Origin of the sequence: Roseivirga pacifica (assembly GCF_900111145.1) — a bacterium.
In the GTDB taxonomy this organism is placed as follows: domain Bacteria; phylum Bacteroidota; class Bacteroidia; order Cytophagales; family Cyclobacteriaceae; genus Roseivirga; species Roseivirga pacifica.
Genome location: NZ_FOIR01000005.1, coordinates 115,344 through 230,000, shown reverse-complemented (window position 1 = coordinate 230,000; position 114,657 = coordinate 115,344). Strand labels below are relative to the sequence as shown.

Genomic DNA, 114,657 nt, shown 5'->3' with positions numbered 1-114,657 from the left:
ACTAAGGCGGTCCAGTTGCTTAGACAGCCAGGATGTTGGCTTGGAAGCAGCCATTCATTTAAAGAGTGCGTAACAGCTCACTGGTCGAGCGACAGGGCATCGATGATGATCGGGCATAAAGTATAGTACCGAAGCTAAGGCAGTATTTAATACTGGGTAGGGGAGCATTCTATAGGCGGAGAAGCCATCTGGTAATGGATGGTGGAGCGTATAGAAAAGCAAATGTAGGCATAAGTAACGATAAGGCGGGTGAGAAACCCGCCCACCGATAGACTAAGGTTTCCTGATCAACGCTAATCGGATCAGGGTTAGTCGGGACCTAAGGCGAACCCGAAGGGGGTAGTCGATGGACAATTGGTTAATATTCCAATACTACCGTATTCAGCGATGGGGTGACGGAGTAGTGAAAGATCCGCGGACTGACGGAATAGTCCGTTAAAGGGTGTAGTTATAGGCTGAGTAGGCAAATCCGCTCGGCTTGATGAACCTGATAGTACCACAATGCTTCGGCAGCGTGGATAGTGATCCTAATCAGACTTCCAAGAAAAACCTCTAAGTAATGGATATGGTACCCGTACCGTAAACCGACACAGGTAGTCAAGGAGAGAATCCTAAGGTGCTCGAGTGATTCATGGCTAAGGAACTAGGCAAAATGGCCCTGTAACTTCGGGAGAAGGGGCGCCTCCTCTGTAAAGAGAGGCCGCAGTGAATAGGCCCAGGCGACTGTTTAGCAAAAACACATGGCTTTGCGAAATCGAAAGATAAAGTATAAGGCCTGACACCTGCCCGGTGCTGGAAGGTTAAGGGGGGATGTTATCCGTAAGGAGAAGCATTGAACTGAAGCCCCAGTAAACGGCGGCCGTAACTATAACGGTCCTAAGGTAGCGAAATTCCTTGTCGGGTAAGTTCCGACCTGCACGAATGGTGCAACGATCTGGGCACTGTCTCAGCCATGAGCTCGGTGAAATTGTAGTCGCGGTGAAGATGCCGCGTACCCGCAACGGGACGAAAAGACCCCATGAACCTTTACTATAGCTTCACATTGGTATTGGGTAAATGATGTGTAGGATAGGCGGGAGACTTTGAACCTGTGTCGCCAGGCATAGGGGAGTCGTTGGTGAAATACCGCCCTTTATTTATCTGATGCCTAATCCAGCAATGGAGACAGTGTGTGGTGGGTAGTTTGACTGGGGTGGTCGCCTCCAAAAGAGTAACGGAGGCTTTCAAAGGTACCCTCAGTACGCTTGGTAACCGTACGCAGAGCGCAATAGCATAAGGGTGCTTGACTGTGAGGCCTACAAGCCGATCAGGGTCGAAAGACGGATATAGTGATCCGGTGGTTCCGCATGGAAGGGCCATCGCTCAAAGGATAAAAGGTACTCTGGGGATAACAGGCTGATCTCCCCCAAGAGCTCATATCGACGGGGAGGTTTGGCACCTCGATGTCGGCTCGTCACATCCTGGGGCTGGAGAAGGTCCCAAGGGTTGGGCTGTTCGCCCATTAAAGTGGCACGCGAGCTGGGTTCAGAACGTCGTGAGACAGTTCGGTCTCTATCTGTTGTGGGCGTAAGAAGTTTGAGAGGACCTGTCTTTAGTACGAGAGGACCGAGATGGACTAACCGCTGGTGTATCAGTTGTGCCGCCAGGTGCAGTGCTGAGTAGCTACGTTGGGCAGAGATAAGCGCTGAAAGCATCTAAGTGCGAAACTCCCCTCAAGATGAGACTTCTTTAAAGGGACGTTGGAGATGACAACGTTGATAGGCTGCAGGTGTAAAGGCAGAAATGTCATAGCTGAGCAGTACTAATTACCCGTAAGCTTTCCGATAGCCCCGCCTTTGTGCGGGGCGGTAACCTACCTCTATTGTGTGATACTCTTACAGTAAATATGTCGACCATCAGAAATGATGGTAAGAAATAGTGTTCAGTAAATGACTGGATTAAGATTTTATGGTGGTTATAGCGGTGGGGTCCACCTCTTCCCTTTCCGAACAGAGAAGTTAAGCCCGCTTGCGCTGATGGTACTGCCCTTACCGGTGGGAGAGTAAGTAGCCGCCAACTTATTATCAAAGGAACATACTTATCGTATGTTCCTTTTTTTCGTTATAGACCACTCCGGATAACTAGGCCCTGCTAAAACTCCATTTCTGGTGTCAGGAAATAACCGGTTAAAGAGGTTTCTGGTAGTTTTTGAATATAATTTTCATAGTTTTCGTAATAGATGACTATGCCTGAAGAATTACTCTCCTCCATTTTTGCGATAATTACTTTTAGTAGGCCAGAGGTGCTTTTTTTTACTAGTGCCATTCTTATACCGATCATTGTTCATTTGTTTAATCTTAGACGAATAAAGAAGGTTAAGTTCTCCAATACGGCACTGCTAAGGAGGGTTAAAGAGGAGAGTTCTGCCAAGAGAAAGCCTAAGGAGTTGCTAATATTGGCTTGTAGGATTTTGGCGATACTTTGCTTTGTTGTTGCTTTTGCTCAACCAATATTAAAAGATAGTAACGAGGAAGCTTCTCTTGGTGATACCGTGCTGTTGTATTTGGATAACTCACCTAGTATGGCTTATAGTTTTGGCTCAGAGTCTTTGTTCGATGAAGCTACAAGTTATGCTCAGACGATTACCACTTCTTATCCGGAACAGAGCCCATTTTATTTTATTGAGAATAATTACAGTAATTCTATTTATACGGAGTTCACGGCCGAGTCATTGGGAGAGTTACTAACGGAGGTTAATATTAGTAATGTTGGAAGGAATATAGGAGAGGTGCTCAATAGATCGAAAGCGAATGAGTTTGCTGGGGATTTTTATTTGGTCTCTGATTTTTCTGATTTTTCTGATTCTGATAGACTGTTGAATGACACACTTAATCAGTATTACTTGATTCCGACAAGTGTGAGTGAAAGGGAGAATATTTATATAGATACTGTTTACCTAGAGAATACCTTTCTTAGTGGGAGTTTTGCTAATTCGCTAAAGATAGAGTTGAAGGCAATTAATAGCAGTGTTACCGAGACCAATGCCAAGATTTTCTTTGATGATCAGCTAGCTGGAACTGTGCTCATTTCTTTCGATAATAATGGTTTTGGAAATGGTGTATACGAAATCCCTCAAAATCAACAGGGACTGGAGAATATTAGGTTAGAAATTGAGGATGCTAGTTTCTTGATGGATAATACTTATTACCTAAGCATTAATTCACTTAGTACAACGAATGTTGTAGAAGTCTACGGTGACTCTTCGACAGGATATGTGAGTTCACTATTTCGCGCTAATGAATTTTTCTCCTTTGAACGAGCTGATGCTGGTAACTTGAATAATGAGCTAATTCAAGGGGCTGATATCGTGATAGTAAATGGTGTTTCAGGGTTTTCTAATCAACTCTATAATACGATTAATCAGCATATTGAAAACGGAGGAACGGTGGTTGTTATTCCATCGTCTACTAATCGGGCTGATGATTTTGCAGGGTTCGATATAGACGTAGTTTTGGATACTAAGGAAGTTGGTCAATTAGCTTCTCCTGATTTTAATAATCCTTTTTTTGAAGGTGTTTTTGCTGAGGCAAACACTGATTTAAATATGCCCGATGCCACAACGGCATTTAGGTTAATGAATGCTGAATACGCTTTATTGAACTTTAGGAATGGGCGGCCATTTTTAGGAAAGGTTGCGGATACGGGTAACGTCTTTTTCTTCAGTTCTCCATTTAATGAAGACTTAACGGGCTTTCCAAATCACGCACTTTTTGTTCCGGTGATGTATAAGCTTGCATTGGGTAGCAAGTCATCATTCGCAAAGCTCTATCACTTTACGGATGATCAGTTGATCAATTTTCCACTTGCCAATGCCAGCGGCAATGGAGTTTTCCATTTAAAGAATAGCGAATTGGAATTTACGCCAGATCAACGCGTGGTAGGAGGCAACTTAGTAATGGAAATACCAAAGGATGTAGTTAGAGCCGGTACTTTTAAGGTTTATAGACAGGATCAGGAAATAGGTAGTATTTCTTTCAACTTACCAAAGTCTGAGTTCTTAGTGGATAATGATGTGCAAGATAGACTCAGAGAGTTGGCTGCTAGTGCCGATCATATTCATTTGATTGAAGCGAATGACCCCAGTGAATTTAAAGCCACAATGGAGGCGAGCCTCGTTGGCTTAGCGCTTTGGAGATGGGCAATTGCGCTTGCTTTATTATTTCTTTTTGTAGAAATAATTTTAATCCGATATTTGTAGCATGAACTTGCTCATTCGGGGTGCTCACATTCTAAATCCGGATTCTCCATTTCACAATTCTATCAAGGATATTTTTATTGAGGCTGGCGTTATTCGTCAGATAGGAGATAATCTTTCTGTTGAAAATGCTGAATTAATTGACGCAAAGGGCTGCTACGTTTCTGTAGGCTGGTTCGATATGCGCGCTAATTTTCAAGACCCAGGCCTTGAACATAAGGAAGACTTAGAGTCTGGTTCGCAGGCAGCAATGGCGGCAGGGTTTACAGATGTGGTGCTTTTGCCAAATGCACAGCCAGTGGTAGACTCCAAAAATGCAGTGGCTTACTACCAAAAATGGAGCAAATATTCTTTGGTTGATTTACATCCGATGGCTGCTGTAAGCCTAAAGGCAGAAGGTAAGGAACTCACCGAAATGATTGATTTACATTCAGCAGGCGCCAAGGCTTTTTCTGATGGAGTGAAGCCCATTTGGCATACAGATATTATGCTGAAGAGTTTGCAGTACTTGCAAAAGTTTGACGGCCTACTGATTAATAAGCCAGAAGACGAATTGCTTACGGCTTTCGGGCACATGAATGAGGGAGAGGTAAGTACCGTGATGGGATTGAAAGGGATGCCGTCAATAGCTGAGTCTTTAATGATTCAGCGTGATTTGGAGTTGTTGGAATACGCAGGAGGAAAGGTCCATTTTAGTTTAATCTCTAGCAAGGACAGTGTGGCACTTATTAGAGAAGCCAAAGCAAAAGGCCTAAAGGTGACATGCGATGTAGGTGTAAACTACTTGAAGTTTATAGATGCAGATGCACAGTTTTACGATACTAATTTTAAAGTAAATCCACCTTATAGAACTGAGCAAGATAGGTTGGCACTTGTTGAGGGAGTTTTGGATGGTACAATCGATGTGATTGTAAGTGACCATTACCCCCATGATGAAGAGTGTAAAAAACTTGAATTTGATTTGGCCGACTTTGGCACAAATAACTTACAGGGCTTTTTACCGGTTTTGATAGATGTTTTTGGTGATGACTTTGAAAAAGTGGTTGACAGGTTCACTTCAAAACCACGAGAAATTTTAGGCGTAACGTTGCCAGAAATTGAAGAAGGTGCTGACGCCTGTTTGACTGTTTTCTCTAAGGATCGCACTTGGCAATTCAACAAGCAAACGAATCTTTCCAAATCATTGGCCTCCCCATTAATGAATCAAGAATTGAAGGGGGCTGTTTTGGCAGTAACTAATAAAGGGCAGGTTTTTAAAACTAACAATGAAGCTTAATCCCAATATTCGTAAAGTTGCTGTTAAGTATGGCTTAGCAGGTGGCTTAATGTCCGTTTTGGCCTTTGTGGTGTTCTATGCGCTGGGACACCAGCCATGGAGAAACCTCATTTCATTTATACTCGATGCTGTCATTATTGGCATGTTTTGCTTTTTGGCCATTCGCGAGTTTAAAATTTCATATAACGGTTCGGAGTTAAGGTTTTATCATGGTATGACCATCGGCTTTATTGTTTACCTATTGATTGGTTTCGTTTTCTCGTTGTTTTTTGCAGGCTTCATCAACTGGATAGTTCCCGACTTTCTTGCCGAATACATTCAAATTGCCATTGAAGACCTAAACTTAAGAAAGGATATGCTTTTAGAGCAGGTTGATGAAAATCCGGAAGCGTTTTTTCAGGAGCAAGTAGAAGGGATAAGACAGATTACTCGTTCGCAATTGGTGCTTGATGTGTTTCTTAAAAGAGTGCTTATTGGCCTGTTTGTTACTCCCGTAATTAGTGTGGCCTTAAGAACAAACCAACGCTAAAATATTGCATTCATCCTGATTGCGTTTCGCTTAGCTATAAAATGATTTCACTTGTAGTTTCTGTGTGTATACTTGGAGAAAAATAGTATTTTCAATTCATCAACCTTAAAATGAAACTATGGAAAACGAACTCGAGTACGAACAGGACTATGGCTTAGCAGTAAAGAATGGGCTAATAGTAGGAGCGATTTTTGGTGTATTTGCCATTCTGCTCTATGTAATTCAGGAGTCTTTACTAGCCAATGGAATGTTAGGCATAGTGCTTATCCTGGTTAACCTAATTGTGTTAGGAATATTGGGTGTACGCTACCGAAAAGCAGTTGGCGGCTACTTATTATTTGGCGATGCCTACAAAGCGATTTTTGTTATGGTGCTCGTTTGTATTTTGGTGAGTACAGTATTTCAAATTTTGTTACACCAAGTAATCGACCCTAGTTTGGGTGAGCGATTAACTCAAATTGGAGTAGAAAATGCCGAAGCAATGATGAGAAGGTTTGGAGCGCCAGAAGATCAGATTCAAGAAGGCCTGCAAGCTGCTAGAGAACAAGATAATTACTCAATTGGCGCACAACTTATGGGTGTTTTGTATGTTGGGGTGATTGGAAATGCAGTAATCACACTTATATTAGCGGCCATTGCGAAGAAGAAGCCAGAAGAAGAATACTAGATTTTGATACAGATATCCGTTGTAATACCAGTTTTTAACGAAGAAGAGTCTTTACCGGAATTAACTGATTGGATAAGCCGTGTGATGCAATCGCATGGCTTTTCTTATGAAGTTATTTTTGTGGATGACGGTAGCACAGACACTTCTTGGGAGGTGATAAAACGTCTCTCTCAGCAGAATGATGCGTTAAAGGCAATTCGCTTTAACAGAAACTATGGTAAGTCTGCAGCGCTTAATGTGGGCTTTAAAAAGACCCAGGGTGAGGTAGTAATTACGATGGATGCCGATATGCAGGACAGTCCTGATGAGATACCTGTGCTATACGAAATGATCAAGTCTGGCCAGCATTTGGTTTCGGGTTGGAAGCAAAAACGACATGACCCAATTAGCAAGACTATCCCTTCCAAATTTTTCAACAGGGTTACACGTGTTATTTCTGGCATTAAGCTGCACGACTTTAATTGTGGTTTGAAGGCTTATGATCAGAAAGTAATCAAGACCCTTGAGATATATGGTGAAATGCACCGATATATCCCGGTGATTGCCAAGCGCAATGGTTTTACCAAAATCACAGAAAAGATTGTAGAACATAGGGCGAGAAAATACGGAACTACCAAGTTTGGTATAGAGCGCTTTGTTTATGGTTTTCTCGATCTTATCTCCATAAGTTTTGTATCGAAATATAGAAAGCGCCCGATGCACTTTTTTGGCAGTATGGGTACGCTCTCGTTTCTTATTGGTTTTGCTTTTGTACTATGGATGGGCTGGAAAAAAATCAGTGCTATTTACATTTACAAAACCAATGAATATAGAGATTTGGTAGACCAGCCGATCTTCTTTTTGGCCATTGCAGCCATTATTATTGGCGTTCAACTTTTCTTAGCAGGCTTTGTTGGCGAAATGCTGGCTATGAACAGCCATAAAAAATCAGATTATATTTTTGAAGAAACCATTGGTTTGGATTCATGAGATTCTATTCCGTTGTAATTCCAGTTTACAATCGTCCTGATGAAGTAAAAGAGCTGCTAGAGTCGCTCACGCATCAAACCTATACAAATTTTGAAGTACTCATAATTGAAGATGGTTCCACAAATCGGTGTGAGGAAGTAGTGGCCGACTATAAGGATAAATTGAGTGTTAGGTATTACTTCAAAGAGAATTCGGGCCAGGGCTTTACTAGGAATTATGGGTTTGAAAGAGCCAAAGGAGATTACTTTGTGGTGTTCGACTCGGACTGTTTAATTCCTCCAAATTACTTCAACGAGGTTGAGCAATCACTAAATGAAAATGAGGTGGATGTTTTTGGTGGGCCTGATAAGGCGCACGCCTCGTTCAATACACTCCAAAAAGCTATAAGTTACGCCATGACCTCACCCTTTACAACAGGGGGGATTCGTGGCGGTAAAAAGCATATTGGCACTTTTCATCCGCGCAGTTTTAACATGGGGATTGCCAGAGCCGTTTTCGAGAAAACAGGAGGCTATAAAATTACCCGCATGGGTGAAGATATTGAATTCAGTATTCGAATTATTAATTCCGGATTTAGCACTGGTTTAATTGAGAATGCTTTCGTTTATCATAAAAGGCGTACAAGCTTTAGGCAGTTTTATAAGCAGCTACACTTTTTTGGTAGGGCGAGAATTAACGTAAATCGATTTTTTCCTGGCGAGTTAAAAATGGTGCATGCTATGCCGGCAGTTTTCGTGTTGGCCGTATGGGGTTGGTTATCAACGCTCATTTGGCAGCCAGCGCTGTTTAGGCTTGGAGGTGGCTTTTTAACCTTCTTCTTGTTGCTATTGTTAGTGGACGCTACCGCAAAAAATACAAGCCTAAAGGTTGGGTTATTTAGTGTGGTTGCTGGCTTTATTCAACTCTATGCATACGGAATGGGCTTGTTTTCTGAGCTTGTAAATCCGCGTGGAAATCAGCCCTTTGCGCAGAAATAGATGATCTCGTTTTTCGGTAGCGCATAACGAGTTACCCTCTCCTCTGGCATTTCCATTACGAATCGATCTTCTGTTACTGTGAAGCCAGCTTGCTCTAACCTTTTGCCATAATCAAGCCCATATAGCCTTACGTGATCATCCTGCCAATAAACGCGCTCTCTTTCCTTGGGGTCAGTAATTGTTGGATCTTCTAGTGTTGTTTCTCTGCTGTAGTCTTGCGGTGACTGAATAATTGCCCATCCACCAGGTTTAAGCACACGGTAAATCTCCGACATAGCTTTTATGTCATCATCTACATGCTCCATTACATGGTTGCAAAACACCACATCGAAAGTGTTTTTTTCAAAAGGAATATCATGAACATCCATTTTTACATCGGCCAATGGTGATTCCAGATCGGCAGAAAGGTATTCTATGTTTGGTAGGTTTTTAAAGATTTTGATAAAACACAGTTCGGGGGCTATGTGTAAGAGTTTAAGGTCGGCCGTGAAAAAGTTGGTCTTTTCTTTTAAGTAGAGCCACATTAATCGGTGCCTTTCAAGCGAGAGTGAGTCGGGGCAAAGTGCATTAGGTCTTGGGTTTAGTCTGCCGTATGGTAGAAATTTACGATAAGATATCTCGCAAATTGGGCACTCAACTTTATTGCCACGCATAAAAAGACTTACAAAGCGCAATACGTAATGGCTAAAATACTGAAGGTATTTACGAGGTACTTTACGTAAGAAAAAACTGATGATGCGCTTCATAGAAAAAGTTTGTGCAAAGATAGAAATCCGATTGGGAACTAAAACTGCCATTTAAAGGGTCAGTTTTCAAATAAAATTAACATTTAACCGCTCCAATAATTGGACTGAAACTCATTAAACTATCTCCTTCGTTAAATACTCTAAGAAGTGACTAAAAGAATGTCTACTTATTAAAACATTGAGGAATTAGGTAAGTTGTAACTAACAGATAAACAGGATGATTTGAATATATTCTGTTTTATTTCAGAGGCTAATAACTTTTGCAAATGGAGCCTCACAAGCTGTTGAATAAACCTAATTTCGCAAACGATAAAATTGAAACTATTAATATGAAAAAGAAGCTGATCATTTTCGGAGGTGTCATTGTTGCGGCTATCGTAACCGCAAGCTTGGTCTTCAATACATCTTCTTCAGAAGATGGCGAAGCGTTATTCGCAACCGCGAAGAAGGGGAAATTCACTGTTGAGGTAACAACTACTGGAGAACTTTCTGCAGAAAGGTCTACTAAGATTTTGGGGCCTGTTGGAGCCAGAGATTACGGAATACGTAATATGACGGTTCAGACTTTGGTGGAAGAAGGAACACAAGTTCGTGAAGGGGATTTTGTTGCGCAGTTAGATCAAAGTGAACTATACGAAAAAATTCAAACAGAGAAGGATCAATTAGATGCTCAGATTGCTGAGTATGAAAATGCAAAAATTGATACTTCATTAACGCTAAGAGCTGAAAGAGATGGGTTGATTAACCTTGATTACCAAATTGAAGAAAAGCAACTTCAATTAGACCAGTCTCAGTACGAGCCGCCAGCCACAATTAAGCAATATGAGAATGAGCTTGAGAAGCTTAAGAGGGATAAAACCAGAGCTATTGAGAACTATGGTCTTAAGAAGCGTCAAGCAGAAACTCAAATGATTGAAGAAACTGCTGACCTAAGAAGAAGACAAACACGATACGATAAAATGGTATCAATTCTTGATGAGTTTACCATCCGTGCGCCTCAGTCTGGAATGGTGATTTACGCCAAAGGTGGTTTTGGTGGCGAGCGAATTGTAGAAGGTTCTACAGTTAGCCCATGGAACCCTGAAGTTGCTGAGTTGCCAGACTTGTCTAGCATGATTTCAACAACTTTTATTAACGAGGTTGACATCAGAAAAGTGAAAAGCGGGCAGCCAGTAGAAATTGGTTTGGACGCTTTCCCTGATAAAAAATTAACAGGCCGTGTTATTCGTGTAGCTAGAGTAGGGCAGCAAAACCCTAACTCGGATGCTAAGGTGTTTGAAGTAGTGGTAAGAGTTAACGAAAAAGACTCAGAACTTCGTCCTTCAATGACAACGAGTAACATAATTGTTACTAAAGAATTGGAAGATGTAATCGCAGTTCCTTTGGAGTGTCTTCACGTAAGAAATGACTCAATTAACTACGTGGTGAAAAAGAACGGCACGCTGCAAGAGGTGAAGATTGCCGATACCAATAGCAATGAAGCTGTGATTGAACTTGGCGTGAAAGAAGGTGATGTACTTTATCTTTCAATGGCAAGTACCGAAGGTAAGGATGTGAAGTTGTTGCCTGAATTGAATGGTTTAAGAAACCTAAAGCCAGAAAGCCAAGAACCAGCTCAAGAAGAAGAGCAGTGGTTGAGAAGAGATGGTACGCCAATGTCTGCTGAAGAGATTCAAAGATTGAAGGAGTTTGGTATCAATTCACCTTCAGAAATGAGAGAGCGTATGAACCGTGGTGGCGGGCGTCAAGGTGGTGCAAGACCACAAGGAGGAGCAGCGCGTTCAGGACAACCAAATAACTAAGCCGCAGCCTAATGAAAGTGAATAAGAAGAGTTTAATGTCTAACTTCTATATCGCACTTGAGGCTGTAATTGCTAATCAGGTGAGGTCGCTACTGACTGCCCTCGGTATTATCTTCGGGGTGGCTGCAGTAATTGCGATGCTCGCTATCGGTAATGGGGCTCAAAAAGAGATATTGGAGCAGATTGAGCTCGTAGGTGTGAACAATATTATTGTTCAGCCTATGGTGGAGCAGACAGAACAGAAAATAGGAGAGGCAGAAGAGGACAACAAGAAAAAATTCTCTCCTGGTCTTAAGTTGTTAGATGTACAAAGTATTCGTGAAAATATACCGGGTGTTCAGAAACTGAGCCCTGAGATTTTACTCGAAACGTATTTGATTAAGAATGGTATCAGGCGTTCTTCTAAGTTGGTAGGTGTTGAGCCAACTTACTTTGAGGTGGCTAACTTTGAGCTGCAAGAAGGCAAAATGTTTAGCGAAAAGCAGCTTGATTTAGGTTCTCCTGTTTGTGTGATTGGTAAAGGAATTCAAACAAAATTCTTTCCGCAGGAAGATCCAATTGGTAAAAAGATCAAAGTTGGTAACCAATGGCTAGAGGTTATTGGCGTATTGAAAGAGCGCTACATTTCCGATAAAGCTATTTCTAATCTAGGAATTCGCGATTATAACATGGATGTGTATGCACCAATTCAAACGGTGTTAATTCGCTACATTAATCGTGACTTGGTAACTGGCTCCGGTTTAAAAAAGAGCTTTGGAGGTATTTCTTTCGGCCGTGGGCGAATGATTATTTCTGGTAACGATGATTCAGACGATAAGCCTTCTAACTATCATCAGATTGATCGTTTGGTAGTGCAGGTTAGTCAGTCGGAAAAGTTAAGCTCAACCGCAGACGTACTTTCCCGTATGTTAGAAAGAAGGCATTTTGGAGTAGTAGATTTTGAGATTACTATTCCAGAGTTATTACTAAAACAGCAACAACGCACACAAAACATTTTTAATATCGTGTTAGCGGCTATTGCAGCAATTTCACTTTTAGTAGGAGGTATTGGTATTATGAATATCATGTTGGCCTCTGTACTCGAAAGAATAAAGGAAATTGGGCTTAGACTTTCGATAGGAGCAAAGAAAAACGACATCGTTATGCAGTTCCTTTTCGAATCGGTAATGATTTCAGTTACCGGAGGTCTAGTAGGCGTATTGTTAGGTATCGGTTTGGCATATGCCGTGTCGTCCCTAGCAGACTTCCCTACAGAAATAAGCTTTATTTCTATTTTGATATCTTTTGGAGTTGCAGCAACCGTAGGGCTAGTTTTTGGTATTACACCTGCCCGAAGAGCAGCAATGCAAGATCCAATTACATCTTTAAGACACGAATAAACTCATATTATGAAAAAGGTCCTTTTAGTTGGTCTCCTGTGCCTATTTTGTGCAGGAACGGCCAATGCACAAACAAAAAGAACATTAACATTAGAAGACGTTATAGAGTTAGCGCGTAAGAATTCAAGGAGTGCTAAACTTGCAGAAACTCAGAGAAATTTGGGCTATTGGAGCTATAGAGTATATAGATCGCAGCTTAAGCCTCAACTTTTGGTAAGAGGTACTTTGCCTAGTTATATCAACAGGTCCACTCCAGTCGAGCAGAATAATGGTGATATTGACTTTATCGAGGTAAATCAAAATAACTCAAATATTAGTCTAGGTTTAGAGCAGGTACTGCCATGGACCAATACTACAATTGCCTTTGAGTCGGCTTTGGCTCGATTTGATAACTATGCTCAAGATTTTTCAAATTATCAAGGCGACCCTGTAGGGATAACTATTACTCAACCGTTGTTTCAGGTAAACCCTTTTAAGTGGGATAGGCAGATTGAGCCGTTACGTTATGAGCAATCAAAACGAGAGTTTGTTCAAGACTTAGAGGATGCTTCGAGACAAGCCGCAGCAATGTTTTTTCAGTTGTTAGTTGAGCAGAAGAATTTGGAGATAGCACTACAGAATGAGTCGGCCAATGACACAATTAATAAGGTAGAGCAAGGTAGATTTAATATTGGTACTACCACTGAAGATAAAGTTTTACAAACTGAGGCAGACCTTTTAACTGCACAGAGTCAGGCACAACAAGCTAGGCTGGATGTTCAGTCTAGGTCTTTGGCGTTAAGAAACTTTATTGGTTTAACTGATGATGTTGAGTTAGAGTTAGTGCCACCTGCTGATGCACCAGATTTTACAATTGAATATGAGACTGCTTTAAAATACGCAAAGGAGAATAGGTCTGAATTTTTGGATTTTCAACTTGATCGTTTGGAAGTAGAGCAACAAATGGCTCAAGCACGGGCGCAAAGGTTTAGCGCAAATCTATCCGCATCTTATGGTTATAACAGTAATCAAACGGATAATTTGGGTGATGTTTATAACCCTGACAACTTAGCATCAGGTGGTACATTTAGATTGACTTTTGGGATTCCTATTCTTGATGGAGGTAGAAATAGGGCTAGAATGAATCAGGCACGCGAGCGCATGCAGTTGACGGAATTTACCATTGAGCAAAACAGAATTAACTTTGAGCAGGAGATTGCAAATGCGGTAAGAAATTTTGGTCAAATTCGTAACCAGATTGAAATTGCTGAGAAACGCCAAGAAATTGCATTAAAGCGTTTCGAGATAACCAATGGTCGTTACCTAGCTGGTAAGGTTGATATTCTTGATCTTACTAATGCTAGAACCAGTAAGGATGAATCTATTCGCTCTTATATCAGCGCCTTGCAGCAGTATTGGGATGCCTATTATGAGTTAAGAAACTTAACCTTGTATGATTTCCGAAATGGTGAGCTGCTTTATAATCCATTGTTGGAGTATGATCCAAAGACTGATTCGGTAATTCAACGAGAAGATCAATAAAATATAAAAGCCCCGGAAGGGGCTTTTTTTATGTTCTATATGCACTTAATAGCTTACTGGCCAGTGTAATTGTATGGAGTTATTTTTCTCAACTCCTCTTTTACAGGCTCGCCTACATTCAGTGTTTCAATAAATTCTTTAATCACGGCTTCAGTGATTTTTGTATTGGTACGGGTTAGGCCTTTTAGCGCTTCGTATGGTTTAGGGTAAGCTTCTCTACGCAAAATTGTTTGAATAGCCTCGGCCACTACAGCCCAGTTTTCTTCCAAGTCTTGGTCTATCGCAGCTTTATTAAGTTCCAGTTTGCCAATTCCTTTCACCAAAGATTTCAATGCGATTAGGGTGTGGCCAATTGGTACACCAACATTTCTTAGTACGGTGGAATCAGTCAAATCTCTTTGAAGCCTTGAAATAGGGAGTTTGGCCGAAAGGTGCTCAAAAACGGCATTAGCAATGCCCAAGTTTCCTTCTGCATTTTCAAAGTCGATTGGGTTTACCTTGTGCGGCATGGCCGATGATCCAACTTCTCCAGCTTTGATTTTCTGTTTAAAGTAGTTCATCGAAACGTATTGCCATACGTCACGCGCAAAATCGATTAAAATAGTGTTAATGCGTTTTAATGCATCGAAGAGTGCTGCTAGGTGATCGTAATGCTCAATTTGAGTGGTTGGGTGGCTTCTTTTGAGTTCAAGATATTCTGCTACAAAGTGATCGCCAAACTCAATCCAGTTATGCGTTGGGTAAGCTACATTGTGGGCATTGAAGTTACCTGTAGCACCACCAAATTTGGCTGCAAATGGAATGTCGCCCAAAAGCACCAATTGCTCATCTATTCTTGCACTGAACACCGCGAACTCTTTACCCAAACGAGTAGGAGATGCCGGTTGGCCATGTGTTTTGGCAAGCATCGAAATGTCTTTCCAAAGCGCTGCACACTCTTTAATGAGGTTGTTTACTTCTAAAATAGCTGGCTCCAATACTTCATGCAAACCGCGTTTTAACGTTAGCGGTACCGAAGTGTTGTTGATGTCCTGTGAAGTAAGGCCAAAGTGTATGAATTCTTTTACATCGCTTAGGTCAAGCTGGTCGAATTTTTCCTTTAAAAAATACTCAACAGCCTTTACATCATGGTTTGTGGTTTTCTCAATCTCTTTAATGGATTGGGCATCTGCCTCAGAGAAGTTTTCATAGATGGCGCGAAGGCTCGGAAACTTGTCTTCACTCACTCCTTTCAATTGTTCTAAAGGAATTTCGCAAAGCGCTATGAAGTATTCTACCTCAACTTCTACTCTGTACTTAATGAGCGCATATTCAGAAAAATAAGCACCCAAATCTTTTGTCACTCGTCTGTATCGACCGTCAACCGGAGATATGGCAGATAATGTGGTTAGTTCCATTTTGTTGTTTGAAATTAAGAAAGCGCAAAGATAAGAAATCCATTAACCACAACCTGATTTTCAGCATTTAATGCGCTGCTCATTTACTTCGTTTGTAGGGAATAACTGTTTATTTTTGCGCGAGCCTAAACTGAGTGTTTGCTCGACTTAGGTACTATTGATAAAAAGAAGATTAGCGGCAGTTATGGCTTTTGGATTGTTTAAGAAGAAGAAAAAGGAGACGAAGGAGAATATACCATCGGGCTTTTTAAAGTTGAAGGTGAATAAAGTGGTGAAGGAAACTGCTGATGCAGTGAGTATTCATTTCGAACAACCGGAAGACGGAAAGATATTTTATAAGGCGGGCCAATACTTTACCATAATGGTGAACATAAATGGCAAAGATGAGCGTAGGTCTTACTCGCTTTGCTCATCGCCATATACTGATGAGCTGCCGGCTGTTGGTGTTAAGCGTGTTGAAGGCGGTTTGGTTTCCAACTACCTAAACAGTGAGGTGAAAGCCGGAGACGAACTCTTGGTAGTTCCGCCAATGGGCAACTTTACCACTGAATTTACAACTGCTAACGATAGGCATTTGGTGCTTTTTGGAGGAGGAAGCGGCATTACGCCACTTATCTCTATTGCTAAATCTGCTTTGAGCCAAGAACCAAACACCAAGGTTACTTTGGTTTATGCTAACAGAGACGAAGATTCGATCATTTTCAAAAGCGAGATAGAGAGCCTATCGGCCAATGAGCAATTCGAAGTAAAGCATGTGCTTGAAAGTATTCCGGCTGGTTGGAATGGCTTTAGTGGTAGAATTTCGCAGCCATTGATTGAGCAAGTGCTGGCATCTGTTGACGTTACCAAAATAGAGTGCTTTACTTGTGGGCCTGCGCCAATGATGGATGTGGTACTTGATTCACTAGCCGTGTTAGGTGTCGACAGCAGCCGAGTGCACAAAGAGAGTTTTGTTTCTACCAAATTGGAGGAAAACAAAAAGGAAAGTGCCGAAGAACTTGTTGCGCGCGAGGTGACTGTGGTTTTGGACGATGAGGAGTACAAGTTTACAGTAAACCCGGACGAATCGATATTGGAAAAAGGGCTAGATGAAGGGCTTAACCTACCTTTCTCTTGCCAAAGCGGTTTGTGTACTTCTTGCCGAGGCAAGTGTCTTTCTGGCAAAGTGAAAATGGACGAAAGCGAGGGATTAACAGAGGCGGAATTGGAAGAAGGCTTTGTGTTGCCATGCGTTGCCCACCCACTTACCGATGATGTAAAAATAGAAATAGGCTAAGCCTATTTGGCATAAGATATTTTTCAACCCGGCTTTATGTCGGGTTTTTTATTGGGCTGTTACGCGCGCATTATTAATTGTGCGTACACAACCTGCTTTTTGCCTTTTCCGTAGAATTTTGCTAACTCCAAATATGAATCAGCAAGTTCTCTCAACTCAGGCTAAGCAATCTACTCTTCTGGAACGTTATAAGGCTGCCAGAATGCAGACCGAAGAGCTTTGTGAGCCCCTTCAACCCGAAGATTTTGTGGTGCAGCCAGTTGTTGATGTAAGCCCTCCCAAATGGCATTTGGCCCACACGACATGGTTTTTCGAGAGTTTTATACTGAAAAATAACTTGCCCGGTTACAAGCTTTTTGATGATGACTATCCATACCTGTTCAATAGTTACTATGAAACGGAAGGCGACCGTTGGGTAAGGGCCGACAGAGGTTTACTTTCACGCCCATGGGTAAATGAAATCATGGCCTATCGCAAGTATATTGATGAGCACATGAACCAGTTTTTGGCGAATCATCAGTTAGACGACAAACTGCTTGATGTGTTGGAAATAGGCATAAACCATGAGCAGCAGCACCAGGAGTTGATGGTTTATGATATCAAACATATTCTTGGTATAAACCCGCTCAGCCCTGTTTATCGTTCATTTGCTACAGCGCCTTATCAGCCAAATCTTGGGGTAAACTTCCTTGAGGTAGAAGAAGGTGTGTATGATGTTGGTCATGCGGGTGAGGGCTTTCACTTCGATAATGAAGTGGGAGCACATAAGGTGTTTTTGCACGCCTATCGCATTCAAGACAGGCTTATTACGGCCGGAGAATACATGGAGTTTATAGCGGCTGGTGGCTATACCGATTTTCGGTTTTGGCTAATGGAAGGCTTTGAATGGGTAAAGAAGGAAGGAATAAAGGCGCCTTTTTACTGGTACAAAGAAGGCGAGAAGTGGAAACATTACACGCTCGGTGGAGTTGAAGAAATAAACGAAAACGAACCTGTGACACACATTAGCTTTTACGAAGCTGATGCGTTTGCCAAATGGAAGGGCATGCGATTGCCTACTGAATTTGAATGGGAAGTGGCCTGTAAAAAGTTTGCACCTAACGTTCCGGGCGAAGCCAATTTGCTTGACTTAAAGCACCTGAGGCCTATGCCTAGAAAAGGTGAAAACCTGCAGTTTTACGGAGATGTGTGGGAGTGGACCAATAGCGCTTATTCGCCATACCCATATTACCAAGCAGCCGATGGTGCTTTGGGTGAATACAATGGCAAGTTTATGGTCAATCAAATTGTGCTTAGAGGAGGTTCTTTTGCAACCATGCGGGAACATATAAGACTTACTTACCGTAACTTTTTCCATCCGCATTTAAGGTGGTTATTCACAGGCTTAAGATTGGCAGAAAACATTTAATATGAACACTACAGAAGTGCTGAGCGAATTTGCTAGCGATGTTAAGGAGGGATTACTCCAGTTTCCTAAAAGACTTCCGTCAAAATATTTCTATAATGAAAAAGGCGACTACCTTTTTCAGCAAATTATGCATCTGGAAGAGTACTACTTAACCAATGCAGAGTTTGAAGTTTTTGAAGAGAATAAGGCGGAAATTCTGAAGGCCTTTCTGGGGGTTGATGGTGAGTTTAGATTGGTGGAATTAGGCGCTGGAGATGGCACTAAGACTAAGGTTTTACTAAATCACTTTGTCTCAAAAGGAACTAAGTTTACCTATTCACCCATCGATATTTCTGGCAGTGTACTGGATGGGCTTACCAATGCTTTAGCCCAGGAAATCCCTGCCCTTTCGGTAGAGCCGATTAAAGGCGATTACTTTAAAGCACTGGCTGGGCTAAAGCGCAACAACTCCATGAAGGAGGTTGTGCTGTTCCTTGGTTCAAACATCGGCAACTTCATGGGTAAATCTGGCGAAACTTTTCTCAGGAAACTCGGTGAAGATATGTCCAAAGGTGATCTCTTATTGATTGGCTTCGACATGATGAAAAACCCCGAGAAGGTGCTTGCCGCTTATAACGATGCCATGGGCGTAACTCGCGAGTTTAACCTTAACCTACTGGATAGGATTAACGAAGAGCTAGGCGCAAATTTCGATAGAAATAATTTTCAGCACTTCCCTACATATGACCCTATAACTGGGGAAACCAAAAGCCACTTGGTGAGTAAGTGTACTCAAAATGTTCATATTGCCGCGCTAGACGAAACTTTTGAGTTTAAAGCTTGGGAAGCTATTCATACTGAAGTGAGTCAAAAATTCTCTCACCAGATGATTGAGCAGCTGGCAAAGCATGCCGGTTTCCGTATTGTGCAGAATTTTACCGACTCTAATGAATACTTTGTAGATTCCTTATGGGAGAAGTTGTAGGCTTACTTCTTTAATCCGTTCAAAATCAGGTTAGAAAGTTTGTTGGCAACATCTTCAGGACTCAGTTTACCATTTGGTTTGTACCAATTGTGTGTCCAGTTAAGCGAAGATAAGATGGCCAGCATCATAAATTTTGAATCTACTTGCTGGAATTCTCCGGCTGCTATTCCCTTTTCAATAATCTCGATAAAGCGGCCTTCGTAGTCGTTGCGCATGCTTAAAAACTTGCTCAAGTGTGGCTCGCTAAGGTGGCGCCATTCATTGAAAAACACTGCCGATGCATCTGTGTTTTGAGTGATAACCTGAACGTAGGCAATGGCCGCTTTTTGCATCTTTGCCGCATAGCTGTTTTGTTCCGTTTCTACTTCTTTCCACGCATCGAAAAACCTGTCGGCCATACGGAAGCAGATTTTTTGAAGTAACTCTTCCTTCGACTTAATGTGCGAGTACAAACTGGCAGCCTCTATACCCAAAACCTGGGCTAAATCGCGCATGGAGGTGGCAGCATAGCCCTTTTCACGAAAAAGAGTGGTTGCTTTTTCTTCTATTTGAACTTTTCGGCTTTTCTTTACGGTTGAATGCATTCTGACAAAAATAAACATGCTAACGCTCGTTAGCAACAGGATGTATAAAAAGTAAAGTGTGTGCTATGAAGTTGGAGAATCCTGATTTTAATAAAAAGGCTTATTTCAAAAAACTTGAGTCTGTTATTTATCTGTTCTTAATGCTACCCTTGGCTGGTTTTGGCTGGGTGTTTTTGGAAAAGGAGAGTGGCAATGCTTTACGTTCGGTGTTTTTTGAAGAACCCGATATTATGTTTCATGGTGTAATGCTGATAGGCGTGGGTTACATACTCATGCGAACCGTGCTTACTTGGCGAAGCGACATGATCAAATACCTCGATCAGTTTGAGGCGCTAGATGTGAAGCTTAAGATGATTCAGAAACCGCTGATCTATAGAAATATACTTTGGGCGATTGGCGCAGGTATTTGTGTGTATGGGCTCTACGAAAAGGGAGATATGCTTTATGCCCTTATTTTTACAGTGTTTTTAATTCTTATAACTGCCAATAGACCAACGGGCCATTATTTTGCGAAGTTCTTCCGCTTAAAGGGAGAGGAACGTAAATGGATGGAGGAGTAAGTATCAAATAAAACACCCCTTCACTTTTGGTGAAAGGGTGCCTTAAGTTTTTTATAAGTTAAGCTTAGAAAGTTACCCCAATTGTAATTGGATTTAGGGCTGGTCCTTGGCCATCTTCAAACAATGTGTTGAAGTCGTAGCTTACAAACATGTCGAAGCGGTTAATGCCCATTTGCATGCGTAACCCGTAGCGGAAATCGTTTACATAAGAGCTGTCCTTTTCTTTGTCTTTCTGTCTGCCACTATCATTTTTGTAAACGTACTTGGCCTTGTTGCCTAGTCTAAGCCCCACGTAAGGGCCAACCCCAATTCTAAAGCCTCGCTGTGCGCTAATGGCTACACGTACATCGCCTTCTTCGTACTCGCGTACCAGCCTTTTGCCTCTACCAAAGTCGAACATAGGCACGGCCTTGAAGGTAAGGTAAGTTACTTTCAGCTTACTTTTTATGGCGCTCGAAATATCGGTGTCTTCAATAAATGAAAGTTGGTTGCCGTTTGAATCGATGCGTGTCGCAGCATTTTCGAACTTGTAGTTGTACCAGTTTAAGCCACCACCCCAGTTGAGGTACAAAGGCCCCGAAACATAGGTAGTGTGGTTATACATTAAGCCCACATATACGGAATTGATTGGCTTTACACGATACAAATCGCTTGACGAGGGGAAGTCTCCATCTTCTAGGTAGTTGTTTAGGCCTATTTCAAAGTCTAAACCGCGAAGGGTCCCATGATCGTGACGCTGATAGTATTCAATATTTCTGAACCTGCTTCTGCGTCTGTCGTATCGCCAGTCTCTGTCCCAGTCGTCTTCTATTTCTAGTTCCAGGCCTAAAAAGCCTACACGCAAGTAGAAGTCGTCATCGTCAATAAATAGTTCGTTGCCGTTGTATTTCGGAATACTGATTACGGTGTCTAATCTGTCGTAATCAAAGTTTCTGCCCCATCTCCATTGGGCGTTTGCGCTTTGAAGTCCTGCGACCAACAGGACTAAGCACAAAATGTATCTGAGTTGTTTCATGATTGTTTGAGTTTGCTGTTTAGAATATTACCCCGAAACTGATAGGGTTAAGTCTTGGTGCTGTTACATCATCTTCGAACAGCTCTGTGATTTCGTAATTAAAGAACAAGTCGAAGAAGTCCCAGCCGATGGTGCCACGGAAACCGTAGCGAAACTGGTTAATGTAGTAGTTGTCCTTGTACTTGTCTTTTTGCTTGTTGCCGTCAACGTCATCATACTTGTATTTTACTTGGCTATAAATCCTGTAGCCGGCAAACATACCGAAGCCAACGCGGAACGAACGGTAACGGCCAAACGAGAAAGTAGGCACCATGTGTACGTTTAAGTAGCTTACGGTCATTTTACTTTTTCTTCCGCTTATGTCCATTTCCTCATAAAAAGTGATGCTGTTGTCACCTTTGTCAATTCGGGTTCTGGTGTTTTGATAACCATACTCTTGCCAGCTAAAGCCAAAGCCCCAGTCTAGGTAAAGCGGCCCCAGTACATGTGTTACATTGTCTAGGTTAAGGCCTAAGTACCAAGAGTTGATTGGATCCAAGCTGTAAAGTGAGTTGCTGCTCGGGATTTTGTCGTCCTCTAAATAGTTATTTAGCCCTACGTAAACATTAATGAAGTTGTCTGTGCCTCTGCGCGGATAGTACTTATCGATATGCGGAGCAGGGGCTGGGGTTGGTTGCCACTCTTCCGATACCATTGCTTGCTTTTCTTCCCAGCTAGTGTTGCTGGCATAGCTTGCTTTGAGCAAATCGGATGAGGAGTTGGCTGCTAACCAATTTTTCTGCTGTAAAAGCCCATCTTGAGCTTTCAGGGAAGTAATGCTAACCACGACCAATAGTAGCACTACTGTTAGTTTAGTTGAAGTATTCATTTTCAGATAATTTGAGTTGTTTTATTTTTCTTGTCTTTGTTCCAGTTCGTCAGGGGCTTGCTGTTCATCAGCTCCATACTTGAGTTCACTATTCACGAATTCTATTTTAGATTTTCTCATTTCAGAAATTGCCTTGGTACCTTCGTTTACTCCTTTGGCTACAGAAACAATTCCGTTCATAAGCGAGAACTTCTTTTTGTTCATAAGCGACTCATCGTTTGTGTATTTGAATGATGCGGTTACAAACTCGCTCACCCTGCTATTCATTAAAATACTGAACTTAAGTGCTGGTTTGGCGTTGCGGGCTTGTAGTTGAGCAGGCTCAAGCGAAGCGATGAGCACACGTTGGGATCCTTCAAATGACGGTTGAATCAAAGAAGGATCTTGTTTGAATGGAGCAGCCTTTGTTTGCTTTGTTTGTTGCTGCGCGACCAAAACCTGTTGGGTTGCTGGTGCAATTGGCTGAATAGCGTTTTGTTCTTCTTTCTCTTCCGCTGCATCAGTCGCATTTGCTGCTTTGGTATCGGCTTCCACTTTTGGAGTGGTTGCCTCCGTTTTAGCGGTAAGCTCGCTGTCACTGTTTTGTGAGTTTTGTACAAATAGCCAAGATGCTACGCATACAAGGCATATGGATGCTGCGATACTCAGTATGTAAAAGCCTCTTTTAGATTTTTTCGGAGCAACATTGGCTTCAATGCGGTCCCAAGCGGCCGAAGGTGGGGTGAGCTTGTGGTCTTGCAGACCTTGCTTAAAAAGCTCATCAAGTTTATTATCCTTCATTTCTCAATGCTTTATCATTCATAAAATTCTCTGCCTCAACCAAGAGTTTTTGTAAATGAACTCTTGCTCTGCTCAGCTGCGACTTAGAAGTATTCTCACTAATGTCTAACTGTTCGGCAATCTCTCTGTGCGAATAGCCTTCAATGGCATAGAGGTTGAAAACGGTTTTGTAACCTGTTGGCAGGCGATCGATTAGTTTTTGTAGATCTTCTACTTCCAACTTGTTTTGTAGCTGGTTGTAATCGGGTTCGCGTTCTGCCTTTTCAATCTCCACTTCCAAATACATGCTCTTGTTTTTCCGAATATGGGTAAGCGCTTGGTTAACCATTATGCGCCTTATCCAGCCTTCAAAACTTCCTTCAGCTTTAAACTGATCGATCTTTTGAAATACTTTGGTAAATCCGGTAACCAATACATCTTCGGCCTCGTGCACTTCTTGCACATACCTGCGGCATACAGCAAACATTAACGGTGCATATTTTTCGTAAATATGACGTTGTGCTTTGCTTTCTCCTTTTCGACAAGCTTCTATGAGCTTCTCTTCCGCTGTTGACCGTTTAATTTTGAGCATGTTTTGGTTGACTCACACGGTAGATGAGTGAATGATGAAAACAGTTGCATCCCTATTGAGAATATTTTTCCAATAGGAGTGCCTTTAATGTAAAAATAAGCTTAAATGATTGCTTATCAATAAAATAGGCGCTCAATAAGAATCAAGCGCCTATTATTTTATTTTGATTAATACCTACTAGTACTTGCTTATGCTTGCACTAGTGCTTTTGTCTTTTATTTCTAAAGTTGGCTCGCCTTTGTAGCGAATAGAGGAAAAACCAGAGGCATCGGCCGTAAGGTGTTCCGTAACCGTCAGCCTGATTCGCGCCTCGGCTTCTGAGTCTATTTTTGCGTAGTTAACCTCGGCATCGTAGCCATAAACCCGGGTGTTCTCGTTTGCCTCTATGGTAAGTTCGTCAACCGTTGCTGTCATGTCTACTCTAGCTCGGCCAAGCAAGTAGAGCTCTAGTTGGCCAATTTCGCCACGTAGGTTTGCTCTTGAGTTGCCTGATGCATTTAGAATAAGCAGGTCGGCATTATCGGCATTGTAGTTCAATTCTGCACCATTGCTAAGCGTAATGTGGTCTATCACCGGAGCTTCAATGGTAACCTTAACCCGTGACCAATCCTGGCTATAGTTATCCTCTATGTCCACTGTGAGTTCATCATTTTCACTGTTCCACTTTACATCGTTTAGCATAAACTCAGGTCCTTCAAATGTTACCTTGTGTTCATCAGATTCCACCAAAGTCACTTGCATGCCCCTTCTAACCCTAATCGAATTGAAAGCATCTGTAGTGGCCGACTTACTTTCGTTGTCAATTCTTTCGGACGTTTTTTCTTCGTTTTCACAGCTAATGCAAATCAGTTCTTTGTCTTCGTTGAACATCCAAACATTGCGCGATATCTGATACCATGAAAGACGTCTGTTGAAGTTGCTCATTATCCAGCGTGCATCTCTATCGATTGTGAAAGGCTGGTTTATTGGGATGTAGAAGTCAACATCAACCTCTTGAAAGTAGAACTTAGTGCCACGAGGGAAAGTGATTTCCGAATCGAAGTTGATGGTGTTACCATTTAATTGGTAACTGTAATCTACATCCTCGGCATTCCGTTCTGCATCGCGTACATTTCTACCCCTAGACCAGAAACGTTTTTCTATGCTGTATTGGCCGTCTTCACTTGGCCTCAAATCCAAATCGGTGAATTCTGAATACCAAGAGTTGTGGTCATCGCGGTAAATTACGCGGTCTCTGCGATCGTCATATTCCACATACTTGGTGTTGTTTACGCCTATGTGCAACGTGTCTGCGCTAATAGTTAGGCTTTCTGACTCGCGGAAAACACCTTCATCCCTAAAGCCTCTTACTACATTTGGTACTACAGCAAAAGAGCCAAGAATACTGATAAACCAAAAGCCCAGCAAACTCCAACCAAAAGCCGTACTCATAACCCTACGCTTGGCAATAATGGTTAGGCCTGCCAAGAATATATAAAGGAATGGAATGAATACCGAGGCCAAAATGAACACCACACCAATTCCTGGTAGTGTGTTCTGGAATACTTCGTGCGGAAAGTAAGTGAGGTCTGAATCTATCAATAGAAAATCACTATTGTAAAAGCCCAATAGTACGCCAGCCGTAGCAATTAGGGATATCATTACGGAAAGCCCCACTATAGAAACAATTGCTCCGGTGAATACACGAATTACTCCTACCAAAAAGAGCATAAGTGGTGCAAGGGCACGACCAATGCCCGAAAATATTCTACCGATTAAGCGAAAAGGGAAGAGCAAAATTTTGGTAAAGGTGTTTTCGCCCTTTGGGTTCAGCTCTTCTTCTTTGTTCTTTTTAATGTTAGAATCAATGTTTGAAAGGGTCACTTTTTGCCCCTTCATTTGCATGCGGTCTGTAAGCGAATTGGCCTTTGGCATGATGATCCAAAGGACAATGTAGAATAATAGACCGGTACCGTACCCGAAGAATAGGAGCAGCAATATGATCCGAAACACCAGCGGTTTTGTGCGGAAGTAGTTTCCGAGCCCAGCGGCTACACCACCCAGCACCCGATCGTCCGGGTCGCGATAAAGCTTTCGCACCGATTCATCTTCTGGTAAATCATCATTGCCCGGCAAGGCTATCCAGAGAATAATGTAGGCAATGATAGACAGTCCAGTAGCTGTTGCTAGTATGAACAAACCACGAATCCAGATTGGGTCGGTGTTGAAATAGTGCGCTAAACCAGCCGAAACCCCACCAATAAGTTGGCGCTTGGTGTCGCGTTCTAGTTTTTTGCTATTACTATTTGCGCTGTTCGAAGAGTAGCTTTGCCTCTTTTGTTGATTTTGACCTTTGGGCGCTTCTTTTTCTTCTGTACCGATGTTCGAAGCAAAAGCTTCATCCATTTCCATGGCTTCAAAGTCCGAAACTTCACCCATGGTTTCCATCAACTCTTTGATGTCTTCAAAGGAAATTACCTGCTTATCATCTTGCAGCTTTTCTAAAAAGAGTTCAGCAATACGCCCTTCAATGTCCGCCACAATCTCCTCGCTGTCCTCGTAAGTCGCGAAATATTTGTTAATGGAATCGAGGTATTTTTTAAGCGTATCATAACCGTCCTCCTCTATATGGAAGATGATACCACTAATGTTTATGCTTATATTCTTTTTCATGATGGCCTACTTAGAATTGTTGTTTGAGATGATTTGAGATGTTGAGTTGACCAACTCTTGCCAGGTTGTTTTTAGGCTGGCTAAAAACTCACTACCGGCACTGGTAATGGTGTAGTACTTGCGTGGCGGCCCCGAATTAGATTCTACCCATTTGTAGTCTACCAGCCCGGCTTTTCTTAGGCGGGTAAGCAGTGGGTAGAGGGTGCCTTCTACTACCATTATTTTTGCCGAAGTTAATTCTTCCAGCATGTCAGATGCGTAAACCTCGCCTCTTGAGATGATCTGCAAAATGCAGAACTCAAGTATGCCTTTTCGCATCTGAATTTGAGTGTTTTCTAACTTCATACTCTTTTCTATTTATTGAGAGTTGACCTTGTTCTATATGCAAACATACGAAAGAAGGTACTATGTGTTGCATAGTACTGTATAAAAAATATTACCTTGTTATAGATGTGCGCTTCCAGAATATGGCATAATCCCTTGTTTTGCAGCTTAGAATGCAGAAATTTGCGACCTAAGAAAATATTTACTTCCGAATACTGTTGGGTAGTAAAATTAAGCTTGCTTTGGGTAGGTGAACTTTAGCCTGATGTGTAGTATTGTTCGAAGAATCGCGTGAAAAACAAAGTATTCCACTTATTAATAGGGGTGTTATTCATCCCTCTATTTTTGTCGGCACCACAGGCACAAGCTCAGGAGACACCCAAGTATAGCAATGAATTCTTGGCTATTGGTGTGGGGGCGAGAGCCTTGGCCATGTCGAATGCGGTTACTGCTATAACAGATGATGTAACTGCAGTTTACTGGAACCCCGCTGCACTCACCGATATAGAGCATCGCTACCAGTTTTCTTTTCAGCATGCAGCGTACTTTGCCGGGGTAGCCAACTACGATTACATTGGAGCGGCCATGGCAGTTGATACCGATAGCCATATCGGATTGGCCATGATTCGCTTGGGAATTGACGATATACCTGATACCCGTTTGCTATTCGATTCCAACGGAAGAATTAACTACGATAACATTAACTTTTTCTCTGCAGCCGATATGGCTTTTGTGTTTTCCTATGCTAGGGGAGTGAGTTTTATTTCGGGGGATAATTTTGCAGAAGGAGGAGGGCTTACTTTTGGAGTGAGCATAAAAGTGGTAAGAAGAAAAGTGGGGGATTTTGCCCATGCATGGGGATTTGGAGCTGATATTTCTACCAAGTATCGCTACAATGATTGGGACTTTGGTCTAATGCTAAGAGATATTACTACCACCTTTAATGCGTGGACCATAAATAGTGAGGAACTGCGCGAAGTATTCAACCAAACCAATAATGAGATTCCGAGTAACTCTTTGGAGCTTACCTTGCCAAAAATGATTGCAGGTGCAGCCAGAAAGTTTCAGATAAACAAGAAGATTGGTGCTTTGGCATCGGCAGATGTGGTGTTTACGTTTGACGGCCGAAGAAATACCGTGGTGAAATCGAGAGCGGTTTCCATTGATCCGCAAATGGGCTTTGAGTTCGACTATGAAAAGAAGTATTACCTGCGCATGGGGATTGGCAATTTTCAGCGCGTAAAAGAGTTTACAACAGGTGATGTTACTTCTGATGAAACCTTTTGGAGCTTTCAACCAAACATGGGAGTAGGCTTAAAGCTGGAAGATTTTACGATAGATTATGCGCTTACCGATATTGGCAATGTGGCTGAGTCGCCTTATTCACATGTGTTTTCCATTACCTATTCTTTGGAAAAACTGCCAGGTATTTATGCTAAAGACAAACGAAGAATAAAACCACGAAAGGAGAAGGATGAATAAACTGTTTGCGGTTTTATTGGGCTTGATTTTGGTCACTAACTTAAGTGCACAGAAACTCGGCAACGAATGGATTGACTATAGTTTGCAGTACTATAAGATCAAAACTGGCACCGATGATTTTCATAAGATCGGCCGTGATGATTTGATGGCTGCGGGTATAGATCCGGCTACAGTAAATGTGGCCAATATTCAGCTGTTTCATCGTGGGGAACAAGTGGCTATTGAAGAGGTGGGCTTGGCAGACGGCTCTTTCGATGCAGAAGATTACTTGCTTTTTTACGGTCGTAAAAATGACGGAACACAAGACACCGAGCTGTATTACAGAAGTCAGGACCAAGCGAATACTTTTTACAACCTCTTTTCAGACACTACGGCATTCTTTTTAACCGTAGCCAATACACCTGGTCTAAGAATTCAGAACAGGAACATTGCAACCGCGGGTTTGCAAAACACCACGGTTCACCGAGAAGAAATCCTTCGTGTGATGACGAATCAATTCAGCTTTGGTCAGTACTACCCAATTGGAAATGTAAATGCCGAAACCAAACGATCACTTTACGATAGAGGGCAAACCTTTGTGGGAAGGCACATTATTCAAAGTGAGTATGGTATAAAGAATGATGTTTATTACATCGATTACCTGCTTGAGGATATTGTTTTGCCAGTTGAAAGTTATGCAAAGCCGGAGCTTTCAGTCCAGATAATTGGCTTGAATAATGTGCTGCACAGAACGTCCGTTTTTGTAGGAACTTCCCTCGATACCTATACACCTTTCAGAGAGAATATTGAGCTTAACTACAGCAATTTTGGTTTGGTAAAACAGCAAATTGAGTGGAGCAGTGTGGAGGCAGGACAGCTATTTGTTCGCGTTGAAGAGGTAGGTTATAATGAGATTGCCGATAGTAGAGTAGGGGTTGGTTACCTACGCCTTACCTTTCCGCAAGAAATTGATGCCCAGGCGCAAGAAAAGAGAATAAACCTTTACGGTGCTGCGGCCGATGTGCAAGTAACCATTGAGAATGTGGTTGGCGATGTTGCACTTTACGATATCACTGATTACCGAAATCCGGTGCGTTATGCCGGAGTACAAAACGGAAATAATTACATAGCAGGTGTTGCCAATGATTCCGAGGGTAGAAAGCTCTTCCTTAAGCAGTCTGATAAAGTTATTGGAGGTGTTACGCTCGAAGCTATGAACTTTCAATATGAGGACTTGAGTGATGCGGAGTATCTGATAGTTTCTCATCCATTTTTAAGGCAAGCTGTTGAAAACTCTTATGACGACCCAGTGCAGGCTTACATAGATTATCGTGCCTCTGTAAACGGTGGAAGTTTTGATGTTACGTATGCTGATGCACCAGATCTTTATGATGAGTTTGGTTATGGTGAGTTCACACCTCTTGCCATCCGAAGGTTTGCTAGAAAGGCGTATTTGGATGGAGACCCGCAATACTTGTTCATTATTGGTAAGTCGAGCCGGGTGGATATTCGTACGCAGCGGCAGTCCGATCCACTGGCCGGTAGTGGTCGCGAATTAGTGCCAACTATGGGGGCGCCAGGCTCCGATATTATGTACACCGAAGGCCTTACGGGCGAAACGCACGTGCCAGCATATCCGGTGGGTAGACTCTCGGTTATCAATGCCCAATCGGTGGCTAACTACCTAGATAAGGTTAAGGAAAAGGAAGCTACCTTAAAAGATTCGCCTTGGACAAAAAACGTACTTCAGTTAAGTGGAGGAACATCTACCGATGAGCTGGTAAGATTTAAAAATTATATTGAAGGCTTCGAGCAGATCGTATCCGAAGACTATTTGGGTGCCGTGGTAACCAATAAGTCTAAAAGGAATAACAATGCCGTACAGGTGATTAACGTGGCCGAAGAGGTGAATAAAGGTGTTGGAGTGGTTACCTTTTTTGGTCATTCGGGTTCGGCCTTTAACGATATTTCCATTGGCGCTGTAACCGACCCTAATTTGGGTTATAATAATACGGGGCGCTACCCATTGTTTATTGTGAATGGCTGTAAAGGTGGAGAGATTTTCTACTATTCGTCTTTTGGAGAAAACTGGTTGGCAGCGAAAGACCTTGGGGCGGTTAACTTTTTGGCACATAGTGACACAGGTTATCCTGGTCCTTTGAGAGAATATACCACGCACTTCTACGACCTATTTGCCGATACGCTTTGGATGACCAAGCCAATCGGTGTTATTCAGCAAGAGGCGATAAGAAGACAACTTAGAGGGTTTTCGCCAGATGAAACGGACTATGCAATGGTGGAGGAAACCGTATTGCAGGGCGACCCTGCTTTGAGCGTTTTTGGTCACGATAAGGTCGATTACATTGTGAGGTCTGAGGATATATTCAGGCAGTCGGTAAATGATGAGCCGATTGACGCATCTACTCCATTTTTTAACCTAGGTATTGTGATTAATAACGCTGGCCGAACAAGTGACTTGCCGGTGAGCGTGAATGTACGCAGAACACTTTCTGATGGTTCTGTGGTTAACCTGCCAGAGCTTATGGTTGACCCAGTGAGGAACCGCGATACAGTCTATTACGCTATTAGCAACCAGGGTTACGATGTGTTTGGGGAAAACAAATTTGAAGTGACCTTAGATATTGAAGGTGCTGTGGATGAAGGTAGTGAGCTGAATAATACGGCAGAGATAAGCTTCTTCTTTTCCAATACCGGTACATTTAATACTGCGCCATCTCACTTTGCTACCATTAGCGAAACCAATGCCACGCTTGTTGTGCAGTCTGCCGACTTAAAACTGAACGATAAAGTGTTTAGGGTAGAGCTTGATACCTCGGCCAGCTTTGATAGCCCTTGGAGGCAAACAACTTCGCTTACCGGTAAAGGTTTTGCTTCTTGGGATGTAGAGCTGCTGGACCCAATTGTGAACGATACTATTCAGTATTACTGGCGCTCGGTTTTTGAAGATGATTTAGTAGACGATCCCGTGCCATGGGCCGAGTCTACTTTTACTTACATTCAAAATGGTGTTGAAGGCTGGGGACAAACGGCTTTCGATCAGTTTGAGCAATTGAACTTGAGTTCAGTAAGCAAGGATGAGGATACAGAAACTTGGATTTTTGCGGGTACCGAAACAGCAATAGATGTGGTAACATTTGGTGCCAACCATCCGCTTGGCGGTCAACCATTGCAAATGACCATCGATATTAATGGTAGTTCGTTGTTTAGCGCTGGGGCTAACCTTTCGTGTGCGCCTAATTCAATTAATGGAATTGCTTTTAATAAAGATAGTGGTGTTCCATACCTTATTTTGAGCACCGATGGGTCTATAGAAGTACAAGATCCGCTTAACTGTGGAGTTACACCACAAGTAATCAATAGGTTTACCGATAGTCACTTGAGTGATATTACGGTCTCGGAAAGTGAAAGCCTTTTGCATCAGTATATAGATGGCGTTCGTGATGGGGATTATGTTCTGTTCTTTTCAATTGGTGGGCTCAACTACCAATCGTGGCGAAGCGATGTGATTAATGATTTTGGCAGGATTGGCGCGGCTACAGGAAGATTCGGAACATATAGGTCCGGAGAGCCATTGATTATTTTCGGGCAAAAGGGATTTGCTGAGGGTACGGCCGAACAGATAGTGGGTGAACCCGCTGGTGGCGAACCTGACGGAAGCCAGGCCGAAATTAATTTTAGCACCTCCATTTTTGCGAGCGTAGATAGTGGTTATGTAGAATCGCCTACAATTGGCCCAGTAAGTCAGTGGGGGCAGCTTACGCAAACAATTGCTCAGGAGCCAAGCGAAGATCAAATTGTGTTCGATGTTAAAGGTGTGAGTCAAGATGGGACAGAAACTGTGCTGTTTGCTGGGGTTACTATGGAGCAGGTTGATCTTTCTTCAGTAGATCCAACAGCATATCCTTTCATTAGGCTATATGTAAACATGGTGGACAAAGTTTCTGCCTCACCAGGGCAGTTGAATCGTTGGCTGGTTTCGTACCAAGGAGTACCTGAAGGCGTAGTTTCGCTACAGAATGATCAGGCGCAAGAAGTTCAGTTGCTAGAGGGAGAGCCCTTTGAGGCCGAGTTTAAATTCAGAAATATTTCTGCTTACGACTTTAATGGTCCGTTAACCGTTCGTTACACATTCACTAACCAAGATTCCAGGGAAGAGGTGAGTAGTTCAATCGAAATTCCGGCTGTTGCCTCGGGGCAGGAAGTGGATTTTACACTGCCTATTGAAACGGTGGGTAAGCTTGGGCTGAATGATCTGGAAGTATTTGTAAACCCGGGAGATGAGCTAGAACAATACTACAGCAACAATAGAATTGTGTTGGAATCATTCTTTAATGTGAATAGAGATGAAACCAGCCCATCGATGGACGTGACTTTCGATGGCGTGTATATTATGGATGGCGATATTGTTTCTTCTACGCCTTTGGTACAAGTAGAAATGCGTGACGATAACCCATACCTGCAAAAAACGGACACCACAGGAGTAGAGCTTTATTTAGGTCAAATCTGCGATGGTTGTGAGCTTACTAGGGTGAACTTCTCCGACCCTGCCGTGACATTTGTGCCAGCAACAGACGAAGAGAATTTTAAGGTAATGTACCAACCGGAAAAGCTTGAAGATGGTGACTATCGCTTGTCGGTTAATGCTACCGATGCCTCGGGTAATCAGGCGGGTGTTGGGCCGTACGAAGTGACTTTCGAAGTGATTGATGCCAGCACCATTACAAATTTCTACCCTTACCCGAACCCCTTCTCCACAAGTGTGCGCTTTGTGTTTACCTTAACTGGTAACCAAATTCCTGATCAATTAAAGATTCAAATCTTTACTGTATCGGGTAAGTTGGTTAGGGAGATAACCCAAGCCGAATTAGGGCCAATTAAGATTGGTAATAACATAACCGAGTACGCTTGGGATGGCCGCGATGAATTTGGCGATCAACTGGCCAATGGTACCTACCTGTACCGCGTCCAAATAAAAGGAGGCGATAGCGATAGCTTTGGCCACCGCAACACTAGTGCCGATAAAGCCTTTGATAAAGGCTTTGGCAAGCTTGTGATTCTACGATAGTTAAGTTTAACGAGTAAGATTCGTAGGTCAGAAAAACCTTCAATAACTGAAAAGTACCAGGTACAAATCTGAGCTTCGTATCAGCGGCATCTTTTCCATCCCGACTGTAGCGGAGGGGTCGACCAAGTTTGCAGATTTGAGAAAATTAAAAGAAATGACGGATCCTTCTTTCGGTCATTCTTGTAACCTCTTTTAAACAGCTACAGGTATATCTGTAACACTCATTATGAGTCTACTGATAGATCTAATAATGTTTTTTCAAGCCAATCACGCGTGTCGAGTTTATTAGGTCATTTCCTAAATGACCTAATAATGTGTTTTTTCATTTTGATTCATGATTACTAATACCTTATTGTTAATTGGGGAATAAAAATGGTCTCTTCAATATATTATACGGCAGCCTATAATCAGATCCTGCTTCTCGTTTTAAAGATGAAGTCCAAATCCGCTTCAATGTCCCATTTTGTGATACTGAATGCATAATTAACTTGGTAGAATAAAATGTGCCGAATTTCCTAGCATTTAAATCTGCACCGATTACCATTTTGCAATTACTTATTGAGATTTGTCCATGGAACTTTTCATGCTTAATCAAACGAAAGTTTTCAGCTATTACAATATCTCCACTCGGATAAATACTGAATTCTAGATATTGCAAATTTTCATAATAATCTTCGGATATCGGTATTTTGATTTGAGTGGAACTTCTATTTAACCTACAAGAATAGATAAGGACGCTCCCGTTACGTGAAAGTGAAATTGAGAGTTGTTCAGGTTTAGAACTATGACCCAAACTGAAAATCGTTTCATGTTTATTGTTTTCTTGTAACAACTTTAGATCACAACAAATTCGTATTCCAGATTTTTTAATTGCATTTACTCCAATTTGCATAAATGAATCTCTGTAGAGAAGTGCGCCTAGAAATTTACCGTTTTTATCAGTTAGTCTTGGTCCGAAATTGAGATAGCTAAAACCAAATGCTTTTTCAGAAATTGAACTAAGAAATGTATCAAAAAGAGTAATTAGGATTTGAGCTATTTGATCAACTATATTGATTGTTATTGACTCATGTTTGCTCATGAATGAGTCATAAATGAGTGTGTACCAATTATCCTCAGATTCCATGTGTAAAGCTCCATTATAACCGAGCGCAAGACAAAAGTCTTGAACTGAAAACTCATGGTTTTGATAAGTCACAATTGAAGCATTTAAAAATGGACTTATTTTTATTGATTGGGAATCTCCTCGGTCAGGCTTGATTTGATCACAAAATTTAAATTTCGAGAACTGCCTTGTTTTTAACCCAAATTTTGAATGAACTTCTACTTGTAAAATAAAATCATGAGAGTTTATTTTTTTGATCCAAGGATTGGAATCTAGGAACATTATTCTAATAAAAGTCGGTAAAGAGTTTAATAATCGTTCTTTATTATTGGTAAAATCGTCCTTTAACTGTATAAAATGTGCAATTCCTCTAGTGTGTCTATTTAATGCTCCTTTACTCATTATTTAATATAATGAAATGCACTAATACATGAGTTGTATGTTAATAGTAAAAAATTAATAGGTGACCCAAATTGGAATCCTAAAAAATAAAAAACCCTGAAAATCAAATGATTAACAGGGTTGGGTGTACCTTGGGCCGGAGTCGAACCGGCACGTCCGAAGACATTGGTGTTTGAGACCAACGCGTCTACCAATTCCGCCACCAAGGCATTTCTGAAATTGGGAGTGCAAAAATGGATAAAGATTTTATATAATCCAATACTGAGCTAAAGAATTTCTAAGAAGGTTTTTTCGGGTAACAAATTTCAATGGAAGGACTCAAAAACAATTGAGAATGACGCAATGCTTTTGAGGTGAATTGTTCACCCGACCTCCATCTCTTTTTTTGAAGAGAAAGCCACGGGCTTATCAGCAAATTTCGATTTGGTATTTGCCCATACTGCTTTAAAAAGTTCAGAGTGCCTGTACTTGTTTAGTGCATCCTCATTTTCCCAATGGCTGTAGGTGGTAAAAATATTTGGTTCGTTGTAGTCTTTCCAAAGCTCTAGGTGGCAGCAGCCTTCAAAGCCGCGAATTTTCTCTTTTGTGGCCTCAAAAAGTGCTAAAAAGTTGTCGACCTCTTCAGGCTTAAAAGTCATTCTTACAATTCTAATCAGCATTATTCTTCAAAGGCTATGTGGATGGGACTGTCGAATTCTAATCCTAGCAGTTGTGCGCCATTTCCTTGGTTAATACCTAGCATCAAGCGCTCGTTGCTATTGAAAACAAAGAAAACCTCACCCGGTTCTACTTGCGAAATAAAGTCGTGCACGGTATTCTGGCGCTCTCGCCCAAAAGTAATGGTGTACTTTCTGTCGCGACTCAAAATATCGAAATCGGTTTTCTCAATATTCGTAATAAGGTTGCCATAATGGTCAACACGAATTACGTGGCCAGAAATTTCTTTGCGCGTAGCCCTGGCTTTTCGCTGCATAAACTGCTTGTGCTCGGCCAATGGTTCGCCAAAACTACTTGGGTTTTCGCCCGCAGCAATTTGCGCTGCAATAGCCGGTACCGACATAAAGCCATTTGGGGTGTTGAGCTTAATGACCGTTTTGGGCTGTCGGTCGTCTATCAAACTCAAAATACCGTTGTTTGGTCCTACAAACAAGTGGCCTTCCAACTCTGCAAAAATGTATTCGTTTTGCTGAAAGGTGGTATCGGCAGAGCCAATAAGGTGAATAGTGCCAGCCGGAAAATCCTGATAAATAGAATGTAAAACATAGCCCATATGCGACACATCGAATGGTCTAATGTTGTGGCTAATATCAAAGATTTCTACCTTAGGATTTGCCTTTAAAACCAATGCCTTGGTCTTGGCCACATAATGGTCGCTCAACCCAAAGTCAGAAGTAAAAGTGATAAGCGGCATAGGCGAAAAATGTGGCTTTAATTGGCTAGCTTTGTTGGCAACAAAATTATTGAAATTTTAACCTTACACAATCTAGAAACCCGTTTAGATAATTTGGTCGAAAAACTTATAACGCTAGAGAATATAGCCATGGTAGACTTTCTGGGAGTTGAAAACCAGAATATCAGAGAGATGGCTTCTGCTTTTCCTAAAAGCAAGATCGTATCGCGCGGAAATCAAATTTTGATTAAGGGCAGCGCGTCCGAAATTTTACAGATAAACGAAATCTTACAGTCGCTTATTCAGCATTACCATAAGTTTGGTAAGGTAACCAACGAAGAGGTGAGGTCTTACATTAAGCAAGAGGCCGAACACCTGGCCGAGGCAAATGACGATAACACACTTGTGTACGGTTCGCGCGGGTCGATTGTAAAGCCGAAAACCGCCAACCAAAAAGCTTTGGTGGAGGCTGTAGATAACAACGATCTGGTCTTTGCCATTGGGCCAGCCGGAACAGGTAAAACCTACATTTCGGTAGCCATGGCCGTAAAGGCGCTAAAGAATAAGGAGGTTAAAAAAATCATTATCACTCGCCCTGCGGTGGAGGCCGGAGAAAACCTGGGCTTTTTGCCTGGCGATTTGAAGGAAAAGATTGATCCCTACTTGCGCCCTATTTACGATGCGTTGGGAGATATGATTCCGGCCGAAAAGCTGAAATACTATCAGGAAAATAACATTATAGAAATAGCTCCACTAGCTTACATGCGTGGTAGAACGCTCAATAATGCCTTTGTGCTTTTGGATGAAGCACAAAATACCACGGCCATGCAAATGAAGATGTTTTTGACCCGTATGGGGCCGAACTCTAAAGTGATTGTAACGGGAGATCAGTCACAGATAGACTTGCCAAATAGGCAGAAGTCGGGTTTGGTAGAGTCTTACAATATTTTGAAAAACGTGAAGGGGATTGCCTTCGTAGAATTATCAGGAAAAGATGTTGTTCGCCATAAATTAGTTAAGCAAATTATAGAGGCGTACGATAAACACTTAGACAAGAAAAATGATACGGGTAAAAAAAGTTGAAAACGACCAAGAGTTAAAAGAAGCCTTTAAAATTAGAGAGGTGGTTTTTATTGACGAACAGGCCTGCCCACCAGAGGAGGAGTTCGATGGTTTTGACGATGAGTCCACTCACTTTATTGCATACATTGATGGCGAGCCTGTAGGTACTTGCCGCTATAGAAAAACGAGAAAAGGCCTAAAATTAGAGCGTTTTGCGGTTGTTAAAGCCCAAAGAGGTAGCGGTGTAGGTAAGCGTTTGGTACAAACCACACTTGGCCATATCGAAAAGCAAGACTTAGCCAAAGGCACGCTCATTTACTTGCATGCGCAGGTTTCGGCAATGCCGCTTTATGCCCGCTATGGTTTTCAGAAAGTTGGCGAAAAGTTTGAAGAGGTTGGCATTGAGCACTTCGAGATGGAGAAGCGCGTTTAATTAGCCAAACGCAAATATTTTTCAGTACCCTTTTCTTTATGCTTAGATTAAGGTTTTGCTTATTGGCAGGACGTAACCTTTAAGCCTATGTTAAGAAGATGCCAGATGTTAAAACTTAACATCTGCTAACAATTAGGTGGGGATAGCTTCGCAACAAATAGCTATCCTTATGAAACTTAACTATCTATCTAAAAACAGACTATTTGTCTTTGCATTTATTGCATTGGCAAGCCTGTGTTTGGGCAATTTAGCATTTGCTCAGGCAACAGATGCAAGCATTAGAGGAAAGGTTACTGCCGATGACGGCCTGACTTTGCCAGGAGCCTCTATTCAGCTTAAAAACTTATCTACCGGGTTTCTTACCGGTACACTTTCAAACGCCAATGGAGAATATGTTATTCAGCAGGTTCCGTTAGGCGGGCCTTATCAAATCACGGTTTCTTTTGTTGGGTTCGGAACACAACAGAAAGAAGGTTTTTCTATTAAGCAGCGCGATAGGTTAACCATCGACTTTGAATTGAGTGAATCGGTAACGCAAATGGAAACCATTATTGTTGAAGCCGATGAATTGAGAACATCCATCGATAGGCAGGGTGAAGGTACTTTGATAGAGTCTACCCAAATTGAGAACCTTCCTTCTGAAGGCCGAAACTTCACCAACCTTATCAGTCTTTCGCCATTACAAGGGGGCGGTGGCTTAAACTTGGGTGGCCAAAGAAGAACATCTACCAACGTAACCATCGATGGGCTTAATGCCAGAAACACGCTTACCGCTGGTGAGATTGGCCGAGGACCATACACAATTTCTCAAGAGGCTATTCGAACTTTTGAGGTTTCTACCAATGATTATGATGTAACACAAGGCCGACAAGGTGGGGGAGCCGTAAAGGCGGTTACAAAATCGGGTACCAACCAATTGGAAGGTAGTGCCTTTGTTTATCACAGAAACGACAATCTTCAGAACGATTTGGATATTAGAGAGAATCCAAGATCTGCAGATTTTAATAACACACAATATGGTGTGAGCTTAGGTGGGCCAATTATTAAAGACAAGCTTCACTTTTTTGCTGTGTACGAGCAGCAAGATGCTACCAATCCTGTGTTTATTGCCGATTTGCAAACCACAGACGATGAGAACAGAACAGGTATTACCAAAGCCAACCTTGACAGGTTCTTGCAAATTGGTAGAGATAAATATGGTTTGAGCAATGACCAACAAGTAGGTCAGTTCGAAAAGCAGTCTAAGGCTAACACCTTCTTTGCCAGAATTGATTGGCAAATAAATGACATCCACAGGTTAACGGTTAAGAACAACTGGAATAAATGGTACGATCCATTGAGTGGTAGTGACAACTCGAACATTGAAGTACTAGAGAGTTGGTTAGACTTTGAGTCACAAGAAAATACTTTCGGGGTGTCCCTCAGGTCGGCTTACAGCAATACGTTTACTAATGAATTGAAAGTTCAGTATCAGCATGCAGAAAGAGCTTATATGGCTAGTTCATTGCTGCCAAGCTCTAACATTCCTAGGGCAATTGTAAACGTGAATTCAACCTTGCCCGATGGTTCTAACAGAACCTTAACTGTTCAGCTAGGAGGGCAACGTTATGCACCTGAAACCAATTTGGAGAATCAGATTCAGTTTACAAATACTGCTTATTTGAACAAGGGTAAATTCAACTTTACGCTTGGTACAGATAACATGATTACCTATTTGGAAACCTTGCTAAGTAATGAGCAAAACGGACGTTTCTTCTTCGATTCGCTTGATGATTTTGATAACCTTACACCAAGCCGATACGCCAGAGAAGTGCCTTTGCAAGGGTTGCCAATAGTAAAGCAAACTGTTTTGGACCTTTCGCTTTTCGCCCAAGCCGAGTTTCAGCCGCACCCACATGTTGATCTTTCTGCGGGCTTACGTTGGGATGCCACAATTTTCACCGAGGCAGCCGAATTCAATCAAACAGTGTTTAATGAGTTAGGTATTCGAACCGACAACAAGCCGAAGGACATTGATAACATTCAGCCAAGAATTCAGGCTATTTGGAATGTTCAGGGAAGAGATAAAGATGTATTGAAGATTGGTGGTGGTTTATTTAGTGCACAACCACATTACTATGCCCAGGTAAATAATATTCAGAATTCGGGTACGCTACTTGGTGCTATTGATGTAACAGGCGCGAATGTTCCTGTACCTGACTTTAATGAGTATAGAAACAACCCAGGTTCTGCTCCGGGTGTGCCGGCAGGTGAGGTGCCATTTAGTACAATAAATGCAGTTTCTGACGATTGGGAAGTGCCAACAACGGCAAAGTTCAACCTGGATTATACCCACTACTTTGGAGATAAGTATTCTATTTCAGTAAACCTGTTGGCCAGTAAAACCACAAATAACTACGTTTACCAAGAGGCTAATCTAGTAGAGGAACCATTCTTTGTTACGCCAGAAGGTAGAGAGGTTTTTGTACCTGCCAATACCATAACGGCTAGCGGAATTTCCGATTGGAAAAACAGTAGAATTTCTGATCAGGTTGGTAGAGCATTGGTTTTGGAATCTGACGGTGTTGTAAGGCAACAGGCCATCATTGTGTCTGGTTCTGCTAAAATTGGTAAAGATGGATATGTCAATGCCAGCTATACTTGGAACAGGTCGAAAGACAATTCTTCTTACAACTGTTGCGTGGCAAATACCTCTACCTTTTTGCCTGTAACGGGTGACCCAAGAGATCTCAACTATGGATACTCCGACAATAACTTTAGAGATAAGGTGGTAGTAAATGGAGCTACTCCTTCATTCTTTGGCTTTGTGTTGGGTGTAACTGTTACTGGGCAAGGAGGTACGCCTTTCAACTTTGTGGTGGATAATAACAACAGAAGTGCAAACGGAGACTTTAACCTTTCTAACGATCAAGCATACATTTATGACCCGAATGATCCATCTACTCCGGAAAGCATTCGCCAAGGTTATAACGATATTCTGAATAACCCAGAAGTACCTGCGCACTTTAAAGATTACCTGCGCGATAACTTCGGAAAGTTTGCAGAGAGAAATGCAGGGGTCAACCCATTCTTCGCTAATGTAGACATGAGGTTGCTTAAGAAAGTGAGCCTTCCTTCCGGCCATGGCTTAGAGTTTTCTGCCGACCTATTCAATGTGGCTAACTTCCTAAATAAATCTAAAGGAAATACTCATAACTATGGCAGAAACCGAGAGTTGATGAGAATCACCGGTTTCGATCCTGCTACCAATGCTTACGACTACAGTGTGCAAACCGGCTCTGCCAATGAGCCGATTGGTGGTACACCTTGGAGACTACAGCTTGGTGTACGATACACCTTTGGTAAATAATAAACTTGAGCATTAAAAGGGCGGGCAGTGTCCCGTCCTTTCACTACCTAATCAAATTAAAATGAAAAGAATAATAATGTCGTGCTTGCTGTTGGTGTCTTCAGTGGCAGTTTTTGCACAATCAAGACTTTCGGACCATGTAGTGCTAATCTCTATCGATGGGTTTCGTCCAGATTTTTATCAGGAAGAAAAATGGCCGGCTCCAACTATGAAATGGATGGCAGAAAGAGGTGTGAAAGCAGAAGGTGTTAGAGGTGTTTTTCCCTCAGTAACATATCCATCTCATACCACGCTGGTTACGGGTGCAAAACCAGGGAATCATGGTATTTATTATAACTCTCCGCTAAGTACTAACGGTGAAAACCCAGGCTGGTACTGGTATGAAAAGGAGATTAAAGTGCCTACGCTTTGGGATGCCGTTCAGCAAGCAGGAATGAAGTCGGCCTCGTTTATATGGCCAGTTACAGTAGATGCCCCAATCGACTATAATATTCCAGAGTTTTGGTATTTAACGGGAGGCGATCGTATTCAGCCAATGCTTGATAAGGATACGCCTGATGGCTTTTTTGAAGAACTTGAAAGAGAGGTTACAGGCAAGATTAACCCGAACACCTTTAATGGAGACTACCTAAATAGAGAGGATAGAACTGGAGAAATGGCGGCATATGTGCTTGAAAAGTATAAGCCGAATTTCATTACTCTTCACCTGATAGCAACGGACCACTTTCAGCACGAGGGAGGAAGAGATGGAGAGAAAGTACCTATGGCCTTGGCTGCGGCAGATAGAGCAATTGGCAAAATTAAAGAGGCTGCCGAGCGTGCGGGTATCTCCGATAGAACCACATTCATTATTACTGGTGACCACGGTTTTGTAAATGTTCACTCTCGTTTGAGTCCTAATGTGTGGTTGGCCAATGCAGGCCTAATTACTGCGGAAAAAACTAGTGCCGATTGGAAAGCTGTTTTTCATACATCGGGGGCTGCGGCTTTCTTGCATTTAAAGGATAGCAACGATAAGAAGACGCTAGAGCAAGTAAGGCAAGTCTTGAATGACTTACCAGAAAAGACCAAAAAGCTTTTTAGGGTAGTTGAAAAAGAAGAGTTGATGGCAGTTGGAGCTGACCCGAATGCCGAGTTGGCCATTGCGCCCGTGCGTGGTATTGCTATGTCATCTGCAGCACAAGGTAACGATGTGGTGCCAGGCAGTGGAGGTACGCATGGTTACTTCCCCGATTTTAAAGATATAGAGACTGGTTTTGTGGCTTATGGTGCAGGCATAAAATCCGGATTGGAAATTCAACAATTAGGTTTAGAAGATGTTGCTCCATTGATTTCCGCGCTTTTGTCATTAGAGTTTGAGGCAAAAGATGGGGTTTTAATGCCCGGAATTCTGAAGCAATAATCACTGGTTAAGGAGGCTAAATGGCCTCCTTTTCTTTGTTGATCTGTTGTAACAAGGTGCTTACAGTTTGTCGCGTCATGCCGGTAAGGTCTCCAAGGTCTTGCATGCTTAGTTCGTTCAGTATGTTGCGAATGCGTCCTTTAGCATCGGTAACGGTTTGGTTCAGTTCTTCTACGATTGAGCGTAAGTTTTCTACTCTGCTAAGCGCACGCACTTTGAAAAGCCTAGTTTCTGCAACACACCATCGCGCCACAGTGGTTTTATTGAACCATTCAGAAATTACAGGGTCTTCAACAATTACACGCTTAAAGAAGTCGAGCTGATAAGCCCTGAGTTTGGTTGGCATTAAACTATCGGCAAACTCAAAAAATTGGCCATTTAGGTAGCGCAAATTGCCAAAGGTATCGGGGTGCGATAGTACATCGTATGTCACTTTTTGCTGTTGATTGCCGTAGCTGCCCAGCTTTACCGCACCACTGGCTATTTCATACATGTAGTATGTTGAAGAACCTGGGGTGTAAATAGACTCGCCTTTGCCTATTGTTAGCTCCTTCATTACTAAAGGAAGGTTGTATTTATTGCTTTGGCTTAGAAGTTCGTGTAAAGTCATGGCAAATTTTTCGCTAAGTAATAGATCAGCTTTCACCTGATTGTAAACCAACTGTTTCCATTTTTTTAATAGTGATGAGTGGCGTTGTAATGTGAGTTAGGGATAGTGTCAGTTGTTTGCTTTGTAATATTAATAAGTATTGATATTTCTTTTTTTAGAATCTGTTCATTTTGTGTAAATTATCTATACTGAAATAGATAAACACACATTGATCTTTTCTTTTCCATCATATCCTCTCGTTCGGTTGGTGCTATGTTTTGCGCTTGGTATTGTTGGGTATCACTATTTAGGTGATGAGGTGTTGTTACCAGTAGCTTTTCTGGTTTTAGCTTTTCTCGCCTTCTTCAGTTTAGCCCTAAAGTCCTCTTTAAAATTTAGCGTATTTAATGCCCTATTGGTCTTTCTGATATTATTTGGCCTAGGCAATTGGCGGCTTAAGCTTTACAAGAATGTTGAGCAAGCGAGCCATTTGTTGAATAATGATTTGTGGCAAGTAAGGGCCTACAAAGCTCAAATATTAGAACAGCCCAAGCGCAAGGCCAGAACATATAATGTGGTGCTGAGAGTCTATGAGACTTATGATGGTGTGGAATGGAAAAGAGCGGCAGGTCAAGTAAATGCTTATGTGGACACACTTGCCGGTGCCGAACTCAATTATGGTGATTTACTTTTTGTGGAGGGAAAACCACAAGAAACCAGTGCCCCCGCTAACCCCGGTGAGTTCAACTTTAAAGGCTATCTGGTTTATCAGAACATTCACTTTCAGCAATTCATTGGAAAGGACTTTGCAGTAATTGGTCATCAAACGCCCAATTACTTTATGCGGCAAGCACTATACTTCAGTAGCCGTTGTCAGCAGGTGTTCGAAAGGTATATTCCGAATGAAAGATCGCGTGCCATTGCCTTGGCGCTGGTATTAGGTGTGAAGGATAATTTGGATGATGATACACTGCGGGCTTATTCGGCTACTGGAGCCATGCATGTGCTGGCCGTTTCGGGTTTGCATGTGGGTATAATTTATATGTTGCTGCTTTGGTTAATCAAACGGGTTGGGCTCGGTAAGCGGCAGTTTCGTTGGTATGTGGCAATTTTCAGCATACTGATTTTGTGGTGCTACGCGCTACTTACTGGGCTTTCGCCATCTGTACTTAGGGCGGTCACCATGTTTTCATTCTTCGCGCTGTCGCGAGCTATGTTTAGGCGAAGTAATATCTACAATACACTGGCCGCTTCGGCACTGGCGCTCTTGCTTTATAATCCTTACCTCATTATGAGTGTGGGTTTTCAGCTTTCCTATTTGGCAGTTTTGGGTATTGTTTACCTTCAGCCTAAGCTATACGCGCTATGGGAGACCAAATACTGGTTATTAGATAAAATTTGGGCCATTACTTGTGTTTCTATTGCAGCACAAATAGCCACCGGACCGCTGAGTGTGCTTTACTTTCATCAGTTTCCGAATTACTTTTTAGTTTCAAACCTCTTTATTATCCCAGCAGCTTTCGTAATTCTTATGTCTGGTTTGGCGCTGTTGGTGCTGAGTTTTGCACCCTTGCTGGCCGAGGCATTGGGTTGGTTGCTTTCAAGTTTTATTTGGTTGGTGAATGTAGTGGTCGATTGGGTGAGTGCCTGGCCTGGAAGTTTGGCAGAGGGGCTTTTTACCGACATCCTCGATACTTGGGCTCTATATGCGCTCATTATAACCATTGCCTTATTTTTTATACGGAAAAAGCTTTATTACCTCAAGGTGGGCGTTGGATTTGCTTTGCTGTTTTGTATCAATCAAGTCAATCACAAAGCTGCGTACTGGGACTCGTCCGAAATAGCTGTTATGAATATATCAAACACAATGGCAGTTGATTTTCGGCAAGGAACCCAAGGCAAGCTGATTGCTGATTCGGCATTTATGGCCGATGCGGAAAGACAGCGATTCCATCTGTATGCCAAACGGTTGTTGGCAGGTGTTTCGCAAGCCCCTGCAACGGATGCCCTCGATTTCCCGATAGCCGAAACGGTTTTGGGAAAACTCGTCACATTCAATGGTAAATCTGTGTTGTTTTTAGCACCTGATAATGAGGTAAGACTGAATGAAGAAATTAAAGTCGACTTCTGCATTGTCTCGGGCGATTCTAGCTTCGAATTACTTTCGAACCCCAGTTTTCAACCCGCTCAGGTTATTGTGGCACCTACACTTTCCTATTATAAAACAAACCAACTGAAGGGCCTTTTAGACAAGCAATCTACTCCTTACCATATTGTTCGTAGCGATGGATATTTTGAGGAAGTTTGGTTTAAGTAAATGGTTAGTTAGTTTTATGCGTAGAAATAACGCAATATGATTAAGCAAAGTATCAAACTGACTGTGGATGCGGTGGTTTTTGGATATGAATCTGATTCCAAAATTTCAGTACTACTGGTTAAAAGGCGGATTGCTCCATATAAAGGAGAGTGGGCTATTCCTGGTGGTTTTGTTAAGACATCTGAGAGTTTGGAAGAAGCGGTTCAGCGTGAGTTGAAAGAAGAAACAGGGGTGTCCATAAGTTACTTAGAGCAACTCTATACTTTTGGTGAATCAGACAGAGATCCGCGAGAAAGAGTTGTTTCTGTAGCTTATTACGGATTGATTAAGCCTCAAGATTTTGATCTTAACGCATCTACCGATGCAGAAGAGGCAGAATGGTTCGATATTGATGAGCTCCCTGAACTTGCTTTTGATCATAAGAGAATTATTGAGGTTGCAATCAATAGGTTAAAAGGCAAAGTTACATATGAGCCAATAGGATTTGAATTACTTGATAAAGAGTTTCCTTTTTCGGATTTAGAAAACCTCTATGTCACATTATTGGGGAGGCCAATCGATAGAAGGAACTTTAGAAAGAAGATGTTGAGTTTTGGATTACTTGACGAACTTGATAAAAAATCATCAACAGGTAGAGGGAGGCCTGCAAACTTATTTAGGTTTAATTCAGAACGGTATTTTTCACTAAAAAAGGAGGGGTTTGTATTTGAAATTTGATTTTGCGTAAAAAAAACGCAAAATTATTTTGATTACCGGTATTCGAAATTATATTTGTGTAATTATTACGCAAATTAAATATTTCTATCATGCTCGGATATAATTACATCAAGTTCGATTCAATGAATCATGTTATTCTTTTTAAAAAAGGAAAAGTAAAGAAGGAAGGTAGGGGGTTGTCCTTTTTCTACTACAACCCAGTTAGTTCTATTGTTTCAATTCCAATTGGGAGTAAGGATTTACAGTTTGTCTTTAAAGAGTCAACTAAGGACTATCAAGAAGTAACCGTTCAAGGGCAAGTAACTTTTAAAGTAGTTGAGCCTCAAAAGTTAGCTGATTGTTTAGACTTTACAGTGGATTCTAAAGGGAGGTATTTAAAAGATGATCACGAAAAAATTCAGCAAAGAATTTCTAATGAAGTGCAAACTGCCAGTTCATCGATAATTCAAAAAATGAACCTAAGAGAATCTCTACGGAATCTGAAGGAGGTTGAAGAATACATTTTTCAAAATGTTCAAAAGTCTAAGGCAGTATTGATGCTCGGAATTGAAATCACTAGTGTCAATGTTTTAGGTGTGACTCCAAACCCAGAAATGAGCAGAGCTTTAGAAGCGCAGACTAGGGAGTCTTTGCAAAAGGAAGCTGACCAAGCGATATATGAACGAAGAAACTTTGCAGTGGAGCAAGAGCGCGTGATTAAAGAGAGTGAATTAAATACTGAAATAGCGGTCGAGCAAAAGCAGAAACAAATTGCTGAGAAGCAAATGGAAACAGAAGTTGTTAAGCAAAACAACGAACAAGAATTAAAGGAAATGGAGGTGAAAGCCAGTATTTCCTTAGAGGAGAAGAAACAAAAATTGATTGCCTTAAAAGTCGAAAATCAAAAGAAAGAAGCTGATGCAAAAGAGTACATGTTAACGGCTTCTTTAAAACCATATAAAGAACTTGACTGGAAAACGCTTATGGCGATTAACTCTCGCGGAGTAAATGCTAAGGACAATATAGCCCTTGCGTTTAGGGAGTTGGCTGAAAATGCTGATAAGATAGGCTCAATTAATATTTCTCCAGAATTACTAAACTCGATTATAGGAACCAAAAATAGCTAAGTAATGGAGTTTGAGAGAGGTATAATTATTAGAGATAAGACAAGGCTTGAGCAGTTAGTTGAGCGTTTTAACTCAAAAGCTCAGGCCAAGTTTTATCTAGAGAGAGCTGGAGGTGACTTCTCGTTTTATGAACAAGAACATAATAAGTTTTATGAGTCACTTGAAATAGTAAAAGCCTCTTTGAAATCATTGCTAAAAGTAAAGGAGCTTGATAGGTCATTTCTCCCAACCTATATCTTCTCAAAGCAGGACTTACCCCTTGTTCTCGGGCAAGATGGTTTAGTAGCAAATACTGCGAAATATGTTGACGGATTGCCAATTGTGGCAGTAAATCCCGATGCCGAACAATATGATGGTGTGCTTCTTCCATTTGTTCCTGATGATTTAGAAAAGACTTTGGGCCGAGTGATGAAAAACGACTATGCTGTTAAGCAGGTAACTATGGCAGAAGCCAAACTGGATGATGGTCAGTCATTGCTCGCATTTAATGACCTTTTTATTGGGGCATCTTCACATGTGTCTTCAAAATACGAAATATCACATATGGGAAAATCAGAAGAGCAGTCCTCTAGTGGTGTTATCGTTTCCACAGGTGCCGGATCGACTGGTTGGTTAAGTTCCGTATTTAATATGGCAAATAACCTAAATTTACTTAGGGGTTATTCTCATGACCTAGGTACACATTTGAGTTGGGATGCTGATCAATTAATTTTTGTTGTTAGAGAACCATTTGCGAGCAAGTCGTCTGGTATTAATATCGGTTGTGGTGTGATACGAAAAGGAGAGGGGTTGCAGTTAAGCTCAAAAATGTCTTCTAACGGTGTGATTTTCAGTGACGGCATTGAATCAGATTTCTTGACTTTTAACTCTGGCAGTAACGTTACAATTACTGTGTCGGATAAAAAAGCTCTGATAGTAGCCTAGATTAACTTAAACCTTTATTGCATCTTCTTTCCATTCATTTCGTAATTTCAATCCATGAATCGACCGATTGATGTCTTAAAAAACTATTGGGGCTATGCGCAGTTCAGGCCGCTACAGGAAGACATTATTCAGTCGGTGCTAGATGGAAAAGACACCTTGGCGCTACTGCCAACCGGTGGAGGTAAATCCATCTGTTTTCAGGTGCCGGCCCTCTTGCTCGATGGACTTTGCATTGTGGTTACTCCGCTTATCGCGCTTATGAAGGACCAAGTTTACCAGCTGCAAAAGCGGGGAATTTCGGCAGCGGCTTTACATGCTGGTCTTACCAAAAGAGAAATAGATTACACGCTTGAAAATGCGGTGAATTCCGAAATGAAATTTCTTTACGTTTCACCCGAAAGGTTGAAGACAGAGCTGTTTCAGGAGCGCATTAAACGAGTGGAGGCAGAACGTGGGGTCTCACTCATAGCAGTAGACGAAGCGCACTGCATATCACAGTGGGGCTACGATTTTCGTCCGGCTTATTTGGAGATTGCAAATATCAGGGAGTTGTTGCCAAAAACACCTATTGTTGCCCTTACGGCTACGGCAACCCCAAAAGTCCGCAAGGATATTCAGGAGAGGCTGAAGTTTAAAAATGGTCAACGATTTACAAAGAGTTTTTCGCGCCCTAACCTATCGTATGCCGTTCGTTTCGAAGAACACAAGGATAGAAAACTACTTGAAATAATCAATCGCATTCAGGGTTCGGGCATTGTGTACGTTTCTACCAGAAAACACGCAAAAGAATTGGCCGCGTTTCTTTACCGCAATCATGTGGAGGCCGACTTTTACCATGCAGGTTTAACCCATCAAGAGCGAAGCCAGAAACAGGAAGATTGGATTCATGGGCGTACGCGCATCATTGTTTCAACCAACGCCTTTGGTATGGGCATTGACAAGCCCGATGTGCGTTTGGTTGTTCATATGGATCTGCCAGAAAATTTGGAGGCCTACTATCAAGAAGCCGGCCGGGCAGGTCGTGATGAGCAAAAGGCTTTTGCCGTGCTTATTTGCAACCAGAAAGGCATTGATACGCTGCGAAAGCGTGTGGAGCAGTCGGTGCCAGAAATCGACTTGATTAAAGAAGTGTATCAAATGTTAGGTAACTATTTTCAGTTGGCTAATGGCAGCATGCCTGAACAGAGCTTTGATATAGATGTGCCGGAATTCGCCAATCGATTTGATAGGCACCCGTTAGAGATATTTCATGCGCTAAAAGTGCTGCAAGAACAAGGTCTAATTTACCTTTCAGAAGAGTTCTTCAGCCCGCCAAAGTTGAGCTTTGCATTGTCGCAGGGCAAAATGTATGAGTTTCAGATTGCCAATGCCAAGTATGATCCTGTAGTTAAAGCTTTGCTGAGGCTTTATGGTGGAGAGTTATATCAGCAGGAGGTGGTGATTAATGAAAGTAACTTGGCAGCATTGTTGGGAACATCTACCAAAGCAACACGAGATGTTTTGGCGTATTTGGCTCAGCTAAATGTGCTCAACTATTTACCGCAAAAAGACAAACCACAGCTTTCATTTTTGGTTCCTAAGCAGTCGGCAGATAGAATGACCCTAGATAGCGAGTCGATTAAGGAAAGGAGAAAGTTAAAGCTGCATAAAATGGAGCGTGTAATCGCCTATTTGCACGACACGGATAATTGCCGAACAAGGCAGTTGTTACAGTATTTTGGAGAAGAAGGGTTTGATACTTGTGGGGTTTGCGATGTTTGCATTAGCAAAAAGCAACACGGAGACGATGATAAACTGAAGCAGCACTATAAAAAGCAGTTGTTGAACCTGATGCATAGTGGGGTTGTTGCAGATGCTGAGAAGGTGGTGAGCTTGCTAAAACCTAAACAAAGAGATTTGTTAATGGAGGTGCTGAGCGAATTGATAGATCATGGTGAATTGCACTATGACGATACTGGAAACATAGTTTCTGGCAGACAAATTGATTAAGGAATTTTAAAAGGTGGAATGTGAGTTTTTTTGATAATGTAGTTGGGAAAATTTTTGGGAAGCAGTCGTCAAAAGCTGCGTTTATTCATGAGCAATTAAGCAGAACTGAGAAAGAACTAGCCCAGTACCAAACATGGGTTGAAAGTGAAGAGAGCGAAAGTATGCTCATTGATTTTGACAGGGCCTATCACTTAAAAAAGAAGCAAATAGCCAGTCAAATGGAGGTGCACTTGCTGGAGTCCAGGTACTCCAACGGTTTTGCCATTACCTTTAATCAGGTTTTTACCCCAATTTCCTTTCAAAATTTTTTCGACTACCTAAAAGATAAAACCCTAGAGCAAGGCTATAAATTGGCTCAGAGCGATAGGCGTATAATGGACAAGGATACCTACGAGGAGACCATAGAAAAATGGTACTTAAAACCACAAAGTGCCGACTTAGATACAAGCTTAATTAACCAACGATTTGGTAATATTATTATCGAGAAAATTGAGGTGAACCGAAAGCCAAATTACCTGCGCTTTATGGCAAATATTTATGCCGACCGTTTGTATTCAAAAGCGCAACCATTTGATGAATTATTCGATAAATTGACGAGTAAATAAATTCAATATGAAACGACTATTAATGATTGTTTTGTTGGCAGGAGCTGCTATGGCTATGCCGAATGAAGCCGAAGCGCAAATATTTTCAACCAAATTGAGACTTACCGTGCTCGATGAGCTCGGGAACATTGTAAAGGGAGCTGAAGTAGCGCTGTATAAAACAGAAGCAGACTATGCCAGAGAAGAAAACCCTGTGCAAGAGCCGATGCTAACCGACCAAAAAGGAAGGGTTACCTTTAAAAAACTAACGCCAATGTCGTATTGGGTGGTAGTTAGAAAAGGTGATAAAGACAATGCCGGTGGCGGTGAAATTGTGAGTAAATTGGAAGAAGGGAAGTTGAACAAAGCCAACGTAGTAATATCGGATGGACTCTGAGAAAAAAGCACTTTTAGAATTAATTAAAAATTATAAGCCTGCTGATGAAAATGAGCAGGCTTTTAAACTTAAAATGATCGACTTGTTAGCCTATGAAAATTGCTTCGAGCGATCTTTGTTACATGCTCACTTTACTGCTTCGGCCTGGGTGGTAGACGAACGCAGAGAACATGCGTTGCTCCTGCATCATGCTAAGCTCGATAAATGGCTGCAATTAGGAGGTCATGCTGATGGCGATGCCAACCTCTTGAGGGTGGCACAGAAGGAGTTGGAAGAAGAATCGGGGGCAACCGGTTTTACACTCTTGTCTACAGAGATTTTCGATTTAGATATTCATAATATTCCTGAGCGTAAGGGTATTCCTACTCACGATCATTATGATGTTAGGTTTTGCTTTAAAGGAAGCTTGCTCAATACGCTCAATAAAAATCATGAGTCTAAAGATTTGGCCTGGATTCCACTGGCCGAAATAACCAAGCTATGTAATGGGAACGACTCAATTATGCGCATGGTGAACAAAACTTTGGCAAACAATGGTAATTTGTCAGTTTAATTAATCGAACACTTCCGTTTATTACGTTAGTTTAGGGTATGCGTAAAAAACTATCGCAAAAGTATCTCATTGCAGGCGTTATGGCCTACGTGTTGTTTTGGTCCATCATAATCTTTCTGCCTAAAAAAGAACACGAAGCTCTTGTTGTTGATTTTCCTGAGGCCAAAGCCGAAATGGGAGAGGAGCGTGAAGCTGAAGTTGGCGATGAACGCGAAGATTTACAATCTCGCTATGAGTACGAACAGCAAATGTTGGCTAACCCACAAACTGGTGTAGTACCTCAAGATATGCGTAGCCGCGAGCTTACTTTTGCCAAAGCCCGCCTGCGACAGCAGTATTTAAGGGAGTACGCATTAGCAGCCAAAGGAGAACAAGCCCAAGAGGAGGTACTTACGTGGCGCTCTATCGGCCCAAATAATTTTGGGGGAAGAACAAGGGCTTTTGCTTTAGATGTTTTGGATGAGAACATTTGGCTTGCTGGCGGTGTAACCGGTGGTATGTGGCGTTCTACAGATGCTGGTGCTTCGTGGCAAAAGATGACCCAGGCCAACGAGATTCAAAGTGTAACGGCCGTTACGCAAGATGTTAGGGCAGGTAAGGAGAATGTTTGGTATTACGGCACTGGCGAGTTGGTAGGAAACTCGGCAAGAGAAGCTGGGGCACCGTTTCGTGGCGATGGCCTGTTTAAATCTACCGATGGTGGCCTTACTTGGCAGCCTTTAACTTCTACCCAATCTACTCCTACCGAATTTGCAAGCCCTTTTCAGTACGTGTGGGACATTACAACCGACCCAAATAGTGCTGATGATGTAGTGATGGCGGCTGTATTTGGCGGAATTGTAAGGTCTGAAGACGGTGGACTTACTTGGGAAACCGTGCTTGGTGTTGACTTGCTGGATCTGGCGCCTAATACAGACTTGAACAATATCGTGTCTAATTTCTATACTGATATTCACAGAACTTCAGACGGTACTTTTTATGCCTCAATAAGCGACATTACTAATGATAACCAAGAATTGTCTCCGTTAGGTGGAGTTTATAAGTCAACTGATGGGATTAACTGGGACAAGGTTGTACCGAGCAATAGTTCGAGCCCTAAAAGAAGAACAGAGATTGGTTCATCTGCTGGCAATCCGGACCTTGTTTACCTGCTTTCTGTTTTGCAGCGTAACGGTAGAATTGAAACAGACTTGTACCGCTACAATAATGCGACAGGCGTAGTAACCAATCTTTCGGCCAATATGCCGAGTGGCGAAAATGACTTGGCTACTTTCGATTCGCAAGGTTCTTATAATACAGTGGTAGCTGTTCACCCAACTGACCCCAACTTGGTGGTTATCGGAGGAACCAACCTTTATAAGTCTACTGATGGTTTTACCACCGCTGAAAACGTAAGCTGGATTGGAGGTTACGATCCCGACCAAGAAGATATTGAAAATGGCGGCTCACTTTACGAAAACCATCATCCCGATCAGCATGGTATTGCATTTTTGCCTTCCAATCCTAACGTGATGATTTCTGCCAATGATGGAGGGATTTTCAGAACGGATGATGTGTATGTAGATAGGCCAGTTTATCAATCGAAAAACAATGGCTATAAAACAACCCAGTTCTACACGGGTACGGTTAGTCAATTTCCAACAGATAATTTTGTGCTTGGAGGCACGCAAGATAATGGTTCAATTCTAACCTATACCAACGACAATATTGGTGCTCAGCCCAACGGCAGCCGAGTAATTGGTGGAGATGGCGCCTTTACGGCAACCACCCGTTTGGGTATTTACTATTACATGTCGTCTCAAAACAGCAGAATATTCAGGCTTACGTTTAATGAAGACGAGCAACTAACCTCTTTTGCCAGGGTAGACCCAGTAGGTGGCGGAAGCAATGTAGACCCAACCAGAAGGTATTTGTTCATCAATCCATTTGTGCTCGACCCGAGCAACCAGAATCGTATGTACTTGGCAGGTGGCGAAGTGGTTTGGCGCAACCGCAACCTTTCGCAGGTAAGTGCGGGCTCTGATAGTCCAACTTCAACCAACTGGAGCAAATTGGAGAGAACCGAAATTCCTGAGGGTGTGGTAAGTGCCGTATCTGCCTCAACCAAGCCAGACAATATTGTTTACTATGGAACAAGTGGTGGAAGAGTGTACAGAATTGATGATGCCAGCACTGAAGGTTATTCCGTAACCGACATAACAGCTCCTGATTTTATAGAAGGTGCATATGTGCGCAGCATTGCCATAAACCCTGAAAATGCAGATGAAATATTAGTGTCCTTTTCCAATTATGGTATTCCGAGTATTTACAGCTCTACCGATGGCGGGCTTACTTATACCGATGTGTCTGGCAGTTTAGAAGAAAACCCTGATGGTTCTGGCAATGGCCCTTCGGTGCGTTGGGTAAATATGGTGCCCAAAATAGATGGTAGTTTGGCCTATTACGCGGCAACCAGCACAGGTTTGTACAGCACAGAATCGCTTAATGGGCAGAGTACGGTTTGGGAGCAAGAGTCTCCTGCCGAAATTGGCAATAGCGTAGTGAATATGGTGGACTACCGAAGAAGTGATGGGCAGATTTTGGCTGCTACACATGGCAACGGGCTGTTTGTTTCGCAAATAGACAACGTGGAGCCAGATGAAGATACTCCAGGGGCTGATGGATTTGAGTTTACTGGCCTTACCCCAAATCCGTTTAGCGATTTTGTAACGATCAGTTTTAACCTGCCAGAAACGGACTTCACGCTCCTTCGCATTTATGATAGCTCAGGCAGAATGGTTTATTTAAACTCGGGCTCAGTAGGCTTTACAGGCCAAAACGAGTTCTATTGGGATGGTGTAAATGTGCTAAATCAGCCGGTGCCGAATGGTATTTACCTTGTTCGCCTTACGTACCGTGCACAAAACCTTACAAAACGCGTTATTCTTAGTCGATAATACGGCCTTTCGGCCTTCTATTGTATCTTTGCTGCCTAAACAAAGGATATGCGGAGAAAGAATTTATTCCTAGCGGTTTTTGTGTCAATTATTGGCCTTTCAGCCTGTGCCCCAAATATTGAAGAATTGGTGCAAGAAGGGCGTAATTTTATGGATAGTGAGAATTATCCTGAGGCCATAAAATCTTTTAACAAAGTACTTGAGCATGAGCCATACAACTACGATGCGCTAAACGCAAAAGGGGTAGCCCTATTAAGACTAGGAAATGTAGAAGAAAGTGTTGAAACGCTCTCTGAAGCAATTAATGCTGATACCACTAATTACAAGGCATTCTTTAATAGAGGGAATGCCTACCGCATGTTAGAGAAGGATCAGGAGGCGATGTTAGACTATGACTACGCCATTGAATTACAGCCCGATGTGGTTGACCTGTATTTGAACAGAGGGGCAATTCTTTATAAATACCAAGAATTTGATCGTGCACTTTTTGACTTTGAATTTGCGCTAAATATTCAGCCAAATAGCCCTTTGGTACTTTTAAATAAAGGCAAGGCCGAACTGAGGATTAACAATCCGGAAGATGCGATCTATAGCTTTAATAAGGTGATAGAATTGCAGCACGAGAATGGCGAGGCGCACTACTGGTTAGGTTTGGCTGAAATAGCCCGAAACAATATTGGTGAAGGCTGTAGTGCATTGTTTACTGCCCAGTCGCTAGGGGTAGAAGGTATTGATCCTGTGATTGGTGAAAATTGCATGCAATAGTGGCAAAGATTGGAGACGATATTGCGCTTGCCAGCGAAGTTTTGAACAATGGAGGTTTAGTGGCCATGCCAACCGAAACTGTGTATGGGTTGGCTGGTAATGCACTTAACTTGGATGCTGTTCATGGTATTTTTGAAGCCAAGCAGCGCCCATCTTTCGATCCGCTAATTGTACATACCAATTCGCTTGAAAAGGTAGAAGGCTTTGTAGCTGAAATACCTCAAAAGGCCAAGCTACTTGCTGATGCTTACTGGCCTGGGCCTTTGACCTTGTTGCTGGAGAAACGGCCTATTATTCCCGACTTGGTTACCTCCGGACTGAATACCGTGGCCATAAGAATGCCCAAGCACCCGGTGGCTTTGGCCTTGTTGGAAAACCTGAATTTTCCTTTAGCTGCGCCAAGCGCTAACCCTTTTGGCTACGTAAGCCCAACCACTGCAGAGCATGTAAATAACCAGTTGGGCGAAAAGATAGATTATATTTTGGATGGAGGTGAATGTACCGTGGGTATTGAGTCTACCATCGTGAGTTTTGAAAATGAGGTACCCAAAGTGTTACGTTTAGGCGGACTTTCGGTAGAAGATATAGAAGAGGTGGTTGGGCCTGTGGAGGTGGCTATTCACTCTAGCTCTAAGCCTTCGGCTCCGGGTATGCTCAAGAGCCATTATGCGCCATCGAAAACGATTGTGTTGTTTGATGACATTAACCTGAAAGACATCACGGATTTTTCTGAATTTGGATCGCTGGTTTTTGATCAACCATATGATTTTCTGCCCCTTGAAAATCAGTTTGTACTGAGTAGATCGGGCGATATGGCCGAGGCTGCTAAGAATCTGTTTTCAGGACTTAGGATTCTCGATCAAAAACCTCAAATTCATACCATCATTACGCAATTTGTACCCAATGAAGGATTGGGGCGAGCGATAAATGATAGAATTAAGAGAGCGACTGTCAAATCTTAACACATGAAGACCATAAACGATTTTGAATTTAAGGGCAAAAGAGCCCTGATTAGGGTAGATTTTAATGTGCCCTTAAATGCAGACTTTGAAATTACTGATGATACCCGCATTAAAGCGGCTACGCCTACCATCAAGAAAATTCTTGAAGATGGCGGTGCTGTTGTGCTAATGTCCCACTTGGGGCGCCCAAAAGAAGGGCCAGAAGAAAAATTCTCTTTGAAACACCTTGTGCCACACCTTTCTGAAGTGTTTGGTACCGAAGTGAAATTTGGAACCGACTGTATTGGCGAACAAGCTTATGAGCTTTCTGCTGGCTTAAAAGGCGGTGAGGTGCTATTGTTGGAGAACCTTCGTTTTTACAAAGAAGAAACTGCTGGCGATAAAGACTTTGCCGAAAAGCTTGCCAAGCATGGCGATATCTACATTAACGATGCTTTTGGTACAGCGCACAGGGCTCACGCTTCAACTTCAATCATTGCGCAATTCTTCCAAGAAAAGGGCTGTGGTTTTGTAATGCAGGCTGAATTGGATAACGCCAAAAAGGTGTTAGAGTCTGGTGAGAAGCCGCTAACTGCTATTATGGGTGGTGCAAAGATCTCCGATAAGATTTTGATTATTGAGCAGCTTTTGGAGCGCGTAGATAACCTGATCATTGGTGGTGGAATGGCTTACACTTTCTTCAAAGCAATGGGCGGAAGCATTGGTAGCTCTTTGGTTGAAGAAGACAAATTAGAGCTGGCTAATACGCTAATCAAAAAAGCGAAAGAGTTAGGCGTGAACCTTGAATTGCCAATAGATTCTGTGATTGCAGATGCATTCAGCAACGATGCGAATACTAAAGTGGCCATGAACAACGCCATTGAAGATGGCTGGATGGGCTTAGATATTGGGCCTCAGGCTGCGGAAGTTTTTTCTAAAACAGTTAAGGAATCTAAAACCATACTTTGGAACGGGCCAATGGGCGTGTTCGAGATGGAGAACTTTGCCAACGGAACCAAGGCGGTAGCTGAGGCAATTGTGGAAGCCACTAAAGGTGGTGCCTTCTCGCTAATTGGTGGAGGTGATTCTGCTGCGGCAGTGAATACGCTTGGCTACGGAGAAGATGTTTCTTACGTTTCTACCGGTGGCGGTGCTTTGCTTGAGTACATGGAAGGCAAAACACTTCCGGGCGTAGCTGCATTGGAGGATTAAGAGAGTCTATTTGATGAAATGTAAAAGCCACCGAGAGGTGGCTTTTTTGATGCTAGCGTTTTTTTGAAGGTTCAATTTCTAGTAAAATGTAGAATTGTTTTTTGCTAAAGGTATGTGAAGTGGGTTTGCGGAGTGTTATTGGTGAATAGGGAGTAATTAGCTAGATTTATTCTGTTTAATTTATTAAACTCAGGGTTTATACGATAAATATATACAGTGTTTGATTTTTTAAATGAAGTTGATTGGCCTCAAGCGATTGTAGTTTCTACTGCTACATCTTTTATTTTTCTTTTATTCTTAACCCTCTTTAGGCCTAGATTGAGGTTGTCAAAAATTATTTTGTTCGAAACTTTGATGGAGGGTGATGGAGAAGAGTGCAAACCTGTTTTTGATGAATTTGGTAAAGAAATTGTTCAGTATAAATTCAAGGCAGTTAACTGGACTTTCACAAACCTTATAGAAAATAAGATAGAACTCAACTTAGTTACTAGATATGGTGATGGAGATGGAACATATAGTGTTAGGACGGAGAAAATTAGGCTGAAGAGGGAGGAGGTTCTAGATATACCCTGTATGAATTCGATAAGGGGGTTTAAAAATGCGAGATATGCTCATATATTTGTAACCTACGAAGACTTAAAGAAGAAGTGGAACAAGGATTCTCAGTATTTGGAGTTAAGAATACTTTCTAAACATGGCTTGTCTGGTTATACTAGATTGAAAAGTAAACGTTATACAGATAGATCAGTATTGAAAGAAGGGAACTTTAAGTACGGAATTTGGTTAAAGAAGAAGGATCATTAATTGGATTATAATGTATATATTCATATAATATAAAAATTATGGCACAGCAAGACGAAATTCACGATTAAAAAAGTTTTTAACCTTTAAAACAAAAAACGGCAGCATGAGAATGTTGCCGTTTTTTGTTTTAAATCTTATGATTATTTTTTTGTGAGAAAAATATTTTTTATTCAGTAGTGGGGTTGCGAAAGACTTTCCTTCCATAATTCAAATTCACAATTCTTCAGGTGGAATTTGAAATCGAATTTGCGGTGTCTATTTCTTTCTACCTTATTACTGTTACAGCGCCATGCTGCTCGAAAGTTCCTTTCTCAGGCTCGAACCTAGAAGTAAAGCGAAGCACATAAGGGTAAGTGCCAAGTGGAACCAACTCCCCGTTGAAAGTGCCGTCCCACTTAAAGTCTAGCAGGTTGCTTTGGTAGATCAACTCTCCCCAACGTGAGTAAATGAAAATCTCAAACTGATCCACAAAATCGTTAGGGAATACAGAGAAGGTATTGTTTGGTGCCGGACTCGTTGGAGCGAAAGCGTTTGGTGCAATAATCTTAGGGTCACAGCTTTCAATAATTAGCACTGTATCGGTTTGAACACAGCCAATAGCTGTAGTCATGGTCACTACATATTCCCCTGGCCCATCTACTGTTAAATATTGCCCGCCTTGCGGATAAGGAGCGCCATCAAGCATCCATTCGTACGATGCAAAGCCTTGGCCAGCAAGTAGTACAGGGTTGTCACTTCTGGTTGAACAATAATAGTCTACATCTGGTAATTCGCCTTCAGGAATACGCTGACGCGTAATGTTAATACTTCTTTCTATACTGCAAATACCATCGCTAATGGTTGCGGTGTAAGCACCTGCATCGTTCACAACAAACGGCTGACCAGGTTGTGAGGTGCCAACTTGTTGGCCGTCTCGTGTCCAGCTAATGGATGTTGGATTACCCGAAAGTATGTCAACGCTTAGTTCAATTGGAGAGCCATCGTCACAAGCTGGAGTAGATGAAACTGTAGCCTCTAGTTCTTCTGGAATAGTAACGGTTTCATTAGCCGTTGCTGGGCATGTCAAATCGCCTTCAGCACGCACAGTTACATTGTAGGTATCACTTTCATTTATAGTAATTACCCTTGTGTTGCCTACCGATTCTCCAGCATTATTTACCCAGTTATAAATGTAGTTGGTGTTCGGTTGTGAGTTTGTAATGTTAGCCTCTAGGTTAACTTGGCCTTCACAAGGATCACCATCAACAACTATATCAACCACAGGCTGAACTGTAAGAATAACGTCTACTGTTTCTGTACCAGGGCAGAAGCCTGCTCCATCGGCAGTTACAGCGTAAGTACCAGATTCTGTAGCAGTAATAGATGGCCCTGTTTGTGTGCCACCACTAGGTGTTGTCCAAGTGTAAGTATATGAGTTGCCGTTAGAAGAGCTGGCTATTAATGTTGTTTGAGGGTTTGGAGAGCAAATTTCTGTTGCTCCATTAATCACCAAGTCATCAATGTCATCTGGTTGGTCAACGCTTATGTCGTTGGCAAATGATTCTGTACAAGATGCGTTCGATGTAACTTGTAAGGTATAAGTGCCTTCGCTTACTCCGCTAATTTCGAAGTTAGTTGTTCCTACAATAGCTGTTACGCCTGTGCCAGTAACCGGGCTTCCGCCACTAGTAGGGCTAAGGGTGAAGTCAATAGGGAAAACATCGGTATCTAGTTCTACCAAAATTGATCCTGTTGGACTGTTACAAGTGGCATCGCTAGGAGTGGCATTAACAATAGAAAAGCCAGGTGAATCACTGTTTATCTGTATGTCGTTAAGGGTATTGGAACAACCTGCTGCGTTGTCCGTTACTTGTACAGCATATACATCTGCTGCCAATCCACTCACTGTAATTGGTCCGGCAGGCCCAGTTGTGCTTCCGCTATCTACCTGTCCGCTACTTGTGCCAGTTACTACATAAGAGTAGCTTCCAGTGGTGGAAATACTAAACTCAAAGGCGCCATCACTTGCTCCGCAAGCTTCATCAGTGGTGCCGTTCAATACTATTTGTGCCAAAGGATTTACCGTAACCTGTGTGGTGTCATTCACAAAACAGCCCGGAGTAATTGGATCTTCAATAGATACCACGTACTGGTAAATACCAGGGGTAGAACTATCCACAGTGGCTGTTCTTTGGTTTGGTAACTGCGTAGTGGAATTGTCTGGGTTTATGATCGTCCACTGGTAGTTGTCCGCATTCACTTGCGGATCTAAGGTTAGCGATGCGTCCTGACAGATTACTTGGTCATCGGGGAGCTCTATCTCAAACGGTGGCCCTGCAAATATTTCTGCACTACTGCTACAACCTGCAATATTGGTTACAGTAACCGTATAGATCTCCGGTGTAGTAATTTCAAAATTCCGCGTGGTGCTCACCACATTACCTTGGCTATCTGTCCATTCAAAAGAAAGGTCAGGGTTGTCTGGTTCTCCTTCAATAGCATCTAATGATGTTGTTTCACCCTCGCATACCGAAACAGCTTGTGGAACGGTTGGCGGAGCAGGAATATCGTGTACTTCAATCGCCTGTACCAGTGTGGTGTCAAAACCGCATCGGTTAGAAATATTGAGACTAATGTTGAAAAGGCCACTTTGTCCTTGAGGGAACACATAAGCGGTGTCTTGCCCTTCGGCACTAAACACCGTTGAATTATCGTCTTGGCTGGTAATGGACCAGTTAAATACATCAATATCGCTGGTGCCAGTACCTGCCAGCTCCACGCGCTCTTCTACGCAGACCAATTCAGGGGCCGACATGCTTGGCTCCTCTAGTGGTGAGGCCATGTTTTGCACAAAATTTGGTAAACCGAGTCTTGAATATCCTGTTGTAAGCGCAACGGCTTGCGGGTTGAGTGAAGAAACTGAAGCAGTATCCTCATTGGCTATAATTGAGCTTACAAATGCCGAACCAGCAGGGTTGCCCGGTGTTTCTACAGCAACATAAAGTTGTCCGTCAGGGCCAGTCTGAATTTGCCCAAAGTTTACGTTCAATCCTGAGTTGGTTGAAATCACTGCCCTTGAGTCTAAGCGCGTGGTTTCTGTTGAAGCTGAATCTATTCTGTATTCTATGATTCTTCCGCCAGGAGAACCGCCATTTCGTTGGTTCATGGTAGCGAAAATTTTATTTCCGCCATTCGAGAAATGTACATCATATACCTCGTCATTGCCTGGGTCGCCTTCATTTAAATCAAAGTCGAATGCAAGTTCTGTTACCTCACCTGTGGTTTGGTCAAACTCAAAAACTTCTATGTAGTCTTCTGTGCCTTCTATTAATGCAGTGGCAATTCTGACCCCATCAGCAGAGAACTTCATTCCTGCTTGGCCACTTAAAGGGTCATTAAATGAATGCACTCGGCCTGCCGAAGAAAGTACCGGAGCGCCAATTCCTTCACCAGTAATTGGGTAAGCCCTAAAAGTGTTGTTTCCGTATTCATGCGACATTAACCAGAACCCGTTTCCACCTTCAAAGGCAGCCAGTTTTTCAGTTGCTTTTGAGTAAAGTACTACATCTTTCAGTACAACATCGCCTCTGCCATCATCCTCCTTCATGTCTACCACACTGTATTTCAATTCGAAAGTGTTGTCGCCATAAACTTGCTCGGTGGTAAATAGGTAGTAGAGCGTTTCATCATCAACAAAAGGAATGATAATCACTGAGTTTGTAGAGAGGGTGTCGCCTCCAATTTCAGTGCCGTTTGGCATTTCCCCATGCTCTCTGTTCCATACGGTATTGCCGTCTGAATAGAAGAGTACATCGCCATTGGCATCGGAAATTGTGGAAGTGCCCGCAGGAGCATTCATAGCATGCGGACTGTCTATACTCCGCGGAGGATCGGGGAGTCCTTCTTCTTCATTAAAGTCAATTCCGGCTCCATTTCCAAAGTACCAAATGTTGGCTACGTTGTTCTCTTCGCCATAAATCTGTACCCTGCCAGTGCCATAAACAGGGCAGCCTGTTTGTGGAGTTACTACTACCCAGTAATCTCCAGCTTCATCTACTTCGATAGAAGAGGTGGTTTCGCCTGTGCTCCATAGGTATGTGTAAGGACCGCCAGTGGCACCTCCTTGTTGGCCTTGGCCACCTTGCTGTGGCTCGGCATCCAGTTCTAGGGTTTCTCCCGGACAAATAGTTGTATCTGGTAAAGAAACTTGTAAGTCGTTCTGCTCAATGTTGGCGGTAACAACATTGGAGTTGTAAGTTCTGCCATTTATTTCTACCGTTACGGAAGCCATTACTGGGCCAGCTTCCTCAAAAGTCATAATTGGTGATTGCTGGTTAGATATTATCCCTTGGGGCTGAAAGTCCCACTGAAAAGAAGTTGGTATGGCGGTAGAAGGTGTGAAGATTGCGTAAAATTGAACGGGGTTGTTCATACACAATGGGTCTTCTGAAACAAAGGCTTCTATAACCGGCATAATGCCTTCGTGCGGGCTAAAGTTGGCGAAGTAATCAGAGTTGAAATCTGCGCCATCAAATAATGCTGATTCGTAGTTTACCAAATTTAATGCACTATCGGCCTGGTCGATTCTTGAAAGGAGTGTACTGCCTGATGCTGTTTCTTTGTAAAGGTGGTAAATGGTGCTGTCTGGTGCCAAAAGCAAACTCAGGCTTTCTGCTACAGGAGCATCCAAAACTTCTTGCACCGCAACTGTAGAAGAAGTGTCGGCCAGGTTGAATCGGTAAAGGCTACCTTCGCTACCTGAATTTCTTGAAAAATAAAGATGGTCACCGCTAAAAGACCACCCAGCCGAACCGCCAAATGTTTCGCCAAACGCAAATGAATTTAAAATGGCTCTGTCGTGAGTGAGCTCTGGAGCGGCTTCGTTAAACTGAAGTATTTGGATGTTGCTTTCCGAAGAAGGTGTAACGGCTATTTGACCCGTTGCAGGGTGAAAAGCCAAATGAGCAGCGGTTATTGAATTGGTAAGGTTAAGTACTCCAACACTATTGAATATGCCTCCTTGTTGTGGTATTTCAAATATTTCGAACATTCCACCGCCAACTTGCTGGGTTACCAACCAAAAGGTTTGCATATCAGCAGAAGGAATAACCAACATGCCATCGCCTCTGGCCATAATACCGGTAGGCTGGTTTTTTTGTGATGCAACAACCGCCCCTGAAGGTGGGCCTGCAGGTCTATTGCCTTGTGTGTTCGCGTTTACAATGGTATAAAAAACTTGCCCCGATGCATCTCTGTGGAAAATATAGTAAAGTCCAATTGAGGCAGGTCCCGGTACCGGGCTACTGGCCATGGCCTGAATTCCGTTAGCATCGGAGAAGATGCTGTTGCCATTCGGCATGATCTGATGCGTGGCATCAAAAATATTCACGCCATCGGAATAGAATATAAGGTCGCCAGATGTCGGGTCGGTTACAGTAAGTTTCTCGCCAATATTGTTTTGAGCTTGTTTGCCCAAGTCAATAATTGCCTCGGTGTCAGTTTCTTTGCCAAAAACCAAAGCGCGATCGTTACCAGAGAAATGCCAATTATGTCTGGTGTAATCTTGCCCATAGCCTGCAAAGCAAACCAAGGTAAAAAGTAATGATAAAAGGATGTGGTTATTGCGCACTACGCTATGCTCTTTATATATTTTACATTTGGTAAATAGTTTTACCCTATTACGCCATTAGTGGAGTTTTTATTATATTCAGCGCTTCTTAGTAAAGCTCTAAAGATAACGGAAAACTTCTTTGTAGAAACGTAGTCTAGTCTTGTCGCTGAAATATAACACACAATTTATATAGAGTGAGGGTGAGGATGCGTTTAAATGTTAATCATGTATATGCGTAAGGCGTTAATTCTACTAACTGCACTATTTGTACTGGCGCAAGCAAACGAATTGAAGGCACAAGATCCTCAGTTCTCTCAGTTCTATGCGGCTCCGCTATATATTAACCCTGCATTTACTGGGGCTTCGGGCTATACCCGTTTTGGTGTTAATTACAGAAACCAGTGGCCCAATCTTCAGGCATCTTTCAATACTTTTTCTTTTTATGCCGACCATTACTTGGAGAGCATAACCAGTGGTATTGGTGTAATTGTAACAACTGATAAGGAAGGTTCTGCCGGACTTAATTCTACAAATTTTGGTCTGAGCTATGCCTACCAATTGAAGTTGAATGATTATCTGGTTTTTAGGCCAGGGGTTCAATTCAACTTTTTTAGTAGAAATGCTGGTTTTCAAGACCTCGTTTTTGCCAATCAGATCGACCCTGTTAGCGGTGCAATAGATCCTACGGTAACCGATCCTTCCGTTGTAAATAGTGACTTAAGAACCAGCTTTGTAGATATAAGTGTGGGTGGTGTGCTTTATAGCCCTAGGTTGTTTGTAGGTGCTGCGGTGCAGCATATTACAGAGCCGAATCAATCTTTAATTGATGGCGATAGCCCATTACCAAGAAGGTTGACAATTCATGGTGGTTATAAAATTACTATTGGTCAAGGGCCGCTACGAAAAGACCTTACTTATACTTATAAGGAAAGAAGCTTTACACCTGTTTTTCAATACAAGCAGCAGGGAGAGTTTAGTCAGTTAGATTTTGGCGGTTATTTATATTTGGAGCCCATCAATTTTGGTGTTCAGTATCGTGGGTTGCCATTTAAGCAGTTCGAAGGCTTTCCGAACAATGAGGCGCTTGTCTTTACATTGGGTGTTACCACCAACGATTTTAATATTGGCTATAGCTACGACTATACTATTTCAGAGCTGGGCATTGAAACTGGTGGTGCACACGAGTTTTCAATGACTTACTTCTTAGATTTCACGAAACATCATAGGGTGCCAAGAGACCGTTGGAAAATTCCTTGCCCTAAAAATTAATTAAATTGTTAGCCTATGGAAGCACAGCAGTTTTTATACCTGTTGTTGGGCATTGTGCTGCTCGATTATTTGATCGACCAAACACTCGATTATCTCAATTTTAAGCATTCTAAAACCGCGGTTCCTGATAAGCTAAAGGGTTTGTACGATGATGATGAGTATGCGCGATCGCAGGCTTATCAAAAGGCAAGGTCTCGTTTCTCCTTTATAACTTCGGCTTTTAGCACCTTGGTTTCAGTGCTGGTATTAGCTTTAGGCGGTTTTGGCTGGCTCGATACCTTTTTACGGGCTTACATTACAGATCCAATTTGGCTTTCTTTGGCCTTTTTTGGTGCGCTTTTCGTGCTTTCCGACTTGGTGAACTTTCCTTTTTCATACTACAGTACTTTCGTAATCGAGGAGAAATTCGGTTTTAACAAAACTACGCTCAAAACCTTTTTTATAGATAAGCTCAAAGGCTATTTGTTGGCCGTAATTATCGGTGGTTTACTAGGTTATGCTTTGCTGTGGCTGGTGTTGCAGTTGGGTGAAAACTTTTGGCTCTATGCCTTGGCTTTAATTGGCGGCTTTATGGTTTTTATGAACTTGTTTTATACCTCTATCATACTTCCGCTTTTCAATAAATTAAAACCATTGGAAAATGGTGAACTGAAAAATGCCATCAATGAATATGCTCAAGGAGTTGATTTTCCGCTTGACAATATTTTCGTAATTGATGGTTCAAAAAGGTCTACCAAAGCGAATGCTTTCCTTTCTGGTTTTGGCAAGAAGAAGAAAATTGTGCTTTACGATACATTGATAGAAAAACACAGCACAGAGGAATTGGTATCAGTGCTTGCGCATGAGGTAGGGCATTATAAAAAGAAGCACATTGTGCTGTCTATGGTTTTGGGCTTGGCCCAAATGGGGTTTACGCTTTTTATTATGTCGCTATTAATTTTTAACGAGCAATTGAGCTTGGCTTTGGGTGGCGAACAGTTGGCACTACACCTTAACTTTATTGCTTTCGCCTTGTTGTACACACCTATTTCTAGAATTACCGGTTTGTTTATGAATGTCCTGAGCCGAAAAAACGAGTTCGAGGCTGATGCATTTGCTGTAAACACCTATGCTGCTAAACCTTTGATGGAAGCCTTAAAGAAGCTGTCTGTAACTAGCTTGAGCAACCTTACACCGCATCCTGCTTACGTGTTTGTCAATTATTCGCACCCACCATTGCTACAAAGGTTAGAGGCCATGGAAGAGTTGGATTCAGGGGTTTAGAGCCTTAGATAAAATCAATATCAATGTTGCTAGGGTAGCGCATGAGGTAGTTCACGCCTTTTTCGGCAGTCATGTCTTCGTAAAGAATTTTGTAGAGGGTCTCGGTAATGAGCGGCTTAATGCCCTGCGATTCGGCAAGTTGATGAATAATACGAATGGTGTTAATACCTTCTGCTACCTCTTCCATTTCGCCCAAAGCTTGTTCCAAAGTAGCGCCTTTACCAATTTTTTGTCCTAATGTATAGTTACGGCTGCTCGCACTAGAGGTGGTCGCTACAAGGTCGCCAATGCCTGCTAGACCAATAAATGAAGAGATTTCTCCACCCAAAGCTTTTCCTAGGTAAATCATTTCCACAAGTCCACGGCTTACTAAAAGTCCTCTGGAGTTTTCGCCTAATCCTAAGCCCGCCAATATACCAGAAGCTACCGCGATAATGTTTTTGAGTACACCGCAGAGTTCTACACCGCGCAAGTCGGCATTGCCATACACCTGAAAGTTCTCTGACCTTAGTAGTGTTTTGCCTTGTTCGATTACCTCGTTAAATGGAGAGGCAATTACTGTGGCCGCTGGGTCTCCAGAACTAAGTTCTGATGCTAAATTAGGGCCGGCCAAACAGCCTACCCGAACTACCACTGTTTCTTGTTTTATGATTTCACTCATAGTGAAAACATGGTCTTGACTTAAAACAAAGTCATGCGGTTTTTCTTCCGGAATTCTTAAATCTAAGCCTTTGGTACCATGAATCATCATGTGGTAGGGGCGCAAATATTGCGACATACTTACCATTAAATCCCTAAACCCTGAAGACGGCACCACGGGAAAAAGCACATTGCATTTAGTGGCTATTTCCTCCAGGCTATTGGTGGGGGTTACGCGCTCGTGGAGTTGCTGGCCAGCCGAAAGGCGCTTTGTGGCCATTTCGTTTACGGTATCGGCATTTCTGGCATAAAGCAAAACATCTGAGTTGCGCGCTAAAAGGTTTGCAACTGCTGTACCGAAGCTTCCTGCTCCAACTACTCCTACGGGCTTATTAGACATATTTTTCCAGGTTATAACCTACGAGTCTATTGTGGTAGTAAAATAGCAAATTCAAATCTTGCGTGGTAACATTTCCTGCTTTGTCGATTATTAATGGTCGCTTGGCGTGATACATACCTACGTTTTTCATGCCATGCTCAATCATCTCGTCAGGGTCGCCCATCAGATAGGGAGAAATGTCCAGTTTACCTTCGTTCTTCATTTGATGAACTTTGGCCAGTAGCCTGTTAAAGGTGTCTTTAAATTCGTCAATCGGAATAAAAAGGTCTTCTTCTGGCAGACGCAATAGGTTGTAAAGGTCGAGTTTGCTGTATTTCTTTCTGAATATTTCGAAAGCAGTAAAGGCCACCAAGTGGCTAGCAAAAACCTTATTGATTCGGTGGAATTCTTCCACAATACGCTCACTAAGCATTCGGGTGTACTCATCTTCACGCTGCTGGTTTTGCGAAATAATTCTACCGTCTTGCGTAAAGTATTCTTGCGTGTCGATTACCCGATTGTTCTTGTCGTAACTATTGCCCTGAATGTCTACATAGTTGCCCAAAACATCCATTGCTTTACCTATAGACACAGAAATGTGAGAGCCTTTAGTGAAGAATTTCACTAAAAATGCAGAAATCTTGTATGATGTTGAGTACTCGTCATTCTCTACGTAATAGCGCTCTTGCCCTTGTAGTTTCAGGTATTGGCTGATCAAACTCGGGGCTTCTAGCACAAAGTTGTAGTTAAGCGTAACAGGTACTACAAATATCTTCTCTAGTGCATCGCGCTTGCCTTTTTGGTAATTCACGCGTTGGGCTTCAATTGCGGTGCTAAGCAATCCAAGCTTTAGCCTTTTTTCTATCTGTCCAGAACGAGACCTAGTTCCACCTGGGAAAAACAAGCTATGGCAGCCTCGCTGAATCGCCATGCTAGAATAGGTTTTGAGCGTTTCTAGGTATAGCGCATTTTTCTTTCTTCGGTCTACCTTATAAGCGCCAAGGCTATTCATAAAGTAGGCAAAGATTTTAATGTTGAAGAGGTTGAGCCCCGCACCATATATAAAGGCGGGTAAGCCAAGCGCACTAATCACCCAACCTATTAATATAGAGTCGAGGTTACTAAAGTGCGTAGGAACCATAATGATGGTGCCCTTTCTTGCCAAGGTTCTTAGTTGTTCAACCTCGCCTGTAATATGGATTTTATCCTGAAGAGTGAATTTAGTTTTGAAAATAGACCAAAAGCCTCTGGCCCGAGATGCGTTCAGTAGCCTAGCAAAGCCAAAGGTGACCAAGCTGCGGGCCATTCGGTATCGCGTTTTTTTAAAGTTACCGGCAATCTCGTCTGAGTAGCGAAACACTATTTCATATAGCATTTCGTCTAGCATTTCATCTATTTCTTCCTTAGGCGGATTGTTCTGAGAAATGTCGAGCAAGCGTGCTTTTATGCTGTTCAAAAAGTGCTCTTCATCCTCAGGGTCAACAGCCCACGGATTACGTTTAATTCTTAATTTTTCGCGAAATACAGTAGTTTCAATTTCTTCAATGAGGGCCTCTCTGGTAGGAGCCAAGGCTTTAATTCGACTAATGCTTTCTTCTGCTACCGCTTGAACAAATTCCTCACGATTTTGGCTTAATGCCACCACCGGCCATTCGTTCATTCCCCCCGGAAGGACTTGATCGTACTTCTTCTTCACATAGTCTGGGACGATGTACTTCATTGAATAGGTTTGCCTCAAAGATATACTAATTTTCTATTCGCTCAGGGTAGAAAAATTTGTAATGCCCTCGCCAGTTGTTCTACTTCTTCTTCTAAGTTAAAAGCGTGCAGACAAATTCTTAACCTTTCGCTACCTTCTTTTACGGTAGGGCTTAAAATTGGTCGAACATCAAAGCCTTTCATTTGCAGTGTATTAGCTGCTTCTTTTGTTGCCTCGTTGCCGCCTATGGCAAAGGACTTAATGGCCGAAGGACTAGCGGCATTAGGTAAAAGTTGGTTGAAAAGTGTTGACTTACTGCTTAGGTTGAGCGGTAAGCTTGGGTGACGCTTTAAGTACTCGAATGCCGAGATAATAGCGCTCACTTCAAAGGCGCTTGGGGCGGTGGTGTAGATAAAAGGTCGTGCAAAATTTACAAAAAAGTCTTTGAGCAACTTAGTGCCTGTAACACATGCTCCGTGAATCCCCATGGCTTTGCCAAAGGTGTAGATTACGGCATAGACTGAGTCGCGTAAACCTAGTTCGTTTACCAAGCCGCTACCATTTTCTCCCCAGCTGCCTGTGGAGTGCGCTTCGTCTACCACTACCAAAGCATTATAAGTTGTAGCAAGAGTGGTAATTTCTGCGAGAGGAGCTAAGTCGCCATCCATTGAATAGATGCTTTCACAAGCTATGTAGGCCTGGCCTTCAGCCTTGTTTTCGGTTAGTTTTCTTTCAAGGTCTTGAAGGTCGTTGTGCTTAAAAGGAATTCTCTTCGCAAAACTCAGTCTTAAGCCATCTTTTATGCAGGCATGTGAAAGTTCATCGTAAAAAACGATGTCTCCTTTTTGCGGTACGCTAGAAAAAAATGCAAGGTTTGCCATGTAGCCTGAGCTAAAAAGCGTGGCTGCTGCTGAGTTGAAGTGATGGGCTAAATAGGCCTCGCAATCTTCAATTGATGATGTGTTTCCCGTTAGCAGTCGTGAGCCGGTAGCGCCATTCTTTCCTCCGTGCTGCTGATAATGTTCAAGAATTTGCGCTTTGAGTGAGTCGCTTTGTGCTAGTCCCAAGTAATCATTCGAAGAAAAATCGATTAGGTTGAGGTTGGCATGACGTAATTCCCGAAAGCTGTTTGCAGCTCGTCTTTTTTCTAGTAGGCTTTTTATGCTGGTAGAATCCATTTAGGCAAATATACTTGGTGTGCTAGAGAAATTATTAACACTTTTGTCGGCATCTGATGCGAAAAGGAATAAAACTGGGTTTGTTGTTGTGTGTGTTGTTAAGTGGCAGGGAACTGATGGCGCAAACCGATTATCGTGTACAGGAGGCGAGTATAGCCAATGAAAATGATGTGTACACTTTTCGCAACCAAGATAAGTACTATTCAAACGGCTTGCTTTTTCATTTTAGGTTTGTGCCGGAAAGTGGGAAGTGGCTTTCTCCAAAATCGAACGACACCAAGTTTATTGTCGATTTTGAATTGATCCATAAGTTTTTCACTCCGCAAGATGTTCGTTTTGACGATGTAGATGAGTACGAGCGTCCCTATGCTGGTTGGTTAAATACAGGTGTTAGCTTCAGTCTTTTTCCCAGTGAATCTGTTCGGTGGATGTACGGTGCTGAACTGGGGCTTGTAGGTAAAGCTTCAGGAGGAGAGGGGCTCCAGACTTGGTACCATAATGCAGTGGGCTTTCCAAAGCCAAGGGGCTGGCAATATCAGATCCCGAATGAGCCTTTTGTCAATTTAAAGGCCGCTTTTGATAAACAGTTTGTTGTGGCTCCGCGTACTTTCGATGTGGTATCGAGTACCGAAATAAAAGTAGGTACAGGACAAACCAATGCCATGCAACGAGTCGATTTTCGTTTGGGTAAGCTTTTTAGTCTGAATAATTCAGCTTTTAAAAACGCTTTGATTGGAAGAGGAAGAAGTGCATTTGAAAACCGGGCATACTTTTTTGCTGGGTATGGCATTCAATATGTGTTGCATGATATTACCATTCAGGGTTCGCTTTGGAACGACAATGCACCGCATACTGAAGATATAGTTCCGTGGGTAAGGCACTTGCGTATTGGCTGGGCGGCTAGTTCTAGAAATGCCACCTTTAAAATGACCTACAATTGGTTAAGTCGAGAGGTAAAGAACGCGAGAAGTCAGGCTTATATCGGTTTCGAGTTGCTAATTCGCTTTGGGCCTAGGTCATCAAGAAGGCAGTAGTGTGATCTACCACTTTTTGCATGTCATCAGAAAACTGTGCGGCTGTCCATGGGTGCTTACTGTCAAAGTTATGATTGACACCTTCCAACAATATTAATTCAGATTTGGTTTGCCAAGCGTGCATTTGCACAGAGGCTTGGTGTGGCATAGTGGCATCGTTGGTGCCGTGTATAAATTGAATTGGGATGTTCAGGCGTTTAACTGCGTTTTCGATAGAGAATGCTTCCTCCTTGTTTAAGTAATCTTCAGCAAACTGATAATCCAACGGTAAATCTTCTCCTGTTCTCGAGTTTTTCATGGTAATCACACCATTGGCTTTCCAATAGGCAACTTCTTGCGCTGTAAATACAGCGGCAAAATCGTGCACCGATGCCCAAGTGCTTACTTTCTTTATTCTAGCGTCATGAGCAGCATAAATCAAGGCCATTCCACCACCGCGACTGTGTCCGATGAGGTAAATGCGCTTAGGGTCAATTTCCTTGGCGAATTCATCTGCTGTTAATAAATAGTCGATTAGTCGCTTGGTATCTTCTTGCTCATGGCTAAAGTTGTTGCTGGCAAAGGCTTTTAAATCGGTAATCTCTTGCGCATTGTTTTTAATGTTCACGCCATTTCTCGAAAAGTTGAATTTGCAGAAAAAGGCACCAGCTTTTGCAAAGTGATCGGCTACCAAACCCATTTGGCTCCAATCTTTAAATCCCTTAAAGCCATGGAGAAAAACAACCAAAGGTTTGCTGCTGCCATCGGCTATATAAGTGCAGTCGGTATCAATTGGTAGGTTAGGGTTGGTTGAAGGAATTGAAAACTTTTTCTTTAAACAATCCATTGGCTTTAAAAACATATTTGAGCAACTAGCTTGCGGTTGCTAGTTTACCTATTATTTTTGACCACTCAAATCTAATGGCTCTTCAACTAAAAGAAATACAAGCCCCAGTATCCTCAGAAATGGCCGATTTCGAGAAGAAATTCAGGTCTTTTATGAAGAGCAAGGTCTATTTGGTAGACCAAATCATGAGTTTTATTGTAAAGCGGAAAGGGAAGCAGATGCGTCCACTGTTCGTTTTTTTAACTGCCGGTACTACTGGAGAGATTACAGAGAGGACTTATCGGGGGGCTTCGTTGATAGAGCTGCTGCATACGGCATCGCTGGTGCATGACGATGTGGTGGATGATTCCAATTACAGGCGCGGATTCTTTTCAGTAAATGCTCTGTGGAAGAATAAGATAGCCGTTTTGGTTGGTGATTACCTGCTGTCGAGAGGGCTTTTGCTTTCGGTGGATAATGAGGATTTCGATTTGTTGAAAATCATTTCTCAGGCCGTTCGCGAAATGAGTGAAGGGGAGTTGCTTCAAATGGCAAAAGCTAGAAACCTGGATATTACTGAAGAGGTTTATTACGATGTTATTCGCCAGAAAACGGCTTCTTTAATAGCTTCTTGCTGTGCTGCAGGTGCTGCATCGAGCGGTGCTCCGGAAGAGTCGATTGCACAAATGAAGGAGTTTGGCCTTAATGTGGGGATGGCATTTCAGATTAAGGATGATCTTTTCGATTATGGTGAAGACCAAATTGGAAAGCCGCTGGGTATCGATATTAAGGAAAAGAAAATGACGCTTCCGTTAATTCATGCCCTTTCTAATGCCTCATCTTCTGATAAAAGAAGGATACTTCGAACCATAAAGCGCAATAGTGACGATGCTGAGAAGGTAAAGGAAGTGATTGCTTTTGTGAAAGGTGCTGGAGGAATTGAATACGCCAAGAAAGTGATGAATGACTATTTTGAAAAGGCGCTATCTATTCTTGATAATTTCCCTGATTCGGCCTACAAAAAGTCTCTTGGTGAGCTGGTAAGGTTTACGATAGAGCGTACAAAGTAAAATGCCCGTTCGGTCAGAACAGGCACTTCAGTTAGTTAGTAGTTTATTAGTATGTAATTTCGAGACTTTATGTGTCCACATTACTCATTGTCGAAACATAAACCCTCGTGCAATAGAAACAACCACTGATAAATTTACCCCTATTGCGGTATTGCTTTTTTTATTGACGGTACAATAAAATAATCCATTTCCAGTTGTCCGATACGCTTTCAGAAGGCTTGTACAAAAAGCGTCCGATGAATGCTTCGTTATTAATGAAAATCTCCGTGATTCCCAGGTTGTTAATGGCGTTCCATGTGCCGTCAAAATCTTCAGAATAAGGTCCGTCAATATCTTGCAAACTGGTGTATGTTGGAAAGCTTAAAGAATTTTCAATTTCATAAAAATCGCTGGGTGCAATAACAGGTGGGTGAAGTACTTGAGGTCTTCCGTCAGTGTTTAAAATGCCTTCAAAGATCTTTTCTTGGGTTGGGTCATAGTACAATGAAACAGATCCGTCTAAATCATTTTCTGCGGGGTCAGTGTCTATGTCTATCGGAATGTTGGAATAGTCAATGCTTATCTTTTCAAACTCAAGTGTTGCGCCTGCTTGTAGTTCTTCGGTTTTGTAGTCCACAATAAAAAGTAGCATTTGGCTCTTTTCTTTTGGTTCATCCACTTTGCTACACCCAAAAATAACCAGTACTAACAGCCCAATTAATTGGTGCTTTTTCATCCATACAATCATGTTGGTAAATCTAAAGAATAAACACCCTAATTGACAAAATTTGGTCTAATGGCAAGTAGTTTATTGGTCTTTTTTAACACATCGTTTCTTAAGGCCGGAAAACTGTCCCACCGTTTGCCACTTTAGTCCATTTTTCTTCCCTTAAATAATTCGTTTTCTTTTTTATGAGTGTAACTATCTGTTTTTCAATGAGAAATGATTTTTAGTTGTGGCTATGGTTTTCTGCTTTAATTATCTGGTATACTTGTTTTTAAGGCTTAAAAAAGCTACTTTTCTGAAAAAGTGGGAAAAAGTAGAAAAAAGTGGGGATATGTGGAGTACTTTTCTAACTTTGTATTAGTTCAGGTGTGTAATGGCTTTTTTTACTGGGGAATATGATTGTAAGCTCGATGCTAAGGGGCGCTTGGCTTTGCCTGCAAAGGTAAAGGGTGCGTTGCCTGAAGTGTCTGCTAATGAGCTTGTTCTCAGGAGGGGGTTCGAACCTTGTTTGGTGCTCTATCCTATGCTCGAGTATAAAAAGATTATTAATCGTGTTCGGTCTTTGAGTGAATTCAATGAGGATTACCGAAGGTTCCAGAGGAGTTTCTTTAGAGGGAATGTAGAGATGGAGCTGGATGGTTCGGGGCGGATCAACATACCAAAACGAATGATGGACTTCGCCAATTTGGAAAAGGAAGTTGTTGTTGTGGGGTTGGGTAACCGCGTGGAGATTTGGAATCCTGAGATGTATGAGGAGAACCTTATAAATGATGTCTCAGAGTACTCAAAATTGGCCGAGAAATATTTGGCTGAAGACTAACAAGATGTCTGATTATCATGTGCCGGTAATGCTTCAAGAGTGTGTTGGAGGGCTGGCGATTAAACCTGATGGGATTTATGTGGATGTGACCTTTGGTGGAGGTGGGCATTCAAAAGAAATACTGAAGCACTTGGGCGACAATGGTCGCTTGTTTGGGTTCGATCAAGATGTTGATGCCAAGCAAAATGCTTTAGCTATTGAAAATCGTTCTTTCACATTTGTTCAAGCCAACTTTAGGCATTTAAAACGCTACTTGAAGTTACATGGTGTTAAGCAGGTAGATGGAATTTTGGGTGATCTCGGAATCTCATCTTATCAGATTGATGCTGTGGAGCGTGGTTTTTCCATTCGTGGAGATGCTGAGCTCGATATGCGAATGGATAAAAATGCAAAGTTGACCGCTAAAAACGTGGTTAACGAGTATTCCGAAGAGCAGCTTCATAAAATTCTGGGAATGTATGGCGAAATAAAGAATGCCAAAACCCTCGCTTCGGCCATAGTGTCGCAGCGCTTTGGTGGTGCCATAAGTACTACCGGAGAGTTGATGGAGGTGCTAAAGGGCTATGCTCCTAGAAATCGCGAGAATAAATATTTCGCACAGGTTTTTCAGGCTATTCGAATTGAGGTGAATGATGAGATGGGTGCGCTGGAAGACTTTTTGGAGCAGTCGGCCGAGGTGATAAAACCGGGTGGTCGTTTGGTGATTGAAAGTTACCATTCGCTAGAAGACCGCATGGTGAAGAATTTCATCAACAAAGGGAAGGTGTTTGGCGAAGTGGAGAAAGATTTTTTTGGAAACGAATTAAAGCCTTTTAAGGCAGTGAATAGAAAGCCCATAGTGGCTGATCAACAAGAACTAACTAGAAACAGCCGATCGAGAAGTGCGAAACTTCGCGTAGCTGTTCGATTGTAATATGGCAGCAAATAGATTCAAGGCGAAGCAATCGGAAGGCGCTCCTGAAAGAGGGTTCTTTGGGTTTCTGTCTACCAAGCTCAAATTGACTGAGCTGGAGACGGGCTTTCCTGTTAAGTACTTGCCAAAAGTGCTTTTTGCTGTGCTGTTGGGTGTGTGTTATGTGTGGAATAGCCACTACGCAGAACGCACTACGCGCGAAATTGACCGCCTGGAAGATGAGGTGGAAGATTTGCGTGCTGATGTTACCACGCTGGAAGCAGACTACATGTTCAGTAGTAAGCAGTCTGAGGTTGCGCGTAGAGTGCAGCAGCTCGGATTAGAAGAAAGTAAGGAGCCGCCAATTAAAATCATTGTAGATAGCGATGAATATTAAGAGGTCCATACTGCTTCGGGTGCGTATTGCCTTTTTGTTAACCGTAGTCTTTGTTTTGGCTGTGGTTTATCGTTTGGTGCATGTCCAAATGATTGAAGGCGATAAATGGAGGCAAAAGGCTGAGGAGTACAGCCTTGATTATAAAAAAATTAAAGCTACCAGAGGAAGTATTTACTCGGCAAATAACGATTTGCTGGCTACTTCGCTGCCTTTTTATCGATTGGCGTTCGATCCTTCTTTGGTAGATGATGAAACATTTACGTCTAAAATAGACTCCCTTTCACACCTATTGTCGAATTTTTTCCGAGATCATTCTTCTGATTATTATAAGAAGAAGATCTCGGAGGCTCGGCAGTCTCGCAGTCGCTACATGGTTATTAACCGTGACTTAGTGAACTATCAGCAAAAACAAATGATGAATACCTGGCCGATTTTCAGGAAAGGCCAAATGCAAGGTGGGGTCATTTTTCATAAAGTAGACGAAAGACACAGACCATTTAGAACACTCGGTCAAAGAACAATTGGTTATGTAAAGGATGACTTTGGTGTTGGGATTGAATGGAGTTTTAATGACTACCTGGCAGGTCGAGATGGTGAAGGCCTCTTTCAGAAAGTAGCAGGAGGTAATTGGAAACCGGTGAATGCTTCGTCCGATGTGCGGCCAGAAGATGGGTACGATATACATACAACCATAGATGTTAACCTTCAAGATGTTGCCCAAAATGCTTTGCTGAGGGCTTTAATGCGTTATGAGGCTGCCTATGGAACGGTAGTGTTAATGGAGGTAAAAACAGGCGAGATCAAAGCGATTTCTAACCTGCAAAAAACTGCCAGCGGTCGTTATGCTGAATCTTACAATTACGCGGTACAGGGAACTAACGACCCGGGGTCTACTTTCAAGTTAGCTTCAATGTTAGCGCTGTTGGAGGCTGGCAAAGTTGATCTTTCGGATACCGTTGATACGGGTGAAGGTAGTATTGATTTCTATAACAGAACGCTTACAGATGTTAAGCGTGGAGGCTATGGTAAAATTACCGTGCAAGAGGTTTTCGAAAAGTCATCCAATGTGGGGATCGCCAAGTTGGTGACCGAGCATTTTGGAGAGAATCCTCAAGAGTTTGTAGATATCATTAAGAAGACGGGCTATGGTCAGCCACTCGATTTCCAGTTAATGGGCGAAGGGGTGCCATATATTAAAGATACTGACGATGAGTCTTGGTCTGGAACAACTCTGCCATGGATGTCGGTGGGTTATGAAACTTCGGTTACGCCTTTACAAACTTTGGCGCTATACAATGCGGTGGCTAATGATGGCCGAATGATTCAACCGATTTTAGTCAAGAGCATTAATAAGGCGAATCAGCCGGTTAAAACTTTTGAGGCCAAGGTGCTGAATAAGCAAATCGCCTCGGACGAAACGCTTGAGAAATTGCGTTTAATGCTTGAAGGGGTTGTAGAGCGCGGAACTGCGAAAAACGTAAAGAATGAATACTTCAAAATTGCTGGTAAAACAGGTACTGCACAGAAGTTAATTGATGGTAGGTATAGAACGCAGCATTACTATGCTTCGTTTGCTGGGTATTTTCCTGCCGATGAGCCATTGTATTCATGCATTGTAGTGATTGATGATCCTGATGGCTGGAACCGTTACGGAGGTGACGTTTCGGCTCCTGTGTTTAAAGAAATTGCGGACATGATTTATTCGCAAAACTTAGCTATCCATGATTCATTTCAAGCCGATTTGTTGGCGAATGAAGGGACGTTCCCTGTGATTCGCGCGGGCAAATTCGATGAGCTGAATAAGCTCTGCAATGAGTTGGGTATTTCAAACCATTTGGGAGATGAAGATGTGGATTGGGTGCGTTCGCAAGTAGATAATAATGCCATTATCTGGAAAAAGAATTACGGCTCGAATGAGCTAGTGCCAAACGTACAGGGGATGACGGTACGTGATGCTGTTTATTTATTAGAAAACAGCGGATTAAAAGTAAATATCTCAGGCTCTGGTAGGGTGCAAAATCAATCACTCAGACCTGGTGTAAGAATAAGTAAAGGACAAACGATAAGCCTCGATTTAGGTTAATGGCGCAACTGAAAGACATATTATATAAAGTATCGCTTCAGTCAGTTTCTGGCAATATGGAAACAGCGGTGGCGCAGCTTGCTTTCGATTCAAGAAAAGTAGCTGACGGTACTGCTTTTGTGGCCATTAAAGGAACACAGGTAGATGGGCATGAGTACATTGAAAAGGCCATTGAGGCTGGTGCTGTAGCTATTATTTGTGAGCACCTTCCCGAAAACTTGAATGAGTCCGTGACTTATGTTCAGGTAAAGGATTCGGAAGAGGCACTTGGTATTATGTCGGCCAACTTCTTTGGCAACCCTTCGGAAAAATTGCACTTGGTGGCTATAACCGGTACTAACGGAAAAACCACATGCGTAACCTTGCTTTATCAGCTTTTTAGAGGCTTGGGCTATAATACGGGCATGCTCTCCACCGTAGAGAACAAGATCAACGATGAGGTGCTCAAAGCTACGCATACTACACCCGATGCCATTACTATTAATGAGCTGTTGGCTCAAATGGTGTCGAAGGGTTGTACCCATTGCTTTATGGAGGCAAGCTCTCATGCCATTGTTCAAAGACGAATTGCAGGGCTAAAGTTCAAAGGGGCGGTATTTACCAACCTTTCGCATGAGCATTTGGATTACCATAAGACCTTTGACGAGTACATAAGGGCTAAAAAGCTGTTGTTCGATAACCTTCCGGCTGGCGCTTTCGCTTTGGTGAATTATGATGATAAGCGTGGTCCAATCATGCTGCAAAATACCAAGGCGTGGAAGCATAAATATGCACTCAAGTCATTTGCGGATTACAAGGCGAAAATCCTTTCCAATACCCTGCAAGGTTTGGAGCTAGATATAGATGGTCATACCGTTTGGTTTAAGCTAATCGGTGATTTTAATGCCTACAACCTTTTGGCGGTTTATGGTACTGCCATTTTGCTCGATGAAGAAGAGACAGATGTGTTGCAGGAGCTTTCTGCGGTAGATCCGGCTCGTGGGCGCTTCGAAATCGTACCGACAAAATCGGGTATTACGGCTTTGGTGGATTATGCGCATACGCCCGATGCTTTGGAGAATGTGCTTCATACCATTAAGGAGTTTAGAACGGGCAACGAAAAGGTAATTACCGTGGTGGGTTGCGGTGGAAATCGTGACAAAGAGAAGCGGCCAGTAATGGCAAAAATTGCCTGCGATTTTAGTGATAAAGTGGTGCTTACCTCCGATAACCCAAGGTTTGAAGAGCCAGATGCCATAATAGCAGATATGCAAACTGGGGTAACACCCGCCAATTTTAGAAAGACACTTGTGGTGGCAGATAGAAGAGAGGCGATTAAAACCGCTGTTTCGCTGGCTGAACCAAAAGATATAATACTGGTAGCAGGCAAAGGCCACGAAGACTACCAGGAGATCAAAGGAGAGCGATTTCCATTTGATGATAAGCTGATTTTAAAAGAAATGTTAGACCTAATCCATAGTCAAGACTAGGAATGCTGTATTACTTGTTTGATTATTTCGATCGTGAATTTGACCTTATGGGGGCAGGAGTGTTTCAGTACATCTCCTTCAGGGCTGTTATGGCCGCTGCAATCTCATTGTTGATCACGATTACCTTCGGTAAGAACCTAATCAACTTATTGCAAAAGAAGCAAGTAGGCGAGTCCATTCGTGACTTGGGCTTGGCGGGTCAAATGGAGAAAAAAGGCACCCCAACAATGGGTGGTCTAATCATTATTGCGGCCATTGTTATTCCTACTTTGCTCTTCGCGAAGCTTGAAAACATCTATGTGATTTTGCTTTTGGTAACCACGGTTATTTTAGGCGGAATCGGCTTTTTGGATGATTACATCAAGGTGTTTAGAAAGAACAAAGAGGGCTTAGCAGGTAAGTTTAAAGTTGTTGGTCAGGTTTCAGTTGGTCTGATTATCGGCTTAACGCTTTTCTTCCATGAAGATGTGGTGATTAGGGAGTTCAATGAGCCAGAAACTGTGCAAACAGAAGTAGTTTCTGAAGGCCCGAACTATGTTGATAAGAAGTCAACGGTAACCACCATTCCTTTTGTCAAGGACAATGAGCTTGACTACAGCAAGTTCAACCCAACGGATAGCGATATGGTTACGGCTGCCATCTACGTGTTGATCGTGATCTTCTTCGTTACAGCTATTTCAAACGGAGCCAATATTACCGATGGTATAGATGGTTTGGCAGCGGGAACTTCGGCCATTATAGGGCTTGCGCTGGCCATTTTTGCCTACATATCAGGTAATGCCATTTTCTCTGACTATCTGAATGTAATGTTCATTCCAAACTCTGGTGAGTTGGTGATTTTCTGTACCGCTTTTGTTGGAGCCTGTGTAGGTTTCTTATGGTACAACTCTTACCCGGCACAAGTATTTATGGGCGATACGGGTAGCCTTTCATTAGGTGGTGTAATTGCCGTGTTAGCACTAGTGCTTAGAAAAGAATTATTGATTCCCGTTTTGTGCGGAATCTTCGTGATAGAAAACCTCTCTGTAATCATGCAGGTGAGCTATTTCAAATACACTAAAAAGAAATATGGTGAAGGCAGAAGAATCTTCAAGATGTCTCCGCTTCACCACCATTACCAGAAAATGGATATCCCAGAAGCCAAAATCGTTACGCGATTCTGGATCATAGGTATCCTGCTGGCAATTATGACTTTAGCAACGCTGAAGTTGAGGTAAAGATATTACACCCAACTCTCCCCCTGTTTAGGGGGAATACAAGGGGGTAAGAAGTAGAAAAGAAATTTGAAAACGACACTTATCATATTAGGCGCTGGAGAAAGCGGAGTTGGGGCAGCCCTTTTAGGGCAAGCCACGGGGTATGATGTGTTCGTTTCAGATTTTGGTCAAATCAAAGCGCCAATTAAGGCAGAGTTGAATGCAGCAGGAATTGACTTTGAAGAAGGTCAACATTCTGAAGAGCGAATTCTAGCGGCTGATTTGATTATTAAAAGCCCGGGGATTCCTGAGAAAGCGCCTTTAATAAAAAAGCTTAGAGCTGCTGAAAAGGAGATTATCTCTGAAATAGAGTTTGCCGGAAGGTTTACAAATGCGAAGCTGATAGGTATTACCGGAACAAACGGTAAAACCACCACTACGCTCCTTACTTATCACTTGCTGAAAGAGGCGGGTTTTAATGTAGGCGTTGGCGGCAATGTAGGAAAGAGTTTCGCGCGTCAGGTTTTGGAAGAAAACCGCGATTGGTATGTGTTGGAGTTGAGCAGTTTTCAACTTGATGATACACATGAACTGAATTTAGAAATAGGAGTCTTGTTGAATATCACGCCAGACCATCTAGACCGATACGACTATGACTTTCAAAAATATATCGCATCTAAGATGCGCATATTTCACCTTGTACACCTGGGCGGTTGTGCTGTCTATTGGCAGGATGACACCCAAATCGGGGAGAACGTTCAAAATGTCACTCGTGACTTGAATGTGTATCCCTTTTCGCTCAGCGCAGACGGCACTGAGATTACACATATACAAAATGATAGGTTGTTTTATGTCCCTAATGATTTTGAGGTATCTGCCCCCAGAGCAGATATCTCAATCAAGGGACTACACAATGCGCTTAATGCCATGGCTGCGGGAAATGCCGCCCTTTTGGCAGGTGTTAGCGAAGCAGATTTGCTAAAAGGGTTGAAGACCTTTAAGAATGCTGAGCACCGCCTTGAGCCAGTAAGAGTATTGAATGATGTGGAGTACATCAACGATTCGAAAGCAACCAATCTTGATTCTGTAAAATACGCCCTCGATGCGTTTTCGGCTCCACTTGTGTGGATTGCCGGTGGCGTGGATAAGGGGAATGACTATAGCATAATTGAAGCCTTGGTTCAGGAAAAGGTAAAAGCCTTGATCTGTCTAGGGACTGATAACAGCAAACTGATTGCCTCATTTGAGCCGGTAGTGCCAAAGGTAAAGTCTACCGATGACTTGATTGAAGCAGTAAGATGGGCGAAGGAAATGGCCGCCCCTGGTGATGTGGTTTTACTCTCACCGGCATGTGCCAGCTTCGACCTGTTTAAGAATTACGAGGATAGAGGAGAAAAATTTAAAAGTGCAGTACTAGCGCTATGATGAACAAACTAAAAATATGGACTGATAAGCACATTCAAGGCGACCCAGTAATCTGGGCTGTAGTGGTGTGTCTTTCTGTGTTCGGCATTTTGGTGGTTTACAGTGCTACGGGGTCTCTTGCTTACAGAGCCGGTGCTGCTAACGAACATTTCCTTGTTCGCCATGCAATGATGGTGGGCTTGTCACTTTTTGTGATGTGGATAGCCCATAAAGTGGATTATAGATACTACTCTAAGATTACGCGAATTGCTCTACTGGCTTCAGTGCCATTGTTGCTTTACGCATGGTTGTTCGGTGCTAGCCATAACGATGCTTCAAGATGGATCAGTCTACCGTTTATCGGTTTGCAATTCCAGCCTTCCGATTTGGCTAAAATGGCTTTGATTGCTGCTTTGGCTACAATGTTGGCCAAGCGTCAGCAGAATATCGGAGATATTAAAGAATCACTTATTCCGATGTTAGCGTGGTCATTTGGCATCTGTTTGCTCATTGCTATGACGAACATTTCAACAGCGGTACTACTCTTCGTAACCTGCATGCTACTCTTCTTTATTGGTAGAGTGCCGGTTAAGTATTTAGTCATGCTTGTGGTAGTTGGCGCTTTTGCAGGACTCATCGCCATGAAGGTTGGTCAGCGTGGTGAAACGGCCATAAATCGTGTAACAAGTTTCTTAGACAAAACAGAAATCCCTTACCAAGCGCAGCAAGCGAACATTGCCATTGCAACTGGTGGTGTAATGGGCAAAGGACCAGGTAATAGCGTTCAAAGAAACTTTTTGCCCGAGGCTTATGCGGATTTCGTGTTTGCCATCATAATTGAAGAATACGGAATTTTTGGTGGAGTGGTAGTGCTACTACTCTACCTTATTTTACTCTATCGTGGTATGCGAGTAGTGGCCAATAGCGATAGGGCTTTTGGAGGGCTTTTATCGGCCGGACTCACTTTCTTAATAGTGATTCAGGCATTAGTAAATATTGGTGTAGTGGTTGGGCTTGGACCGGTTACGGGACAAACGCTTCCACTTATAAGTATGGGAGGAACGTCCCTGCTATTTACAGGGCTTTCATTAGGGATTATCCTGAGTGTTAGCCGTGGCGAAACAGAAGATGTTTCGGCAATCAATGGTGAGTTGAAAAATTCAATGAGAACAGCTTGAGCGAGATCAAAGAACCATATCGAATCATAATTAGCGGAGGCGGAACTGGTGGACACATCTACCCGGCCATTGCCATTGCTAATGCATTCAAGGAGCGCTTTGAAGATGCCGAGATTTTGTTCGTTGGTGCTGAAGGCAAAATGGAAATGCAAAAAGTACCTGAAGCGGGGTACAAGATCGAAGGGCTTTGGATCAGTGGATTGCAAAGAAGACTCACGCTCGACAACCTTTCATTTCCATTTAAGGTGTGGAGCAGCTTGTTGAGAAGCCGAAAGATCATGAAGCGCTTTAAGCCACATGCGGTGGTTGGTGTTGGGGGCTACGCTTCTGGGCCATTGTTGCGCGTGGCGGTAAAAAGGAACGTTCCGGCTGTAATTCAAGAACAGAATTCATATGCCGGTTTGACAAATAAATTACTGGCTAAAAAGGTCAGAAAGGTTTGTGTGGCTTACCCAAATATGGAGCAATTCTTTCCTGCTGAAAAGGTGAAGCTTACTGGAAATCCGGTAAGGAAGGATATAGCCGATTTAGCTGGTAAGAAGGAAAAGGCCCTTGATCATTTTGGCTTTAACGCAGCGCAGCCAGTGCTAATGGTTTTGGGTGGAAGCCTTGGGGCAAGAACCCTAAATGATAGCATGATTGAGAACATGCAGAAGCTAATTGATGCTAAAGTGCAGGTGATTTGGCAAAGTGGTCGCTTCTATTTCGAAGAGATGAAGCAAAAGCTTGCCCAGTTTGAAGGTACAGAGTCAATCAGGTTGTTCGAGTTTTTGAAAGAAATGGACTTGGCTTACGCTTCGGCCGATGTGGTAATAAGCCGAGCAGGTGCGTTATCGGTTTCTGAGCTGAGCATTGCAGGCAAACCAACGGTTTTTGTGCCTTCGCCAAATGTGGCTGAAGATCACCAAACCAAAAACGCCAAAGCCATGGTGGATAATGGTGCTGCTGTGTTGGTGAAAGATGTAGACGCACGAAAAGTATTGATAAATGAAGCGTTGGCTTTGATTAACGACAATGATCGAAAAGCGCGCTTAAGTGAAAATATTAAGGCATTGGCTAAGCCAAATGCTGCAAATGAAATTGTAGACGAAATAGTCGAATTGATCGCATGAAGTTAGATCAGATACATAAAGTTTATTTCCTGGGTATCGGTGGTATCGGTATGAGTGCTTTGGCCCGTTGGTTTAAGCATAATGGGAAAAATGTGTCTGGTTACGATCGCACCGAAACCGCTTTAACCAAGCAGCTTCAGGCAGAAGGTTTTGATATTCACTTTGAAGAAAACCTTAACCTGATTGACGATAAAGTGAAGGAGGATAAGGAACGCACTTTAGTGGTGTATACGCCTGCAATTCCAAAGAATCATGGCGAATGGATGTGGTTTCAGTTGCAGGGTTATACAATCATGAAGCGCTCGCAGGTGCTGGGTGTAATTACCCAAAATATGAAGAGTGTGGCAGTGGCCGGGACACACGGTAAAACCACTACTACTTCAATGATTGTGCACTTGCTAAAAAGCTGCGGAATCGACTGCACGGGCTTTTTGGGAGGAATTTCTGCGAACTACAATACCAATATGGTGCTGAATGAAAATAAGGACAGCATCGCAGTAATTGAGGCCGATGAGTTCGATCGCTCGTTCCTTACGTTGCACCCGAATATTGCGGTGGTTACCGCAACCGATGCCGATCACTTGGATATCTACGGTGATAAGTCGCATTTAGAAGAGTCTTTCCGCCTGTTTGTAAAGCAAATAAAGGAAAACGGTAAGCTTTTCGTGAAGAATGAGATCGCTAAGGGAGTAGTAACAGACGAGACTTTGGATGTGAGCCTTTATGGTTTTAAAGGAGAAGGTATTTCGGCAAAAAACTTCCGGATTGAGGAAGCGAGTTTTGTGTTCGATTATCAAAACGGAGCTACGAATATTGAGGGGATACGCTTGAATGTACCTGGTTACCACAACGTGGAAAATATGCTCGCGGCCATCTCGGTTACCGACTTATTGGGTGGCGATGGCGAAGCAATCAAGACCGCTGTGTCAAGCTATCGCGGGGTGAAAAGAAGATTTGAGTACATCATTAAAACCGATGCGCTCACTTATATAGATGACTATGCGCATCATCCGGTGGAGATTGAGGCGCTACTGAAGTCTGTTCGTGATTTATATCCGAACAAAAAGATTACGGCCATATTTCAGCCGCATTTGTTCTCGCGTACGCGCGATTTCGCTGCTGAATTTGCCGAAAGTTTATCGCTTGCCGATGAGCTCATTATGCTGGATATCTATCCGGCCAGAGAGTTGCCAATGGAGGGTGTAACATCTGAGATCATTTTGAAGGATGTGAAACTTGAACAAAAGCAAATTGTTGCAAAAGAAGCATTGGTAGATACAGTGCTAGCAAGCAAGCCTGAAGTACTATTGACAATAGGCGCAGGCGACATAGATAAAATGGTTCAACCTTTAAAAGAGTCATTGCTATGAAAAAGAGAGAAACAATTTTCAGGGTTTTGGGCATTGTTGCCGGGGTAGTCACCTTGGTGCTTTTAGTGAGCTTTTCGCCTAAAAACTTTATGGGCTACCGTGTCGAAGATATTGATGTGGAGATTGAAAATGCCTTTGAAAACTTTTTTATAGATGAGGAAGATGTGCTCGAACTCATCATGTCGAACGAGGGTGATTCTATTCTTGGCGATGCCATGGGTAGAGTGAGTTTAAAGGAGGTTGAGTCGCGTATTGAAAGCCACAGCTTTGTAAAGAATGCGGAGGTTTACAGAGACCTAAAAGGACATTTGGTGGTAAAAGCCATTCAGAATAAACCGGTAGCTAGGTTGGTTTCGCCACGCGGACAAAATGCATACATCGGTGAGTCGGGTGAACTGTTGCCTGTATCGCTAAAATATACCGCAAGGGTGCCGGTAATCACGGGTCGATATGTGGATGCATTAATGGAAATGAGCAATGTGCAAGACGATGAATATGCTATGAAAGTAAAGGCGCTGGTCGACTTTATTTTGGCCGAAGAGTTTTGGAGAATGCAGGTAGCTCAGCTAGATATTGATAGCGAAGGAAATATAAATATGTACACGCAAATAGGCGACCAAACCATTGAATTTGGTAAGGCTACCGATGTGGAAAAGAAATTTAAGAAGCTCAAAATCTTTTATAAGCAGATTATGCCAACCAAAGGTTGGAACACTTACGACAGAGTAAATTTAGCTTATAAGGATCAAATAATTTGTGAATAACCAACGCCATGCAAGACAATAAAATAGTAGTAGGATTAGACATTGGAACAACAAAGATTTGTGCCATTGTTGGAACCAAAAACGAGTACGGGAAGCTCGAAGTTTTGGGGATGGGTAAGGCCGTTTCTGACGGTGTTATCAGAGGTATTGTTACTAACATCGACAAAACCATTTTGGCTATTGAAAAAGCAATTGCTGAGGCCAGTGAGCAGTCAGGAATTGAGATCAATGTAGTGAATGTGGGTATCGCAGGTCAGCACATTAAAAGCTCCATTCACCATGGCAGCATTACCCGCGACCGCATCGATGATGAAATTACAGTTGAAGACCTCAACCGACTTTCTAATGACGTGCATAAAATTGTAATGCCTCCTGGTTGCGAGATCATCCACGTAATGCCACAAGATTATATTGTGGATTATGAAGATGGCATCAAAGATCCTGTGGGAATGTCTGGTGTTAAGCTAGAAGCCGATTTCCATGTGATCACAGCCCAAACCAATGCAATTCGCAACATTAATAAATGTGTGAAACGTGGTGGGCTGGAGATCGAGAATCTGATTCTTGAGCCATTGGCATCGAGCATGTCGGTATTGAGCGATGAAGAGAAAGAGGCTGGCGTTTGCTTGGTAGATATTGGTGGTGGTACTACAGATGTAGCCATTTTCCACGATGGGATTATTCGCCATACGGCAGTTATTCCTTTCGGTGGTAATATCATTACAACAGACATTAAGGAGGGCTTAAAGGTAATGCAGAACCAAGCTGAGTTGTTAAAAACTCGTTTCGGTCGTGCCATTGCCGAAGAGGCTAATCCTAATGAGATCGTTTCAATTCCCGGCCTAAGAAACAGACCTCCAAAAGAAATTTCTATCCGTAACCTAGCCCATATTATCGAGGCTAGAATGGAAGAGATCATTGAGTTGGTACACGCAGAAATCATTACATCGGGCTATAGCAGCAAAATGGCGGGCGGCATAGTAATTACTGGTGGTGGTTCTCAGTTAGCAGGTATTCAGCAGCTGTTCGAATATATGACGGGCATGGAGTCGCGTATTGGTTACCCGAATGAGCACCTTGGTAAGTCGAAGATTGAGGCGATTAAAAGCCCAATGTATGCTACCACAGTTGGTTTGGTGCTTTCAGGTTTCCGCGCTATCGATGAGCGTGACAATAGATATGTAGAGTCGAAAACCACTAACATGACGCGCAGAGAAGCGAAAAGCGTGAAGAAAGGCTCTGAATTCTTTACCAAGCTCATCGACAAAACTAAAGGCCTTTTGATGGATGATTTCCATGACAAGGGAGAGTATTAGTAAAGAGCGTGAAGCTTGATGCTAGTAGCTTGAAGCAGGAAAGTAAATGACTTTCCGAAGCTAAATTGAAACTTAACGGACACACAAGATGAGTTTTAGATTTGAAAGGATGAAAATCTGGGTTGAAGCAATGGACTTAGGTGAAGAGATAAACGGTCTCTCATACAAGTTTCCCGATAGGGAGAAGTTCAACCTTTCAAGCCAGATTACTAGAGCGATTGATTCGGTGGCCTTGAATATTTCTGAGGGGTCCATTGGTCAATCAGATGCCGAATTCAGTAGGTTTCTAGGGTATTCCGTCAGGTCAATAGCAGAGGTTGTTACTTGTCTTTATAAGGCTAGAAATAGAAAATATTTAACAGAGGATGAATTCAAAGTCAATTACGACAGGTGTTTCAGCCTCTTAAACATGATAATAGCATTTAGGAAAAATTTGAAATAACTGCTGTGAGCTTCAGGCTTCAGGCCGCTGGCTCCCAGCTTAAAATAAAACATCATGGCAGATTCTTATATGTTTGAACTTCCTACGCACCACAAGTCGATCATTAAAGTGATTGGTGTTGGCGGTGGTGGAAGCAACGCAGTAACCCACATGTTTAATCAAGGTATTAGAGATGTGGAATTTGTAGTATGTAACACCGATGCGCAAGCATTGAAAAGCACGCCTATTCCCAACAAACTCCAGATTGGGGTAACTTCTACCGAAGGGCTGGGAGCCGGTGCTAACCCCGAAGTGGGTAAAAATGCAGCAATTGAAAGCAAAGAGCAGATCAGGGAAATGCTCAGCAACGATACCAAAATGGTATTTATTACCGCAGGTATGGGCGGTGGTACCGGAACCGGTGCAGCCCCTGTAATTGCTAAAATTGCTAAAGAAATGGACCTGCTAACGGTAGGTATTGTTACCGCTCCGTTTGGTTGGGAAGGCCGCAAGAAAACGCAGGCCGCCAATACAGGAATTGCAGAGTTGAAAGAAAACTGCGATACCGTACTGGTAATTCTAAACGATAAGCTTCGTGAGATCCACGGCAACTTGCCAATTAGCAAAGCTTTTGGCGAAGCCGATAACATTCTAACGACTGCGGCTAAAGGTATTGCCGAAATCATTACAGTACCTGGTTATGTCAATGTCGATTTTATGGATGTTCAAACAGTGATGAAAGGTGCTGGTGCAGCCGTTATGGGTTCTGCCATTACCGAGGGCGAAGGCCGTGCATTGCGCGCTGCCGAAATGGCCATTTCATCTCCTTTGTTGAACAACAAGGATATTCATGGTGCTAAGAAAATATTGCTATCCATTGTTTCTGGGGAAGAAGCCGAGCTACAAATGGATGAACTCAGCGAGATTACAGAATACATTCAAGACAAAGCTGGTGAAGAGGCAGAGGTTATCTTCGGTCACGGTATTGACCAAGATCACGGCCAGAGCATCAGCGTAACAGTAATTGCTACAGGTTTTGAGGCTACTGAAGTGAAGCCAGCTTATGAGGAACCGGTAAAAAAGGTCATCGACCTGGAAACCAGTCGAGAAATCGAACATAGAAACGAAGATTCTCTTTCACCTAAACAATCGCAGACTTCCCTTTTCGATGCTTCTAAAATGGAATCACGACAGCAGCCCGAGCCTGAAGCACCTCAAAGGTCAGTACAAGAAAAAGAAGAGGAAGAAGATGATAATATGACATCGGGCTACTCTTTTTTGAGCAAGCTGGCTTCTAAATACGAAATCGAAGAGTACCCATCAAGAGCTCCGCAAGAGCCAGAAATGGAGGAAAGAAACAACTCTTTGGATAATGATTTCTATGAGGAGCGAAACAGAAACTTTTTAGAAGTAAAAAGAAGAAAGCTACAAGAGCAAGCGAGAATGAGGGAGGAGAGATTGAGAGGCAGCTCAAGCGATACTTTCCGTCATGACGATATTAAGGAAAAGCTAGAAGTGCCGGCATATCAGCGTAAGCAAGTAAGGCTAAGCGACAATATGCCTTCTTCTGAAAGAAATGTTTCCCGATACAATCTAAACGATGACGATGAGATTATGGGCGACAACAAATTTCTACACGACAATGTAGATTAACCTAAACTTTACCACGGAACGGTTAAAGTTTTGATAGACAAAGAACAGCCTACTGCCATGGGCTGTTTTTTTTATTCCCACGATTTGAATCGTGGGTTATCATATCTGTTTCTAAAACGCTACCAATTTTTCTGCTTGCTGATGAAGCAGCGTATTGTAAAGCTCGTTGGTAATGCGTTTGCCGTCAAAGTTTCTTTCAATGCCTGATAGCTTTGGCTTAAGTGCCAGCACGTGCATACCGAGGTAATTAAAAATATCGGTGAGGTGAGACATGGCAATAAGGCTGCCCTGAACCCCAGAAGATACGCCAATCATAGCGCCTTTCTTATCGCGAATGCCTTCCGGGTATTTAAATCCATCGATAAAAGCTTTGAGTACACCAGGGAAAGAGCCGTTGTATTCAGGAACCACAAATACCAGCTTATCTGCAGACTGTACCTTTTCGCGGATTTCGTTAAATGCCTCATTCTTGCCATTATGCTCATAAAGGGCATTGCCAATAAAATCGCCAGGCAATTCGGCAAGATCTACAATTTGAATACGCTCATCAGTTTTAGTGCTGAGAATTGCTTTGTAGTACTCTGCAATTTGAGCGCTTACTGAATTCGTTCTGTTGGTTCCTACTACTATTGTAATCATTTGCTTAAATCTGCTGCAAAACTAAAGCGATTTGCCATGATCGCTAAATTCTGTCGGTCTAAAATAACATGTACATACATTTAATTGTTTTTTGATCTTTAAGGTTCCTTGAAGGAACAATACGGCTGGTTCTCAGTGAAAGCTGCGCGGCTATTTTTAAGTAAACCGCTTCTTCACAGCTTATACCCAATTCTAGGAGGATAGTATATCCCAAAGTATCAGACCTCATATTTTTCGATTATCACTAGAACTAGTGATTCACTTTCACCACCAATAGTGATTGCAGCGGTTTTTGCCCACCTATACCTTTGTGTCTATTAAGAATCAGTCTAAATAAATATGAGGAAACTATTACAACTAATTGTATTGCTATTCATAACACTGAATGCATATGCACAAAGCGGTACCATTAAGGGTCGTGTACTCGACAACAACCAACTTCCGTTGCCGGGGGTAAATGTTGCTGTTTTAGGTACGCAGCAAGGTGCCATTACAGATATAGATGGTGAATTTACTATTAGCGGTGTGGCTACTGGTCCGGCAACGCTCAAGCTTTCATTTATTGGTTTTAAAACCTTAGAAATTGAGTTAAATGTAGACGGCCGTACTACCGAGCTTTCTGAAATTACACTTTACGAAGGAAACGAAATCCTTCAGGATGTGGAAGTAACTGCGGAACGTACCAACAAATTCTCGCGAGAGGAAACTGCATACGTGGCCAAGTTGCCTTTAAAGGACATGGAGAACACGCAGGTTTATACTACCATTACCAACGAGCTGTTGGTGTCGCAAACGGTAACCAACTTTGAAGATGCCTTGAAAAACGCAACTGGTGTAGACAAACTCTGGACATCTACCGGCCGTGGTGGAGACGGTGCTGGCTACTACAGCTTGAGAGGTTTTTCAGTACAACCGCAATTGGTAAACGGAATGCCAGGTTTAACCAACGGAACCATTAACGCAGCCAATATTGAGCGCATTGAGGTGTTGAAAGGGCCATCGGCTACACTGTTTGGTAACTCTGTGGGCTCTTACGGTGGTATCATCAACGTGGTAACCAAAAAGCCTTATGCTGGACAAGGTGGAATGGTGGATTATACCACTGGGTCTTTTGGCTTTAATCAGTTAACAGCCGATTTCAACGGAGCATTGGATAAAGAAAAGAGCGTTTATTTCCGCTTGAATACTTCATATCAAACCAAAGGGAGTTTTCAGGATGCGGGTATGAGAGAGACTTTTTTTATAGCCCCTTCATTAACCTATAGAGCGAATAACAGGCTTAGCCTTTCTTTCTACGGAGAGATTACAAAAGCCGAGCAAACAAACCCAACCATGCTATTTTTGAATAGAGCGGTACCAAGTGCAGCTTCCAATCTTGAGGAGTTGGGTTACAACAGAAACCTGTCATTCACTAGCAATGCATTAACATTAAAAACGCCTACTTCTAACTTTAGAGGTGAGGCTAGCTATAAGCTTTCGGACAACTGGACATCGCAAACAGTGGTTTCAACCAGCCACACCATTACCGATGGTTACTATTCTTACCTATACGATTACGGTGTTTACCCAACAAATGTATTCACTCGTTTAATCAATAAGCAGAATGGCCAAACCAACACTTTCGATATTCAGGAAAACCTGATTGGTGATTTTAAAATCGGCAACCTAAGAAACCGATTTGTGTTTGGGATAGATTACCTAACGGCTACTTCAAGCGATTACAGCTCTGGCTATGCTTTCTACGGAAGTGTTTCTCCTTCAGGGCAACTTTATGCAGACAACCCATTAACGCCTGAGGTTGAGACAGGGCCATGGGCATTGACTACTGCTGGGGTAGATGCTGCACTGGCTAATCAGCCAAATGGCTCAAACAAGGCTACTCAAAACGTGATCAGCTCTTATGTTTCTGATGTGATCAACTTTACCCCAACACTTTCGGTAATGGCAAGTGTACGTTTGGATAGATTTGAAAACGAAGGTGATCTAGAGGGGGCTGGCGCTTACGACCAAACTACTTTGTCTCCTAAGTTTGGTGTATTGTATCAGCCAATAGCCGATAAACTTTCAGTTTTTGCCAACTACCAAAACAGCTTTAACAATGTAGGTCCTGCGCTTGTGGGCGATCCAAATGATGGTCCGCAAACATTAAAGTCTTTCGACCCTGAGCAGGCTAATCAGTTGGAATTCGGTTTCAAAACCAATCTATTCTATAACAGATTGAATGCTACGGTAAGCTACTACGGCATTACTGTTTCGGATAAGGTAATGGCCGATCCAGATAATCCTTTCAACCAAATACAGGCAGGAGAAGTAACCAGCAGCGGTTTCGAAATTGAGATCAATGCTAATCCGGTGGCTGGTCTGAACTTTAGAGGTGGTTATACCAACAACGAAAGTGAAGTAATTGAAACGGACAATGACAACCAATTAGGCACAAGACCTTTGGAAGCAGGGCCAAAAGAACTTTACAACTTTTGGGCTACTTACGAGGTTCAGAATGGTGCTTTAACTGGTATTGGCTTTGGATTCGGAATCAACGGATCTAGCGAAAGAGCAGTGCTTAACTATGCTAACACGGGCACTTTTATGCTGCCTAAGTATACCATTGGTAATGCTTCGGTTTACTATCAACTGGAGAAATTCCGAGTGGGACTAAAAGTGAATAACTTATTTGACGAAGAGTACTACTCTGGCTGGTCTACGATTACACCACAAGAGCCAAGAGCGTACCTTTTGAGTCTACAATACAAATTCTAACAGTAGTAATTCAGCTCACGGGTGCCGTAGCGTATGGTTTTAGGTCCATACAAGCGGCACCCTTCTTTGGTTTTTACACATATGGTCACAATATCAATTATACTCTGCCTTTTGGGAAGTTTTTTCCTGTACAGTACCTCCCAAAAAATGCAGGCTGTTAATGCCGAATTTCAGACACTTTCTGTACAGCAGTTAAAAGTGCGAAAGCTCGTAGGTTTGGTGCTTTTAGTTGCCTCCTACATTGCATTGGGGATTTATGCAGGATATGCAGCCGCAGCCATTTATTTCATATTGGTGGTAACGCTAGCTTTTTCTTTACTCATACTGCTGTACCCGCTAAGGGTGGTGAATAAGCTTGGGCTCTTAATTGTAATGATCGTTTCACTCGCCATTGAATTTCTTATCTAATGCCAGCGAATCCGAAATACTTATCGTCAGGCACGCAGCGTGCCGCAAAAATTACTGCCGGCTTAATTGGTGGCTATTTGCTATCGGCCATGTTCCACTATGTACTGGGCTTGGTGTTCGAAAACAAAGCTGCCGTAGTGGTCACGTCAGTGTACACACTTTATATGCTTTGGATGGTACTTTTCATTATTCCATTTATGATGAAAAGCGGAGGCAAGGCTTGGACTTACTACCTCGTTGCCATCGTTCTACTTGCTGTAATCGCCTATCTAATCCGATAAACTGAGTTATGAGTTCTGAATCGAAAAGAAATTATCACGTATTCTTTCACCTGCATACGGTATCGGGTATTGTTATTAGTACTGTTTTGTTTGTCATCTTCTTTTGTGGTGCTTTTGCCTTAATAAAGGATGAAATCACTGCATGGGAAAAGGGCGACAAAGTAAATGTGGAAGAGGCGCTCGACATTGACTATGATCGAGCCATTGAAGCCATAAAGGCCGAAGATTATGAGTTGTATGGCCGTGACCTGCGCATTTTGGTGCCCGATGCCAAGCAGGAGATTTACTTTCAGTTGAGTGAATCCCAAGATACTATTAAGGCTCCAAACAAAGAGGGTAAACTTTACTACTTCTTTATAGACGCGCACGACTATACTTGGTCTGAATACTACTCTTTCTATAGTATTGGTGAGTTGGTTTATCGCCTGCACTTCTTCTCACAAATTCCTTATGTGGGCATCTACATTGCTGGTTTTGTAGCTTTCTTCTTTCTGTTGGCCATTGTTACCGGTGTTATTGTTCACTGGAAAAAGATCGTTTCCAACTTCTATGTTTTTCGCCCTAAAGCCAAGGCCAAAACCATTTGGACGGACGCCCACACAGCTTTGGGTATGATTGGCTTGCCATTTCAGTTCGTGTTCGCAGTAACGAGCTGCTTTCTCTGCATGTCAATATTTGTATTGGTGCCGGGCAGCCTAGTTTATAATGGTGACCAAACTAAACTTATTGAAGAGGTTCGTCCTATGATGAAGACTTATGAACTGGGGCAACCAACGGAATCCATAGGCAGCTTAAATGGCTTTATGGAAGATGTGCAAGGCAGATGGGAAGGCTTTACGCCAGTGCAGGTTTACGTCCGCAATTATGGAACAGACAATATGATGTTCCAAGTGGATGGGATGGTAATGAACCAGAAGAAATTTGTAGCGCATGGCCGCGCCATTTATGATGTTGCTAGCCGCGAGCTAATCGCAGAAAAGCTACCAGAAGAGCCAAACTATCTGGAAGGTGTAGAAGCAACAGTTCGTGCGCTGCACTTTGGCGATTGGGGTGGTTACCCGCTCAAAATGGTGTATTTCATTTTGGCGCTTATCACCTGTTTTGTCATCATTAGTGGCGTGTTAATTTGGCTGAATGCCCGCGAGAAAAAGACTATTCCGGCAAGTCAAAGGCTTTTCAACCGAAAAGTTGGGCACTCATTTATAGCCATCTGTATGTCGATTTATCCGGTAACGGCTTTCGCCATGATTGTTGCGCGCATGCTACCGCGTAGCATGGATGTTAGCCGACAAAGCTTGCTCTATCTGGCCTTTTTTATTGTAGGAATTATCGTAACGCTGTTCTTCCGCTTTAAGCGAAATAACTACTTCACTACAAAATACACTTTGCTATCTGGAGCAGTGTTGGGGCTACTTATTCCTATTGTAAACGGATTGATTTCCGGCAACTGGGTTTGGACCATGATTACTCAAAATCAGGTGGAAATTGCTTTGGTAGATCTCACCTGGATTGGCATGAGCACCATTGCACTTTTCACCCTAACAAAAATTAAAAAGCGTGAGCCGCTTTCTCCTACCCATGAGGAGCTGCTGGCACAGCAAAAAGAAGAATTTACCACTGAATTAACATCACAAACTGAAACAGAAAAACCAATGAAATATAAAATCGCAATACTCTGGCTGGCTAGTGCCATTGGCTACATACTACACGGCATGTATGGGCTTTATGGTGTGTACTACAATGAAACTATGGTAATGGATGACGCAACTGGGCACGTACCATTGTCGCACCACTTGTGGCGAGTAGGGCTCGAAGGTTTTGCCTTCCTATTCTCGGTACTTTGCCTTGAAGTGAAGGTGCGTTGGTTCTATTGGACTGCCTTTACTTGGGCCATTTTACAAGGGTTATTCAATGTTTATCACCTGCTTACCGCGCTGATGTATGAAGCCTCAAACGTTTCTGAAATCGTGGCCTTGGCTGTTATGGTACTAATCAGCATCTTCCTTATCAAGGCTTTTCGCCAGTGGAATAAGGAGCTGATTGTGGGGATTGAAAAGTAGGGATTTAATGTGGAAGCGAGACGCTTCAACTCGTGAGGAAAGTGGCCTCGGTTACTAATAATGCAGCCCTTTTAGCAAACAATTACACAAAAGGGCTGCATGCTTAATATTAATCGCTTATGTTTGCATTGTTTTTAACCAGTCTAAATAAATATTGTCTAAGAAGGCAGCCATTTACGATCCACAATTCCTTTCCGGTGAGGGTATGCGGTTTATTCTGCAGAATGCCGAGCTGTTTGGTGAGATTGTAAGGCTAGACACCAAGCGCCAGCTCAAAGAGCAACTTGAGCAGATAAAGCCGGATTTTTTGGTGCTTGACTATGCCAATACCTCTTTTGTACCACACGAAATGCTAAGACTGGTACTAAAACAACTTCCAAAACTGAAGGTGCTAGTAGCCACTAATGACCGCGAACCACAGCAAATGCGGGCATTGCTTAAGTCGGGTATTAAAGGAATTGTTACCAAAAACTGCTCTGAACAAGAGATCTCTTTGGCCATTCACAATATCAACGATGGTGGCAAATTCTTCTGTCCTTCCACAATGGACATAATTACCCAAACGGAGATTAACCAAACCTTGGAGTTGAGCCACCGTGAAATGCAGATCGTGCAGTTGATCGGAAAAGGACTTGCCTCCGAAGCGATTGCCCAGGAGTTAAAGTTGAGCCTGCATACCGTTAATTCGCATCGTAAAAACATCCTTAAAAAGTTACAGCTAAAGAGTCCTACCGAATTAATCATCTATGCTGTAGAAAAGGGATGGATTGATTTGAAGAATGTTTAACGGCTAACCGCCTTCCATTTTTCTCTTTCCCAATTACCTAATTTACCATTCCCTATTACTTTACTACTACTCCTATCCCTACTACTAGTGATACCTTTTCCCTAGCAATAGCCATTGCGGGCGGCACTTTCCATTTCTACCTTTGAACTGTTTAGAATGATTCTAAATAAAAATTCAAAAGCGAAAAGATATGTGTGCATGCCAACCAGTATCCCTAGTAGAAAGCGATTACATCAACATTTCTATGTGCCTAGGTTGTAAACGGGTTGGGCTGCACTACAAGAATATCTTATGTGGATTTGAATACTACGATTACGAGCAGTTTAACGAGTCGGTGCAGCGAATTAGCTTCGAAAAGCATGCTACAGAATTTTGTGGCCAACCGCGCCATGTAATCCTCAGCACTTGCCACACCGATATTCAATTCTGCTTTACCAAAACGGAATTTAAATTTTTCAAAGAAGCACTAAACGAAGGCGCATTAATGCTGGAAGTGCAAAAAGCCATAACCAACGGATTATGAGTCACCAACACATCAATCAGGTAATTATCTCTGAAGATGGAGCCTACATTACCAAGTGCCCCAACTGCGAGCACTTTAACCTTTACTTCGGTATGGCGCACCTCACTTTTAGCAATAAGCAGCTGAGGCAGTTTTTAAAAACACTGATGAAAGTGCGTGCAAAGGATTATTACCAAACACAAGATGGAAAAATGAAGGTGGGCATTGGCGTTGGCAGTAGCAATATGCAGCTGTGTTTACTAAAAACAGAGTTGAACCTATTGGCCAGCATAGTGCAGCGAACTATTCTGGTTGAAACGGCACATTCTATAATTAAGAATAATTGAAAAAGATAAAGTCCTTGGGTATACAGGCATACTACATCTTCGGTTGATCAAAAAAAGAGGACAGTTCCCCCAAGGCACAAATTAACCCCTAAACCCAGAAGGAGAGCAAAACGAAAGCTTGCTCTCCTTCACTAACAACAAACAAAATGATTACAGCAACAATAGGCCTATTTTATGGCTCAGATACAGGAGCGACAGAATACGCGGCAGAATTAATAGAAACAGCCTTTGAGGTAGCAAACATTGAAAAGCACGATGTACACAAAGTCAGTGCAGCGGATTTTGCATCGTACGATAGAATAATCCTTGGCCTTTCCACATGGTTCGATGGAGACTTGCAAAGCGACTGGGAAGGCTTTTTCGATGAATTTAAAACCATTGACTTTACGGGCAAGAAAGTGGCCATCTTCGGTTTGGGAGACCAAATGGGCTATGGCGAATTCTTTATTGATGGCGTTGGCATCCTCGGTCAGGAGGTGGTGAACAATGGTGGTGAAGTTATTGGCGTATGGTCTACTGAAGGCTACGATTATGATGAGTCTGTAGCTGAGTTTGAGCCAGGCTGGTTTATGGGCTTGGCCTTAGATGAAGACAACCAACGCGACATGACGGAAAGCAGAATAGCCCAATGGGTAGCGCAGCTTGTGGAAGAGTTTGAACTCGAGGCTGTTGGGTCAACAACATAAATAACTCAAAATGAACAACATGCACTCACTATTTCTAGTGATTCCATTTCACTATACCTAGTGAGTGCAAACCACTACAACTAGCTATTTCCAATCACCTCAACGTCAAGTACTTTTGCAATTATTAAGAATTAGTCTAAATAAAGAGATGGCTAACCGTTTAACCTGTCTGATAATCGCCTCTATATTGTTGCCATTTATGGCCTCTGGCCAGTCTGTCACTTTCTATTCTTCGGAAGACAACATTAACATTCCAGGAGTAGCGGTTCAAATTTCTACGGTCAAGGGCAAAACCATCAAATCTGGTATTACAGATGCAAGCGGTCAGTTTTCACTTAAGGGAGTCGACTTTCCTGCAGTGCTTAAAACACAGCACCTCAGCTTTTCCCCAATTATCGACACACTATACCAGCGCACGGACTACCGCTTTGCCCTAACACCAACCATTACCGATCTAGACGAGGTGGTTGTTACTGGGCAGTTTTCTCCTCAGTCAGTTAAGAATTCTGTGTTTAGGGTGCAAACCATTAATGCAGAACAAATAGAGAGAAGGGGAGCGATCACTTTGCAAGAAGCTCTGCAAAGTCAGCTAAACATTCGCCTTTCCAACGACTTGGCCATTGGAAGCACTACTGTAAGCCTTCAAGGCATTTCGAGCCAGAATGTAAAAATATTGATTGATGGTGTGCCATTGGTAAACCGAAACGGAAATGGTAACGGGGCGGATCTTAGCCAAATTAACCTACAACAGATTGAGCGAATTGAAATTGTTGAGGGCCCAATGGCTGTAAACTATGGCGCCAATGCTTTGGCAGGGGTAATCAACCTGATTACTAAAAAGGAATTTAAAAACCGTACAGAGATTAGTGCCAACCTACAATCTGAAACTGCCGGGGATGAGATTGGTCCTGATGCCGGTAGACATATTCAATCCGTAGGCATAAACCACCGCATTAGCGACCGATGGAGTGCCATGGTAAGTGGTTTGCACAACGATTTTCAGGGCTATCAAGGCAGTGCGACTGGTCGTACTTACGAGTGGAATCCAAAAGACCAATGGACTGGCACCGGGCTGCTAAAATACGACACCGAAAATTTTAGCGCTTTCTATAGAATTGATGTCCTAAGCGAGCTTATTGAGTCGTTTGGCCGCCAGCAAGACAACTATACAAACGAAGGCGAATACCAACCTTTTGCCATTGACGAAGAGTATAAAAGCAAGCGTTTTTCACACCAAGTACAAGCGGAGGGAAAGACTAACTTTTTAGACCGTTACAATCTGTTTGCATCATTTTCGGACTTTGAAAGAAAGAGCAGTCAGTTTGCGAATAATCTGGTGACGGACGAGCGTACCTTAACCACTGGAGAAGGCGATCAAGATACGAGCACCTACCAAGTTTGGGAGCTAGGCGGTGCGGGTTACCTTAAACCAGTGGATAACCTATCGCTACAATTGGGTTACCAAGTAAGCCTTGAAAGCGTAGGCGGTGGCCGTATTGCCGATGGTGACCAAAGCAACGAAGAGTACGCAGTTTACACTTCAGCCGAGTGGGAACTGAATCGTTTTACCCTTCGCCCAGGCTTGCGCTATACAGTGAATAACAACTACGGGAATCAGCTATTACCAGCAATGCAGTTGAAGTATGGCTTGGGAGAAAACGCCAATGTGCGCCTTTCTTATGGCAGAGGTTTCCGTTCACCATCAGTTCGCGAGCTATATTTTGAGTTTGTAGATTCTAACCACCGCATTTTTGGTAACCCAGATTTACAGCCCGAAAAGTCGAATCACTTTGGCGTGAATTTTATCAATCAATACAAGCTTTCTGGCCAAAATGTAAGTTCAGATCTCAACTTCTTCTTCAACGATATTACGGATCAGATATCTATAGCACAAGATCCAGCTAATGTATCGAACACAACTTATGTAAACATTAACCGCTACAAGACTTTGGGTGGAACGCTCAGTCAAAAGGCCACCTTCAATAAGTTGAGCGTAAGCCTTGGCCTTTCTTACATAGGCCGATATAATCAGATTAACGAAGGGGCCAGCGACCTTGATGAGTACTTCTTCTCCCCAGAGGTAAGTAGTAACATAAGCTATCAGTTTACCAAGCTCAATACATCGGTTAACCTGTTTTACAAGTACACCGGAGCGCTGCAATCGTACTTTGCAACCACCAACGACCAAGGCGAAGAGACCATTAGCATTGGTGAGATTGAAGGCTACAGTTGGTTAGATGCAACAGTGACCAAAGGCATAGGGCAACATTTTGAACTAATGCTTGGAGCACGCAATGTATTCAACATTCAAAGGGTAAATAATTCAGGCGTATCGGGCGGAGCTCACTCTGGTGGATCATCCGTGCCGATAGCTTTCGGAAGATCATATTTTGTAAAACTAAGCTATAATCTAAATCTAAAATGATAACTAAAAGCACATTGAAACTATGGGCAGCGGTAGCTGTTCTAGGCTTTGCATCAGCTTGTTCTGATGATGACGGACCAATTGAGGAACCAGCAGCAGCGGGCGCAGTAGTGGCTCCAGCAGTAGGTGGCCCAGACCAACCAAACCAAGTATTTGTAGACCTTTCTGCTGAAGAAACCTACGTGGTAGAGCGTAACGGCTGGGACCTAGGTTTTTATAGTGGTAGCGAATACCGTGTAATCATAAACAACCCAACCTCTGCATTTGCCAGAGCAATTGACAAAACAGATTTAACCACAGTAACTGCTGAAGATACTGTAGGAATGGGCGCTCAGCTCGATATTAATGCCATTTTCGGTACTTTGTTTGGTCCTCAGGTGCCTGAGTGGGTGAGCGAGGCTACCACTTGGATGGACGCACCTAATGGAGATATTAGTCAAACTGCTATTGCTGCGGTAAGTGCTACCGAAAGCCAAAACCAAGTGTACATTCTTAATAGAGGAAATAACCCTGACGGTTCTAACCGTGGTTGGGTTAAGTTGAGAGTGTTGCAAAATGGCAACGGCTATACTTTGCGCTACGCGGAAATAGCTTCTGAAACTTACCAAGAGATCAACATTTCAAAAGATACTGAGTATGACTTTGTATCAATCGATCTTGATAATGGTGCTGAGGTTTCATTCCCTAAAAAGAACAATTGGGATATTATGTTCTCGGTTTGGACAAACGTAATTCCATTCAGTGCAACTACTTCAATCCCTTATTCTTACAAAGATTTTGTGATTTCGAATACAGCTAGAGTTGAAGTGGCTGTGGTTGAAGTGGCAGGTGATGTTACTTACGATAGCTTCGATTTCACTGGTGTTGGTTCATTAACCTTTACTAACGACTACGATGCAATTGGTAGTGGCTGGAGAACAACTTCTTCTCCTGGTTCTGATCAAGGACCAGGCGTGGTTGACACCCAATTCTATGTGATTAAAGATACAGGTGATAATTACTACAAATTGAAATTTACAAGACTTGTTGACCCAGTAAGTGGAGAGCGTGGTAACGCGCAGTTCCAATACGATTTGCTGGTTCAATAAGACAAGTTTGTTGTTTATCACGGACGGTTTGTTCTAACAAACCCTATAAGAGGGGTCAGCAGGGCTCCTCTTATTAAAAAACCAAATAAACCTTAGTTAGCAAGTTTAGCAGTAGAGGCAGAGTAATTGGAAATAGTTTGCACAATCATCTCCTCTACTTGCTTTAAACGAATGTTGAAAATCATGAGACTTACATTAATCACTCTTCTACTTGTTGCAACCTTTACTATTAAGGCCCAAAAAATAGTAACCGCTGGCAGCTCTGCCACCGAAATTGTTTGCAGCCTAGGCCTTTGCGACAATATTATTGCAACAGATCGCACATCAACTTTCCCACCTCATATGCAAGTTTTGCCATCAATTGGCTACCGAACAGGAATTACTGCCGAAGGCATAATTGCCATGGCACCAGACTTTGTGGTGCTAGAAAAAGACTATGTAAAGCCAGTTGTAGTAGAACAGCTTCAGTCGGCTAAAATCAAGATTGTGGAGGTAGAAAACTTGCACAACTTTGAAAACACACTCCAAAGAATTCAAACCATTGCCACTGCTTTAAACAAGGCTACCGAAGGCAAAGAGCTAATTGCTGAATTAAAGCAAGGCCAAGTGGCCCTAGCGCAAAAAGTAGCTGCGGCTAAAGAGCAACCTACCATACTTTGCGTGTTCAATCGTGGTGTTGGTAATATGATGGTAGCCGGCAAAACAACTGGTTTCGACATTGTTAATCTGGCGGGTTTAGCCAGTGCTACACCAACTATTGAAGGTTACAAGCCCCTGAATACTGAGGCGCTAATTACGGCCAACCCAGACTACATTCTGTTTTTCGAAAGTGGGTTGGAAAGCATTGGCGGAAAAGATGCAGCCCTAAAGGTACCTGGCGTTGCGCAGACAACGGCTGGCAAAAAAGGCCAAATAATAGCACTTGATGGTGTCGCCCTAACAAACTGGGGACCTCGAGTAATCGAAACAGCACAAAAACTCTTCGACCTTACGCATAACTAAACATGAGCAAAGCGATACAGTTTACAATGCCCAAAACCTTTAGTGCAAACCAACGCATCGTGTTAATGATGCTCTCGTTGGTAGTGGTGTTTTTTGTATCGCTTAGCGTAGGCGCTGTGGAAATTACGCTCAAAGACAGCGTCAATATTTTTCTGAACGAAATTGGCCTTGGGGCAACAGAGGTGTCCGATGTCAAAACCTTGGTTTTTAAAGATATCCGTCTGCCTCGCCTACTTTTTACTATTTTAATTGGAGCAGCACTTGGTGTTAGCGGTGCCGCGTTGCAAGGGCTCTTTAGAAATCCGCTGGTGGAACCAGGAATTATTGGTGTCTCAAGCGGAGCTGCACTCGGTGCCATAGCTGTTATTATGGGCATGGAATCCATTTTTGGTTCGGTGCCAGAGCACTACAAGCAATATTTGCTACCTCCATTTGCCTTCTTGGGTGGGGTAATTGCCACGTTTACAACCCTAAAGCTGGGTAAGTACAAAGGCAAAGTCAGGGTTACTATTCTTATTTTGGCCGGTGTAGCCATTACCGCACTTACAAGCGCCATTATTGGCTTGGGCATTTTCTATTCAGACGAGCAGCAGCTGCGCGCTTTTACCTTCTGGACCCTAGGCGACTTAAGTGTAGCCACGTGGACAAAAGTTTACATCATAGTTATTCCTGTAATTGTCACCGTAGCAGGGCTAATGTATCACGCCCGTTCTTTAAATGCCTTAGCCTTAGGTGAGTCCGAGGCGTATCATTCTGGCGTTAATGTGGAACGACTAAAAAACATTACTATCTTATTAAGTGCATTGGCTGTTGGTACAGCTGTAGCCTTTGCAGGTATTATTGGTTTCCTAGGCCTGGTTATTCCGCACATTATCCGAATGACCATCTCTAGCGACCATAGAGTTGTTATTCCCGGTTCGGCCATTGGTGGCGCATTGCTGCTTATTCTGGCCGATATACTTGCTCGAACGGTTGTGGCTCCTGCCGAATTACCAATTGGTATAATTACCGCCACGGTTGGCACTCCGTTCTTCATTTACCTACTCACTGTAGCCAAACGCAAAAACCTAATCTGATGCTAAGAAGTGAAAACATTGCATATCAAGTCGGCAAAAAGCCCATATTAAAAGGGTGTAGCCTAACCGTAAACCCGGGAGAGTTTACCGCTATAGTAGGACCAAACGGAGCAGGTAAAAGCACCTTTTTAAAGGTGTTAGCGAAAGAAATTAAGGCGCAGAAAGGGAATGTAAATTTTAATGGCTGCGACATTCAGGAGCTAAATAGCGAGGAGCTTTCGAAAATAAGGGCTGTAATGCCGCAGCATACCAACATTAGCTTTCCTTTTAGCATAGAGCAGATCATTGAGATTGGTCGCTTTCCGCACAAAACTTCCAAAAAGGAAAATGATGATATTATCGAATCTGTAATTAAGCACAACAAACTAGAAGCATATCGAGGTCGCTTATATCAAACTCTATCTGGTGGCGAACAGCAACGTGTTCAACTTGCCAGAATAATGGCGCAGGTATGGGATAAGTCGGCTTTTCCAAAATACCTTTTGCTCGATGAGCCAACTTCCGATTTGGACATTCTGCATCAACACACACTATTAAACACCGCCAAAGAAATGTGCGAACAGAACATGGCGGTTTTGGCCATTTTGCACGATTTGAATTTAGCCGCACAGTATGCCAGCCACATTGTGCTAATGAAAAATGGAGAGATCTATAAGCAAGGCTTAAGTGAAGAGGTGCTTACTAAACAAAACATAGAACATGTTTTTGAGCACCCGGTAGAGCTTTTGAAAGAGCCAAACACTGGTAGAACAGTGATTATTTCAATACCGAAATCCGTAAGAAACGAAACATATAAACAACAGAATTATGCCTGATACCATGCAAGCAACAGCTGGTTCCCTGCTCGAAGCATACCAGAATTTTAAAGAAGAAAACCCAAAAGTAAGAATTAGAGATGCGGCTAAGCAGCTTGGTGTAAGCGAAGCCGAACTTTTGGCAACAGGAATTGGCAACGACACAGTAAGACTACAAGGCCCTTGGGACGACTTGTTGAAGCGATTCAAATCGCTTGGACATGTAATGAGCCTTACCCGTAACGATGCCTGCGTGCTTGAGCACAAGGGTACTTTTGAAAAAATAGGCACTTTTGGTGCTGGTAATCACCACATGGCTACGGTAATTGGACCGATTGAAAGCCGCGTGTTTTTCAAAAATTGGGGGCATGCCTTTGCGCATACTTTAGACAAAGGCGACCGTGTAATGCACAGCATTCAGGTGTTTGATGCTGCCGGAGATGCCATTACAAAAGTGTACTTGCAAGCCGATGGCGACTTTGATGCCTACGAGCAGCTGATCGAAGACTTTAAAGCAGAAGATCAGTCTACCGAAGTTACCGTTACTCCGTACGAGCCGATAAGCTACGCTACTGATGTAAACAAAGAGGAGCTTTTAAAGGCTTGGGCAGAAATGGAAGACACACATGATTTCTTCCCTATGCTAAGAAAGTTCAATGCCGAAAGGTTGAACGCTCTAGAATTGGCCGAAGGTAAGTTCACTAGAAAACTATCTGTAAATGTGGTGCCGAGCATTCTTAGCGAGGCTTCAGAAACACAATTGCCGATTATGATCTTTGCTGGTAACCATGGTAACCTGCAGATACATCAAGATGTGGTGAACAAAATTGTGCCGCTAGACAGAGGCGAGCAACAATGGATCAATGTAATGGATCCGAACTTTAACCTGCACCTAAGAACAGACATGATTGCCAGCGCTTGGGCGGTAGAAAAGCCAACCAAAGATGGCATAGTAACCTCTGTAGAAGTGTTTGGTGAAGACAGAGAAATAATAGCGCAGTTCTTTGGCCTAAGAAAGCCAGGACAAACTGAATTGACAGAATGGAAAGCACTAGTAGCGAACTTAAAGTGAAGTTAAGAAAGCCCTTTTGGGCACTATTTTTTGGTATGAGGGTGGCAATTGCCACTCTCTTCTTGTTTGTCAGTTTTGCGGCTATGGCCCAAAAACACCCCGCCTACACACTATACAATAGTAAGGGCAAAAAGGTGTCGTTTAAAAAGATGGTGCGCAAGCTTGAAAAGGCCGATGTAGTCTTTCTGGGTGAATCGCACAATAATCCAATTTCGCACTGGTTACAACTAGAGATTGCTCAGAAGTTGGACGAAACCAAGAACATCACCATTGGGGCAGAAATGTTTGAAAGAGACAACGAAGAGGCACTTCAGGCGTATATGAGTGGCACTATTGATGCCCAGAAATTGGACTCTATTGCCCGACTATGGAAGAATTTTACCACTGATTATAAACCACTAGTAGATTACGCCCGCGCCCATGACATTCGTTACGTCTCTACTAACATACCCCGAAGGTACGCTTCGCAGGTTTATAGAGAAGGTTTAGGAAGTTTGGAGGAACTTACTGCCGAAGAAAAATCTTGGATAGCCCCTTTGCCCATTGCTTTTGATGCCGAATTACCCGGTTACCAAAACATGTTAGGCATGATGGAAGGGCACGCTGCACCTACTTTTCCCATGGCGCAAGCCATTAAAGATGCCACCATGGCCCACTTTATTTTGGCTAATTACACTGAAGGGGAATTATTCATTCATTTAAATGGTTCTTATCATTCGGATAATCATGGAACGATTAGAGGTGAAGGCATTGTTTGGTACTTGAAAAAAGAAAGACCAGACTTGGAACACTTAACGGTTACAACCGTAAGCCAAAAGGACGTGTCCAAACTAGAGAAGGAATATGCGGGAAGAGCAGATTTTATAATCTGCGTGCCAGAGAACATGACCAAGACTTATTAACCACACAATTTTAAGAAATCAAAAGCATTCACTCAGATGGGGTGAATAACAAGGATTAGTAAAAACTTTTCCGTGCAATCGAGGCCTCACCCAAGCGGTGGGGCTTTTTTATATCCAACGGTATAACCGCTTAACTGCTAATATGAATAGCATTAGCCATGGCTTTGTATATTGCATCAATGAGCAAAAATAAGCCAACACTCGATAGCCAAGCTTACATAACCTTGGCCTATCTAACCACTGTTGCCGTAGGCATGATGTTCGACTACAAGTACTATAGCAACTTCTCTATTAACATTTTTGAGTATGCTGATATATTGGACTTTCTGTTGGCTCCAGTAAAGAATATTCAGCTTACCCTATTTGCTTTTGGGTCATTCGCTTTGGTTTGGATATTCTTTTGGTTCGATAAGATTTGGCAAGACAAGTGGCCGAAAACTTACAAAACATTCAACTTTGGTATAAGCAAAGAAAGAATGGAGCGCTACCGTCCGTTTATTTTCGGCTTTTCAATGATAGCTTACCTTATTCTTGCCTCTACATTTTATGGCGAAAGAATGTATAAGGAGTATCAAGAAGCGCCCGAAACTATTGAAGTGGTGTTTCAGTCAGATCAGCGTGCTATCCAAGGTCATTTAATCGGCAAAAACAGCGACTATATTTTTCTTGAAACAGAAGACAAGGTAATAAAAGCCATTCCTGTTTCGTCCGATGTTCAGGAGATTATTATTCATCGGCCTTAACCTGAGAGACTGGATTAAACCTGTTTGCTGATAACCAAGCTACTGTCTACTAATAAGCTCTTTGATAATCTTTGTCATGCCTTTTTCGGCTTTGGCTGCGGCCGCCAATATTTTGCTAATTTCCACTTTCTCCAAATGGTCTGGGTCGCACAGATCGGTAATGGCCGAAATGGCAAAAACCGGCAAATCCATGTGGCGGGCAACAATCACCTCAGGTACGGTTGACATACCCACAGCATCGGCACCAATGCGGGCAATGTAGCGGTACTCTGCACGGGTTTCTAGGTTTGGTCCACTCACTCCAGCATAAACGCCTTCATGGCAAGGGATCCCGTTGACCTTGGCTATTTCAAGGGCTTCATCAATCATTTTACGCTCGTACGGTTCGCTCATATCTGGAAAACGACCGCCAAATTCGTCCATGTTTTTGCCAGTAAGCGGATTCTCTTTTGTTAGGTCTATGTGATCCTCTATAATCATAAGGTCGGCCACATTAAAGTCCATATTAACGCCACCAGCTGCGTTAGAAATAAAGAGTTTTTTAATGCCTAAAAGCTTCATTACGCGAACTGGGAAGGTAACATCTTTCATGTCGTAGCCTTCATAATAATGGAAGCGACCTTGCATGGCCACCACTTTCTTGCCAGAAAGCTCTCCGAAAATAAGTTTGCCTTTATGGCTTTCAACAGTCGACACAGGGAAGTTCGGAAGGTCCTCGTAGGCCAACTCGTGTTCAATGGTTATATCATCGACCAATGCTCCAAGACCAGTGCCCAGAATAATGCCGTATGCTGGCTTAGGGCTGTTCAATTCTGCATTGATATAAGCTACTGTGTGATGTACTTTTTCGGAATATGTCATGCGTAAATGAGTTTGCCCTAAGATAGATGTCCACGTTGTATTCTGCTAGAAAAATGTATGTAAGGTGGGCGTTTTAACCGGCTGGGTAAGCTGAGCGAGTATTAACAAAACTGATCTATTGGAAATCTTACAGTCATATATGTTCGGTTCGGAACCATTCAGACGCTTATCTGTTTTACCAAACATGGACATTAAAGGAAAACTTGCAATAGTTACCGGTGTGAGCAAAGGCATCGGGTTAGAAACAGTGAAGTTGTTGCTACAAGAAGGTGCAATTGTAGCCGGTTGGGGCAGAACTTCAGCCGATATAGATCACGAAAATTATCACTTCTTTAAAACGGATGTTAGCAACTGGGATCAGGTGCAGGCATCTTTCAAAGCCACAAAGGAAAAGCTAGGCAAAACCTCGATTTTGGTGAATAATGCAGGAATGGGTTACCAAGGCCTAATTCACGAAATGGATGTGGAGGAATGGAAATATATGTTCGATTTGAACGTGCATGGACTGTTTTACTGCATTAAGCAAGTGGTGCCAGATATGATTGAAATGGAAGAAGGACATATTGTTAACCTATCTTCGATTGCCGGAACCAACGGTGTGAAAACCATGAGCGGTTACGTTGGTACTAAACATGCGGTAACAGGAATTGGCCACTCAATTTTTCAAGAATTGAGAGATCATGGCATAAAGGTAACCACTGTTTATCCAGGCAGTACAAACACTAATTTCTTCGATAGCATTGAGTTTGCGAATGCCAATGAAAACATGATGCGCCCGCAAGATATTGCCCAAAGTATTGTGCAGTCGGTGCAAACTCACGCCAACTACCATGTGGTAGATTTGGAGGTAAGGCCACTAAAGCCAAAAGGGTAGGTAAGCTTAAGCTTGAAGCGAGAAGCAAGAGAATCGAAGCTAGATGTTAGACTAGATTGGCACCCCTTTAGGGGCTGGGGCATTTTCTCATTTTGAGGCAGCCTCAAACTAGTCTTAGCGTCTCGCCTGCCTGTCTGCAGACAGGCTAAGGCTTACATGAGCTTAATCAAAAAGAGCCAATTCTTTCGAGTTGGCTCTTTTTGATTAAGCTCTTATGTTTCGTTTTTATTTGGCCTTACTCCCAAATGGTGCTCTGCGAACCAAATAGCGAATGGTGCTGTGGTAATTGTCTACGCCAGCCATAAATGGCTCTCTGGCAACTGAGTAAATACTAGTGCCTTGGTCATTGTAAATGTCCATTGTGATTTTTGAGTCGTAAGTGGCAGAAGTGGTAGTACTGCCCGAGCTAAAAGCAGTGCCCTTTTTCTTGTCGTCTTCTTTTTTGGTTTTGTAAGAAGTTACTGACGAACCAGTGGTAAGTGTTCCTGTATTTTCAATATCGTACGAGCCGTAAACTACATGTTCAACACCCAACATTTTGGCCAACTCGCTTGGCAGCATACTTTCAAGGTCTTGAATACTCATACCGCTTTTGGCCAGTGTGGCATTAACCACGCGCGGGTCAATTATCTGAATAGATGGGGCGTCTTCCTTTATGGTGTTGGCACAATCGGCCTGAATTTGTTCGCCAAGGGCTTTTGCATCAATAGAGCCAACATTAGTGATTACTTTAAATGGAAGAATAGCCATTTTGCCTTTGCGAGCGGCCGGGTTGTCTACCGGTTGAGCGTCTGCTGGGGCAGGTAGTTCAGCAGCTTTTTCGTTGATCACTTGCGTTCTGCCACTGGCAAAAACAATTTTATTGATTTCGGAACGCTTAATTTTATACTCCAGTGTCTCACCAGTGTAGGTAAAAGTTACCTCTGTGTCGTTAATGGCAGAAACCTTCCCTTTGCGCTCTTCTCCATTCAGCATTACCACTACATCGGTTGCGTCTTGCGCGTAAGCCGAAAACGAGAGTAAAAGGACAAAACATAAATATAGAAGAGGTGCTTTGAGTCGAATAGCGTTTTTCATGATAGACAGTTTGTTGGTTCATTTAAAAATAACCAATAAAATCCTTTCTACCAGATTGATGCTAAAGAGCAATAGCGCTAATTGGCGGAGTGGAGCCCCAGCTTGTTCCCTTCCGAATCGAGAAATAGGGCGAAGTAGCCACTGTCATCGGCATGCGCTGTTTTAGGAACCAATACTTCTCCACCCTTGCTTGTAACCCTGTCTAGAATAGGCTGAAGGTCATTTCCGGCATTCAGGTAAATAGTGGTTCCTGAAGCTGAAGGCTCATAACCTTCGCTTTTTATGATTACGCCCGTTACCGCTTGGTTTTCATATGGTAAAACACCCATTTCCATTCCGGGCATTTCAAATTTTTCAATTTTGAGGTTGAGCACTTCCTCATAAAAACTAATTGCTCTAGCAATATCTGTTGCAGGAATTTCGAAGATCGATATGTAGCTGTTCATGGCGGTATTGGGTTTTGATGGTTGAATGGAGGCTTTGTTAAAAGGTAGGAAATAGGCCAGCATCCCAATGGCCAGTGCAAGGGTTAATTTGGTGCTTATGGTTTTCATGTAATTCTACTTTGGCTGTTTTATAAGGTCAAAACTAGCCTAGCTGAAAAAGTAAAAATTGTAAAAACGCGACAGCCTAATCTTTGGAGTAGATCAAAGAAGAAAGCATCATTTGGTCATCGCTTAGGTACTCTTTTGGATTGGTGCCTGTAAATTCCTTAAAGTCTTTGATGAAGTGTGCCTGATCGTAGTACTCGCTCTCGTAAGCTACTTGAGTAAGCTTTTGGTTCGTGTTGTTTAAGATGAGTTTTAGCGCGGCTTGTAGCCTGATGATCTTCCCCAGTTGTTTTGGGCTAATACCTACTTGGTTCGAGAATTTGCGCTCCAAGTTTCTACGTTTTGAAGGGGCATCTTTTAAAATGCTGTTAATGGCTTCCTTTCCTTTGGTTTGAGAAAGCACATCTATGGTAGATTTTACTATGGTATCTATTACCGATTGGTCACTGAGTTTTCCCAGTAAGAATTTTTCTAGCACAGCAATTCTTGCCTCGGTATTGGCCGCTTCAATAATGGCTTGTTCTAGTGCCTTGGCTTCTTTTTCATCGAACAGATCAGTAAGCGGAGTGTCCTTATCGGCCAGCTGTCGCAAGGGTTTTGAAATAAAGTTGGCAAAACCATAGGGGTAAAAACGCACTGAAAATGCATTTACATAGCCAGTCGGTTGCACATAGTAAGGCTTGGTAATTTGACCAATCACCATAGCTCGTGGCTGAAGTGCGAAAGTTGATTCTGATGTAAATCGCTTGATGTCATCGCCCAAAATAAAGCACATTTCAATACAGCCATCTGGAATCATGCGCTGTTTTGGTGCCTCCATATCACCGGGTACCTCTAGCGTCCAATAGCAATTAACTAAAGGAGCCAAGTCAGAGTGCGGTTGATAGGTTTGGTAGTTCATTGGGTATTTACTTTCCTCTATAGCCTTCCTCTGTTTTTTCAACCTTGCCAATGTTAATCAACCAAAGTAGTCTAAAGTTGACCTGAGCCAAGGTGCTCCAATTCACATCAAAGTTTTCATTCACGTACTCTAAGATTTCTTGATCAGCTTTTGCTTCGTCACTACTCAAAAGGAATTGATGGATCTCTTTAAAGGCAAGAATGTTACTTGAAACTGTCTCAAAGAGAAACTCTAAATCCTTTTTCTTATGATATTCCTCTCCGGCAATGGTTAGAATGCAATTCCCATCCTTAAAGTCTATGAGTCCCATGTTTTTAGGTACATTTAGATACCCGTTGGCTGTTTTTATAGATGAAACATTGTCGTATGATTTTATAAACCAATCAACCATGTTTTCTCTTGAATTTAGGTTTTGTGAGATTTGATCAAGAAGTTGATTAAGGGTTTGCACATAAGAATAAACCCCGCCTGGGAGAGGCCATATTGAGCGGCTTTTATTCTCACTTCCTTTGATTGTTGAATCATTCAGTTCACTCTCAAAAAGTTCTGAGTCTATTGAGAATACACTTACAATACTCTCTTTGACTCCTACCTTATATTTAAATAATAGATCAATTAGCTTTTGACCATTGACTAAAGCTACAGGCATTTTGTTTGTTGCTTTTGCTTCATTCATGGCGTCTTTAGTAAAGTTCGATGTAGTAATTATTAGCCCTCTTTGGTCTACTTCTGCGCTCCCTCTTAATTGAGTGATATATTTCCCGGAAATATTGTTTCCGGTTTTGTACCTTTTAACCTGAATAACTGTTTTGACATTTGTAAGGCCTCCGACTGTTAAATTACCAGTGACATCAATTCCTTTATCACCACTGCGTTTGGTTACCTCAACTTTTTCATAACCAATTTTCCTCAAAAGCTCGGCTACAAGAAACTCAAACTGAAAAGGGTCCATTTCTTGTATTTTTCTTATCAGCTTTTGTTTCACAAGACTATTTTGGTTTTCAATTGCCAAAAGCGGTGAATTAGCAGATTCTGTTTGCTTTATAAGGGCAAACAGGCCTTTGCCTACCTTTTTAAACTTTCCAGTGTCAGTGTATAGTTGGGCAGCCATAGTGGCTTCAGGTGTTGCTCCTGAGGTTTCTATGAGTTCTTCACTTAAGGCAATTTGAGTAATCTCTTTGGCTGAAAGAGGTTCTTCAGCTTCTTTAAGTATTTTTATTGCTGCATCCTTGAATGATAATCTCTTCATGTTTTTTGATTCCGCACAACTGATTTTAATTCACCGAACATACTCAATTTCACTATGATTGGTTTGATTTTACACTTTCTTTATCTTCCACAATTATGAAAAAGCCACTCTCATTGCTTTCTTTTATACTCCTTATTAATTGTTCCGAAAAAGGGTTAGAAACTATTGAAGTTACTGGTTGAAAAATCTTAGGTATTACTCAGCAATTAGACTAAGGTTTTTGTATGATTTGCTGAGGAAGAAGGTTTAGGGGCTGGCTTTAATGCTCCGTTGAGACTAATTGAGATCTTAGTGAGACGCTAAGACTAAGGGCAATTCTTTTGAATTTACCTATTCTAGTAATTCGTCTAGATTTATTTACATTCCTCTTAAAGTGTCTAGGAAGGTTCCATGTGTTCCAATATCCATTAACTGGTCATTATTTGTCATCATTCCTAGTCCGAATGTACCATCAGATTCGTCAAATGTAATTTTGTAGCCCTTTCTGTCTAAAGTCTCCTCAAAGACAGTCCATAATTGAAATTTGATTGATTCATCTATAGAACTGATATAAGTTTCCTTTTTCGGTTTGATCAAACAATCATTGAGATTAACACCTTGTAGGTCTGTTAAGTCAGAGTGACTTTCTAATTCTTTCTTTATAATCTGTTGTACTTCTTCGCTTGTCATTTTTCAATTGCGCCAAAAGGGTATGCACGCCCCACTCTAGTGTCTGCTATAGTTAATAAAGATTGCGAAAACTATCGTTCTGCATAGTAGCCGAGTGTCGGAATAAGCAAAAAATCTACTCCCAAGGCACGGTAAACTTAATTGTTTCTATTTGGGAGCCACATTTTACATAGATGCCAATGGTGCTTTCCTCAGTTCTTTCTACAAAAAAGCCAGTACTATTGGTGTTTGGTTCTTCAACGCTACTATCGTTTACAATTATTAATTCCATACCTATATATTCTTTGCCTTCATAGGTAATGTTTCCCAATGATTTATAACCACCTTCGCTTGTGTCAAGTCGGAAACCAATATTGGTATAAGTTGAAATAGTAATGGTATATATAAAGTGAGTCTCTTGTTTAAGGCCTACAATTTCGATGTTAAAGTCGTTCGACATGTTTCTTTAGTATTGTTCGTGTTATTTATGGGTTGTGTTAATAATTACTGAACACTGTGACTTTTAAGGGTAGCGTATTGTGTGTCAGTACAGGTCATGAATATAGGCAAAAAGGCTTAAAGTTGGTTTGCTCCTGACTCCTGAAGGGGAAGTTCAGTATCCTCTTCTTAACTGTTTTCCGTTTTCTGATAAGTGTTCCCTGCTCTGACTTCTGTCTTCTGACTCCTGACTTCCGTCTTCCGACTCCCGCCTTCCTTCTTCTAATATCTCTTGGCTAAATACCAACATCTAATATCTAAAACCTATATTTGGCAATTAAGTAAAACCCGAACACGTTCTATTGTTCAATGTCAGTTAGGATTCACCAACTCAGTAAAATCTACGGTACACAAATGGCAGTCGATGCGATTTCTTTCGAAGCCAAAAAAGGGGAGGTGTTAGGCTTTTTAGGGCCTAATGGAGCAGGGAAGTCCACTACCATGAAAATTGCTACAGGTTATTTGCCGCCATCGGAAGGTACGGTAGAATTATGTGGCATTGATGTGATGAAGGATTCGGTGAAAGCCCGAAAGAAAGTAGGTTACTTACCTGAGCACAATCCGCTTTACTTGGAAATGTACGTGCACGAATACCTGCATTTTATGGCTGGTTTGCATGGCATAAAGGGCAATGCGGCCAAGGAGCGTATCGCAGAAATGGTTGCGCTTTGCGGACTTACGCGAGAGCAACATAAAAAG

General features: G+C 42.5%; 96 protein-coding genes, 1 tRNA gene and 2 rRNA genes (2 of these 99 running past the window's edge). 70 read left to right on the top strand and 29 right to left on the bottom strand.

The genetic code is table 11. The annotated features are described in order from the left end of the window. Both BMW98_RS19705 and rrf read left to right on the top strand, forming a co-directional pair. Positions 1-1,825: ribosomal RNA gene (locus BMW98_RS19705) — 23S ribosomal RNA — on the top strand; it begins 1,053 nt to the left of the window's first position. Positions 1,826-1,946: 121 nt separating this feature from the next. Then, positions 1,947-2,058: ribosomal RNA gene (rrf, locus tag BMW98_RS19700) — 5S ribosomal RNA — on the top strand. A gap of 72 nt (positions 2,059-2,130) precedes the next feature. On the opposite strand, the gene BMW98_RS20620 is transcribed toward rrf, so the two are convergent. Further along, positions 2,131-2,319: a hypothetical protein gene (locus BMW98_RS20620; RefSeq protein ID WP_245733660.1), complete on the bottom strand. Its 189-nt coding sequence runs from the start codon at positions 2,317-2,319 to the stop codon at positions 2,131-2,133. Between BMW98_RS20620 and BMW98_RS19695 the strand changes: the two genes are divergently transcribed. The 6 genes from BMW98_RS19695 (at position 2,282) to BMW98_RS19670 (ending at position 8,652) form a co-directional block, all read left to right on the top strand. Beyond that, positions 2,282-4,237 carry a BatA domain-containing protein gene (locus BMW98_RS19695; protein ID WP_245733659.1) on the top strand — a complete coding sequence of 652 codons (1,956 nt, stop codon included), beginning with the start codon at positions 2,282-2,284 and terminating at the stop codon, positions 4,235-4,237. The two genes, BMW98_RS20620 and BMW98_RS19695, sit on opposite strands and share 38 nt — an antisense overlap. Before the next feature lies 1 nt (position 4,238). After that, on the top strand, positions 4,239-5,510 hold the full coding sequence (locus tag BMW98_RS19690) for a dihydroorotase (protein WP_090261110.1): 1,272 nt from the start codon (positions 4,239-4,241) through the stop codon (positions 5,508-5,510). Continuing rightward, entirely contained in the window at positions 5,500-6,039 is a 540-nt protein-coding gene (locus BMW98_RS19685) for a DUF4199 domain-containing protein (protein WP_090261108.1), read from the top strand. Before BMW98_RS19690 ends, BMW98_RS19685 begins: the two co-directional genes overlap by 11 nt. Positions 6,040-6,157: 118 nt before the next feature. Beyond that, positions 6,158-6,706, top strand: coding sequence for a DUF4199 domain-containing protein (locus BMW98_RS19680; protein ID WP_090261106.1), 549 nt, complete (start codon positions 6,158-6,160; stop codon positions 6,704-6,706). Positions 6,707-6,709: 3 nt separating this feature from the next. After that, a complete protein-coding gene (locus tag BMW98_RS19675) occupies positions 6,710-7,675 on the top strand; it encodes a glycosyltransferase family 2 protein (RefSeq protein WP_090261105.1) in 966 nt (321 codons plus the stop codon). After that, complete coding sequence (locus tag BMW98_RS19670) at positions 7,672-8,652, top strand: glycosyltransferase (RefSeq protein WP_090261103.1); 981 nt, start codon at positions 7,672-7,674, stop codon at positions 8,650-8,652. The genes BMW98_RS19675 and BMW98_RS19670 overlap by 4 nt, the downstream gene beginning before the upstream one ends. Here BMW98_RS19670 and BMW98_RS19665 read toward each other — a convergent pair. After that, positions 8,631-9,398: a class I SAM-dependent methyltransferase gene (locus BMW98_RS19665; RefSeq protein WP_090261150.1), complete on the bottom strand. Its 768-nt coding sequence runs from the start codon at positions 9,396-9,398 to the stop codon at positions 8,631-8,633. The genes BMW98_RS19670 and BMW98_RS19665 overlap by 22 nt on opposite strands. Before the next feature lie 329 nt (positions 9,399-9,727). Between BMW98_RS19665 and BMW98_RS19660 the strand changes: the two genes are divergently transcribed. From BMW98_RS19660 to BMW98_RS19650, 3 genes are read left to right on the top strand one after another with little or no spacing between them, the layout of a single operon-like run. Then, the gene (locus BMW98_RS19660) at positions 9,728-11,200 is read left to right on the top strand and encodes an efflux RND transporter periplasmic adaptor subunit (RefSeq protein WP_090261148.1); all 1,473 of its coding nucleotides are present in this window, start codon (positions 9,728-9,730) and stop codon (positions 11,198-11,200) included. An 11-nt stretch (positions 11,201-11,211) separates the two neighbouring features. Beyond that, a complete protein-coding gene (locus tag BMW98_RS19655; RefSeq protein WP_090261101.1) occupies positions 11,212-12,579 on the top strand; it encodes an ABC transporter permease in 1,368 nt (455 codons plus the stop codon). Between the two features lie 9 nt (positions 12,580-12,588). Beyond that, positions 12,589-14,100, top strand: coding sequence for a TolC family protein (locus tag BMW98_RS19650; protein WP_090261099.1), 1,512 nt, complete (start codon positions 12,589-12,591; stop codon positions 14,098-14,100). A gap of 53 nt (positions 14,101-14,153) precedes the next feature. Here BMW98_RS19650 and purB read toward each other — a convergent pair whose 3' ends face one another. Continuing rightward, positions 14,154-15,497, bottom strand: a complete 1,344-nt coding sequence (gene purB, locus BMW98_RS19645) for an adenylosuccinate lyase (RefSeq protein ID WP_090261097.1) — start codon at positions 15,495-15,497, stop codon at positions 14,154-14,156. A gap of 157 nt (positions 15,498-15,654) precedes the next feature. On the opposite strand from purB, the gene BMW98_RS19640 reads away from it, so the two are divergent. The 3 genes from BMW98_RS19640 (at position 15,655) to egtD (ending at position 19,145) form a co-directional block, all read left to right on the top strand. After that, positions 15,655-16,773: a ferredoxin--NADP reductase gene (locus tag BMW98_RS19640; RefSeq protein ID WP_245733657.1), complete on the top strand. Its 1,119-nt coding sequence runs from the start codon at positions 15,655-15,657 to the stop codon at positions 16,771-16,773. Between the two features lie 133 nt (positions 16,774-16,906). Beyond that, positions 16,907-18,181, top strand: coding sequence for an ergothioneine biosynthesis protein EgtB (gene egtB, locus BMW98_RS19635; RefSeq protein ID WP_090261093.1), 1,275 nt, complete (start codon positions 16,907-16,909; stop codon positions 18,179-18,181). A gap of 1 nt (position 18,182) precedes the next feature. Continuing rightward, complete coding sequence (gene egtD, locus BMW98_RS19630) at positions 18,183-19,145, top strand: L-histidine N(alpha)-methyltransferase (RefSeq protein WP_090261091.1); 963 nt, start codon at positions 18,183-18,185, stop codon at positions 19,143-19,145. Between the two features lie 2 nt (positions 19,146-19,147). Here the strand turns inward: egtD and BMW98_RS19625 are convergent, their stop codons facing one another. Further along, positions 19,148-19,729, bottom strand: coding sequence for a TetR/AcrR family transcriptional regulator (locus BMW98_RS19625; RefSeq protein WP_090261146.1), 582 nt, complete (start codon positions 19,727-19,729; stop codon positions 19,148-19,150). A gap of 65 nt (positions 19,730-19,794) precedes the next feature. On the opposite strand from BMW98_RS19625, the gene BMW98_RS19620 reads away from it, so the two are divergent. Then, a complete protein-coding gene (locus BMW98_RS19620; protein WP_090261089.1) occupies positions 19,795-20,289 on the top strand; it encodes a hypothetical protein in 495 nt (164 codons plus the stop codon). 64 nt (positions 20,290-20,353) lie between these two features. Here the strand turns inward: BMW98_RS19620 and BMW98_RS19615 are convergent, their stop codons facing one another. The 6 genes from BMW98_RS19615 to BMW98_RS19590 all read right to left on the bottom strand — a co-directional run bounded on the left by BMW98_RS19615 (position 20,354) and on the right by BMW98_RS19590 (position 26,520). Next, positions 20,354-21,304, bottom strand: a complete 951-nt coding sequence (locus BMW98_RS19615; RefSeq protein WP_139177714.1) for a hypothetical protein — start codon at positions 21,302-21,304, stop codon at positions 20,354-20,356. A 19-nt stretch (positions 21,305-21,323) separates the two neighbouring features. After that, a complete protein-coding gene (locus BMW98_RS19610; protein WP_090261085.1) occupies positions 21,324-22,172 on the bottom strand; it encodes a porin family protein in 849 nt (282 codons plus the stop codon). A gap of 21 nt (positions 22,173-22,193) precedes the next feature. Further along, positions 22,194-22,952 (bottom strand): hypothetical protein, encoded by a 759-nt coding sequence (locus BMW98_RS19605; RefSeq protein ID WP_090261083.1) that lies wholly within the window; start codon positions 22,950-22,952, stop codon positions 22,194-22,196. After that, positions 22,942-23,523, bottom strand: coding sequence for an RNA polymerase sigma factor (locus BMW98_RS19600; protein ID WP_090261081.1), 582 nt, complete (start codon positions 23,521-23,523; stop codon positions 22,942-22,944). The genes BMW98_RS19605 and BMW98_RS19600 overlap by 11 nt, the downstream gene beginning before the upstream one ends. A gap of 177 nt (positions 23,524-23,700) precedes the next feature. Beyond that, positions 23,701-26,175, bottom strand: coding sequence for a PspC domain-containing protein (locus BMW98_RS19595; RefSeq protein ID WP_090261079.1), 2,475 nt, complete (start codon positions 26,173-26,175; stop codon positions 23,701-23,703). A gap of 6 nt (positions 26,176-26,181) precedes the next feature. Next, a complete protein-coding gene (locus tag BMW98_RS19590; RefSeq protein WP_090261078.1) occupies positions 26,182-26,520 on the bottom strand; it encodes a PadR family transcriptional regulator in 339 nt (112 codons plus the stop codon). 270 nt (positions 26,521-26,790) lie between these two features. Here BMW98_RS19590 and BMW98_RS19585 point away from each other — a divergent pair, with 270 nt between their 5' ends. Next, complete coding sequence (locus BMW98_RS19585) at positions 26,791-27,981, top strand: putative type IX sorting system protein PorV2 (protein WP_476727119.1); 1,191 nt, start codon at positions 26,791-26,793, stop codon at positions 27,979-27,981. Then, on the top strand, positions 27,974-33,046 hold the full coding sequence (gene porU2 / locus BMW98_RS19580; protein ID WP_090261076.1) for a putative type IX secretion system sortase PorU2: 5,073 nt from the start codon (positions 27,974-27,976) through the stop codon (positions 33,044-33,046). Before BMW98_RS19585 ends, porU2 begins: the two co-directional genes overlap by 8 nt. A gap of 355 nt (positions 33,047-33,401) precedes the next feature. Here porU2 and BMW98_RS19575 read toward each other — a convergent pair whose 3' ends face one another. The 4 genes from BMW98_RS19575 to BMW98_RS19560 all read right to left on the bottom strand — a co-directional run bounded on the left by BMW98_RS19575 (position 33,402) and on the right by BMW98_RS19560 (position 35,964). Continuing rightward, positions 33,402-34,553 carry a hypothetical protein gene (locus BMW98_RS19575; protein ID WP_090261074.1) on the bottom strand — a complete coding sequence of 384 codons (1,152 nt, stop codon included), beginning with the start codon at positions 34,551-34,553 and terminating at the stop codon, positions 33,402-33,404. 127 nt (positions 34,554-34,680) lie between these two features. After that, positions 34,681-34,762 (bottom strand) — tRNA-Leu (locus BMW98_RS19570). A gap of 153 nt (positions 34,763-34,915) precedes the next feature. Next, positions 34,916-35,212, bottom strand: coding sequence for a putative quinol monooxygenase (locus BMW98_RS19565; protein ID WP_090261072.1), 297 nt, complete (start codon positions 35,210-35,212; stop codon positions 34,916-34,918). Beyond that, a complete protein-coding gene (locus BMW98_RS19560; RefSeq protein WP_090261071.1) occupies positions 35,212-35,964 on the bottom strand; it encodes an SAM hydrolase/SAM-dependent halogenase family protein in 753 nt (250 codons plus the stop codon). Before BMW98_RS19560 ends, BMW98_RS19565 begins: the two co-directional genes overlap by 1 nt. Positions 35,965-36,057: 93 nt before the next feature. On the opposite strand from BMW98_RS19560, the gene BMW98_RS19555 reads away from it, so the two are divergent. The 4 genes from BMW98_RS19555 to BMW98_RS19540 all read left to right on the top strand — a co-directional run bounded on the left by BMW98_RS19555 (position 36,058) and on the right by BMW98_RS19540 (position 42,189). Beyond that, on the top strand, positions 36,058-37,026 hold the full coding sequence (locus BMW98_RS19555; protein ID WP_090261142.1) for a PhoH family protein: 969 nt from the start codon (positions 36,058-36,060) through the stop codon (positions 37,024-37,026). Beyond that, positions 37,004-37,438 carry a GNAT family N-acetyltransferase gene (locus tag BMW98_RS19550; protein ID WP_090261068.1) on the top strand — a complete coding sequence of 145 codons (435 nt, stop codon included), beginning with the start codon at positions 37,004-37,006 and terminating at the stop codon, positions 37,436-37,438. The genes BMW98_RS19555 and BMW98_RS19550 overlap by 23 nt, the downstream gene beginning before the upstream one ends. Positions 37,439-37,607: 169 nt before the next feature. After that, positions 37,608-40,787, top strand: coding sequence for a TonB-dependent receptor (locus tag BMW98_RS19545; RefSeq protein ID WP_090261066.1), 3,180 nt, complete (start codon positions 37,608-37,610; stop codon positions 40,785-40,787). A gap of 61 nt (positions 40,788-40,848) precedes the next feature. After that, a complete protein-coding gene (locus tag BMW98_RS19540) occupies positions 40,849-42,189 on the top strand; it encodes an alkaline phosphatase family protein (RefSeq protein WP_090261064.1) in 1,341 nt (446 codons plus the stop codon). A 16-nt stretch (positions 42,190-42,205) separates the two neighbouring features. Here the strand turns inward: BMW98_RS19540 and BMW98_RS19535 are convergent, their stop codons facing one another. Continuing rightward, the gene (locus tag BMW98_RS19535) at positions 42,206-42,799 is read right to left on the bottom strand and encodes a Crp/Fnr family transcriptional regulator (protein ID WP_090261061.1); all 594 of its coding nucleotides are present in this window, start codon (positions 42,797-42,799) and stop codon (positions 42,206-42,208) included. Between the two features lie 208 nt (positions 42,800-43,007). Between BMW98_RS19535 and BMW98_RS19530 the strand changes: the two genes are divergently transcribed. From BMW98_RS19530 to BMW98_RS19470, 13 genes are all read left to right on the top strand, one after another. Further along, a complete protein-coding gene (locus BMW98_RS19530) occupies positions 43,008-45,095 on the top strand; it encodes a ComEC/Rec2 family competence protein (RefSeq protein WP_090261059.1) in 2,088 nt (695 codons plus the stop codon). 36 nt (positions 45,096-45,131) lie between these two features. Next, positions 45,132-45,812 (top strand): NUDIX hydrolase, encoded by a 681-nt coding sequence (locus tag BMW98_RS19525; protein WP_090261057.1) that lies wholly within the window; start codon positions 45,132-45,134, stop codon positions 45,810-45,812. Between the two features lie 89 nt (positions 45,813-45,901). Next, positions 45,902-46,918: an SPFH domain-containing protein gene (locus BMW98_RS19520; RefSeq protein ID WP_090261055.1), complete on the top strand. Its 1,017-nt coding sequence runs from the start codon at positions 45,902-45,904 to the stop codon at positions 46,916-46,918. 3 nt (positions 46,919-46,921) lie between these two features. After that, on the top strand, positions 46,922-47,842 hold the full coding sequence (locus tag BMW98_RS19515; protein WP_090261053.1) for an NAD(+)/NADH kinase: 921 nt from the start codon (positions 46,922-46,924) through the stop codon (positions 47,840-47,842). A 54-nt stretch (positions 47,843-47,896) separates the two neighbouring features. After that, on the top strand, positions 47,897-49,831 hold the full coding sequence (locus BMW98_RS19510; protein ID WP_090261051.1) for a RecQ family ATP-dependent DNA helicase: 1,935 nt from the start codon (positions 47,897-47,899) through the stop codon (positions 49,829-49,831). Positions 49,832-49,851: 20 nt separating this feature from the next. Next, positions 49,852-50,436: a hypothetical protein gene (locus BMW98_RS19505; protein WP_090261049.1), complete on the top strand. Its 585-nt coding sequence runs from the start codon at positions 49,852-49,854 to the stop codon at positions 50,434-50,436. Between the two features lie 7 nt (positions 50,437-50,443). Continuing rightward, a complete protein-coding gene (locus BMW98_RS19500) occupies positions 50,444-50,812 on the top strand; it encodes a carboxypeptidase-like regulatory domain-containing protein (RefSeq protein ID WP_139177712.1) in 369 nt (122 codons plus the stop codon). Then, positions 50,802-51,365 (top strand): NUDIX hydrolase, encoded by a 564-nt coding sequence (locus BMW98_RS19495; RefSeq protein ID WP_090261045.1) that lies wholly within the window; start codon positions 50,802-50,804, stop codon positions 51,363-51,365. The genes BMW98_RS19500 and BMW98_RS19495 overlap by 11 nt, the downstream gene beginning before the upstream one ends. A 38-nt stretch (positions 51,366-51,403) precedes the next feature. Next, positions 51,404-54,301: a T9SS type A sorting domain-containing protein gene (locus BMW98_RS19490; RefSeq protein ID WP_090261043.1), complete on the top strand. Its 2,898-nt coding sequence runs from the start codon at positions 51,404-51,406 to the stop codon at positions 54,299-54,301. A 48-nt stretch (positions 54,302-54,349) separates the two neighbouring features. Continuing rightward, positions 54,350-55,066 carry a tetratricopeptide repeat protein gene (locus tag BMW98_RS19485; protein ID WP_090261041.1) on the top strand — a complete coding sequence of 239 codons (717 nt, stop codon included), beginning with the start codon at positions 54,350-54,352 and terminating at the stop codon, positions 55,064-55,066. After that, complete coding sequence (locus tag BMW98_RS19480) at positions 55,066-56,028, top strand: L-threonylcarbamoyladenylate synthase (protein WP_090261040.1); 963 nt, start codon at positions 55,066-55,068, stop codon at positions 56,026-56,028. The genes BMW98_RS19485 and BMW98_RS19480 overlap by 1 nt, the downstream gene beginning before the upstream one ends. 3 nt (positions 56,029-56,031) lie before the next feature. Further along, the gene (locus tag BMW98_RS19475) at positions 56,032-57,219 is read left to right on the top strand and encodes a phosphoglycerate kinase (protein ID WP_090261038.1); all 1,188 of its coding nucleotides are present in this window, start codon (positions 56,032-56,034) and stop codon (positions 57,217-57,219) included. A gap of 216 nt (positions 57,220-57,435) precedes the next feature. Then, complete coding sequence (locus tag BMW98_RS19470) at positions 57,436-58,023, top strand: hypothetical protein (RefSeq protein ID WP_090261036.1); 588 nt, start codon at positions 57,436-57,438, stop codon at positions 58,021-58,023. 265 nt (positions 58,024-58,288) lie between these two features. On the opposite strand, the gene BMW98_RS19465 is transcribed toward BMW98_RS19470, so the two are convergent. Then, positions 58,289-63,631, bottom strand: a complete 5,343-nt coding sequence (locus BMW98_RS19465) for a T9SS type B sorting domain-containing protein (RefSeq protein WP_090261034.1) — start codon at positions 63,629-63,631, stop codon at positions 58,289-58,291. A 213-nt stretch (positions 63,632-63,844) separates the two neighbouring features. Between BMW98_RS19465 and BMW98_RS19460 the strand changes: the two genes are divergently transcribed. Both BMW98_RS19460 and BMW98_RS19455 read left to right on the top strand, forming a co-directional pair. After that, positions 63,845-64,882, top strand: a complete 1,038-nt coding sequence (locus tag BMW98_RS19460) for a PorP/SprF family type IX secretion system membrane protein (RefSeq protein ID WP_162844623.1) — start codon at positions 63,845-63,847, stop codon at positions 64,880-64,882. A 15-nt stretch (positions 64,883-64,897) separates the two neighbouring features. Continuing rightward, positions 64,898-66,145: a M48 family metallopeptidase gene (locus BMW98_RS19455; protein WP_090261030.1), complete on the top strand. Its 1,248-nt coding sequence runs from the start codon at positions 64,898-64,900 to the stop codon at positions 66,143-66,145. 4 nt (positions 66,146-66,149) lie between these two features. On the opposite strand, the gene BMW98_RS19450 is transcribed toward BMW98_RS19455, so the two are convergent. From BMW98_RS19450 to BMW98_RS19440, 3 genes are read right to left on the bottom strand one after another with little or no spacing between them, the layout of a single operon-like run. Further along, positions 66,150-67,184 carry an NAD(P)H-dependent glycerol-3-phosphate dehydrogenase gene (locus BMW98_RS19450; RefSeq protein WP_245733655.1) on the bottom strand — a complete coding sequence of 345 codons (1,035 nt, stop codon included), beginning with the start codon at positions 67,182-67,184 and terminating at the stop codon, positions 66,150-66,152. Further along, positions 67,177-68,883 carry a 1-acyl-sn-glycerol-3-phosphate acyltransferase gene (locus BMW98_RS19445; protein WP_420820077.1) on the bottom strand — a complete coding sequence of 569 codons (1,707 nt, stop codon included), beginning with the start codon at positions 68,881-68,883 and terminating at the stop codon, positions 67,177-67,179. The genes BMW98_RS19450 and BMW98_RS19445 overlap by 8 nt, the downstream gene beginning before the upstream one ends. A 41-nt stretch (positions 68,884-68,924) precedes the next feature. Then, a complete protein-coding gene (locus BMW98_RS19440; RefSeq protein WP_090261025.1) occupies positions 68,925-70,040 on the bottom strand; it encodes an aminotransferase class I/II-fold pyridoxal phosphate-dependent enzyme in 1,116 nt (371 codons plus the stop codon). A 56-nt stretch (positions 70,041-70,096) separates the two neighbouring features. On the opposite strand from BMW98_RS19440, the gene BMW98_RS19435 reads away from it, so the two are divergent. Next, positions 70,097-71,074, top strand: a complete 978-nt coding sequence (locus tag BMW98_RS19435; RefSeq protein ID WP_090261024.1) for a lipid A deacylase LpxR family protein — start codon at positions 70,097-70,099, stop codon at positions 71,072-71,074. Here BMW98_RS19435 and BMW98_RS19430 read toward each other — a convergent pair. Continuing rightward, the gene (locus BMW98_RS19430) at positions 71,052-71,915 is read right to left on the bottom strand and encodes an alpha/beta hydrolase family protein (RefSeq protein ID WP_121505214.1); all 864 of its coding nucleotides are present in this window, start codon (positions 71,913-71,915) and stop codon (positions 71,052-71,054) included. The two genes, BMW98_RS19435 and BMW98_RS19430, sit on opposite strands and share 23 nt — an antisense overlap. Before the next feature lie 59 nt (positions 71,916-71,974). Here BMW98_RS19430 and BMW98_RS19425 point away from each other — a divergent pair, with 59 nt between their 5' ends. Next, a complete protein-coding gene (locus BMW98_RS19425) occupies positions 71,975-72,949 on the top strand; it encodes a polyprenyl synthetase family protein (RefSeq protein WP_090261020.1) in 975 nt (324 codons plus the stop codon). Positions 72,950-73,109: 160 nt separating this feature from the next. Here the strand turns inward: BMW98_RS19425 and BMW98_RS19420 are convergent, their stop codons facing one another. Next, on the bottom strand, positions 73,110-73,664 hold the full coding sequence (locus BMW98_RS19420) for a hypothetical protein (protein ID WP_139177709.1): 555 nt from the start codon (positions 73,662-73,664) through the stop codon (positions 73,110-73,112). Positions 73,665-74,028: 364 nt separating this feature from the next. On the opposite strand from BMW98_RS19420, the gene mraZ reads away from it, so the two are divergent. From mraZ to ftsZ, 14 genes are all read left to right on the top strand, one after another. Continuing rightward, positions 74,029-74,475 (top strand): division/cell wall cluster transcriptional repressor MraZ, encoded by a 447-nt coding sequence (gene mraZ, locus BMW98_RS19415; RefSeq protein ID WP_090261016.1) that lies wholly within the window; start codon positions 74,029-74,031, stop codon positions 74,473-74,475. 4 nt (positions 74,476-74,479) lie between these two features. Next, positions 74,480-75,388, top strand: coding sequence for a 16S rRNA (cytosine(1402)-N(4))-methyltransferase RsmH (rsmH, locus tag BMW98_RS19410; protein ID WP_090261014.1), 909 nt, complete (start codon positions 74,480-74,482; stop codon positions 75,386-75,388). Position 75,389: 1 nt separating this feature from the next. Continuing rightward, the gene (locus BMW98_RS19405; RefSeq protein WP_090261012.1) at positions 75,390-75,764 is read left to right on the top strand and encodes an FtsL-like putative cell division protein; all 375 of its coding nucleotides are present in this window, start codon (positions 75,390-75,392) and stop codon (positions 75,762-75,764) included. Beyond that, positions 75,754-77,847, top strand: coding sequence for a penicillin-binding protein (locus tag BMW98_RS19400; RefSeq protein WP_090261010.1), 2,094 nt, complete (start codon positions 75,754-75,756; stop codon positions 77,845-77,847). Before BMW98_RS19405 ends, BMW98_RS19400 begins: the two co-directional genes overlap by 11 nt. Next, the gene (locus BMW98_RS19395) at positions 77,847-79,316 is read left to right on the top strand and encodes a UDP-N-acetylmuramoyl-L-alanyl-D-glutamate--2,6-diaminopimelate ligase (protein WP_090261008.1); all 1,470 of its coding nucleotides are present in this window, start codon (positions 77,847-77,849) and stop codon (positions 79,314-79,316) included. The genes BMW98_RS19400 and BMW98_RS19395 overlap by 1 nt, the downstream gene beginning before the upstream one ends. Before the next feature lie 2 nt (positions 79,317-79,318). Further along, positions 79,319-80,533: a phospho-N-acetylmuramoyl-pentapeptide-transferase gene (gene mraY / locus BMW98_RS19390; protein ID WP_090261006.1), complete on the top strand. Its 1,215-nt coding sequence runs from the start codon at positions 79,319-79,321 to the stop codon at positions 80,531-80,533. Positions 80,534-80,599: 66 nt separating this feature from the next. Beyond that, positions 80,600-81,937 carry a UDP-N-acetylmuramoyl-L-alanine--D-glutamate ligase gene (gene murD, locus BMW98_RS19385; protein WP_090261004.1) on the top strand — a complete coding sequence of 446 codons (1,338 nt, stop codon included), beginning with the start codon at positions 80,600-80,602 and terminating at the stop codon, positions 81,935-81,937. After that, on the top strand, positions 81,934-83,094 hold the full coding sequence (locus BMW98_RS19380; protein WP_317235008.1) for an FtsW/RodA/SpoVE family cell cycle protein: 1,161 nt from the start codon (positions 81,934-81,936) through the stop codon (positions 83,092-83,094). The genes murD and BMW98_RS19380 overlap by 4 nt, the downstream gene beginning before the upstream one ends. Continuing rightward, positions 83,091-84,206, top strand: coding sequence for an undecaprenyldiphospho-muramoylpentapeptide beta-N-acetylglucosaminyltransferase (murG, locus tag BMW98_RS19375; protein WP_245733654.1), 1,116 nt, complete (start codon positions 83,091-83,093; stop codon positions 84,204-84,206). Before BMW98_RS19380 ends, murG begins: the two co-directional genes overlap by 4 nt. Beyond that, positions 84,203-85,576, top strand: coding sequence for a UDP-N-acetylmuramate--L-alanine ligase (gene murC, locus BMW98_RS19370; protein ID WP_090261002.1), 1,374 nt, complete (start codon positions 84,203-84,205; stop codon positions 85,574-85,576). Before murG ends, murC begins: the two co-directional genes overlap by 4 nt. After that, a complete protein-coding gene (locus tag BMW98_RS19365) occupies positions 85,573-86,340 on the top strand; it encodes a cell division protein FtsQ/DivIB (protein ID WP_090261000.1) in 768 nt (255 codons plus the stop codon). The genes murC and BMW98_RS19365 overlap by 4 nt, the downstream gene beginning before the upstream one ends. Positions 86,341-86,348: 8 nt before the next feature. Next, on the top strand, positions 86,349-87,656 hold the full coding sequence (gene ftsA, locus BMW98_RS19360; protein ID WP_090260998.1) for a cell division protein FtsA: 1,308 nt from the start codon (positions 86,349-86,351) through the stop codon (positions 87,654-87,656). Positions 87,657-87,744: 88 nt separating this feature from the next. Then, on the top strand, positions 87,745-88,098 hold the full coding sequence (locus tag BMW98_RS19355) for a four helix bundle protein (protein WP_090260996.1): 354 nt from the start codon (positions 87,745-87,747) through the stop codon (positions 88,096-88,098). A 54-nt stretch (positions 88,099-88,152) separates the two neighbouring features. After that, complete coding sequence (gene ftsZ, locus BMW98_RS19350; RefSeq protein WP_090260994.1) at positions 88,153-89,730, top strand: cell division protein FtsZ; 1,578 nt, start codon at positions 88,153-88,155, stop codon at positions 89,728-89,730. Between the two features lie 111 nt (positions 89,731-89,841). Here ftsZ and BMW98_RS19345 read toward each other — a convergent pair whose 3' ends face one another. Then, positions 89,842-90,369 (bottom strand): NADPH-dependent FMN reductase, encoded by a 528-nt coding sequence (locus tag BMW98_RS19345; RefSeq protein WP_090260993.1) that lies wholly within the window; start codon positions 90,367-90,369, stop codon positions 89,842-89,844. Between the two features lie 339 nt (positions 90,370-90,708). Between BMW98_RS19345 and BMW98_RS19340 the strand changes: the two genes are divergently transcribed. The 16 genes from BMW98_RS19340 (at position 90,709) to BMW98_RS19265 (ending at position 107,299) form a co-directional block, all read left to right on the top strand. Next, positions 90,709-93,126, top strand: coding sequence for a TonB-dependent receptor (locus BMW98_RS19340; protein ID WP_090260991.1), 2,418 nt, complete (start codon positions 90,709-90,711; stop codon positions 93,124-93,126). Positions 93,127-93,273: 147 nt separating this feature from the next. Further along, positions 93,274-93,534, top strand: a complete 261-nt coding sequence (locus tag BMW98_RS19335) for a hypothetical protein (RefSeq protein ID WP_090260989.1) — start codon at positions 93,274-93,276, stop codon at positions 93,532-93,534. Further along, positions 93,534-93,815 carry a hypothetical protein gene (locus tag BMW98_RS19330; protein WP_090260987.1) on the top strand — a complete coding sequence of 94 codons (282 nt, stop codon included), beginning with the start codon at positions 93,534-93,536 and terminating at the stop codon, positions 93,813-93,815. The genes BMW98_RS19335 and BMW98_RS19330 overlap by 1 nt, the downstream gene beginning before the upstream one ends. A gap of 8 nt (positions 93,816-93,823) precedes the next feature. Then, complete coding sequence (locus BMW98_RS19325) at positions 93,824-95,875, top strand: PepSY-associated TM helix domain-containing protein (protein ID WP_090260985.1); 2,052 nt, start codon at positions 93,824-93,826, stop codon at positions 95,873-95,875. 154 nt (positions 95,876-96,029) lie between these two features. Further along, positions 96,030-96,662: a response regulator transcription factor gene (locus BMW98_RS19320; RefSeq protein WP_090260983.1), complete on the top strand. Its 633-nt coding sequence runs from the start codon at positions 96,030-96,032 to the stop codon at positions 96,660-96,662. Between the two features lie 190 nt (positions 96,663-96,852). Then, on the top strand, positions 96,853-97,185 hold the full coding sequence (locus BMW98_RS19315) for a DUF6686 family protein (protein ID WP_090260981.1): 333 nt from the start codon (positions 96,853-96,855) through the stop codon (positions 97,183-97,185). Beyond that, on the top strand, positions 97,182-97,511 hold the full coding sequence (locus tag BMW98_RS19310) for a DUF6686 family protein (protein ID WP_090260979.1): 330 nt from the start codon (positions 97,182-97,184) through the stop codon (positions 97,509-97,511). Before BMW98_RS19315 ends, BMW98_RS19310 begins: the two co-directional genes overlap by 4 nt. 146 nt (positions 97,512-97,657) lie before the next feature. Continuing rightward, complete coding sequence (locus BMW98_RS19305; protein ID WP_170836532.1) at positions 97,658-98,197, top strand: flavodoxin; 540 nt, start codon at positions 97,658-97,660, stop codon at positions 98,195-98,197. Positions 98,198-98,345: 148 nt separating this feature from the next. Next, a complete protein-coding gene (locus tag BMW98_RS19300; RefSeq protein WP_090260977.1) occupies positions 98,346-100,622 on the top strand; it encodes a TonB-dependent receptor in 2,277 nt (758 codons plus the stop codon). Then, entirely contained in the window at positions 100,619-101,710 is a 1,092-nt protein-coding gene (locus BMW98_RS19295) for an HmuY family protein (protein ID WP_090260975.1), read from the top strand. Before BMW98_RS19300 ends, BMW98_RS19295 begins: the two co-directional genes overlap by 4 nt. A 183-nt stretch (positions 101,711-101,893) precedes the next feature. Next, a complete protein-coding gene (locus BMW98_RS19290; RefSeq protein ID WP_162844622.1) occupies positions 101,894-102,712 on the top strand; it encodes a heme/hemin ABC transporter substrate-binding protein in 819 nt (272 codons plus the stop codon). Positions 102,713-102,714: 2 nt separating this feature from the next. Further along, complete coding sequence (locus BMW98_RS19285; protein WP_245733653.1) at positions 102,715-103,788, top strand: FecCD family ABC transporter permease; 1,074 nt, start codon at positions 102,715-102,717, stop codon at positions 103,786-103,788. Beyond that, on the top strand, positions 103,788-104,603 hold the full coding sequence (locus BMW98_RS19280; protein ID WP_090260971.1) for a heme ABC transporter ATP-binding protein: 816 nt from the start codon (positions 103,788-103,790) through the stop codon (positions 104,601-104,603). The genes BMW98_RS19285 and BMW98_RS19280 overlap by 1 nt, the downstream gene beginning before the upstream one ends. Then, a complete protein-coding gene (locus BMW98_RS19275; RefSeq protein ID WP_245733652.1) occupies positions 104,596-105,654 on the top strand; it encodes a hemin-degrading factor in 1,059 nt (352 codons plus the stop codon). Before BMW98_RS19280 ends, BMW98_RS19275 begins: the two co-directional genes overlap by 8 nt. Further along, on the top strand, positions 105,624-106,556 hold the full coding sequence (locus tag BMW98_RS19270) for a ChaN family lipoprotein (protein ID WP_245733651.1): 933 nt from the start codon (positions 105,624-105,626) through the stop codon (positions 106,554-106,556). The genes BMW98_RS19275 and BMW98_RS19270 overlap by 31 nt, the downstream gene beginning before the upstream one ends. A gap of 179 nt (positions 106,557-106,735) precedes the next feature. Beyond that, positions 106,736-107,299 (top strand): hypothetical protein, encoded by a 564-nt coding sequence (locus BMW98_RS19265; RefSeq protein ID WP_090260967.1) that lies wholly within the window; start codon positions 106,736-106,738, stop codon positions 107,297-107,299. Between the two features lie 39 nt (positions 107,300-107,338). Here the strand turns inward: BMW98_RS19265 and BMW98_RS19260 are convergent, their stop codons facing one another. After that, complete coding sequence (locus tag BMW98_RS19260; protein ID WP_090260965.1) at positions 107,339-108,160, bottom strand: purine-nucleoside phosphorylase; 822 nt, start codon at positions 108,158-108,160, stop codon at positions 107,339-107,341. Positions 108,161-108,278: 118 nt separating this feature from the next. Between BMW98_RS19260 and BMW98_RS19255 the strand changes: the two genes are divergently transcribed. Continuing rightward, the gene (locus tag BMW98_RS19255; protein ID WP_338060846.1) at positions 108,279-109,034 is read left to right on the top strand and encodes an SDR family oxidoreductase; all 756 of its coding nucleotides are present in this window, start codon (positions 108,279-108,281) and stop codon (positions 109,032-109,034) included. Positions 109,035-109,259: 225 nt separating this feature from the next. On the opposite strand, the gene BMW98_RS19250 is transcribed toward BMW98_RS19255, so the two are convergent. The 6 genes from BMW98_RS19250 to BMW98_RS19225 all read right to left on the bottom strand — a co-directional run bounded on the left by BMW98_RS19250 (position 109,260) and on the right by BMW98_RS19225 (position 113,920). After that, entirely contained in the window at positions 109,260-110,111 is an 852-nt protein-coding gene (locus tag BMW98_RS19250) for a hypothetical protein (protein WP_139177707.1), read from the bottom strand. Positions 110,112-110,188: 77 nt separating this feature from the next. Beyond that, positions 110,189-110,665 carry a VOC family protein gene (locus BMW98_RS19245; protein ID WP_245733650.1) on the bottom strand — a complete coding sequence of 159 codons (477 nt, stop codon included), beginning with the start codon at positions 110,663-110,665 and terminating at the stop codon, positions 110,189-110,191. A gap of 76 nt (positions 110,666-110,741) precedes the next feature. Continuing rightward, positions 110,742-111,605, bottom strand: a complete 864-nt coding sequence (locus tag BMW98_RS19240) for an AraC family transcriptional regulator (protein ID WP_245733649.1) — start codon at positions 111,603-111,605, stop codon at positions 110,742-110,744. Next, positions 111,571-112,812, bottom strand: a complete 1,242-nt coding sequence (locus tag BMW98_RS19235) for a restriction endonuclease (protein ID WP_090260959.1) — start codon at positions 112,810-112,812, stop codon at positions 111,571-111,573. Before BMW98_RS19235 ends, BMW98_RS19240 begins: the two co-directional genes overlap by 35 nt. Positions 112,813-113,169: 357 nt before the next feature. Further along, a complete protein-coding gene (locus tag BMW98_RS19230; protein ID WP_090260957.1) occupies positions 113,170-113,481 on the bottom strand; it encodes a hypothetical protein in 312 nt (103 codons plus the stop codon). A gap of 115 nt (positions 113,482-113,596) precedes the next feature. Continuing rightward, positions 113,597-113,920, bottom strand: coding sequence for a hypothetical protein (locus tag BMW98_RS19225; protein ID WP_090260955.1), 324 nt, complete (start codon positions 113,918-113,920; stop codon positions 113,597-113,599). 347 nt (positions 113,921-114,267) lie between these two features. On the opposite strand from BMW98_RS19225, the gene gldA reads away from it, so the two are divergent. Further along, positions 114,268-114,657, top strand: partial view of a gliding motility-associated ABC transporter ATP-binding subunit GldA gene (gene gldA, locus BMW98_RS19220; RefSeq protein WP_090260953.1) — the beginning only. The gene runs 507 nt beyond the window's last position; 390 of the gene's 897 nt are visible here — the first part of the coding sequence; the start codon lies at positions 114,268-114,270; its stop codon lies off the right edge, out of view.

Excerpts from the sequence above, each read along its gene's own strand:
- BMW98_RS20620 (WP_245733660.1), bottom strand. The coding sequence starts at position 2,319 with ATGATCGGTATAAGAATGGCACTAGTAAAAAAAAGCACCTCTGGCCTA.
- BMW98_RS19690 (WP_090261110.1), top strand. The coding sequence starts at position 4,239 with ATGAACTTGCTCATTCGGGGTGCTCACATTCTAAATCCGGATTCTCCA.
- BMW98_RS19685 (WP_090261108.1), top strand. The coding sequence starts at position 5,500 with ATGAAGCTTAATCCCAATATTCGTAAAGTTGCTGTTAAGTATGGCTTA.
- BMW98_RS19680 (WP_090261106.1), top strand. The coding sequence starts at position 6,158 with ATGGAAAACGAACTCGAGTACGAACAGGACTATGGCTTAGCAGTAAAG.
- BMW98_RS19670 (WP_090261103.1), top strand. The coding sequence starts at position 7,672 with ATGAGATTCTATTCCGTTGTAATTCCAGTTTACAATCGTCCTGATGAA.
- BMW98_RS19665 (WP_090261150.1), bottom strand. The coding sequence starts at position 9,398 with ATGAAGCGCATCATCAGTTTTTTCTTACGTAAAGTACCTCGTAAATAC.
- BMW98_RS19660 (WP_090261148.1), top strand. The coding sequence starts at position 9,728 with ATGAAAAAGAAGCTGATCATTTTCGGAGGTGTCATTGTTGCGGCTATC.
- BMW98_RS19655 (WP_090261101.1), top strand. The coding sequence starts at position 11,212 with ATGAAAGTGAATAAGAAGAGTTTAATGTCTAACTTCTATATCGCACTT.
- BMW98_RS19650 (WP_090261099.1), top strand. The coding sequence starts at position 12,589 with ATGAAAAAGGTCCTTTTAGTTGGTCTCCTGTGCCTATTTTGTGCAGGA.
- purB (WP_090261097.1), bottom strand. The coding sequence starts at position 15,497 with ATGGAACTAACCACATTATCTGCCATATCTCCGGTTGACGGTCGATAC.
- egtB (WP_090261093.1), top strand. The coding sequence starts at position 16,907 with ATGAATCAGCAAGTTCTCTCAACTCAGGCTAAGCAATCTACTCTTCTG.
- egtD (WP_090261091.1), top strand. The coding sequence starts at position 18,183 with ATGAACACTACAGAAGTGCTGAGCGAATTTGCTAGCGATGTTAAGGAG.
- BMW98_RS19625 (WP_090261146.1), bottom strand. The coding sequence starts at position 19,729 with ATGCATTCAACCGTAAAGAAAAGCCGAAAAGTTCAAATAGAAGAAAAA.
- BMW98_RS19620 (WP_090261089.1), top strand. The coding sequence starts at position 19,795 with ATGAAGTTGGAGAATCCTGATTTTAATAAAAAGGCTTATTTCAAAAAA.
- BMW98_RS19615 (WP_139177714.1), bottom strand. The coding sequence starts at position 21,304 with ATGAAACAACTCAGATACATTTTGTGCTTAGTCCTGTTGGTCGCAGGA.
- BMW98_RS19610 (WP_090261085.1), bottom strand. The coding sequence starts at position 22,172 with ATGAATACTTCAACTAAACTAACAGTAGTGCTACTATTGGTCGTGGTT.
- BMW98_RS19605 (WP_090261083.1), bottom strand. The coding sequence starts at position 22,952 with ATGAAGGATAATAAACTTGATGAGCTTTTTAAGCAAGGTCTGCAAGAC.
- BMW98_RS19600 (WP_090261081.1), bottom strand. The coding sequence starts at position 23,523 with ATGCTCAAAATTAAACGGTCAACAGCGGAAGAGAAGCTCATAGAAGCT.
- BMW98_RS19595 (WP_090261079.1), bottom strand. The coding sequence starts at position 26,175 with ATGAAAAAGAATATAAGCATAAACATTAGTGGTATCATCTTCCATATA.
- BMW98_RS19590 (WP_090261078.1), bottom strand. The coding sequence starts at position 26,520 with ATGAAGTTAGAAAACACTCAAATTCAGATGCGAAAAGGCATACTTGAG.
- porU2 (WP_090261076.1), top strand. The coding sequence starts at position 27,974 with ATGAATAAACTGTTTGCGGTTTTATTGGGCTTGATTTTGGTCACTAAC.
- BMW98_RS19575 (WP_090261074.1), bottom strand. The coding sequence starts at position 34,553 with ATGAGTAAAGGAGCATTAAATAGACACACTAGAGGAATTGCACATTTT.
- BMW98_RS19565 (WP_090261072.1), bottom strand. The coding sequence starts at position 35,212 with ATGCTGATTAGAATTGTAAGAATGACTTTTAAGCCTGAAGAGGTCGAC.
- BMW98_RS19560 (WP_090261071.1), bottom strand. The coding sequence starts at position 35,964 with ATGCCGCTTATCACTTTTACTTCTGACTTTGGGTTGAGCGACCATTAT.
- BMW98_RS19550 (WP_090261068.1), top strand. The coding sequence starts at position 37,004 with ATGATACGGGTAAAAAAAGTTGAAAACGACCAAGAGTTAAAAGAAGCC.
- BMW98_RS19545 (WP_090261066.1), top strand. The coding sequence starts at position 37,608 with ATGAAACTTAACTATCTATCTAAAAACAGACTATTTGTCTTTGCATTT.
- BMW98_RS19540 (WP_090261064.1), top strand. The coding sequence starts at position 40,849 with ATGAAAAGAATAATAATGTCGTGCTTGCTGTTGGTGTCTTCAGTGGCA.
- BMW98_RS19535 (WP_090261061.1), bottom strand. The coding sequence starts at position 42,799 with ATGACTTTACACGAACTTCTAAGCCAAAGCAATAAATACAACCTTCCT.
- BMW98_RS19525 (WP_090261057.1), top strand. The coding sequence starts at position 45,132 with ATGATTAAGCAAAGTATCAAACTGACTGTGGATGCGGTGGTTTTTGGA.
- BMW98_RS19520 (WP_090261055.1), top strand. The coding sequence starts at position 45,902 with ATGCTCGGATATAATTACATCAAGTTCGATTCAATGAATCATGTTATT.
- BMW98_RS19515 (WP_090261053.1), top strand. The coding sequence starts at position 46,922 with ATGGAGTTTGAGAGAGGTATAATTATTAGAGATAAGACAAGGCTTGAG.
- BMW98_RS19510 (WP_090261051.1), top strand. The coding sequence starts at position 47,897 with ATGAATCGACCGATTGATGTCTTAAAAAACTATTGGGGCTATGCGCAG.
- BMW98_RS19500 (WP_139177712.1), top strand. The coding sequence starts at position 50,444 with ATGAAACGACTATTAATGATTGTTTTGTTGGCAGGAGCTGCTATGGCT.
- BMW98_RS19495 (WP_090261045.1), top strand. The coding sequence starts at position 50,802 with ATGGACTCTGAGAAAAAAGCACTTTTAGAATTAATTAAAAATTATAAG.
- BMW98_RS19490 (WP_090261043.1), top strand. The coding sequence starts at position 51,404 with ATGCGTAAAAAACTATCGCAAAAGTATCTCATTGCAGGCGTTATGGCC.
- BMW98_RS19485 (WP_090261041.1), top strand. The coding sequence starts at position 54,350 with ATGCGGAGAAAGAATTTATTCCTAGCGGTTTTTGTGTCAATTATTGGC.
- BMW98_RS19475 (WP_090261038.1), top strand. The coding sequence starts at position 56,032 with ATGAAGACCATAAACGATTTTGAATTTAAGGGCAAAAGAGCCCTGATT.
- BMW98_RS19460 (WP_162844623.1), top strand. The coding sequence starts at position 63,845 with ATGCGTAAGGCGTTAATTCTACTAACTGCACTATTTGTACTGGCGCAA.
- BMW98_RS19455 (WP_090261030.1), top strand. The coding sequence starts at position 64,898 with ATGGAAGCACAGCAGTTTTTATACCTGTTGTTGGGCATTGTGCTGCTC.
- BMW98_RS19450 (WP_245733655.1), bottom strand. The coding sequence starts at position 67,184 with ATGTCTAATAAGCCCGTAGGAGTAGTTGGAGCAGGAAGCTTCGGTACA.
- BMW98_RS19445 (WP_420820077.1), bottom strand. The coding sequence starts at position 68,883 with ATGAAGTACATCGTCCCAGACTATGTGAAGAAGAAGTACGATCAAGTC.
- BMW98_RS19440 (WP_090261025.1), bottom strand. The coding sequence starts at position 70,040 with ATGGATTCTACCAGCATAAAAAGCCTACTAGAAAAAAGACGAGCTGCA.
- BMW98_RS19435 (WP_090261024.1), top strand. The coding sequence starts at position 70,097 with ATGCGAAAAGGAATAAAACTGGGTTTGTTGTTGTGTGTGTTGTTAAGT.
- BMW98_RS19430 (WP_121505214.1), bottom strand. The coding sequence starts at position 71,915 with ATGTTTTTAAAGCCAATGGATTGTTTAAAGAAAAAGTTTTCAATTCCT.
- BMW98_RS19425 (WP_090261020.1), top strand. The coding sequence starts at position 71,975 with ATGGCTCTTCAACTAAAAGAAATACAAGCCCCAGTATCCTCAGAAATG.
- BMW98_RS19420 (WP_139177709.1), bottom strand. The coding sequence starts at position 73,664 with ATGAAAAAGCACCAATTAATTGGGCTGTTAGTACTGGTTATTTTTGGG.
- mraZ (WP_090261016.1), top strand. The coding sequence starts at position 74,029 with ATGGCTTTTTTTACTGGGGAATATGATTGTAAGCTCGATGCTAAGGGG.
- rsmH (WP_090261014.1), top strand. The coding sequence starts at position 74,480 with ATGTCTGATTATCATGTGCCGGTAATGCTTCAAGAGTGTGTTGGAGGG.
- BMW98_RS19405 (WP_090261012.1), top strand. The coding sequence starts at position 75,390 with ATGGCAGCAAATAGATTCAAGGCGAAGCAATCGGAAGGCGCTCCTGAA.
- BMW98_RS19400 (WP_090261010.1), top strand. The coding sequence starts at position 75,754 with ATGAATATTAAGAGGTCCATACTGCTTCGGGTGCGTATTGCCTTTTTG.
- BMW98_RS19395 (WP_090261008.1), top strand. The coding sequence starts at position 77,847 with ATGGCGCAACTGAAAGACATATTATATAAAGTATCGCTTCAGTCAGTT.
- mraY (WP_090261006.1), top strand. The coding sequence starts at position 79,319 with ATGCTGTATTACTTGTTTGATTATTTCGATCGTGAATTTGACCTTATG.
- BMW98_RS19380 (WP_317235008.1), top strand. The coding sequence starts at position 81,934 with ATGATGAACAAACTAAAAATATGGACTGATAAGCACATTCAAGGCGAC.
- murC (WP_090261002.1), top strand. The coding sequence starts at position 84,203 with ATGAAGTTAGATCAGATACATAAAGTTTATTTCCTGGGTATCGGTGGT.
- BMW98_RS19365 (WP_090261000.1), top strand. The coding sequence starts at position 85,573 with ATGAAAAAGAGAGAAACAATTTTCAGGGTTTTGGGCATTGTTGCCGGG.
- ftsA (WP_090260998.1), top strand. The coding sequence starts at position 86,349 with ATGCAAGACAATAAAATAGTAGTAGGATTAGACATTGGAACAACAAAG.
- BMW98_RS19355 (WP_090260996.1), top strand. The coding sequence starts at position 87,745 with ATGAGTTTTAGATTTGAAAGGATGAAAATCTGGGTTGAAGCAATGGAC.
- ftsZ (WP_090260994.1), top strand. The coding sequence starts at position 88,153 with ATGGCAGATTCTTATATGTTTGAACTTCCTACGCACCACAAGTCGATC.
- BMW98_RS19345 (WP_090260993.1), bottom strand. The coding sequence starts at position 90,369 with ATGATTACAATAGTAGTAGGAACCAACAGAACGAATTCAGTAAGCGCT.
- BMW98_RS19340 (WP_090260991.1), top strand. The coding sequence starts at position 90,709 with ATGAGGAAACTATTACAACTAATTGTATTGCTATTCATAACACTGAAT.
- BMW98_RS19335 (WP_090260989.1), top strand. The coding sequence starts at position 93,274 with ATGCAGGCTGTTAATGCCGAATTTCAGACACTTTCTGTACAGCAGTTA.
- BMW98_RS19330 (WP_090260987.1), top strand. The coding sequence starts at position 93,534 with ATGCCAGCGAATCCGAAATACTTATCGTCAGGCACGCAGCGTGCCGCA.
- BMW98_RS19325 (WP_090260985.1), top strand. The coding sequence starts at position 93,824 with ATGAGTTCTGAATCGAAAAGAAATTATCACGTATTCTTTCACCTGCAT.
- BMW98_RS19315 (WP_090260981.1), top strand. The coding sequence starts at position 96,853 with ATGTGTGCATGCCAACCAGTATCCCTAGTAGAAAGCGATTACATCAAC.
- BMW98_RS19310 (WP_090260979.1), top strand. The coding sequence starts at position 97,182 with ATGAGTCACCAACACATCAATCAGGTAATTATCTCTGAAGATGGAGCC.
- BMW98_RS19305 (WP_170836532.1), top strand. The coding sequence starts at position 97,658 with ATGATTACAGCAACAATAGGCCTATTTTATGGCTCAGATACAGGAGCG.
- BMW98_RS19300 (WP_090260977.1), top strand. The coding sequence starts at position 98,346 with ATGGCTAACCGTTTAACCTGTCTGATAATCGCCTCTATATTGTTGCCA.
- BMW98_RS19295 (WP_090260975.1), top strand. The coding sequence starts at position 100,619 with ATGATAACTAAAAGCACATTGAAACTATGGGCAGCGGTAGCTGTTCTA.
- BMW98_RS19290 (WP_162844622.1), top strand. The coding sequence starts at position 101,894 with ATGAGACTTACATTAATCACTCTTCTACTTGTTGCAACCTTTACTATT.
- BMW98_RS19285 (WP_245733653.1), top strand. The coding sequence starts at position 102,715 with ATGAGCAAAGCGATACAGTTTACAATGCCCAAAACCTTTAGTGCAAAC.
- BMW98_RS19280 (WP_090260971.1), top strand. The coding sequence starts at position 103,788 with ATGCTAAGAAGTGAAAACATTGCATATCAAGTCGGCAAAAAGCCCATA.
- BMW98_RS19275 (WP_245733652.1), top strand. The coding sequence starts at position 104,596 with ATGCCTGATACCATGCAAGCAACAGCTGGTTCCCTGCTCGAAGCATAC.
- BMW98_RS19270 (WP_245733651.1), top strand. The coding sequence starts at position 105,624 with ATGGAAAGCACTAGTAGCGAACTTAAAGTGAAGTTAAGAAAGCCCTTT.
- BMW98_RS19265 (WP_090260967.1), top strand. The coding sequence starts at position 106,736 with ATGAGCAAAAATAAGCCAACACTCGATAGCCAAGCTTACATAACCTTG.
- BMW98_RS19260 (WP_090260965.1), bottom strand. The coding sequence starts at position 108,160 with ATGACATATTCCGAAAAAGTACATCACACAGTAGCTTATATCAATGCA.
- BMW98_RS19250 (WP_139177707.1), bottom strand. The coding sequence starts at position 110,111 with ATGAAAAACGCTATTCGACTCAAAGCACCTCTTCTATATTTATGTTTT.
- BMW98_RS19245 (WP_245733650.1), bottom strand. The coding sequence starts at position 110,665 with ATGAAAACCATAAGCACCAAATTAACCCTTGCACTGGCCATTGGGATG.
- BMW98_RS19235 (WP_090260959.1), bottom strand. The coding sequence starts at position 112,812 with ATGAAGAGATTATCATTCAAGGATGCAGCAATAAAAATACTTAAAGAA.
- BMW98_RS19230 (WP_090260957.1), bottom strand. The coding sequence starts at position 113,481 with ATGACAAGCGAAGAAGTACAACAGATTATAAAGAAAGAATTAGAAAGT.
- BMW98_RS19225 (WP_090260955.1), bottom strand. The coding sequence starts at position 113,920 with ATGTCGAACGACTTTAACATCGAAATTGTAGGCCTTAAACAAGAGACT.